The 115343-nt window shown below is 48.0% G+C and carries 96 protein-coding genes (1 of these 96 cut by a window edge); 45 read left to right on the top strand and 51 right to left on the bottom strand.

Going from position 1 to position 115343, the window contains the following annotated elements; all coding sequences use genetic code 11:
- The 3 genes in view from galB to QFZ51_RS15445 are tightly spaced (at most 30 nt apart) and all read right to left on the bottom strand, a layout consistent with a single transcriptional unit that may run on beyond the window.
- On the bottom strand, window positions 1-749 hold the beginning of the coding sequence (galB, locus tag QFZ51_RS15455; protein WP_429046982.1) for a beta-galactosidase GalB. 2014 nt of this gene lie to the left of the window's left edge; only the first 749 of its 2763 coding nucleotides appear in the window; the start codon lies at window positions 747-749; its stop codon lies off the left edge, out of view.
- A gap of 30 nt (window positions 750-779) precedes the next feature.
- Window positions 780-2468 (bottom strand): RagB/SusD family nutrient uptake outer membrane protein, encoded by a 1689-nt coding sequence (locus QFZ51_RS15450; RefSeq protein ID WP_429046981.1) that lies wholly within the window; start codon window positions 2466-2468, stop codon window positions 780-782.
- Window positions 2469-2490: 22 nt separating this feature from the next.
- Complete coding sequence (locus QFZ51_RS15445) at window positions 2491-5562, bottom strand: SusC/RagA family TonB-linked outer membrane protein (RefSeq protein WP_429046980.1); 3072 nt, start codon at window positions 5560-5562, stop codon at window positions 2491-2493.
- 316 nt (window positions 5563-5878) lie between these two features.
- Between QFZ51_RS15445 and QFZ51_RS15440 the strand changes: the two genes are divergently transcribed.
- The 6 genes from QFZ51_RS15440 (at window position 5879) to QFZ51_RS15415 (ending at window position 14501) form a co-directional block, all read left to right on the top strand.
- Entirely contained in the window at window positions 5879-6103 is a 225-nt protein-coding gene (locus tag QFZ51_RS15440) for a LacI family DNA-binding transcriptional regulator (protein WP_429046978.1), read from the top strand.
- A gap of 11 nt (window positions 6104-6114) precedes the next feature.
- Window positions 6115-6921 (top strand): substrate-binding domain-containing protein, encoded by an 807-nt coding sequence (locus QFZ51_RS15435; protein WP_429046977.1) that lies wholly within the window; start codon window positions 6115-6117, stop codon window positions 6919-6921.
- A 155-nt stretch (window positions 6922-7076) separates the two neighbouring features.
- Complete coding sequence (locus tag QFZ51_RS15430) at window positions 7077-9227, top strand: alpha-glucuronidase family glycosyl hydrolase (protein WP_429046976.1); 2151 nt, start codon at window positions 7077-7079, stop codon at window positions 9225-9227.
- Between the two features lie 27 nt (window positions 9228-9254).
- Entirely contained in the window at window positions 9255-10004 is a 750-nt protein-coding gene (locus QFZ51_RS15425; RefSeq protein ID WP_429046974.1) for an SDR family NAD(P)-dependent oxidoreductase, read from the top strand.
- Window positions 10005-10017: 13 nt separating this feature from the next.
- Window positions 10018-12549 (top strand): glycosyl hydrolase 115 family protein, encoded by a 2532-nt coding sequence (locus tag QFZ51_RS15420; RefSeq protein ID WP_429046973.1) that lies wholly within the window; start codon window positions 10018-10020, stop codon window positions 12547-12549.
- 32 nt (window positions 12550-12581) lie between these two features.
- Entirely contained in the window at window positions 12582-14501 is a 1920-nt protein-coding gene (locus QFZ51_RS15415; protein ID WP_429046972.1) for a sialate O-acetylesterase, read from the top strand.
- Here the strand turns inward: QFZ51_RS15415 and QFZ51_RS15410 are convergent.
- From QFZ51_RS15410 to QFZ51_RS15400, 3 genes are read right to left on the bottom strand one after another with little or no spacing between them, the layout of a single operon-like run.
- Window positions 14485-15546, bottom strand: a complete 1062-nt coding sequence (locus tag QFZ51_RS15410; RefSeq protein WP_429046970.1) for an ABC transporter permease — start codon at window positions 15544-15546, stop codon at window positions 14485-14487. The genes QFZ51_RS15415 and QFZ51_RS15410 overlap by 17 nt on opposite strands.
- Window positions 15488-16507 carry an ABC transporter ATP-binding protein gene (locus QFZ51_RS15405; RefSeq protein ID WP_429046969.1) on the bottom strand — a complete coding sequence of 340 codons (1020 nt, stop codon included), beginning with the start codon at window positions 16505-16507 and terminating at the stop codon, window positions 15488-15490. Before QFZ51_RS15405 ends, QFZ51_RS15410 begins: the two co-directional genes overlap by 59 nt.
- Window positions 16508-16513: 6 nt before the next feature.
- Entirely contained in the window at window positions 16514-17371 is an 858-nt protein-coding gene (locus tag QFZ51_RS15400; RefSeq protein WP_370912890.1) for an NEW3 domain-containing protein, read from the bottom strand.
- Window positions 17372-17584: 213 nt separating this feature from the next.
- Between QFZ51_RS15400 and QFZ51_RS15395 the strand changes: the two genes are divergently transcribed.
- On the top strand, window positions 17585-18241 hold the full coding sequence (locus QFZ51_RS15395) for a 4'-phosphopantetheinyl transferase family protein (RefSeq protein ID WP_429046968.1): 657 nt from the start codon (window positions 17585-17587) through the stop codon (window positions 18239-18241).
- Between the two features lie 164 nt (window positions 18242-18405).
- On the top strand, window positions 18406-18777 hold the full coding sequence (locus tag QFZ51_RS15390) for a response regulator (protein ID WP_429046967.1): 372 nt from the start codon (window positions 18406-18408) through the stop codon (window positions 18775-18777).
- Between the two features lie 470 nt (window positions 18778-19247).
- On the opposite strand, the gene QFZ51_RS15385 is transcribed toward QFZ51_RS15390, so the two are convergent.
- The 4 genes from QFZ51_RS15385 to QFZ51_RS15370 form a co-directional block, all read right to left on the bottom strand.
- Window positions 19248-19679, bottom strand: coding sequence for a hypothetical protein (locus tag QFZ51_RS15385; RefSeq protein ID WP_429046966.1), 432 nt, complete (start codon window positions 19677-19679; stop codon window positions 19248-19250).
- Between the two features lie 165 nt (window positions 19680-19844).
- On the bottom strand, window positions 19845-20372 hold the full coding sequence (locus QFZ51_RS15380) for a hypothetical protein (protein WP_429046965.1): 528 nt from the start codon (window positions 20370-20372) through the stop codon (window positions 19845-19847).
- 56 nt (window positions 20373-20428) lie between these two features.
- Complete coding sequence (locus tag QFZ51_RS15375) at window positions 20429-20980, bottom strand: GNAT family N-acetyltransferase (protein ID WP_429046964.1); 552 nt, start codon at window positions 20978-20980, stop codon at window positions 20429-20431.
- 5 nt (window positions 20981-20985) lie between these two features.
- A complete protein-coding gene (locus QFZ51_RS15370) occupies window positions 20986-21507 on the bottom strand; it encodes an N-acetyltransferase family protein (protein WP_429046963.1) in 522 nt (173 codons plus the stop codon).
- A gap of 66 nt (window positions 21508-21573) precedes the next feature.
- On the opposite strand from QFZ51_RS15370, the gene QFZ51_RS15365 reads away from it, so the two are divergent.
- Window positions 21574-23046: a PLP-dependent aminotransferase family protein gene (locus tag QFZ51_RS15365; protein ID WP_429046962.1), complete on the top strand. Its 1473-nt coding sequence runs from the start codon at window positions 21574-21576 to the stop codon at window positions 23044-23046.
- A 5-nt stretch (window positions 23047-23051) separates the two neighbouring features.
- Here the strand turns inward: QFZ51_RS15365 and QFZ51_RS15360 are convergent, their stop codons facing one another.
- Window positions 23052-24479: a hypothetical protein gene (locus QFZ51_RS15360; protein ID WP_429046961.1), complete on the bottom strand. Its 1428-nt coding sequence runs from the start codon at window positions 24477-24479 to the stop codon at window positions 23052-23054.
- Between the two features lie 273 nt (window positions 24480-24752).
- Window positions 24753-27149 (bottom strand): TonB-dependent siderophore receptor, encoded by a 2397-nt coding sequence (locus tag QFZ51_RS15355; protein WP_429046960.1) that lies wholly within the window; start codon window positions 27147-27149, stop codon window positions 24753-24755.
- Between the two features lie 278 nt (window positions 27150-27427).
- On the opposite strand from QFZ51_RS15355, the gene QFZ51_RS15350 reads away from it, so the two are divergent.
- Together QFZ51_RS15350 and QFZ51_RS15345 are read left to right on the top strand one after the other, a co-directional pair.
- Complete coding sequence (locus QFZ51_RS15350; protein ID WP_429046959.1) at window positions 27428-28102, top strand: response regulator transcription factor; 675 nt, start codon at window positions 27428-27430, stop codon at window positions 28100-28102.
- A gap of 35 nt (window positions 28103-28137) precedes the next feature.
- Complete coding sequence (locus tag QFZ51_RS15345; RefSeq protein ID WP_429046958.1) at window positions 28138-29430, top strand: sensor histidine kinase; 1293 nt, start codon at window positions 28138-28140, stop codon at window positions 29428-29430.
- Here the strand turns inward: QFZ51_RS15345 and QFZ51_RS15340 are convergent.
- From QFZ51_RS15340 to QFZ51_RS15325, 4 genes are all read right to left on the bottom strand, one after another.
- Window positions 29422-30348, bottom strand: coding sequence for a transporter (locus QFZ51_RS15340; protein WP_429046957.1), 927 nt, complete (start codon window positions 30346-30348; stop codon window positions 29422-29424). The two genes, QFZ51_RS15345 and QFZ51_RS15340, sit on opposite strands and share 9 nt — an antisense overlap.
- 13 nt (window positions 30349-30361) lie before the next feature.
- Complete coding sequence (locus QFZ51_RS15335; protein ID WP_429046955.1) at window positions 30362-31402, bottom strand: cytochrome-c peroxidase; 1041 nt, start codon at window positions 31400-31402, stop codon at window positions 30362-30364.
- 11 nt (window positions 31403-31413) lie between these two features.
- A complete protein-coding gene (locus QFZ51_RS15330) occupies window positions 31414-32232 on the bottom strand; it encodes an MbnP family protein (RefSeq protein ID WP_429046953.1) in 819 nt (272 codons plus the stop codon).
- Between the two features lie 77 nt (window positions 32233-32309).
- The gene (locus QFZ51_RS15325) at window positions 32310-32705 is read right to left on the bottom strand and encodes a hypothetical protein (protein WP_429046951.1); all 396 of its coding nucleotides are present in this window, start codon (window positions 32703-32705) and stop codon (window positions 32310-32312) included.
- Between the two features lie 157 nt (window positions 32706-32862).
- On the opposite strand from QFZ51_RS15325, the gene QFZ51_RS15320 reads away from it, so the two are divergent.
- Window positions 32863-33336 (top strand): RDD family protein, encoded by a 474-nt coding sequence (locus QFZ51_RS15320; RefSeq protein WP_429046950.1) that lies wholly within the window; start codon window positions 32863-32865, stop codon window positions 33334-33336.
- Between the two features lie 69 nt (window positions 33337-33405).
- Here the strand turns inward: QFZ51_RS15320 and QFZ51_RS15315 are convergent, their stop codons facing one another.
- From QFZ51_RS15315 to QFZ51_RS15305, 3 genes are read right to left on the bottom strand one after another with little or no spacing between them, the layout of a single operon-like run.
- Window positions 33406-33606: a hypothetical protein gene (locus tag QFZ51_RS15315; RefSeq protein ID WP_429046948.1), complete on the bottom strand. Its 201-nt coding sequence runs from the start codon at window positions 33604-33606 to the stop codon at window positions 33406-33408.
- A 29-nt stretch (window positions 33607-33635) separates the two neighbouring features.
- Entirely contained in the window at window positions 33636-34979 is a 1344-nt protein-coding gene (locus QFZ51_RS15310; protein ID WP_429046947.1) for a PQQ-dependent sugar dehydrogenase, read from the bottom strand.
- A 9-nt stretch (window positions 34980-34988) separates the two neighbouring features.
- Window positions 34989-35162 carry a hypothetical protein gene (locus tag QFZ51_RS15305; RefSeq protein ID WP_429046946.1) on the bottom strand — a complete coding sequence of 58 codons (174 nt, stop codon included), beginning with the start codon at window positions 35160-35162 and terminating at the stop codon, window positions 34989-34991.
- Window positions 35163-35317: 155 nt separating this feature from the next.
- On the opposite strand from QFZ51_RS15305, the gene QFZ51_RS15300 reads away from it, so the two are divergent.
- Both QFZ51_RS15300 and ligD read left to right on the top strand, forming a co-directional pair.
- The gene (locus tag QFZ51_RS15300; protein WP_429046945.1) at window positions 35318-36838 is read left to right on the top strand and encodes an FAD-dependent oxidoreductase; all 1521 of its coding nucleotides are present in this window, start codon (window positions 35318-35320) and stop codon (window positions 36836-36838) included.
- Window positions 36839-36871: 33 nt separating this feature from the next.
- Window positions 36872-39478 (top strand): DNA ligase D, encoded by a 2607-nt coding sequence (gene ligD / locus QFZ51_RS15295; RefSeq protein ID WP_429046944.1) that lies wholly within the window; start codon window positions 36872-36874, stop codon window positions 39476-39478.
- A 34-nt stretch (window positions 39479-39512) separates the two neighbouring features.
- Here ligD and QFZ51_RS15290 read toward each other — a convergent pair whose 3' ends face one another.
- On the bottom strand, window positions 39513-40670 hold the full coding sequence (locus tag QFZ51_RS15290) for an alcohol dehydrogenase catalytic domain-containing protein (RefSeq protein WP_429046943.1): 1158 nt from the start codon (window positions 40668-40670) through the stop codon (window positions 39513-39515).
- Between the two features lie 28 nt (window positions 40671-40698).
- Window positions 40699-41613, bottom strand: coding sequence for an SDR family NAD(P)-dependent oxidoreductase (locus QFZ51_RS15285; RefSeq protein WP_429046942.1), 915 nt, complete (start codon window positions 41611-41613; stop codon window positions 40699-40701).
- Between the two features lie 110 nt (window positions 41614-41723).
- Between QFZ51_RS15285 and QFZ51_RS15280 the strand changes: the two genes are divergently transcribed.
- From QFZ51_RS15280 to QFZ51_RS15265, 4 genes are all read left to right on the top strand, one after another.
- Window positions 41724-42242, top strand: coding sequence for a CinA family protein (locus QFZ51_RS15280; protein ID WP_429046940.1), 519 nt, complete (start codon window positions 41724-41726; stop codon window positions 42240-42242).
- A gap of 156 nt (window positions 42243-42398) precedes the next feature.
- Window positions 42399-42665: a hypothetical protein gene (locus QFZ51_RS15275; RefSeq protein ID WP_429046938.1), complete on the top strand. Its 267-nt coding sequence runs from the start codon at window positions 42399-42401 to the stop codon at window positions 42663-42665.
- A gap of 52 nt (window positions 42666-42717) precedes the next feature.
- On the top strand, window positions 42718-44436 hold the full coding sequence (locus QFZ51_RS15270) for a carbamoyltransferase family protein (RefSeq protein WP_429046936.1): 1719 nt from the start codon (window positions 42718-42720) through the stop codon (window positions 44434-44436).
- A 7-nt stretch (window positions 44437-44443) separates the two neighbouring features.
- Complete coding sequence (locus QFZ51_RS15265; protein WP_429046934.1) at window positions 44444-45430, top strand: glycosyltransferase family 2 protein; 987 nt, start codon at window positions 44444-44446, stop codon at window positions 45428-45430.
- Window positions 45431-45434: 4 nt separating this feature from the next.
- Here the strand turns inward: QFZ51_RS15265 and QFZ51_RS15260 are convergent, their stop codons facing one another.
- The 5 genes from QFZ51_RS15260 to QFZ51_RS15240 all read right to left on the bottom strand — a co-directional run bounded on the left by QFZ51_RS15260 (window position 45435) and on the right by QFZ51_RS15240 (window position 50392).
- Window positions 45435-46514, bottom strand: coding sequence for a glycosyltransferase family 9 protein (locus QFZ51_RS15260; RefSeq protein ID WP_429046932.1), 1080 nt, complete (start codon window positions 46512-46514; stop codon window positions 45435-45437).
- Window positions 46515-46519: 5 nt separating this feature from the next.
- Window positions 46520-47998, bottom strand: a complete 1479-nt coding sequence (rfaE2, locus tag QFZ51_RS15255) for a D-glycero-beta-D-manno-heptose 1-phosphate adenylyltransferase (RefSeq protein WP_429046930.1) — start codon at window positions 47996-47998, stop codon at window positions 46520-46522.
- Window positions 47982-48566: a D-glycero-alpha-D-manno-heptose-1,7-bisphosphate 7-phosphatase gene (locus QFZ51_RS15250; RefSeq protein ID WP_429046928.1), complete on the bottom strand. Its 585-nt coding sequence runs from the start codon at window positions 48564-48566 to the stop codon at window positions 47982-47984. The genes rfaE2 and QFZ51_RS15250 overlap by 17 nt, the downstream gene beginning before the upstream one ends.
- A complete protein-coding gene (locus tag QFZ51_RS15245; protein ID WP_429046926.1) occupies window positions 48563-49828 on the bottom strand; it encodes a glycosyltransferase family 4 protein in 1266 nt (421 codons plus the stop codon). Before QFZ51_RS15245 ends, QFZ51_RS15250 begins: the two co-directional genes overlap by 4 nt.
- A 306-nt stretch (window positions 49829-50134) precedes the next feature.
- Window positions 50135-50392, bottom strand: a complete 258-nt coding sequence (locus QFZ51_RS15240; RefSeq protein ID WP_429046924.1) for a hypothetical protein — start codon at window positions 50390-50392, stop codon at window positions 50135-50137.
- Window positions 50393-50475: 83 nt separating this feature from the next.
- On the opposite strand from QFZ51_RS15240, the gene QFZ51_RS15235 reads away from it, so the two are divergent.
- A complete protein-coding gene (locus tag QFZ51_RS15235) occupies window positions 50476-51873 on the top strand; it encodes an MmgE/PrpD family protein (RefSeq protein ID WP_429046922.1) in 1398 nt (465 codons plus the stop codon).
- Window positions 51870-52874, top strand: coding sequence for a glycosyltransferase family 9 protein (locus QFZ51_RS15230; RefSeq protein WP_429046920.1), 1005 nt, complete (start codon window positions 51870-51872; stop codon window positions 52872-52874). Before QFZ51_RS15235 ends, QFZ51_RS15230 begins: the two co-directional genes overlap by 4 nt.
- Here QFZ51_RS15230 and QFZ51_RS15225 read toward each other — a convergent pair.
- Together QFZ51_RS15225 and QFZ51_RS15220 are read right to left on the bottom strand one after the other, a co-directional pair.
- A complete protein-coding gene (locus tag QFZ51_RS15225) occupies window positions 52871-53872 on the bottom strand; it encodes a glycosyltransferase (protein WP_429046918.1) in 1002 nt (333 codons plus the stop codon). The genes QFZ51_RS15230 and QFZ51_RS15225 overlap by 4 nt on opposite strands.
- A 52-nt stretch (window positions 53873-53924) precedes the next feature.
- Window positions 53925-54428, bottom strand: a complete 504-nt coding sequence (locus QFZ51_RS15220; RefSeq protein ID WP_429046916.1) for a low affinity iron permease family protein — start codon at window positions 54426-54428, stop codon at window positions 53925-53927.
- A 243-nt stretch (window positions 54429-54671) separates the two neighbouring features.
- On the opposite strand from QFZ51_RS15220, the gene QFZ51_RS15215 reads away from it, so the two are divergent.
- Window positions 54672-56399: an ATP-binding response regulator gene (locus QFZ51_RS15215; RefSeq protein ID WP_429046914.1), complete on the top strand. Its 1728-nt coding sequence runs from the start codon at window positions 54672-54674 to the stop codon at window positions 56397-56399.
- Here the strand turns inward: QFZ51_RS15215 and QFZ51_RS15210 are convergent.
- Both QFZ51_RS15210 and QFZ51_RS15205 read right to left on the bottom strand, forming a co-directional pair.
- Window positions 56396-57022 (bottom strand): terpene synthase family protein, encoded by a 627-nt coding sequence (locus QFZ51_RS15210; RefSeq protein WP_429046912.1) that lies wholly within the window; start codon window positions 57020-57022, stop codon window positions 56396-56398. The two genes, QFZ51_RS15215 and QFZ51_RS15210, sit on opposite strands and share 4 nt — an antisense overlap.
- On the bottom strand, window positions 56982-57350 hold the full coding sequence (locus QFZ51_RS15205; RefSeq protein WP_429046910.1) for a hypothetical protein: 369 nt from the start codon (window positions 57348-57350) through the stop codon (window positions 56982-56984). Before QFZ51_RS15205 ends, QFZ51_RS15210 begins: the two co-directional genes overlap by 41 nt.
- A 375-nt stretch (window positions 57351-57725) precedes the next feature.
- Between QFZ51_RS15205 and QFZ51_RS15200 the strand changes: the two genes are divergently transcribed.
- Window positions 57726-59486, top strand: a complete 1761-nt coding sequence (locus tag QFZ51_RS15200) for a hybrid sensor histidine kinase/response regulator (RefSeq protein ID WP_429046908.1) — start codon at window positions 57726-57728, stop codon at window positions 59484-59486.
- Here the strand turns inward: QFZ51_RS15200 and QFZ51_RS15195 are convergent.
- A complete protein-coding gene (locus tag QFZ51_RS15195; RefSeq protein ID WP_429046906.1) occupies window positions 59471-60418 on the bottom strand; it encodes a terpene synthase family protein in 948 nt (315 codons plus the stop codon). The two genes, QFZ51_RS15200 and QFZ51_RS15195, sit on opposite strands and share 16 nt — an antisense overlap.
- A gap of 388 nt (window positions 60419-60806) precedes the next feature.
- Here QFZ51_RS15195 and QFZ51_RS15190 point away from each other — a divergent pair, with 388 nt between their 5' ends.
- The gene (locus tag QFZ51_RS15190; protein ID WP_429046904.1) at window positions 60807-61265 is read left to right on the top strand and encodes an SRPBCC domain-containing protein; all 459 of its coding nucleotides are present in this window, start codon (window positions 60807-60809) and stop codon (window positions 61263-61265) included.
- A gap of 6 nt (window positions 61266-61271) precedes the next feature.
- Here the strand turns inward: QFZ51_RS15190 and cfa are convergent, their stop codons facing one another.
- The 3 genes from cfa to QFZ51_RS15175 all read right to left on the bottom strand — a co-directional run bounded on the left by cfa (window position 61272) and on the right by QFZ51_RS15175 (window position 64953).
- A complete protein-coding gene (gene cfa, locus QFZ51_RS15185; RefSeq protein ID WP_429046902.1) occupies window positions 61272-62396 on the bottom strand; it encodes a cyclopropane fatty acyl phospholipid synthase in 1125 nt (374 codons plus the stop codon).
- A 221-nt stretch (window positions 62397-62617) separates the two neighbouring features.
- Window positions 62618-63886, bottom strand: coding sequence for an L-fucose:H+ symporter permease (fucP, locus tag QFZ51_RS15180; protein WP_429046901.1), 1269 nt, complete (start codon window positions 63884-63886; stop codon window positions 62618-62620).
- A gap of 110 nt (window positions 63887-63996) precedes the next feature.
- On the bottom strand, window positions 63997-64953 hold the full coding sequence (locus tag QFZ51_RS15175; protein WP_429046899.1) for a bifunctional helix-turn-helix transcriptional regulator/GNAT family N-acetyltransferase: 957 nt from the start codon (window positions 64951-64953) through the stop codon (window positions 63997-63999).
- 122 nt (window positions 64954-65075) lie between these two features.
- Here QFZ51_RS15175 and QFZ51_RS15170 point away from each other — a divergent pair, with 122 nt between their 5' ends.
- The gene (locus QFZ51_RS15170) at window positions 65076-66113 is read left to right on the top strand and encodes an aldo/keto reductase (protein WP_429046897.1); all 1038 of its coding nucleotides are present in this window, start codon (window positions 65076-65078) and stop codon (window positions 66111-66113) included.
- 108 nt (window positions 66114-66221) lie between these two features.
- Here QFZ51_RS15170 and QFZ51_RS15165 read toward each other — a convergent pair whose 3' ends face one another.
- Complete coding sequence (locus QFZ51_RS15165) at window positions 66222-67148, bottom strand: AraC family transcriptional regulator (protein ID WP_429046896.1); 927 nt, start codon at window positions 67146-67148, stop codon at window positions 66222-66224.
- A gap of 336 nt (window positions 67149-67484) precedes the next feature.
- Between QFZ51_RS15165 and QFZ51_RS15160 the strand changes: the two genes are divergently transcribed.
- Window positions 67485-68714: a DUF255 domain-containing protein gene (locus tag QFZ51_RS15160; RefSeq protein ID WP_429046895.1), complete on the top strand. Its 1230-nt coding sequence runs from the start codon at window positions 67485-67487 to the stop codon at window positions 68712-68714.
- A 211-nt stretch (window positions 68715-68925) separates the two neighbouring features.
- Here QFZ51_RS15160 and QFZ51_RS15155 read toward each other — a convergent pair whose 3' ends face one another.
- From QFZ51_RS15155 to QFZ51_RS15140, 4 genes are all read right to left on the bottom strand, one after another.
- Entirely contained in the window at window positions 68926-69297 is a 372-nt protein-coding gene (locus tag QFZ51_RS15155; protein ID WP_429046894.1) for a VOC family protein, read from the bottom strand.
- A gap of 85 nt (window positions 69298-69382) precedes the next feature.
- Window positions 69383-70177, bottom strand: coding sequence for a DUF6597 domain-containing transcriptional factor (locus tag QFZ51_RS15150; protein WP_429046893.1), 795 nt, complete (start codon window positions 70175-70177; stop codon window positions 69383-69385).
- Between the two features lie 23 nt (window positions 70178-70200).
- A complete protein-coding gene (locus tag QFZ51_RS15145; protein ID WP_429046892.1) occupies window positions 70201-70710 on the bottom strand; it encodes a DUF1772 domain-containing protein in 510 nt (169 codons plus the stop codon).
- Between the two features lie 74 nt (window positions 70711-70784).
- On the bottom strand, window positions 70785-72383 hold the full coding sequence (locus tag QFZ51_RS15140; RefSeq protein ID WP_429046891.1) for a beta-N-acetylhexosaminidase: 1599 nt from the start codon (window positions 72381-72383) through the stop codon (window positions 70785-70787).
- A 219-nt stretch (window positions 72384-72602) separates the two neighbouring features.
- On the opposite strand from QFZ51_RS15140, the gene QFZ51_RS15135 reads away from it, so the two are divergent.
- Genes QFZ51_RS15135 through QFZ51_RS15115 form a run of 5 tightly spaced genes read left to right on the top strand, consistent with a single transcriptional unit; the run spans window position 72603 to window position 76868 of the window.
- The gene (locus tag QFZ51_RS15135) at window positions 72603-73238 is read left to right on the top strand and encodes an START domain-containing protein (protein WP_429046890.1); all 636 of its coding nucleotides are present in this window, start codon (window positions 72603-72605) and stop codon (window positions 73236-73238) included.
- A complete protein-coding gene (locus QFZ51_RS15130; RefSeq protein ID WP_429046889.1) occupies window positions 73225-74028 on the top strand; it encodes an SDR family NAD(P)-dependent oxidoreductase in 804 nt (267 codons plus the stop codon). The genes QFZ51_RS15135 and QFZ51_RS15130 overlap by 14 nt, the downstream gene beginning before the upstream one ends.
- Window positions 74029-74037: 9 nt before the next feature.
- Window positions 74038-75012, top strand: coding sequence for an NAD-dependent epimerase/dehydratase family protein (locus QFZ51_RS15125; protein ID WP_429046888.1), 975 nt, complete (start codon window positions 74038-74040; stop codon window positions 75010-75012).
- 18 nt (window positions 75013-75030) lie between these two features.
- Window positions 75031-76107: a sensor histidine kinase gene (locus QFZ51_RS15120; RefSeq protein ID WP_429046886.1), complete on the top strand. Its 1077-nt coding sequence runs from the start codon at window positions 75031-75033 to the stop codon at window positions 76105-76107.
- Window positions 76104-76868, top strand: coding sequence for a LytR/AlgR family response regulator transcription factor (locus QFZ51_RS15115; protein WP_429046885.1), 765 nt, complete (start codon window positions 76104-76106; stop codon window positions 76866-76868). Before QFZ51_RS15120 ends, QFZ51_RS15115 begins: the two co-directional genes overlap by 4 nt.
- A gap of 223 nt (window positions 76869-77091) precedes the next feature.
- On the opposite strand, the gene QFZ51_RS15110 is transcribed toward QFZ51_RS15115, so the two are convergent.
- From QFZ51_RS15110 to QFZ51_RS15090, 5 genes are all read right to left on the bottom strand, one after another.
- Window positions 77092-80292 (bottom strand): chemotaxis protein CheB, encoded by a 3201-nt coding sequence (locus QFZ51_RS15110; protein ID WP_429046883.1) that lies wholly within the window; start codon window positions 80290-80292, stop codon window positions 77092-77094.
- 122 nt (window positions 80293-80414) lie between these two features.
- A complete protein-coding gene (locus tag QFZ51_RS15105) occupies window positions 80415-82199 on the bottom strand; it encodes an SGNH/GDSL hydrolase family protein (RefSeq protein WP_429046881.1) in 1785 nt (594 codons plus the stop codon).
- Between the two features lie 75 nt (window positions 82200-82274).
- Window positions 82275-83189, bottom strand: coding sequence for a sugar phosphate isomerase/epimerase family protein (locus tag QFZ51_RS15100; RefSeq protein WP_429046879.1), 915 nt, complete (start codon window positions 83187-83189; stop codon window positions 82275-82277).
- Window positions 83190-83223: 34 nt separating this feature from the next.
- Window positions 83224-85365 (bottom strand): PQQ-binding-like beta-propeller repeat protein, encoded by a 2142-nt coding sequence (locus tag QFZ51_RS15095; protein ID WP_429046877.1) that lies wholly within the window; start codon window positions 85363-85365, stop codon window positions 83224-83226.
- 134 nt (window positions 85366-85499) lie between these two features.
- Entirely contained in the window at window positions 85500-86951 is a 1452-nt protein-coding gene (locus QFZ51_RS15090) for an alpha-L-fucosidase (RefSeq protein WP_429046875.1), read from the bottom strand.
- Between the two features lie 208 nt (window positions 86952-87159).
- On the opposite strand from QFZ51_RS15090, the gene QFZ51_RS15085 reads away from it, so the two are divergent.
- From QFZ51_RS15085 to QFZ51_RS15065, 5 genes are all read left to right on the top strand, one after another.
- Window positions 87160-88182, top strand: a complete 1023-nt coding sequence (locus tag QFZ51_RS15085) for a sensor histidine kinase (protein ID WP_429046874.1) — start codon at window positions 87160-87162, stop codon at window positions 88180-88182.
- Window positions 88179-88871: a LytR/AlgR family response regulator transcription factor gene (locus QFZ51_RS15080; protein ID WP_429046873.1), complete on the top strand. Its 693-nt coding sequence runs from the start codon at window positions 88179-88181 to the stop codon at window positions 88869-88871. The genes QFZ51_RS15085 and QFZ51_RS15080 overlap by 4 nt, the downstream gene beginning before the upstream one ends.
- Window positions 88872-88968: 97 nt before the next feature.
- The gene (locus tag QFZ51_RS15075) at window positions 88969-90951 is read left to right on the top strand and encodes a TonB-dependent receptor plug domain-containing protein (RefSeq protein ID WP_429046872.1); all 1983 of its coding nucleotides are present in this window, start codon (window positions 88969-88971) and stop codon (window positions 90949-90951) included.
- Window positions 90952-90969: 18 nt separating this feature from the next.
- Window positions 90970-91605: a hypothetical protein gene (locus QFZ51_RS15070; protein WP_429046871.1), complete on the top strand. Its 636-nt coding sequence runs from the start codon at window positions 90970-90972 to the stop codon at window positions 91603-91605.
- 18 nt (window positions 91606-91623) lie between these two features.
- Window positions 91624-91875 (top strand): hypothetical protein, encoded by a 252-nt coding sequence (locus tag QFZ51_RS15065; protein WP_429046870.1) that lies wholly within the window; start codon window positions 91624-91626, stop codon window positions 91873-91875.
- Between the two features lie 36 nt (window positions 91876-91911).
- On the opposite strand, the gene QFZ51_RS15060 is transcribed toward QFZ51_RS15065, so the two are convergent.
- The 3 genes from QFZ51_RS15060 to QFZ51_RS15050 are packed head-to-tail and all read right to left on the bottom strand — an operon-like array spanning window position 91912 to window position 94284.
- Window positions 91912-92727, bottom strand: coding sequence for a mechanosensitive ion channel family protein (locus tag QFZ51_RS15060; protein WP_429046869.1), 816 nt, complete (start codon window positions 92725-92727; stop codon window positions 91912-91914).
- A 46-nt stretch (window positions 92728-92773) separates the two neighbouring features.
- Window positions 92774-93514, bottom strand: coding sequence for a metallophosphoesterase family protein (locus QFZ51_RS15055; RefSeq protein WP_429046868.1), 741 nt, complete (start codon window positions 93512-93514; stop codon window positions 92774-92776).
- A 2-nt stretch (window positions 93515-93516) separates the two neighbouring features.
- Window positions 93517-94284, bottom strand: coding sequence for a nucleotidyltransferase (locus tag QFZ51_RS15050; RefSeq protein ID WP_429046867.1), 768 nt, complete (start codon window positions 94282-94284; stop codon window positions 93517-93519).
- A gap of 120 nt (window positions 94285-94404) precedes the next feature.
- Here QFZ51_RS15050 and QFZ51_RS15045 point away from each other — a divergent pair, with 120 nt between their 5' ends.
- From QFZ51_RS15045 to QFZ51_RS15020, 6 genes are all read left to right on the top strand, one after another.
- Complete coding sequence (locus tag QFZ51_RS15045; RefSeq protein ID WP_429046865.1) at window positions 94405-95151, top strand: hypothetical protein; 747 nt, start codon at window positions 94405-94407, stop codon at window positions 95149-95151.
- Window positions 95152-95402: 251 nt separating this feature from the next.
- The gene (locus QFZ51_RS15040) at window positions 95403-96398 is read left to right on the top strand and encodes a S1C family serine protease (protein WP_429046863.1); all 996 of its coding nucleotides are present in this window, start codon (window positions 95403-95405) and stop codon (window positions 96396-96398) included.
- Window positions 96399-96526: 128 nt separating this feature from the next.
- The gene (locus QFZ51_RS15035) at window positions 96527-97123 is read left to right on the top strand and encodes a TetR/AcrR family transcriptional regulator (RefSeq protein WP_429046861.1); all 597 of its coding nucleotides are present in this window, start codon (window positions 96527-96529) and stop codon (window positions 97121-97123) included.
- Window positions 97124-97136: 13 nt separating this feature from the next.
- Window positions 97137-98279, top strand: coding sequence for an FAD-dependent oxidoreductase (locus tag QFZ51_RS15030; protein ID WP_429046860.1), 1143 nt, complete (start codon window positions 97137-97139; stop codon window positions 98277-98279).
- A 41-nt stretch (window positions 98280-98320) separates the two neighbouring features.
- Window positions 98321-99655 carry an amidohydrolase family protein gene (locus tag QFZ51_RS15025; RefSeq protein WP_429046859.1) on the top strand — a complete coding sequence of 445 codons (1335 nt, stop codon included), beginning with the start codon at window positions 98321-98323 and terminating at the stop codon, window positions 99653-99655.
- 131 nt (window positions 99656-99786) lie between these two features.
- Window positions 99787-100878: a serine hydrolase domain-containing protein gene (locus QFZ51_RS15020; RefSeq protein WP_429046858.1), complete on the top strand. Its 1092-nt coding sequence runs from the start codon at window positions 99787-99789 to the stop codon at window positions 100876-100878.
- A 123-nt stretch (window positions 100879-101001) separates the two neighbouring features.
- Here QFZ51_RS15020 and QFZ51_RS15015 read toward each other — a convergent pair whose 3' ends face one another.
- On the bottom strand, window positions 101002-102021 hold the full coding sequence (locus QFZ51_RS15015; RefSeq protein ID WP_429046857.1) for a ligand-binding sensor domain-containing protein: 1020 nt from the start codon (window positions 102019-102021) through the stop codon (window positions 101002-101004).
- A 525-nt stretch (window positions 102022-102546) separates the two neighbouring features.
- Here QFZ51_RS15015 and QFZ51_RS15010 point away from each other — a divergent pair.
- The 3 genes from QFZ51_RS15010 to QFZ51_RS15000 all read left to right on the top strand — a co-directional run bounded on the left by QFZ51_RS15010 (window position 102547) and on the right by QFZ51_RS15000 (window position 106768).
- A complete protein-coding gene (locus tag QFZ51_RS15010) occupies window positions 102547-104895 on the top strand; it encodes a TonB-dependent siderophore receptor (protein WP_429046856.1) in 2349 nt (782 codons plus the stop codon).
- Window positions 104896-104960: 65 nt separating this feature from the next.
- The gene (locus QFZ51_RS15005) at window positions 104961-106121 is read left to right on the top strand and encodes a PepSY-associated TM helix domain-containing protein (RefSeq protein ID WP_429046855.1); all 1161 of its coding nucleotides are present in this window, start codon (window positions 104961-104963) and stop codon (window positions 106119-106121) included.
- Between the two features lie 152 nt (window positions 106122-106273).
- Window positions 106274-106768: a hypothetical protein gene (locus QFZ51_RS15000; RefSeq protein WP_429046854.1), complete on the top strand. Its 495-nt coding sequence runs from the start codon at window positions 106274-106276 to the stop codon at window positions 106766-106768.
- A gap of 394 nt (window positions 106769-107162) precedes the next feature.
- On the opposite strand, the gene QFZ51_RS14995 is transcribed toward QFZ51_RS15000, so the two are convergent.
- Window positions 107163-108851, bottom strand: a complete 1689-nt coding sequence (locus QFZ51_RS14995; protein WP_429046853.1) for a SusD/RagB family nutrient-binding outer membrane lipoprotein — start codon at window positions 108849-108851, stop codon at window positions 107163-107165.
- Window positions 108852-108886: 35 nt separating this feature from the next.
- The gene (locus tag QFZ51_RS14990; protein ID WP_429046852.1) at window positions 108887-112321 is read right to left on the bottom strand and encodes a SusC/RagA family TonB-linked outer membrane protein; all 3435 of its coding nucleotides are present in this window, start codon (window positions 112319-112321) and stop codon (window positions 108887-108889) included.
- A gap of 267 nt (window positions 112322-112588) precedes the next feature.
- Between QFZ51_RS14990 and QFZ51_RS14985 the strand changes: the two genes are divergently transcribed.
- On the top strand, window positions 112589-113554 hold the full coding sequence (locus QFZ51_RS14985) for a terpene synthase family protein (RefSeq protein WP_429046851.1): 966 nt from the start codon (window positions 112589-112591) through the stop codon (window positions 113552-113554).
- Here QFZ51_RS14985 and QFZ51_RS14980 read toward each other — a convergent pair whose 3' ends face one another.
- A complete protein-coding gene (locus QFZ51_RS14980; protein WP_429046850.1) occupies window positions 113555-115249 on the bottom strand; it encodes an ATP-binding response regulator in 1695 nt (564 codons plus the stop codon).
- Between the last annotated feature and the right edge of the window lie 94 nt (window positions 115250-115343).

Below are 115343 nucleotides of genomic sequence, written 5' to 3'. Positions count from 1 at the left end.
CGTATTGCCAGTTGATTATCCCCGCCGGGATTGATATAAGGCGTGAGATCCAGGCGGAAGGAGTTGTAGCCATAAGGCCATCCACCTACCAGGTGGCCATTCAGCCAAACCATAGTGTAAGACATGGCGCCATCAACATCCAGGTAAATAACTTTTCCTTTATCGGCAGCAGGGATATCCAGTTTCCTGCGATACCAGGCCACTCCGTGAACGGGCAGCCTGCCCATTCCACCGCCGACGATGGCATCGGGCTCGCTGTAAAACGGTCCTTTGATGGCCCAGTCGTGCGGCAGTTGTACGGACTCCCAGTTATGATCGTCGAAATTGTTTTGCACAAACGGAAAATCAGCGCCGGGTTTGCCTTGCGGGCGCTGATGTTGTTTGGCAGGATCGGCAATAAAATCATTGCCGGAAGGCAGTATCCAATTCTTTAATACCTGCGAGGAGGCATTCACTGCCACCGATTCAGTTGGCCTGGAATCTGCTACCACATTATCGTTCCGGTCGGTCACCTCGGGGCGCACATCATAGATCAGTTTATCCGGCTCCCCGGTATACCGGAAAAATTTCCAGTCGTTGTTGATGCTAATGTGCTCTCTGAGCGACGTTGATTCCTGGCGTACGCTGTTTGCATCCTGCACTAACCGGGCGCTTTTACAGCTGCTCCCGGTCCATGAGCTGAATAACAGCATATAAACAGTGCCACGAAACACATACCGGAACATCCCCGGCCATAAATTAACATGCATGTATCCAGGTTTATCTTCTTAAAAATACGACTAATTGTAACCCGGATTTTGCTCCAGTACGGCGCTTCTGTTTCTTTCAATTTCTCCCTGTGGAATCGCCCAGAGGTTAAAACGTGGTTCCATATTCGCCCCGTAAAAAGGATTATACTTTTTCACCCGGTCATACAGTTTACCTAAGCGCATCAGCGTCAGCATCCGTTTTTCTTCTACTCCCAACTCTCTTAATCTTTCATCCAGAATATAATCAATCGTCACATCTCCTGCCAGCACCGGTGAAGCATTGGCGCGTGAACGCACTACATTTATATCTGCTGCGGCGGCGCCGGCATTGCCCAGGCCAAGGTAGGCTTCTGCTCTCAGCAAATAGGTTTCAGCCAGCCGGAAAATATACTGGTCGGCAAACGTGCCGCCTGCCGTGGCTTTCAACTCATACTTCTTGATAGGATCAGATGAACCCGGATTCACGTAGAGTGATGCGGGGTGATTAAACGGCGTGGTTGCCTTCGACTGATACGGATAAAACACCCTTGAAGGAAAAGTGATGTTAGCACCCGGAGGAGGATTTTGTGTAGAAATTTTTTGTCCGAAAAACGGGCTTGCCGGGTTGGTAGCCACCACTTCTCTTACGAAATTGTGATTGGCATTCCGGATATCGTTATTAAAATCACTTTGCCATACTTCATCCGCAAAATGTTTTGAGGGCTGTAAAAAACCAACACCCCTGCCACCGGTATAATCGCCGATAGGCCATTGAAACAATGCCACTCCGTTCACCCGCATATCGCGGTACAACGGCACGTGTACGCGCTCCAGCTGGTAGTTGCCCGCCATGGCGGTGGACACGGCAGATCCTCCCTGCACATCTGTTTCAAGCTGCACTACCCAGATCGCTTCTGTATTGTTGGCAGTTTTCCTGTTTTGATTTTTTGCCTGGAACAGGTCCCAGTATACATCGCCGGGGGTAACGGTTGACCGTGAACCAAACCGGGTTTTCATCAGGTCGGTGGCGGGATCATCAATCACTGCAGATGCCGCAGTTACCGCGTCCTGGAACTTACCGTTGGCGAGGCATACTTCCGCCAGCAGGTGCTGCGCAGCGAGGTTGGATGCTTCACCATCTTTCACTGCTGTTATCCCGGGCAGGTTAGCAGCCGCAAATTTCAGGTCGGCTGTTATCTGCGTCAAAACTTCCTGCTTTGTGGCCCTCACAAAATCAGTTTTCTCTCCTATTATTTCATTCAGCACCAGTGGCACACCGCCATATAAATATACCAGCGTTCTGTAACCCAATGCACGGAAGAACTTTGCCTTCGCTTCAAACATTACTTTGTTGGCATCCGACAGCTGCGAAGCAGGAATGCGGCTGATAATGGTGTTGGCTTCTGCCACAATTTTATACAGCTGGCTCCAGTGGTTATTGGTGAGCACCCCGTTTGATCCAAATTCTGCAGAAAGATTAGGATTACTACCTACCGCCACTTCCACGGCCAGATCTGTTCTGTATAGATAATGCATAGGCTGCCAGTCGCTGGATGTATAAAACTCGCTTCTAACCAACCCGTACAGGTTATTTACTGATGCATCAAAATCTTCCGTTGTTTTAAACGCATTGGAAGTACTGAGGAACGACAGCGCTTTTTCATCCAGGAAATCATGCTTACAGGAAGTCGCGGGTGAACAAAGCATTAATATGAGTGATATCCGATATAATGTCTTCATAAAAATATTTTTACAACGTGGATTAATAAACAATACTCAGACCTACGGTGAAACCTCTCAGAACGGGCCTTCCGCCGATGATCAATCCCATCGGATTACCGTCGTTGTCGTTGGCTTCAGGGTCCCAGCCTTCCCAGTTGGTCCAGGTGTAAAGGTTTTTACCGCTTACGTACAGGTTGATCGATTGTGCCTTGAATTTCTTCAGCAGCGAGGTGGCCAGGTTATAGGACAGCGATACATCCTGCAGTCTTACAAAGCTCCGGTCCTGGTACATGTTAGGTTCAATCTTCGCACGGGAGCCGGAGATATTCCTTGGATATTTACCCGTTGGATTGGAGGGCGACCAGAAGTCGATGCCCTGCAGGTTATTCACTCTTATGCTATTGTCTTCCCGGAAAAACGACGGGTTGTTATTGCCGAGGTATCCATCTTTACCGCCCTGCACTGAATTCAGGAATAAGGTGAGGGTAAAAGCTTTGTAGGAAAAAGTCTGCAATAAGCTCATGCGATAGGCAGGCTCCTGCCGGCCGAGAAATACCCTGTCGGCCTGCTGGGTAATATCATTGTCTTTGTTTTGATCTACGACCCTGACCGAGCCTACCGGGAAGCCTGGAATCCTCGTATCATTGAGCTGATAGATCCCATCTAATTTGTAGTCGTATATGGCCCTGATGGACTTGCCCACAAATAATGAACTTGACACCAGGTCGTCTTCTTTGCCATCTCCGTTGGCATCCACGCCTGTAAGCGTAACAATCTTGTTATTGTTAGCGGAGAAATTAAAGGTGGCTGACCATTTGAAATCCTTTTTATCTATGACGTTATAGTTTAAAGCGGCTTCAAAGCCAGCATTACGGATCTGGCCGAGATTCGTGTAAATATTGCTAAAGCCGGTAACGCCGGGGATAGCCACGCTGTACAACAAATCGTAGGTATTATTCCGGTAATAGTCTAAACTGCCACTCAGCCTGCTGTCGAAGGCAGCAAAGTCAACGCCCACATTCATTCCCTTTGTGCGTTCCCACTTCAGGTTATCGTTTCCTAAGGAGGCTACCTGCTGACCAAATGCGGTGGTGCCGCCATCGCCATACACATAAGCGGCGCTGGTGGTTACCCGTGCGATAGAAGTATAGCGCGATGTCTGGTTGCCTGTTACGCCGTAACCAGCGCGTAGTTTGAGGTAGTTAAACGGCGTTACGCCCTTCATGAAATTTTCTTCTGATGCTATCCAGCCGAGTGCCAGTACGGGGAAGGTGCCGTATTTATTATTCTTTGCAAATCCCGAAAAGCCATCGCGGCGCAGGATGGCGGTCAGCAAGTATTTATCCCGGAATTTATAGTTGACGCGCGCCATCTGGTAAGCCAGGTTTTCTTCCCATGCATCCGACTGTGCCAGCTGGATGTTGCCCTGGGAAAGGTTGTTGTAGCTAAGTGTCAGCCGCGGAAATCCTCTCGCTTCAGAAAGGGTGCTGTTGAACTTTCTTCCTACGGCGCCATATAATAACGTAGCGGTGATATCATGACTGCCAAAAGTTTTGGAATAAGTAAGAATATTATCAAAGGTATAGTCATAATAATCCTGGAACTCTTTGTAGGCTCTTCCTGTTTGTCCGGCATCATATATACTGGAAAAAAAGTGTTTTGATAAGCGGTAGTTGTTACCAAAGTTCATCCGGTAGTTGAGTCCTTTCAAAAACGGAAAATCTATATCCGTGTAGATATTGGCAAAATAGTAGTTTGTTCTGTCGTAGTCGTCGACGTTATAGGTGGTGAATGGATTTGGCTCCAGCGTATTCATAGGAAACGGTATCAGTTTACCGGAGGTATCATATGGAACGATGAGGGGCGTCATACGTTGCAGGCTGCCGAAAGACGGCTCTGCGCCATCCTGGTTTATAAAGGCTGCGGAGGACAGCAGGCCTACTTTCCACCAGGATAAAGGCCGTGTTTCGATGTTGGCGCGGATAGATTTTCTTTTAAACTTATCGTTGATGATAAAACCTTTCTGCTCTACCAGGCTGCCGGACAGTAAATAGGTAACGCGGTCGCCGCCGCCGGAGATGCTGAGGTTAGTTTCCCCGATGGTGCCGGTGTTGGTGCCTTCTCCAAACCAATCGTAGTTATTGGGCAGCAGTCCGCCTTGCGGGCTGCGGATACTGTTATCTGCTACATCTTCAATTTTGAAGTTGGGGTTAGGTGTTGTATAGTCCGGACCCAGGTAAGCTTTATCGTAAAATGCTTCTTTCAGATAGTTAAGATATCCTTCGCGGTCGTATGGTTTCAGGTTGCCGACGGTTGGGTACTGGTTGGTATAGGAAGTAGAAAATGCGATGCGCGGTTTCTGGTTGATCTTTCCTTTCCGCGAAGTAATCAGTATCACGCCGTTAGATGCCTGTGCGCCGTAAACCGCGGTGGAGCTGGCATCTTTCAATACATCAATGGTAGCGATATCATCTGGGTTGATGTAAGAAAGGGAGCCGGTGTATTGAATACCATCGAGAATGATCAGCACATTCTGGTTACCGTTGAGTGTTACGCGTCCCCTGATGGAAATGGGCGGGGTGCCGCCGGCAACGGTAGCGATACCTACGTTTAACCCTGGCACGGTTCCCTGCAGGTACTGACCGATATTGGTGTTGGGCGCTTCACGCAGTGTTTCCAGGTTTACGCTGGCAACGGCGCCGGTTAAGTCCTTTTTTCTTTGCGTTCCATATCCTACTACTACTACTTCTCCGATATCCTTTGTAGCGGCGGTGAGTTGCACTTTTATGGTGGTGTTGTCTTCCACCCGGATTTCCTGGCTGGCGTACCCGATGCTGGAAATAATAAGGACAGCACCTTTGGCGGCTACCAAAGAAAATTCACCGTTGGCATTGGTGGTTTGTCCTTTGTTAGTGCCTTTTATGGCTACGGAGGCGCCGAGAACGGGGTCGCCGCCATCGCCGGTAACTCGTCCGTGGATCGCTTTGTCCTGTGCCAATGAAAGGGGCGGCCTGGCTAAAAGACAGGCGGTAAAAAGAGCGATTGTCAATATGCGGCTGATTGACAGCCTGACTATGCCCGGTTTGTGCTTTAATTTTTCAGTTTTTTTCATAACGATTAATGTCGTTTAGACAATTAAAAAAATGGAAGAAAAGGAAGAGATGGAATTTGTCTATCGTGGTTATTCCTTTTTATTAAGCTATAAAGTGATCAGGGCCGCCCGCAAAAAGGTGAGCGCTACAGTTCTTGATTTTGGTTGATCATGCAGTTGTTTCATAACGGGCGTTTTGCGTAAAAAAATTGATCGCTGACTGATGGTCAGGGTTTGTTCTGTGAAACGAATATAAGAAAAAATCAGATTTACGTAACCGATTGCATTTTTTTATTCAGAAAAAGTTCATTTCCTTTGAGAAACAAGCTGTACTAAAATGTCAGAGGACCGGGAAGTAACGATATACGACATAGCCAAATACCTGAATGTTTCTGCCGCCACGGTCAGCAGGGGGTTGAAAAACAATCCCATGATCAGCAAAAACACCCGGAAAAAGATCGTAGAGGCTGCAAAATCGCTTGGTTATCAATCCAATACATTTGCGAGTAGTTTAAGAAGCAGGCATACGCATACGCTGGGCACGTACTGGTACCGCGACTGAACAGTCACTTCATGTCGTCGGCATTGGCCGGTATGGAAAATGCCGCCAACCGGCATGGTTACAACCTCATTATTGCGCAATCGCTGGAAGATGTGGAGAAGGAAAAACGCAATGCGGCTACCATGTTTAATAAAAGAGTGGATGGACTCCTCATCTCACTTTCCTCCAATACACAGGACATTAACCACCTGGAGCCCTTCTTCAAACGAAAAATACCGGTCGTGTTCTTCGACCGCGTGTTCCCTCATGAGGAAAGCACCTCCGTTGGCATCAATAACCAGGAAGCGGCCTATAATATTACCAAACACCTGATAGGACAAGGCTGCAAACGGATCATGCACCTGGGAGGAAATTTGCTGCGGAACGTTTACCAGGAAAGGCTGAACGGCTACAAGCAGGCGCTCCACGACCACCACCTCACCTTCAGCAAAAAGCTTTACTTAACCAGCACGCTTTCAGAACAGGCAGGAACAGACGCCGCCAGGTATATCCTGGACCTGCCCGCCGGCGAACGTCCGGATGCGGTATTTTCCGCCAACGACACGGCCGCCGTATATTGCATGCTGGCCCTTAAAGCCGCCGGCCTGCGTATCCCGGAGGATATTGCCTTCGCCGGCTTTAATAATGATCCCATCAGCCGGGTGATTGAGCCCAACCTCACTACCATGGACTATTCCGGCAACAGCATCGGGGATACCGCCGCTACCTATTTAATTAACCACCTTAAAGGGATCAGCAACCTGTATACCACCGATGCCATTACACTCCGCGCGGAAATGGTGATCCGGGCTTCCTCCCTGAAAAAATTACCTGAATAGGTTTTTTTTTATGATATTTACGCAACCGATTGCGAAAATAGTGCGTAAAAAGCGGCTATTTGCTTTATTTTGGAACCGTTATGAAAGAATTATTCCACGATGATGATGAGCTATTCCGGTAGCTTTATCAGCAACATAAAATAGTTATTGCCGGTATGAAAAAACTCACGTTATTGATAGGATGCCTCTGCTGTTTTCTCATCACAAAAGGAGAAAACGGATATGATCTCTGGCTGAGATATACACCTGTTGCAAATAAAACATTGCTGCAATCCTACCGCGAAAATATTACCACCATCATCACCGGCAGATCATCCGCTACAATGGATATTGTAAGCAATGAACTGTCGGCAGGCTTGTCGGGTTTGCTGCACACCACCATCCCTCACGGCGCTGCCATTAACCGCAACGGCGCTATCATTGCTGGCACTCCCCGCTCCTCTTCCCTGATCAGCAACGCCGGGATTTCCATACCGCTGCAACAGGCCGGTGAAGAAGGATTCGTTATTATCTCTAAAATACTGAACGGTAAACGTTGCATCCTCATCAGCGGCAACTCGGAAAAAGGAGTGCTGTATGGCACGTTTCATTTCCTGCGCCTGCTGCAAACGGAGCAACCCATTCAGCAGTTAAATATCATTTCCGCACCGAAGATCCGGCTCCGGATGCTGAATCATTGGGATAACCTGGACCGGACTGTAGAAAGGGGCTACGCGGGTTCTTCTATATGGAACTGGCATACGCTGCCTGGTTATATTGATCAGCGTTATATCGATTATGCAAGAGCCAATGCATCCATAGGCATTAATGGTACCGTAGTAACCAACGTAAATGCGAATGCCCTTGTGCTCACCAAACCTTACCTGGAAAAAGTAAAAGCATTGGCGGATGTGCTCCGGCCTTATGGCATCAAAGTATATCTCACCGCCAGGTTCAGCGCGCCTATGGAAACCGGCGGACTAAAAACCGCCGACCCGCTGGATACGTCCGTTAAGCGCTGGTGGCAGGAAAAAATAAAAGAAATATATACCTATGTGCCGGACTTCGGCGGCTTCCTGGTGAAGGCCAACAGCGAAGGACAACCCGGTCCGCAGGATTACAAACGCACCCATGCCGACGGCGCCAATATGCTCGCAGATGCCATCGCTCCTTTTAAAGGCGTGGTTATCTGGCGCGCATTTGTTTACAGTCACGAGAACCCGTTAGACCGCCATAAGCAGGCCTATGATGATTTTGTTCCACTGGATGGTACCTTCCGGTCAAACGTATTGGTACAGGTGAAAAACGGAGCGATTGATTTCATGCCACGGGAACCTTTTCATCCTTTGTTTGGCGCCATGCCTAAAACACCCTTGATGATGGAGTTCCAGGTAACGCAGGAATACCTGGGTCAGGCTACCAGCCTGGTATTCCTGGCGCCGTTGTTTAAGGAAACGCTGGAGAGCGACACCTACGCTAAGGGCAAAGGCAGTACCGTTGCTAAGGTAATCGACGGCAGCCTGGATAATCATTCCTTAACAGGCATGGCCGGTGTGGCGAATATTGGCAATGACATTAACTGGTGCGGTCATCCGTTTGCGCAGGCCAACTGGTATGCACTTGGCCGCCTCGCGTGGGATCATACTTTGTCCAGCGAACAGATTGCAGACGAATGGCTGCGGATGACCTACTCCAATAATCCTTCATTCCTGAAAGCCGCCTCCCGCCTGATGCTGGAAAGCCGCGACATCATTGTACAATATTCCAATCCCCTGGGCCTGCATCATATTATGGGTACCAGCCACCATTACGGACCTGCGCCCTGGGTAAATAACCAGCAGCGCCCGGAATGGAATCCCGTTTATTATCACAAGGCAGATAGCGCGGGCATAGGCTTTGACCGTACTGCCACCGGCAGCAATGCCCTTGCGCAATACCAGCCGGCAGCGCGGGCGCAATGGGAAACCAGGCAAACCTGCGATGAAAAATACCTGTTGTGGTTCCATCATGTGCCCTGGAATTTCCGGATGAAAAGCGGCAACAGCCTATGGGAAGAACTATGTTATCAATATTATAAAGGGGCTGAACGCGCCGGGAAAATGCAGGATACCTGGAAAAGTTTACAGCCATTTGTAGATCCACAAAGATTTGAACAGGTAACCATGTTGCTGAAAATTCAGCAGGAAGAGGCGATCTGGTGGAGAAATGCATGTATATTGTATTTTCAGACCTTCAACAAAATGCCCATACCGGCGTCGTACGAACAACCAGGCAAAACACTGGAGTACTATAAAAGCCTGCGGTTCCCGTTTGCACCGGGTATTTAACCACAGCATATTAAATCAACGAAGAAGATGACATCAACAAAAAGAAAATTAGCGATTGTAACAGGCGGCGGTTCAGGGATTGGCCTGGCCATCGCCGAAAAGTTCGTGGAACAGGGAATCGAAGTGGTGATTGCAGGAAGAAACCAGGAAAGACTGGATGCCGCCCAACAAAAACTCGGCGCGCACTGTCATGCTATCAACTGTGACGTAACCGACCTTTCGGCCATTCCCGGTTTTATACAAACAGTGATTGACAAGTACGGCCCCATAGATATACTGGTGAACAACGCGGGCACCAACATGAAAAAGGATTTCACGGAAGTAACAGATGAAGAGTTTCAACAGGTAGTCCTTACCAATCTTACAGCCGTTTTCACGATGAGCCGTGAGGTTGTCAAAAACATGTTGCAGCAGCAGGCTGGCTGCATCATCAACATCAGCTCGATGGCTGCCCAGTATGGCATCCCAAAAGTGATTGCCTATTCTGCCAGTAAAACGGCTATCGACGGCATGACCAGGGCAATGGCTGTTGAGCTGTCGCCCAAAGGCATACGGGTGAATGCCATCGCACCCGGGTTTATTTATTCCGACATGACGGCAAAAGCGTTGGACAGCGATCCGGAAAGAAAAGCAAAGGTATTTGGCAGAACACCGATGGGGACGATGGGACAGCCAGCCGACATCGGCGAGGCCGCGTGGTTCCTTGCCAGCGATGCGGCAAAGTTTATTACAGGCGTGATATTGCCGGTAGATGGTGGAAACAGTATTGGTTTTTAACAACGCTTAGCCGATGAAACGGACAATATCTCTCTTAACAATAAGCCTGCTGGCTATTTGCTGTGATGCGCAATCGATCATTGTTGATAATGCATCGAAAGCAGCATTTGCCCTGACCCGCGCGGTGATTTGCGTGGACCCGAACGACGGCCAGCCGGTGTTGCAATCGGCCAGCTGCCTGCAGCAGGATATTGAGATGGTCACCGGCATAAAGCTTCCGATATCAGCGACCATTCCCGATGGCCCCGCGATCATTATCGGCTCCAATGAAAGATCCGCGCTGGTACGTGCGCTTGCAGCAGCGGGAGACATCCATCCCATCTCCCTGAAAAACCAGTGGGAAGGGTACCTTATACAAAGTACTGCCAACCGTTTGATTATTGCGGGAAGCGACAACAGGGGAACCGCTTACGGCGTATTTGAAATATCCCGGCAATTAGGCGTATCGCCCTGGTACTGGTGGGCAGATGTGCCGGTAAAAAAAAGAACGCAGCTGTTCGTTAAGCAGCATATCACGATCAGCGATGCACCCAAAGTGAAGTACCGCGGCATCTTTATAAACGATGAAGCGCCCGCACTGGCTAACTGGAGCAAAGAAAAGTTTGGCGGCTTTAATCACCGCTTCTATGAAAAAGTATTTGAACTGATCCTCCGGCTGAAAGGCAATTATCTCTGGCCGGCCATGTGGGGCAATGCGTTTTATGATGATGACTCGTTAAACATCCGGATGGCGGAAAAGTATGGCATCGTGATGGGCACCTCCCACCATGAACCATTGATGAGGGCGCACGATGAATGGAGAAGATATGGAACAGGGCCATGGAATTACGACAGCAATGCCGCAAAACTGAAAGCCTTCTGGCGCACCGGCTTGCAGCGGGCTACCAATGAAAAAATAGTAACAGTGGGCATGCGCGGCGACGGCGACGAGCCCATGTCGAGAGAAACAGCGACGGCTTTGCTGGAACGGATTGTTGCTGATCAAAGAAAAATCATCAGCGATGTAACCGGCAAACCTGCCAGTGAAACACCGCAGCTCTGGGCCTTATACAAAGAAGTGCAGGACTACTACGACAAAGGAATGAACGTACCGGATGATGTAACGCTGCTGCTTTGCGACGACAACTGGGGCAACATCCGGAAATTGCCCAAACCCGGAGAGAGAAGCCGCAAGGGCGGCTATGGCATCTATTATCATTTTGATTATGTAGGGGCGCCCAGGAATTACAAATGGCTTAACACCAATTCAATTACCAGGGTATGGGAGCAAATGCACCTTGCCTGGGAATTTAATGCCCGTCAGATCTGGATTGTAAATGTGGGAGATATCAAACCAATGGAATTCCCCATCTCCTTCTTCCTGGATTATGCCTGGAACCCGGAAAAGACCGGCCCCGGCGACCTTCAGCAATATACCGGACAATGGGCTGCAGCCCAGTTTGGAGCACCCTATGCAAAAGATATTGCCGCAATAATAGCTGCCTATACAAAATTTAATGCCAGAAGGAAACCCGAGTTGCTGGATGCCAATACTTACCGTCTTAACTATGATGAGTGGAGAACGGTGATAAAAGATTACAACGAACTGCTGAAAAAAGCCAGCGCCATAGATAGCTTGTTACCCGCTGCATATAAAGACGCCTACTTCCAGTTAGTGCTGCATCCGGTGAAGGCATGCGCCAATTTGAATGAGATGTATTACTATGCAGCGCTCAACAAAGAAGCTATTAAGAATAAACAGCTAACGGCCAATACCTATGCCGACCGGGTAAAAGCATGCTACCTGGAAGACTCGCTGATCACCGTTGCTTATCATCAATTAAACAACCGGAAATGGAACCATATGATGGACCAAACGCATATCGGTTATACCAACTGGCAGCAACCACCGGTACAAAAAATGCCCGCCGTGAAATATCTTCCGGCAGATTCAGCGGAGGAAAGAAAAGTACCGGGCATGCACAAGCTGATGCGTGCGAGCATTCCCGGCGGCGTTACCGGTAACGTTTTTTACCAGGAAGAAGAAAAAGGCGTTTCCATAGCAGCGGATCATTTTACCAGGGCCATTCATTCAAATGGTATTACGTGGACGATTTTGCCTGATCATGGAAGAACCGGTTCCGCTATCACGCCTTTTCCGGTTACCGCAAAAGAACAGCAGCCTGTTGGTAATGCGCCGCATGTGGAATATGATTTTTATACTTACAGCAAAGGGGAAGTTACCATCAACACCTATTGCTCTCCCACATTGAATTTTCACAGCAACAAAAATGGTTTGCAATATGCGGTATCCATTGATGACGAAGCGCCGCAAATCATCAGTATCAATAAGGAAGATGCCATTACTTACACCAGCATCTGGAATAAGTGGGTAGCTGACAATATCATCATCCAATCCAGCAAACATACGCTCTCCACCACCGGAAAACATACGCTGAAATACTGGATGGTCAACAGCGGTGTGGTGCTGCAGCAACTGGTGCTCGATTTCGGAGATCTGAAAGAAAGCTATCTTGGTCCGCCGGAAACAATTTTTAATAAATAACGATATCCCTTTCCCGTTTTAAAGTTCCTGATATGAAAAAGATAATCCTCCTCCAGTTATTCCTGCTCGCTGTATTCAGCGGGTTCGCACAGTTGAAATTGCCCCGGCTTATCCGCGACAGTATGATCCTGCAAAGAGATGAAAAAATAAAGTTGTGGGGATGGGCTGCTAATCATGGAAAAGTGCAGGTCCGTTTCAATGGCAGAACATACCAGGCGAAGGCAGATGCCAATGGTAACTGGGAAGTGCATTTGCCGCCTACTAAAGCCGGTGGGCCTTACAACATGGAGATTACTGCGGGTAACAAAATTACCCTGCATGATATCCTGTTTGGAGATGTATGGTTTTGCAGTGGCCAGTCGAACATGGCGCATCAGCTCAATGTTCATGACGTAATATATGCCCGCGAAATTGCGGAAGCGAACTACCCCCAGATCAGGCAGTTCCTGGTACCGGGTGGCACCGGCTTGTCCGGCCCCATCCCCGACCTGCCCACCGGTTACTGGAAACCGGCCATAGGCGAAGATACCAGGCCATTCTCTGCAGTCGCCTATTTCTTCGCAAAAAAGATCTACGAAAAATACAAAGTACCTGTAGGCATCATTAATGCCAGCGTGGGTGGAACGCCGATTGAAGCATGGATGAGTGAAGAAGGCCTGAAAGAATTCCCTGCAGCCACAGCAACAATGAATAAAAATAAAGACACCGCTTATCTCAACAGCTTCAAACGGCCACCGGGAAATACGGTGAAACCGCCGGCAGACGCAGGACTGGCAGGAACCGATAAATGGTACGACGAGGCGTATATCCCGAAAGGATGGCGCAGGATTAATATTCCTGGCTACTGGGAAGACCAGGGCATTAAGGATTTAAATGGCGTGGTATGGTATCGCAGGGAAATGGAACTCCCTGCTGCGATGGCCGGCAAGCCTGCCAAAGTTTTCCTGGGACGGATTGTGGATGCGGATGAACTTTACATCAACGGCAAACAGGTGGGGCGCACCACTTACCTGTATCCCCAACGCCGGTACCAGGTACCGGCCGGTGTGCTGAAAGCAGGCAAAAACCTGTTCGCGGTGCGTGTTACCAATACCGCCGGCAAAGGAGGGTTTGTACCGGATAAGCCTTACTGCATTTTCTCCGGTACCGATACTGTTGATTTAAAAGGCGACTGGCAGTATAAAGTGGGCGCCGTTTTCAGGCCCTTACCACGTGAAAGCACTACCCCGAATATCAACCTGCAAAATCAACCCGCTGCATTGTATAACGCGATGGTGTTCCCGGAAATCAATTATACCATAAAAGGTTTTTGCTGGTACCAGGGCGAGACGAATGCCGGTGAGCCCAGGCAGTATGCAAAGCTGCTACCGGCGCTGATCAGCGACTGGAGAGCTAAATGGAACCAGGGGCCTCTCCCCTTTCTTTATGTGCAGCTCCCGGGATTTATGGACTACACTTACCTTCCAACAGAAAGCAGTTGGGCCATGATGAGGGAGTCACAAGCTAAGGCGTTGTCGGTTCCCAATACCGCGATGGCAGTGGCGATTGACCTGGGCGAGTGGAACGACGTTCATCCTGATAATAAAAAAGCCGTAGGTGAACGCCTGGCTCTTGGCGCTATGAAAGTGGCTTACAAAGAAAATATTACCTTCAGCGGTCCGCTTTACCAATTGGCTGTTACCAGGGAGAACAGCATCGTTATCAGCTTCATTGATACCGGCAGTGGGCTGATCACCAATGACGGCGAGGCGCCATCCACGTTTGAGATTGCCGGCGCTGATAAGAAATTCGTTCCGGCCAATGCGAAAATAGAAGGGAATAAAGTGACAGTATGGAGCGACGAGATCAGTGCACCCAAATACGTCCGTTATGCATGGTCTGATAACCCGGTGAACCCTAATTTATATAACCGGGAGCTGTTGCCCGCATCACCCTTCAGAACGGACGAGTGACGCGGGGAATACAGCAGATGCTCAGGTACGTATTTCCCTTCGCATAAAAAGATAATAGGAAAGCGCGAAGCATACTACGGTGGGCGGCAATCAAACCGCTTACCTGTGGCCATACCACCAGCAGGCTTTCCCGCACGGACAGCGGCGAAGGAATGGCCCCGGCCATCTGCTCCATGGTGAGTGGCCCCAGGCTGCGTACAGAAGGCATCAGCAGCGTGGTAGTAGCATCGGTATACAGCTGGCTTGGTATAAAGCGCAGGAAGGTTAAAATAATCCTGTTATAGGCCAGCAACTGGTCCTGGCTTAATACATCCGGGTCCGGCAGGAATGCTTTCACAATAATATTCAGCAACACCTGGTAGAAGACGGTAAAGAACAACCAGATAGCGATGGCCGTTAATGCGGAGGTAGCCGTTTGACGGAACTTTACCGACAACAGGATGGAAAGGTTAAGCCAGAACGATACATAGATCACACTTAACACCACAAAACACAGGATACGTACAAACTCCGAGGGCTCAATTCCTACGCCGGTAATAATGAGGCCCCCGCCGATCATCAGTAGGTTCAATGACAGGAAAAGTGTGCTGACAACTATCAATGACGCTACAAATTTTGCATTGATCACGGAGTCGCGGTATACCGGTTGCGCCATCAGGCGGATCAGGGTGCCGTTGGATTGCTCAGAGTTAATAGCATCAAAGCCCAGGCTAATACCCAGCAACGGCCCCAGGAAACCCACGAATACATGGAAGGGAGGCAGCGTACCATCCGTGGTGGTGAGCAGCTTCAGGTATAAAAACAACCTGTCGGGGTCGCCGGCATTGGAAACTGCTTTGCTGATATTGGTCATGGACACATACATGGAGCCAAGGAAAGTAAGCAGTATCAGTCCGGCTAAAATGATAAACCGCCAGCTGTGTATCTGATCGGCCACTTCCTTGCGCACCATCACAAAAAACGGATTCGTTGCGCTGTTTTTCTTCTCAACGCTTTTTGAACCTGCCGAAAAAAGACCGTTGAAATAAGCCACCTGACTTTTCATTGGATGTATTTTCCTTTAAATTATTTTCAAAATATTGTTGATAGATTTCATCGAGGCCATAGCTTTTCTGCTGTACGCCGGTAACGTCAATCCCTTTGCCCACAAAGAAACGTACAATGTCGGGGGTAATATTCTCCTGGCCGGAGATCTCCACCAGGGTTCCATCGGCTGTTACTTTACTGACGGCGGGCATTTGCAGGAGTTCCTTCTCCAGTGCGCCTGCATCGTTGACGGGCGTTTTTATAGTTACCTGCACCATATAGGGTGCGGTGTTAAATAAGTTGGCTGCCAGCGTTTCAATATTACCTTCTGCCAGTAAGTGTCCGCCAACGAATATGCCTACACGGTTACACACCTGTTGCACCTGGTGCAGGTGGTGTGACGATAACAAAATGGTGAGGCCCTGGCGTTGGTTTAATTGCCTGATCAATTCCAGGAAATCCCTCACACCTGTGGGATCAATACCCAGCGTGGGTTCGTCGAGGATGATCACTTCCGGTTGTTTGATCAATACTTCCGCCAGGCCAAGCCGCTGTTTCATACCGCGGGAAAAGGCGCCTGTTTTCTTGTGTATGGCTGCACCGAGACCTACCTCCTCCAGCATATTCCGGGCAACGCCTGTTACTTCTGTTTCAGGGATACCATTGAGCCGTCCTATGTAGGTGAGGTTTTCCAATGCGCTGAGTTCATTATAGAACCCAACACTGTCGGGCATATACCCTACTTTCCGTTTTACCGGGATCGGGTTCCGGGAGGCGTTTAGTCCGCAGATGCGCGCTTCACCTGCGGAGGGTTCCGTAAGGCCGAGGAGCATTAATATAGTGGTGGACTTGCCCGCGCCATTAGGTCCGAGCAGTCCGAATATTTCGCCCTTCCCGATGGTGAGATGGAGGTTGTCCACGGCCTTCAGGGAGCCGTAGTATTTGGTCAGCCCATTTATTTCAATAATTGGTTGTTCCATAAGCTGCTATCTCCTGCCATATTTACGGATAAGGTAATAAACGGCGCCAAGTGCTGCCACTATCACCAATACACCCAGCCATCCTGTAAGTGCAGATGTTTTCACCATCATACGGAAAGCTGCACTGGCGTTGGCATTGGTATTTTTAACAGAGAAGTTGGTGACATAATCACCCGCGAGTGTTTTATCCGGTACGCTCAGTGTAGCGGTAACTTCCGCATCTTTTCCCGGTTCCAGGCGGGTAATGGTGGAGGGAACAAATGCCGCTTCCCATTGCGGGGGCGCCTGTGCGGAGAGGTCGAGGTTGTCGAGTGTAATAGTGCCCGTATTCTTCACCACCAGGTGAATTTCTTTCCGGTTTCCTTCGGTGACCTCATCGCTTAACCTGCCTGATGGCGTAGTGAGTGTAACCGCATAGCTTCCCTTTACTACCGCCTCGAGATCCAGCTTTGCGGTATCTGTTCCGGTAATGGCCAGCACGGGGATATTATACTTGCCGGGTTTTGTTTCAATGGCCGGATTAATTTCCAGGGTGATGTCCTGGGTCTTTTCTGAATCGATGTTCAGCGATGTTACCTGTACGCCTTCTACTTTGAAGGAGGAGTTCCACCCGGCGGGCAGGCTTGCAGAAAGTTGATAGACACGGGATGCGGCAGATCCGTTATGAAGCCGGGTGTTGTAGGTAAACGTGGTGTTGGTAGCAGCTTCAATGTTGATGAGTCTTGCCGTAAAAGGTGGTGATGAATGATTGTTTCCCTGGGCAATTCCCTGTTTAGCGAATAAAACGGATACAAGCAAAAAATAAAAAAGAGAATGCGGATTCAGCGTAATCCGCCGGCGATAGTGGTTGTTCCTTGCTGACATTGCTAACATAAGATTAATAAATAATAATTATATTCTGATGAAATAATAGCTATTTACTTCTCCATACAGCGGTGGAGAATAGTGATCCGATGTTTCCTAAACGGCGGCCAATTTAACAAGAAATATTAAATGCAATTGCAAAAAAAATGTGAAAATTGCGGAGTAGATTGCGGGTGCAGCACCTGCGAGCGTTTTTCTTAACCTGATAAAAAAATGCCGAAGACCCTTATCTCTGTTTATTACAGTTGTTATGATACACCCCTGCCCGCGGATACTTTCAACCGGCTGATGGCCGCTCTGCCGGAAGGTATGAGGGCAGGCATACACCGGTTCAAACGTTGGGAAGATGCCCATGCCGGTTTGCTGGGCAAGCATCTGCTGCAATATGCCCTTCCCGGTTATTCACTGGCTGATATCGCATACACGGTACACAGGCGGCCGTTCATTAAAGGGGCACCCGATTTCAACATTTCCCATGCAGGTAATATGGTGGTATGTGCGGTTGCCGGCAAAGGAGATGTGGGTATTGACATTGAAAAGCCCACGTTATTATCTGTTGAAGACTTTCACCAGCAGTTTACCCCGGAAGAATGGGATGCTATCCATAACGATCCGGCATCACCGGAAATCTTTTACCGCTACTGGACCCGGAAGGAAGCGGTATTAAAAGCCGCCGGAACAGGTTTGAATGAAGCACTGCACCTGCTTAACGTTATGAATGATTCGGTTTTTTATCATCAGCACACCTGGCAACTTAGCGCGGTACCCATCATGCCCGGCTACGTGTGCCATGTTGCATCCGGTGAAACGGAGATAGCTATTAATACGCATGCGGTGAGCATGCAGGAACTGGTATCCATGTACCGGTAACGCCCGGTTTCCACCTCGGAGTGTAGAAAATTATCTTCATAAAATACCCAAAAACATAAAATTATCGTCACCCTTAAATAATTGATAAACAATCAGTAACGAGTTTAATCCCCGATTTTGGTGCGATATTGGTTTAAGATACGGGCACATCAAATCGTATTGCTATGACCAGGAAGATCCTAATCACAGAAAGCGATGTTGATATAAAATTGCTTGTATCATCATTGCTCAAGAAGCATTACCAGATTTCTTTCTTGAATGATGCTAAATTATTATTGGAAGGGTCATTTGAGAAACCAGATCTGTTTATTTTGAACAGTCACTTACCGGACCATAGTATACTGGAAGTATGCAAGCACCTGAAATCACATGCTGACACGAGGGAGATACCGATACTGATCATTTCCGCATCAGAAGATATCGACTCCTTAATGGAAGAATGTCCGGGTGACGATTTTATCAGGAAGCCCTTCTCAGGGCGTGAGTTACTGGAAAAGGTACACAGTGCCATTAATACAAAGATTACGAGTAGATAACTGATGACCGGGTCGCCTTCGGCGGCCCGGAAATTGTCTTGGAACACTGATTACGCTGATTATAGTGATTAGCTTGATTTTTACTTTAGGAATGCCGGGGAAATACTGTGGAATAGGGAGAGACATGGAGGAGAGGTACTTTTAACGTGTCGTTGAGGTGGATTTGATCAGGAGGTGTTCTTTTGATGAGATGCTTTCAATAAACCGGGGAGAAAGGAGGCTTAAATGACAGGTTTCTGTGAGTATTTGGAGGTATGTGATGTTTAAGCAGATGGGGACCAGGCAATTTGATGTGCAGGCGCATGAGGGTTGGCGAAGAGCGGCCCTTCGTTGCGTAAAAAATTATTTTTGAGAAGAGAACGGCGTTGCTTCATTCCCGCTGCAGTTGAGACGCCGGGTGTTGGAGCCTGGAACTGATGCTGATGGATTCCGGCTGAAGAGACCATCGCTTTCTTACATCAGGGATGCTGTTAGCCTTCAGGCGCTTGGGTTTGGTGGCGGCAGGTGTCAATACTGGCTATTATATCTGCAGCAAAAAAACGGCGGTTACCCGTTGCAATGGTTCCATTAAAACTTCTTACCTGCAAGATGATCAGCAGGGTTCCTTTTCCTGGTGTATTGGCTTCCAGTTCCAAACCGTTGAAAGGCTGGTATAAGTCGAGCATGACGGTGGTGCTGCTACGGCCGGTAATCCGGCGCTCCGGGAAACAAATACGTACGGCCGTTACCGTAACTTCCAGGTGGGAAGCCTCACCCTGCGGCGGTAAACTTTGCGCTGGTATTTTTAACTGGCCTTGTTTTGAAACAACTGGTGGATGAGGGAAGAATTGTTCCGTTCCGGTGTAGCGGTTTACCCGGAATCCTTCGAGGCCGCGGAGACTATCACTGCTTGTTTGTATCAAGGCTTTGTTTAGCCGGTTAACGAGCGACCCGTCGTGATGAATATGCAGCTGTGGAATGATGGCCCGCCGGATCAGTTTTCCTTTCCTGCTGGCGACGCCAAAGTTCCTGGAGGCCTTCCGGGTAGCGGCAGTTTGCCTTATGGATGCCGGAATAATGCTGAAAAATTAGTCGTGTTTACCGTGCCCTTTCCCGTTGTTACCTTTTCCGTTATTGCCTCTCCCATTGTTGCCCTTTCCGTTGTTACCTTTCCCTTCTTTATATTTTCCATTCTTTGGATGTCCTTTTACCACATAATATTTTTCGTCGTTACTATAACGAATGATCTGCTGTTTGCCATAATTACCTTTATACCTTTTGTATTTACTGCGGTACACATCCGGATGAAGGTATGGCCTTGGTTCATTCACCACCACTTTATAACCCCTGTTTAAATCGTAATGATAACTGGCTGGCAGTGATGGAGCGAAGATCCATCTTCCGCCGTTCAGGTATATAAAGCGCCGTTCAGGCACGTAATAATAGGCATCCACATCGGGCAGATAATAGTATTCTGCATAATCGTATCCAACAGGACCCCAAAGCGGCTGATTACCAATATTCACATTTACATTTATCCCGACCTGTGCGGAACCGGTATTCCCATAAAACAAACCGGCTATAGCTAAACAAGTGACAATCAATATCTTTTTCATGATCTTGTTATTTATAACCTTATAGTTCCAAACGGAGTGCCAATTTGCAGAACCCGTTATCTGGCGGTAGTTTTCATTTGTCCCTGCCAGGCCTCCCTGCTGATTTCATACACAAAATTCAGCCTGGGCGCTTCTCCAAAATAAATCACTTCCTGTTCGGCAATCTTTTTTGCCCCAATACGGCCAATGGAAATTTGTGAACGGAGATTATTTACCCCGATATGGAAGTAAACCGATGAAACAAATTGGAAAATATATTCCAGCATGGTGGCTTTTACCAAATGGTTAACGCCCGTTCCCCAATATGATTTGGCATAAAACGTATAACCTATAAATATGCTGTTTGCCTGCTCATTATGTTCATAAAACCGCGTGCTTCCTATAATATTCCTGGTGGCTTTATCCACTATTTTAAAGGCCCCTTTGCTTTGCATGGCTCCTTCAAAGAATACTTCGAATACTTCTTTCCTCCAGCGGTCTTTATTGGGATGCTGCTCCCATATTTCCGGATCTGATGCCACGGCGTATAAAGCGTCGAAATCTTCCTGCTGCAACGGCAGGATCTTTACTTTTTCGTTTTCTAACGTAGGTTGTATATTAAAATTCATCTGTCTTATTTTAAAATTTTCTTCATCATGATATCTGTTTGTTCATCATCACCCAGTTTGAAAATATGCTTATCAAACGCCACAAAACCATTTTTCGTGTAAAAGCTGATGGCTCTCTGGTTTTCTTCCCAAACACCTAACCAAACGTAGTGGGCATTTACCTGCGCTGCAATTTGCATCGCTTGTTCATAAAGCATTTGCCCCACTTTTTTGCCATGATATTCCTGTAACACATAGATCCGTTCAATTTCCAGTGCTTTGTCGTCCTGCAACTCGGTTTGCGATTGCCCGATATTCAGTTTCAGATACCCGATTACCTTATCATCCAATACTGCAAAATAAAATGACGAGCCTTCATTAGTCAATTCGGCGGTGAGCTTTTCTGTCGTAAAACCCTCTTCCAGATATTTAGTCATATTTTCTTCGGTATTTCCGGCCGAAAATGTTTCGTAAAAGGTTTGCCGGCCGATTTGTTGCAATTGCGCCATATCGGTCTGCGTTACTTTTCTGATAATGATATTCTCCATATGTACTATTTTCCGGATCAAAATTACCCATAAATTGGATTACATTTGTAGTCCAATTAGAATAAAATGGGTAGTCCAATTTTAGCACAGTTTTTTGATGGCCTGCGTTTCGACCCTTCTTCCGGCAGGGCCGTTTATCTTCAGTTTGCGGATGCCCTTTTATTGCTGATAAAAAACGGGAAACTTCGTTCAGGGCAAAAGCTGCCGGGTTCAAGGGATGTTGCCGCCCTGCTGCACATCAACAGGATTACCGTATCCAAGGCTTATGAAGAACTGCAAATGCAGGGTTGGCTGGAAAGCTATGTAGGACGTGGTACGTTTGTGTCGTCGCATATCCCGGAACCGGCGCCCCACATCCTGCGGCATGGCGGTACAGCGGCAGTTCAAAAAAAGGCAGGATTCTCTGTTACGCCAAAACCTTATGCAGAAATTTCACTGGTGAGTGCGGAGCTTCATTTAGACGACGGGTTTCCTGACCCGGCATTAGCGCCGATAAAAGAACTGTACCGGGCCTACCGGAACCAACTGACAAGAAGCGGTCTTTATCACAAATTCGGCAGCTACAGTCACCCGGACGGCTCCTATTTTTACAGGGATGCCTTATCCCGTTACCTGAATGAAACCAGGGGATTAAAGACGACGGCCAAAAATGTTCTATCGGTAAGAGGTACGTTAATGGGCGTAAACCTGGTATGTAACGCGCTGATTGAAGAAGGCGATGTTATTGTTTCCGGCGTACCGGGTTGGAATAGAGCGGAACTTAACTTTGTTCACGCCGGCGCGAAACATATTACCGTACCGGTGGATGAAAACGGCCTGGTGGTAGACGAACTTAAAAAGATCTGCAAGAGAAGAAAGGTCAGAATGGTGTATGTAACCCCGCATCATCATTATCCCACCACGGTATCGCTGCGGCTGGACCGGCGACTGGAGCTGTTGCGGCTGGCCAATGAATATGGTTTCATCATTTTTGAAGATGATTATGATTTTGACTTTCACTATAAACACCGCCCGTTATTGCCGCTTGCGAGCGCCGATGAAAACGGGATGGTTATTTACTGCGGGTCTTTCAGCAAAAGCTTTTCGCCTGCTTTCCGTATGGGGTACCTGGTGGCTGCAGAAAACGTTATTGAACACCTGGCCAAGGTCCGTATCCTGCTGGACCGGCAGGGCGACCACATTTTAGACAATGCCATGGCCAGCCTGTTAAATGACGGCACGTTGCAGCGATACCTTAGAAAGGCCTTGCCGGTATATGAAAAGAGGCGCAACCTTTTCTGCGACCTGTTACACCGTGAATTGGGCGATGCGGTAAGCTTCACCATTCCCGAGGGCGGCATGACCGTGTGGACGGAATTTGACCCATCGATCGACCTGGAAAAATTAGCAAAAAGAGCCCTTGGCAAGGAGTTATTCCTTTCGGATGGTAAAGCCCATCAATACCGTAACTATCATGTCAATGCCGTGCGGCTTGGCTTTGCCTCTTCTTCAAACGAGGAATTGACGAAGAGTGTGGCCATATTGAAAGAGTTGATCTAAGGCAATTACAGGTTATGAATAAAGGCAATCATCAAAGCGGCCGTAACGCGTGTAGCCGGCACCGTGCCAATGGTACCTGTTAACAGGTTGGACTCCTTCGGATCATCGAAGTTAATGGGTTGCTGGTAACTGCCGGTGTGGCCGTAGCCCAACAGGATGCCTGTGCGGAGATTATACTGGCTCCTTTTGATGTTTACCCCCAGCTGGCAGTAATAGTTATTCCACGTAGACGTATTAGGCGAAAAACCATCGGTATTCTCCCTGCTGGCATAGTTGAAATCGGTTCTGAGGGAGCAATAGCCTGTTAATTGTGGTTTCAGCTGGTAACTAACGCCAACGGATACATTAAAAATAGCTTTTCTTCCCTCGCGCATTTCCAGCAATGCAATGGCGGATGAATTACTATTCCCGGTGTCGGGCCTTTGAAAAATTTCAGGCCGCGGGGTGAGGATATTATAGTCTTTTATTTTCAGGAAGTATTCCGCCGCCATATACACTTGTCCTTTGCGATAGTCGTATGCATAACCAAACGCTGCACTGGCGGGCGTTTTATAGTTTATTTTCAGGTTAGTCTGCCGCGTATTCGCCAACAGGTTGATGGGGTCTTCGTCCAGGAAACGGACATTGGCAATAGCCATGTTACTCAGTAAAGTTCCCCGTCCACGTATATGAATAAGGGGCGATGACAACAAAAACCCGAAATGATGTTTCGTTACTTCATAGCTTAAACCGGCCTTTAGTTTTAAGCCGATGTGATGATAATCCACCTGGTACGCGCCCTCGTTACTGGCCAGTGGCAGGGTGCTGGAGGTATTGCTGCCAATCAGTGCCCGGGCGGAAACGGTTTCACTGTAGTGCTGGGAACGGGATTGTCCTTCTGCCATAAAACCGATTGCCCAGCGGTTAGACAATTTAAACCCTGTGCTGATAAGGGCAGATGTTTCCCGGGTAAGGTTCTGAAAATTGTACTGGCCAAGATAATATTCCAGTCCGGGGCTCCCGCCGCCGTCTACAACATTGAGTTTTGTATCCTGTTGCTGGGATACATTATAATTCAGCACCGCAGTATGTGTGAGTGCATAGCCGATATAAACGGGTTTCCTGCGGCCTACCGAAACAATACCGGATAACATCTGGGGCACGCTGGATGTGATACGTGAATGCAGGCTTTTCCCGGTACCGGCGCCATCTTTTATTTTGATGGACTCTACCTGGTACACGGTTCCTGAAATAGAAGCGGTTTTCTTTTTAGTGAGCGCCTGCAATGCGGGATTATAAAAAAGAACGCCGCTATCCTTGTTGTTGGCAATAACAGCACCGGGCGTAAAAAAGCCACCAGGGCCATAGTTTCCAGACCAATAATTGGCGTCCTGGGCAAACAATAACTGGCTTATGCATAGAAAAAGGATGCAAGTGATAATTGCTCTGTTCATCATGCTGTACTTGAGGAGTGAATAAAACGGTTCCCTACTGAACAACTAAGCCGCGAAATTGTTTGCGCGGATTTTGTCTTTCTCGCTGGTTACGCTGATTATACTGATTAGTTTGATTTTACTTTTGGATTTTTTTGGATTTTTAGATTAATAATTAAGGGAGATAAAAGCGAGTATCCGCTTCTATCTCCCTTAATCCTTTATAAATCCAAAAAACAAAATCAAACTAATCAGTATAATCAGCGTAACCAGCGAGAAAGACAATATCCGCGTTTAGAATTTGTAGGACACCGTGCCCGTAAACTGGGTGGGCGGTATTGGATTGATGCTGTAGTTTTCGTGTACGTAGTAACTGTAGGTGTTGGTAACGTTAGAAACTTTACCCATTACTGCAAAGCGTTTGAAAGCGTATCCGGCGCTCAGGTCGAGGGTAGAGAAACCGGGAACAGAAATCAGGCGGTTATATTTTTGTGTTTGATTGACGGTGTTGTTCCAGCCTGCATAGCGCTGACCGAGGTAGTAATATCCAACGCCCACTTTCAGACCTTTCAGTTTTGTTTCCTGTAAGGTATAGAATGCGCTGGCATTGGCGGTATGATTGGGGTTACCTACCAGGCGTTCGCCTTCTATGGAGCTGCCGTTAAGTCCTGTTGTTTTTTCGATGGTCATGTTGTTATAGCTGTAGCCTGCTATCAGATCCAGACCGGCTACAGGATGTCCTGCGATATCCAGTTCCACGCCCTGGCTGAGGGTTTCACCGATCAGTGTTTTAATGTTGGTATTGCTATTCACGGTGGTGCCATCGCTTAAAAACGCCGCCATTTGTGCGTAATTGTTATTACGGATGCGGTATGCAGTAACGTTAACGGACAAACGTCCTTTCAGGATATCATTTTTCACACCCAGTTCATATTGTTCGATGGTGGATGGCTTCAGGTTTGCGCCATAGATATCCTGGCCGCTGTTGGGTGTAAATGAAGTGGAGTAGCTGGCGAATACCGCGGTAGAAGCGATTGGCTTATACACCAGGCCGAAGCGGGGTGAAAATGCGTGATCGTATTTAGATTTACCGGCCGTTTTGCCACCTTTAAAGTTATAGGTAACAGGGGCTTCTGTTTGCAGGTAAGAGAACCGCACGCCTGCCAGTACTTTAATTTTTTCAGAGATGCTGATCAGGTCCTGTACGTAAGCGCCTAACCTGTTTACCGGTGCATTGAGAACGGTTTTCAGCGTGTCCGCCGGCATATCGGTGCGGTATGGGAACTTATTGGGTTCGTATACATTGATGATATCGTAGATACCGGTAGTTTTGTTGATAGATGGTACGGTGTATCCATAGGTGCCTGTGAGGTACCTGTCGGCGTCCACGCCGGCGAGGACGGTATGTTCTATGGCGCCGGTTCTTACGTTACCGGTTAAATCCACCTGTGCGGCGTAGTAATCTTCATTGGTACCATTTCTTCCCAGCGGGCGTGCCCAGGTGCTGTCGCCTTTTGCCTGGATCCTTTCGATGGAGTAATAGTCCCGGTAATATTTAGAGTAAGCGATATTGCCTGTTATTGCCCAGTTATCGTTCAGTTTATGTTTGATGTTGGCAGATGCGGTGGTTTGTTGTGTATGTGCATATTGCCATGGAGCGCCGTAAAAAGTATTGCGGGGCACTTTGATCAACGCGGTATCGCCGATAGAACCCGTACCGAAATCGGGGGTAAAGTCGTGTTTCAGGTAATCTGCCTGCACTACTAATTCCGTGCGGTCGCTCAATTTGAACAACAGGGAAGGATTTACATAATAGCGTTTAGAGTGTACCTGGTCGCGGTAGCTGTCGGCTGTTTCGAAGGTACCGTTTACGCGGTAGGCTATCTTTGACGACAGGGGACCGTATACATCGAAGGCGGGTTTCAGTAATCCGTAGCTGCCGGCACGGAGATTTACTTCACCACCGAAATTGAATTTGGGTTGTTTGGTGACCATGTTCATTACAGCACCGGGAGAAACGTTGCCATACAGGATGGCGGCGCTGCCTTTCAGCACTTCTACCCTTTCGAGGGAGCTCATTTCTGGCATAGCGCCGGAGTTAACGCGGGCGCCGTTCTTGAAGGTATTGGTGCTGGAAAATCCGTATCCGCGGGCGTTGAATGTTTCCTGGGTACCGGCTCTCATGGAGGCCATGTATACGCCGTTGATGTTTTTCACCACGTCGCTGAGGCGTTGTGCCTGCTGGTTTTCCAGTACTTCATGACCGATGATAGCTACGCTTTGTGGCAGGTCCATTACCGGTACCGGCAATTTTCCGATGCTTACCGGTCTTTTATTAATGGTTCTTGTTTTAGTGCCGTCTACCACTACTTCGTTCAACTGGCTGGCGGTTGCTTCCAGTGCGATATTTACTGCGGTCACTTCATCTGCGCCAATGGTTACCGATTGATTCAGTGTTTTAGCGCCGGTGTAAGAGATGATCAGTGTGTAATTACCGGGCTTTACATTCTTCAATGTAAAGAGACCTGCTTCGTCGGTCAGCGTGCCCTTTTTAGTATCTTTTAATCCAATTGTTACAAATGCTGCAGGCTGCCCGTCGGCGGAGCTGATTTTTCCTTTAATGACACCTGTTTGTGCCAGTACAGTAAGGTTGATAAAAATGAGGCCGAGAATAAAGTATAAATGTTTCAACGAGATTAATTTTGTGCAAAGAAAAATCAATCCTGTCGATTAGCTCAGACGGATCGGGAAAAGTTCGATGATCCTTGTACACCGTGATTAACCCCTCTAAACGCGGTGATACCGCCGTTATCCATCTCCCTAAAAGATAAACAAAGTACCAAACAATACACAAGTAACTGTTATACAACATATTAAGAAAGACGCCCAGGATGACTATATGGCGCTAGTCCCATACCGCCAACGGGTAAATTCAGAATTAATTCAGAATTGAAGTTTAATTTAGTGCCATGAAATTACTGATTATAGAAGACGAGATACAGCTGGCACAAAGCATTATCTCTTATTTATCAGGTGAAAATTACGTATGTGAATATGCAGGTACCTATCAGCAGGCATTGGCAAAAATAGAGATGTTTGACTATGAATGTATCCTGCTGGACTTGATGTTACCCGGCGGCGATGGTATCAGGCTGCTGGAAGAAATAAAAAAGCGGGAGAAAGACGAGGGCATTATCATCATTTCTGCGAAGGACTCCTATGAAGATAAAATACAGGGATTAAAAACCGGGGCAGATGATTACCTGGCCAAACCGTTTCATTTGCCGGAGCTATCGGCCAGGATTTTTTCCATCATCAGGAGAAGAAAATTCAATAACAATAATATTATCCGGCAAAATGAACTTACCATTAACCTGCTGGCTAAAACAGTGCTCATTAATAATGTGCCGGTGATCCTCACAAAAAAAGAGTTTGACCTCCTACTCTATTTTATCAGCAATAAAAATAAGGTCATCTCTAAAAATGCGCTGGCAGAGCATCTTTCAGGCGATATTGCCGGTATGCTTGACGACCACAATTTCATTTACGCCCACATCAAAAATCTGAAAAAGAAACTAACGGAGGCCGGGTGCGGTCATTATCTTAAAACTATTTATGGCACCGGTTACAGGTGGGAAGTATAGTTTATCTTAGCAGCCTTAAAGCATCCTGCAAGGCTATGAATAAGTTGCTTAATAAATCGATGAGGGCATTTGTGCTCTATGCCGGGATGGTGCTGGCATGCAGCATTCCCGCCTACTATGCCATTATAGATTTCATCTGGGAACATGAACTAAAAGAACATAACCGCATTGTAAGCGCCACCACGCGGCAAAACCTGCAGGCGCTTTCCCTTACTGATAAAGAACTCGCTGAAAGTGTGGCCCTCTGGAATAAATTGCAGCCAGAAACACAGTTACAACCTGTTGCCGCATTACGGCCGGATTCCACGTATAACATCTACCGTAAAAATAAATATATACCAGCAAAGGGCTGGGACAGGTTCCAGGGATTGGTGACCTACTTCACCATTCATGGTAAAGTATTCCGGCTTACGCAGGAATCCAATATGGAGGAATCCTATGAAACCATTATTGCTATTGGGGGTGTAACGTTTATTTTCTTCCTCATCCTGCTGGGCGGTCTTATTTTTATTAACCGGAAAATATCTGAAAAGCTGTGGCGGCCTTTTTACAACAGCTTACAAAAGATCCAGTCGTTTGACCTTCATCAACAACATGCTATTCAATTTGAAAAAACCGGGATTGAAGAATTTGAAACACTGAACCATCACCTGGAGAAATTAATTGCCGGCAATATTGCGGTGTATAAACAACAAAAGGAGTTTACGCAAAATGCATCGCATGAGTTGCAAACGCCTTTATCCATTGTGAAGTTCAAACTGGACCTGCTGCACCAGAGCAAACCTGTTACAAACGAGCAATCGGCCCTCATCGATGAAGCGCATCAATCGTTGTCGAAGGTAACACGCATCAATAAAAACCTGTTACTGCTGGCGAAAATAGAGAACAGCCAGTTTTCCGGGAAAGCCACCATCCACTTATCTATGCTGCTGGAAAATCATCTTTCATTGCTGGAAGATTTCGTGGACGACAAGCAGTTGCAGTTGGTCACGCATATTGCACCGGACGTTATAATATCCGGTAATAAAGTGCTGGTGGAAATACTGCTCACCAACCTGATCATGAATGCGGTGCGGCACAGTAACTTCAAAGATACTGTGATCATTACCCTGAAAGAGGGCCTGCTCGAGATATCCAATACCGGCGCCATGCCGTTGGAGGAGAAAATGCTTTTCCGCCGGTTTGGCACTTCCTCCCCCAATACCACCGGCACGGGTTTAGGGCTGGCAATTGTGCGCCAGATCTGCCACCTGCATGGCTGGCAGGAAAGCTACCGTTTTGAAAATGGCCTGCACCTGTTCACCATTGCGTGGGCATCATCAAAATAAATAAGTAACATGCACCATTACGCGGTTGCCTGCTTTAATCCGGGTATCAGCCAGTTGCTGTGAAATAACGGGTTGGAAATTTCCACCTATGGAAACAACGCCCATGGTGGCTTCCAGGCCCAATGTGGCCAGCAGTGAATGTCCGCCCGAAATATCCACGGCATACTTTTTTCCTTCCGTATCTTTTTCGGCGGTTTCATACAGTATCCCTGCATTGGGCGCCAGCGTAACTTTCTCCGCTGCCCTTATTTTATAATAGGTCAGTATGTTTGCAGTGAATTTATTCCCATACTGGTAATCGTATTTATTATAGCTATTGATTTTGTAACTCACGTTGGTATTTACCCCGAAGTCCATTAACCGCACATCGTACATGGCATTTAAAGTAAAGTCGGTGCTGGCGGTGCCCAACTGGAAGTTATTGGGCGTATCTTCATTTTCCTTATGTTCGGTTGGCTCATATTTCCCCGTAGGTACTTTAATGCCCCCTCCTATCCATAACGACTGCACCAGCAATTTGCCGCCACCGGTAGTATGCTGTTTATCCAGCAACTGGTAATAGCCCACCACCGCTATATCGCCAATGCCGGATTTATGCATAGTGACGCCCTGGTTTTCGCGGCTGTTGAAATTGACCGGTATAAACCCCAGCACCCGGAAACGTTTGCCGATATTCCATCCGCCCCAGAGTTCCGCTGTCTGGTAAGTTTCGTTGGTAGTAAGATAGGAAGTGCTGCCACCGGGGCCCAGGTGGGAATGCAGTGTTTTGTACTGGTAGCGGAGACCGATAAACTTCTTTTTAAAATCCGGCAGCAGGCCTATGTAGTAGCTTCCTACCCCGCAGCCGCAGATATCACAGGCCCTTGCTTCGTAGCAACCGGTAGTGATCATCAGCAGCAGCAATAGTATTTTTTTCATCTGTCGTATCATTTTATTGCGATTCTTCTGAGAACCGTTTGTCTTTAACAAAATTCCGGTCGTTCAGCGTGTTGAGGAATACCAGCAGTGATTGCTGTTCTGCTGCGCTGAGTGAAATACCGGGTTTCGCGTTTATTTTCAGCAGCGGATCGAGCGTTGGGCCGTCCTCCACTTCTGCTGCATAATGATTTAACACGCCCTGGAGTGTATAAAAGCGGCCATCGTGCATATAAGGAGCGGTGTACGCGAGGTTACGCAGACTGGGCACTTTAAACTTATACCTGTCCGCCGGGTTCAGTGTGATCGGGTACCGGCCTTCATCGTTGTTGGGCCCTGTGCCGATGCCATTGTTCCGGAAGGAATGATCCGTGAACAGCGGTTCCTGGTGGCAGCTGTTACATTTTTGCTGAAACACGGTATAGCCCTGCTGTTCTGCCGGTGTAAACGTGGCCTGTTTACGTGCTACGCTGTCGTATTTCGATTGATCGCTGACCACCATTACCATGAATTGCGACAGTGCTTTCATCATCCGGGCGGTAGTTATTTCTTCTGTGCCGAATACTTTTTTAAACAGTGCCGGGTAGGGCGTTGTTTGACGTAGTTTATCCAGCACGTTGCCCATTGTTTCATCCATTTCCACGAAGTTGGTGATGGGTGCTACCGGTTGCAGGTCGAGGTCGAAAACACCGCCGTCCCACATGAAGGTGGTATTCCATGCCAGGTTCATGATGGGAGGGGAATTTCGGCTGCCGAGCCGGTCGTCGATACCATGACTTACATCATGCCCGTGATGGGTGAAGGCGGCGGTTTGTATGTGGCAGGTTCCGCATGAAATGGTATTGTTGCGGGAAAGCCTCGGCTCATAGAACAGTTTGCGGCCCAGTTCAAATCCTTCTTTGGTAATGGGATTACTGACCAGCTTATACACCGGCGCGGGGAATCCCGCGGGCTGCTGAAAGCCGGTAAATGTATTGGCGGGATCTTTTAATTCATCATTTTTACCGCATGCGGATAAAAGGAGTACCAGCAGGATACCCCATTTAGATATAGCCATGACCGTTAGTTTTAATTTTCCGTATGATCGTGGTGGAACATGTGGCTGTAGTTATCCGCTATTTTTGCGCTGAAGTCACCAAACATCACGGTGGGATTGGATAAGATGCTGACGGTGGTAGCGCCATTAAACATTTTCAGGACATCTGCCATCAGGTGGATGTTTGCCTCCCTCCCCTGCCTTACTTTTGCGGCCCCGCCGGCAGTGAGGCTGATGGTAATAGTCCGGTTATTGTTTAAGGTAGGCGCACTGTATCCGCCGAAGCCACCGATATGATAACGGAATTTGTGTTGCCCGCTGGGGTCTGTTGGAGCGGCGTCTGAGGTGCCTTCCATTTTAAAGAAGATGTAGCCCATATTCCAGCTCCAGTACATACCATCGTCCATCCCACCGGCGGGATCCAGTACGCCGGTGCGTTTGCTTACATCCATTACGCTGCTGAGGCTGTCCACACCGAGGATGAAGCTGAGGGAAGTATATTCTCCTTCCGGTACGCGCACTTTAACAAACTGCGAGGCGGGTTCTGATTCTGATACCAGGAAATAGCTGCTGTCTTTAGGAACGGTGTATTCCTGTCCGCCGGCATTCCTCACTTTGATATTGGTGATAAAATATTTCAGGCGATCTACTTTAAAAGATTCTCCTGCTGCATTCATATACGTGCCGGTATTCAGCTGGAGGTTTTTATCGCCTGCGACGTTATCAAACTGAATGGATAATGTAGCTTTCACGGTTTCATTGGCTGCCGGAGTAGTGTCGTCTTTTTTGCAGGCGGTTATGCCGCTGCTGATCACCAGGATGGTGAGTATAATTTGCCTGATACGGTACATGTTAAATGGTGTTGTAAAGAAATAATAAATGAATGATCCGGGCAATAGAAGGCCCTGTCTGCATGGACTGCAGACCTTTAAAGCATATGCGAAACCGGGGCGATGGGCGGGCGGAAAACGGACGAGGGCCGGTCAACAGGAGCACCTGTATGATCACATACCGGGTAATTGGTATTTACAGCAGTGAATGCCGGTTTTAAAATATTATTATCAGGAAGACAGGCATAAAATATTTCGCTCCTATTATCTGTTTTACTCCAGGGGCTTTCGTGTTCTTTCCGGTCTTCCTCACGGAGTTGTTTCGCCAGGTGGCATTTACCGTTACAATGCAGTTGCGGTTGATCGCGGTTAATACACAAATTTTTCGCGATGTACTCCTGGTTTACATAAAACCCGAGCATCACCACATAACGGCCTGATAGCTGGCAAAGCCAGATCAGCATTAGCAGTACCGTTATCATTTGTTTCCGCATTGCTTACGTAGGTTGTAATTTCCTGCAAAGTTATTTCTTTGATAAGTAGCTGCCTGAAAATGAACGGGACAATGATTTAGATAAAGTGACTTTTTTTCCGGGGAAAAATAAAAACCACCTGATTATTTTATAATTTACTTTAAAATCCTTTTAACCTATGGAATTACAAACACAAGAATCCATCTTTACGGATGAGGCCACGCTTGAAATGGCCGGTCATGGCCGGCGTCTGGCGAATTACATCATAGACCTGGTCAGCTTTTATATTGTCCTGATAGTGGTAATAATACCTATTACGATTGCCTATCCGGATCTGCTGGACTTTGCGGATTCGCCCGGGATGGACTATCTCGACAGGTTGCTGGCCATGGTGGCGTATGGCATCTATATGGGTGTGGTAGAAGCTGTATTTAAGGGAAAGTCGCTCGGCAAACTTATCACGGGCACCCGTGCAGTAAATGAAGATGGGAGTGAAATATCAGCGAAAACCGCTTTCCTGAGGGGGTTGAGCCGTGCAGTTCCGTTTAATGCTTTCAGTGCGTTTGGCGGCTGGTGTCATCCGTGGCACGACCGGTGGACCGATACTTATGTAGTTGATGTAAAGAAATCAATTTTACCGGTGGGGAAATAATTTTGTGGCTATAAAAGCCCGCAACAGGGAGTTCCTGTTGCCGGCTTTTATACAGTTATTTACTTGTAACTACTCTGATACGTTATCCGTGTCTTTTGTATGCTTTTCTTCTTCCTGTTTTTTTTCTTCTTTTTTCTTTTCCTTATCGGGTATCACATTTTTCAGTGTATCATCCGATGTTACTTCGCGGGTAATATCGCGGCTGTAGTCATTTCCCAGATCCGGACTGGTTTCGCCATGTCCGCCGATCGTTTTGTCTTTTAGTGGCATAACATTCCGTTTTAAAGGTTAAAAATTAATTATTCAGCGGCTACGCGCCAGATGGTGTTGGCAGCGTCATCTGCTACCAGCAGGGCGCCATCTGCCGCTACGGCCACTCCTACCGGCCGGCCGTATACGTCGCTTGTTGCTGCATCTGCGATGAAGCCGGTGAGAAAGTCTTCCGCAGGCCCTGACGGTTGCCCTTTTTGAAAGGGCACAAACACCACCTTATACCCTGCCAGTTGTGAGCGGTTCCAGGAGCCATGCTGCCCTATAAAAGCGCCTTGCTGGTATTTGCCAGGGAAAGCGCTGCCGCGGTAAAAAACAAGTCCTAATGAGGCCGTATGTGCGCCCAGCGGAAAATCAGGTACGATCGCCTTTTTTACAGAGTCAGGCTGCGTTCCTTTCAGGCGTGGGTCTTCATGCTGACCGAAATAAGAATAGGGCCAGCCATAAAAGCCGCCTTCCTTTACGCCGGTCAGGTAGTCCGGCACCAGCTCATCGCCCAGTTCATCCCGTTCATTGACCACGGTCCACAGGGTATTGGAGCCGGGCGCCCAGTCCATGCCAACGGGGTTGCGGAGACCACCTGCATATATCTTTTCATCGCTGCCATCAGGATTGACCTGCAGGATATTAGCCCTGCGCTTTTCGTTTTCCATGCCATGCTCCGCCACATTGCTGCCGGAGCCCACGGACACATAGAGCTTTGCGCCATCCGGCGAAGCGATCACATTACGGGTCCAGTGATTGTTGTAGCCGCCGGCCGGCAATGCCAATATCGTTTTACCGGCTGCGGTAATTTTGTTGTCGCCTTTTTTATAAGGGAACTGTACGAGACCGTTGGTATTGGCTACATAAAAGCTGTTGCCGAGGATCAGCATCCCGAAGGGCTGGTCAAGCTTTTGCAGGAACGTAAACCGCTGGTCGGGTTTACCATCTTTATTGGTATCTCTTAGCAGGGTGATACGGTCGGCGCTTTTCTGTTCATTCTCTGATGCGGCCTTTCCGGATACTACATCGCCTACTTTCTGTACAAATGCGCGGGTGGCATTTGACTCTGCCACGAAGATATCGCCATCCGGCGCTACATAGATCCAGCGTGGATTTTTGAGTCCGTCGGCAAATTTAGTGACGGTAAATCCTTTCGGCGCTACCGGAGTTTTGTTTCCCGGCCACCCGATAACACGACTGAAATTTTTCACAGACTTGGTCGTATCCGGCTCTGGAAAGGTGTCTCCCGGCACATTTTGCTGGGCCGCGAGGCTATCCGACGCGGGCGCTTTCTTTTGTTGATTATTGCAGGCAAATAAAACCGTAGCCATGAATAACATCCATGTATTTTTAACGCCACGGGATTTTCTTAAGGCTTGTATCTGCATAAAATAATTTTACTGTTCTCCGCTGATATCCTTTTTCTCTCCATCTATCTCTTCCGTGTTCTCTTCTTCCGCATCCTCCGCAGATTGGATCTCCGCCGGCTCGGACTGTTCCTGTTTTCCCAACAGGTCATTTTTTGAAAAAGGTTTTTGTGCCGGTTGCTTATTCTGATCGTGCTGTTCCATAACCTGTCTTTTTAAAATATTAAAAAATCAAATGTTCCTGCTCAAAATTTCGGCAAAATCATGCCAGTATGAACAGCAGCATGAGCCATATGTAAGGACTCCTTCTCTACCGTGGCATAGTATTTAGAAGTGATTTAAATACTAAACCAACAGCTATGATATCAAGAGATGCATATTCCATCAGCCTCTGGCAGGATCACGCAATGCCCTTTGAAGGGAGTAAAACGGCTGAACCGGATAAACTATACGATGTGATCATTATTGGCGGGGGAATTACCGGCATAAGCACCGCCTTTCTTTTACAGGATGAAGGCAAAAACTGTTTGCTGCTGGAAGCGGAAAATATTGCCTATGGCACTTCCGGCGGTACTACTGCGCATTTAAATACATTGCTGGATACTCCATATTATGTGATCCGGAAAAACTTTGGCAAGGAAGCCGCCCAACAGGTATATGCCAGTGTTACAGAAGCCATTGCACTGATAAAACATAATATCAGCAGATGGGGAATTGAGTGTGGATTCAGTGACGCAAATGCTATCCTGTTTGCACAAAATGAGGAGCAGGACAAGGAGCTGGAGCACATTGCAGAAGCCGCTGCCGAGGCGGGGCTTGAAATGACGCCTGTGGACACCATTCCCGTGTCCATTCCTTTTACCAAAGCCATGAAAGCCGGCGAACAGGCAAAGTTCAATCCCCTGCAATATATTCAGGGCCTGGCGCGTGCCTTTGAAACCGCAGGCGGTACCATCCGGCAACAATGCCGCGTAACCGGTGTGGACAACAACGAAACCGTTACCGTTACCACCAATGCCGGCACTTTTAAGGCCAGGGCGGTGATTTATGCCACGCATATTCCACCCGGCATCAACCTGCTGCACCTGCGTTGTGCACCTTACCGCAGCTATGCAATGGCCTTTACGCTGGAAGACGACAATTATCCGGATGAACTGATCTATGATATGCATGATCCTTATCATTACTACCGGACGCAGGAAGTAGACGGACAAAAATACCTGATCGCCGGCGGGGAAGATCATAAAACCGGTCAGGATGAAAATACCGCCCAATGTTTTCTCCGGCTGGAAAGCTATGTGAGGCAACACTTTAAAGTGAAGGCAATAAAATATCAATGGTCGTCACAGTATTATGAGCCGGTAGATGGATTACCTTATATCGGAAGACTTCCGGGCGTGGAAGATAATATCTTTGTGGCAGCCGGCTATGGCGGAAACGGGATGGTGTACAGCAGTGTGGCTGCTTTGTTACTGAAGCGGATACTGCTGCAGCAGAAGCCCAAAAACGAAGCGCTTTTTGATCCCAACCGTATTAAACCTGTGGCGGGATTCAGCCAGTTTATTTCCCACAATGCGGATGTAGTGAAACAATTTATGGGTAAATTGTTTTCCGGCGAACAGCTGGAAGTGCTGGCAGGAATAGCTCCCGGAGAAGGCAAAGTAGTGGAGTATGAAGATCAGAAAATAGCGCTGTATAAAGATGAAGAAGGCAGGTTGCATGCGCTGAAACCTGCCTGCACGCATATGAAATGTGATGTAAGCTGGAATAACGCAGAACATTCCTGGGACTGCCCCTGCCACGGCGCCCGTTACGGTATCAACGGCCAGGTGCTGAATACCCCGGCAGATCAGGGACTGGAACAACTGGATATCTCCTGAAGCATTATATTATAGTATTCAAAAAGGCTGGTTATGAGTTTGGAAAAATACCGTCAGAAAAGAACTTTTAGTAAAACGCCGGAGCCTACCGGCGGGAAAGGTGAGGATCAGCTGCTACACTTTGTTGTACAAAAGCACGATGCCTCTCACCTGCACTACGATTTCCGCCTGGAAATGCGGGGTGTGCTGAAAAGCTGGGCTGTACCCAAGGGACCGTCTATGGACCCGGAAATAAAACGGCTGGCCATGATGGTAGAAGATCATCCGTATAACTATAAGGACTTTGAAGGTATTATTCCCGAAGGCAACTACGGCGCCGGCACCGTGATCGTTTGGGATGAAGGCGTTTATGAACCGGCGGACGATAATGACGCAGATAAGAAACAACAAACAAAAGACCTCCTGCATCAATTGCACAGCGGCAAACTAAAATTTGTGCTCAAAGGGAAAAAGCTCAAAGGCAGCTTTGCCCTGGTGAAGGCAGCAGGCAGAGGAGAAAACGCGTGGCTGCTGATGAAAGTAAAAGACCGTTACGCTTCCAAAACGGAAATTACCGCTAAAAACAAATCGGTCATTTCCGGTAAAACCATTGAGCAGATTGCAAAGCATCCGCCTAAAGTATGGAAAAGCAACCGGGAACCCACCGTTACTAAAACAGCCGCTAAGAAAAAGGCGGCAGCAATACCAGCAGCAGATGATTTTACCGCGCTGTTGAAAAAAGGGAAAACGGCTCCCATGCCCAAAGAAATTAAGCCCATGCTGGCAACGGTTACCTCCAAACCGTTTGATAAAGAAGACTGGCTTTATGAAATAAAGTGGGATGGCTACCGCGCCATCGGGTATCTCAACAATGGCAGGGTGGACCTGCTTTCCCGCAACCAGCTTTCTTTCAATGAAAAATTCAGCGTGATCACCGAAGCGCTGCAGCAATGGAAAGTAAAGGCCGTAACCGACGGCGAAATTGTGGCCGTAGATGAAAAAGGTAATCCCGACTTCCAGGCCCTGCAAAATTATTTTAAGCACGGCAAAAGTGCGCAGCTTGTTTATTACGTTTTTGATATACCCTGGTATAACGGCAAAGATCTCACACACTTACCGCTGGAAGAACGGAAAGCGATCCTGGCGGAGATCATACCGGCGGATCATGACATCATCCGGTACAGCAACCATATCAGCGGGCAGGGCACCGCATTTTATGAGGCAGCCATTGATAAAGGGCTGGAAGGGGTAATGGCCAAAGCTGCCGGCAGCAGCTATATTATGGGCCGCAGAACGGAGAGCTGGCTGAAAATTAAAAACAGTCACCGGATGGAGGCCATCATCTGCGGGTATACTGCCGGCAGGAACAGCCGAAAGCATTTCGGGGCAATTATACTCGGAAAGTATGAAGGGAAAGAGCTGAAATATATTGGTCATACCGGTGGCGGATTTAATGATAAACTACTGAAAGAACTTTTTGCAAAATTCCAGCCGCTCCTTGCACCAAAACACCCGTTTAAAACCAAGCCACAGACCAATATGCCCGCTACCTGGTTAAAACCGGTGCTGGTATGTGAAGTAAAGTTTGCCGAGGTAACGCGGGAAGGCATACTTCGTCAGCCTGTATTTATGGGATTACGGGAAGATAAAAAAGCAGCAGATGAAAAAGAGGTAAAAGTTGTTGCCCCTCCCGCCGGGAAAAAAACATCCTCCCGGAAAAAGGATGCGGGGATATTTTTACCCGATGATGAGAAGCAGGTAGAAATGAAGGTAGACGGTAAGTTGCTGAAATTTACCAATCTTGATAAATTATACTGGCCGGATGAAGGGATCACCAAGCGGGATATGATCAATTACTATGCAGCCGTTGCCGACTATATACTGCCTTATCTGAAAGACCGGCCACAGTCGCTCAACAGGTTTCCCGAAGGCATCAAAGGATTTAATTTTTACCAGAAGAATGTGGAAGATAAGGTAGCCGACTGGATTCCAACCTTTCCTTATACCAGCGAATCGGATGGGGAAACAAAATCATTTCTTGTTTGTAAAGACAGGGCCACGCTATTGTACATGGCTAACCTGGGATGTATTGAATTAAATCCCTGGCACAGCAGGATCCAGCATCCTGATGAACCGGACTATTGCCTGATAGACCTGGACCCCGACAACAATTCCTTTAACGAGGTAATTGAAACGGCGTTGGTGATCAAAGATATTTTAGATGAGATTGGTGCGCCTTCCTTTATAAAAACTTCCGGGTCTACGGGCATGCATATACTTATTCCGCTGGGCGCGAAATACAGCTTTGACCAATCGCGGATGCTGGCGGAGCTGATTGTAAATATTACCAACAAACAATTGCCGGATAACACCAGTGTGCTAAGAACACCCGCCAAAAGGAAAGGCCAGATCTATCTCGACTTCCTGCAGAACCGGCAAATACAAACGATGGCGGTCGCTTATTCGCTGCGGCCGAAGCCGGGAGCAACGGTATCGGCGCCGCTGCGGTGGGAAGAAGTAAAGAAGGGCCTGAAAGTAGCTGATTTTAATATTTACAATATGCCGGAGCGGATAGCAGCGGAAGGCGATCTGCTGAAAGGCTTGTTGGGAAAGGGTATTAACATGAAAACGGTGCTAAACAAATTACAGGGCTTATTATAAGGTGGCCCGCATTCCATACGGGCCACCTTATTTATCAGGGTTTCAGGATTACTTTCACACAATCGTCTTCTTTATGTTTAAAGATATCATAAGCATGTGCCGCTTCGGATAAAGGCAGCTGATGACTTATAATATCATCCAGGATCACCTGTTCCTGCGTTATGAGGCCGAGCAATTTATCAATATACTTTTGTACCGGCGCCTGTCCGAATTGCAGGATCAAGCCTTTGTCGAAGATCCGGTGAATAGGGAAATTATCATACGGACTTCCGTATACGCCCACTACCGATACCACGCCGCCTCTGCGTACCGCTTCAAAGCATTGTTCCATTACTTTGACAGTGCCTTTCTCTACATTGATCACTGCTTTCACCTTATCAAAAAAAGAACGTTCCGCTTCTGTGCCTACCGCGTCCACGCATACATCGGCGCCGCGGCCACTCGTCAAAGCGCGGATGGCTTCCACCGCATCTGTTTCATGCGGATTGATGGTTTCCACTTTGTTTACCAGCCGGGCTTTATCGAGGCGGTAGTTCAGCGGGTCTATCGCAATCACCCTGCCGGCGCCCTGGAGCCAGGCGGCCTTTTGTGCCATGAGGCCTACAGGGCCGGAGCCGAATATGGCCACTGTTTCCCCGCCCTGGAGGCGGCCCCAGTCGATCGCCGACCAGCCTGTAGGAAAAATGTCCGTGAGGAATAATACCTGTTCGTCGGATAAATGGTCCGGTACCTTGCGTGGATTTACGTTGCCGTACATTACACGGACATACTCTGCCTGGCCGCCGCTGTACCCCCCGTAAAGGTCGGTGTATCCGTAAAGGCCGCCGCCCTTTCCTTTCATCATATCTCCTTCCGGGCCGTAGTGTTCGGGGTTGGAGTGTTCGCAATGCACGGGCATGCTATGCTGACAAAAATAGCAGCTGCCGCAGGAAATGGGAAAAGGAACCACCACCCTGTCTCCTTTTTTTAAATGAGTGATGGCCTTGCCTGTTTCCTCCACAATACCCATAAATTCGTGTCCCAGTACCTGTGGCTTTGGTTGTGGAAAAAAGCCATCGTAGATATGCAGATCAGAACCACATATAGCCGTTGACGTTACTTTCAGGATAAGGTCTGTATCTTTTTCCAGTTTAGGGTCGTCTACCGTATCTACACTGATATTGCCCGGGCGGTGAAATACTGCAGCCTTCATAAGTCGTGTCTTTTTAAAGTGAATGGATTCAGTTTACGTCCTGGTTCAGATCACCATCACTGCGACGGCTATCTTCGTTTATATATTCCCGTTCTCTGCGGGAAGCTGCATGTTCCGGCTGCTTTTCGCCGAGAGCTTCCGTGCTGGGTTCGTTTAGTTTGCGCGCGTTGGCGGCTGCTTTGGAAGTGCCGAGCAAGTCGCTCATCCATACATGCATTTTTGTTTTTGAGCCGGAAATAATTTTGCGTTCTCCTTTCATCAGTGCATCATAGCCGTCTTTCGCCACTTCTTCCGGAGGAGCCAGTGATTTTTCACGATAGGTAACGGTGTCTTCCTGGTGTGCCTTGTGGAAGAAGTCGGTATCTGTGGCGCCAGGCAGTAATACCGTAACGGTTACATCGGTGTCACGCAGTTCTTCTGCCAGGGCGGCGCCAAAGGAAATAACAAAGGCTTTGGTGGCTGCGTATACGGACAACAGCGGCATCGGCGTGGTGCCTGCTTCTGATCCCAGCAGCAGGATGCGGCCCATGTTCCGTTTATGCATGTCTCTCAGGTAAAATTTGGTGAGCGACATTAACGCAATGATGTTTAACTGGATGATATCAATATCCCTGTTCAGGTCAGTTTCCAGGAAAGGGCCCCATTCTCCCTGTCCTGCGTCATTTACCAGCACATCGATGCTGATACCCATGTCTTTTGTTTCCGCATAAATTTCAGCCGCTGCGGATGGCATGAACAGGTCTTTTGTAATGGGCGTTACTTCCACTCCATAGGCCGCTTTCAGTTCATCCGTTACTTCCTGCAGCCGGTCGGGGTTCCGTGCCACGAGGATGAGATTGTAACTGTCTGCCGCCAGTAGTTTAGCCAGTTCATAACCAATACCGCTGGTAGCGCCGGTAATTAATGCGTATTCATTCCTGTTGTTAACATTAACGGTTGTCATAGCAAATGAATTAAGTGTGTATAGAATGCTTTTTAAAAATGGCAGCAAAGACGGGGCCGGGTGTGCTGAATGGCACAGCTTTAGTGATTTATAAAAAAAAGCAATGAACCATGGACCCATTCATATCTGATACTGAATTACTGCGTGATATCCGGCAACTGCTTACCAGCAACCAGCAAACCCTGGCGGTAGCAGAAAGCGTAACTGCCGGGCATTTGCAGGTAGCGCTTTCGCTGGCTGAAAAAGCGATGGATTTTTTCCAGGGTGGTATTACCACTTATAACATTGGTCAGAAAACAAAGCACCTGAACATTGATCCCATTCACGGACAAAAGTGTGATTGTGTATCGGAGAAAGTAGCGCTGGAGATGGCGATAGCAGTGGGGCCTTTATTTTCGGCAGACTGGGGCATTGCTATCACCGGGTATGCTTCACCGGTGCCTGAGCTGGGCATCTCAGAACTGTTTGCCTATTATGCTTTCAGCTTCAAAGGGCAGCCCATGTCGCAGGGCAGGTTAAAAGCAGCCGACAACGGAGATCCGGCTGCAATACGGCAATATTATACCCATGAATTATTATTACTTTTTAAAGATGCATTACATCTTCCTTATTCTCCCGTAAAAAAATAATACAAGCGGTTACAAGCTGAAAAATTACTCCCACTCTGTAACCGGTTTTCCCATTGAATGGGTAAAGTGTTCCGCACTCCACAAGGATAGTAATGCGGGAAGCGCTGCTCCGGCACATGGCGTAGTCTTTGAACGACATTAAATAAAACTCAGACTATGGAAAAACAAGCATCAAAACAAAGCACTCCTGACAAACAGGTTAGCGGAGGATTCAGCAGTCATGCCAATACGCAAAGTACTGCCGCACAAAATGCCCGTGAAGAAGAGGATCTTGATACCGGGTTAACAGCAGATGAAGAAGCGGACGAGGAAGTAGAAGATACCGATCCGCCATTAGACGAAAATGACCTGGAAGAGAATAATCTTTCAGATGAAGAAGCAGATAATATTGAGTGGGACCAGGACAAGGAATCCGGCAGCTGATATTATTGTTTCCCTTACTAACCCATTTTTTATTTCATTTTAATTTCTGGAGATGTATACATTAGGTATAAATGCCGCTTTCCATGATTCAGCTGCCTGCCTGGTCAAAGACGGGCAGCTGATTGCAGCGGTAGAAGACGAGCGGTTTACCCATATCAAACACGGAAAAAGACCCATTCCATTTGCAGCCTATGAGCTGCCTTTTCATGCCATTGATTATTGTTTGCGTACCGCCGGCATTCATATCAACGATGTAGATCACTTTGCCTATTCTTTTGATCCGTACCAGTTGATGGAGCCGGAAGTTGCCAACAAAGAAGAGATAAAACTGCCCTTATTTCCGGCGGGAACACTTACCGCGGAAAAGTGGCAATCGCCCTGGGATCCGTTATTTCTGCAGGCCATTGTTAATGCCAGGGGACAATTGAATGATGGTTATCCGCATCACCTGCAGCCAAGTTTTTATCAGGGTAACAGTAACCCCGGGCAGTGGCATCATATCGACCACCACCTCTGCCATGCTGCCAGCGCTTTTCTTCCCTCTCCCTATCATGAAGCGGCTGTAATGACGATAGACGGCCGCGGGGAAAGGGCTACCACCACTTTCAGTACCGGGTCCGGCAATGCGCTGGAGAGGATCAGCCAGGTAAATATGCCACACTCACTGGGACTCCTGTACGAAAAAATTACTACTCATCTTGGGTTTCTTCATTCTTCTGATGAATACAAGGTGATGGCGCTGGCATCATACGGCAAACCTGTTTATGTAAATGCGTTACGCGATATTATTTCCTTGTCTGATAATGGGCAGTACCAGATTGAGGATGTGGACCTGACAGAGATCCTGGGTCCTAAGCGGCGGAAAAATGATCCGTTCACTACGCATCATTTTGACATTGCACATTCCATGCAGCAGGTGTTGCAGGAAAGCGTGCTTTCGCTGGCTTCCTGGCTGAAGCGGGAAACACAAAGCGATACCCTGTGCTTTGCCGGCGGGGTAGCATTAAACTGTGTATTGAATGCCACTATCCGCGATGCAGGCATCTTTAAAAACATGTGGGTACAACCGGCGGCCGGCGATGCCGGCACTGCGCTGGGTGCTGCCCTGTGGCTGGATGCGCGGATGCGGCATCCGGAAGGAAAGGATTTTGTAATGGATCATGCTTACTGGGGTCCGGCTTATACAGATGCGGAAATTGAACAGTTTTTAAAATGGACTAAAACACCCTACCGCAAGCTGGATAACATAGCAGAAGAAACCGCGCAATTGCTGGCAGATGATAAGATCATCGGCTGGTTCCAGGGCCGGATGGAGTTCGGTCCGAGGGCGCTGGGCAGCCGCTCCATTCTGGCTTCTCCCCTGCATGAGGATATGCAGGCCCGCCTGAACGAAGTGAAAGACCGGGAGGATTTCCGGCCGGTAGCGCCGGTGGTGACGGAAGAAGATGCCGCTGAATGGTTTGAGGGAGCGAAGCAATCGCCCTATATGTTGTTTGTATACCCGGTGAGAAAAGACAAGCAGTCCCTTATTCCGGCCGTTACGCATGTGGACGGCACCGCACGTATCCAAACCGTAAATGAAGCCCAGCATCCGGCTTATTACCAGCTTTTACAGGCGTTCAAAAAGAAAACAGGTGTGCCGGTATTAATCAATACTTCTTTTAACACATTGGGTAAGCCTATTGTATGTACCCCCCGGGATGCACTGGAATGTTTCTGGTCGTCGCCTTTTGATGCACTGGTAATAGGTTCCTTCCTGGTTGAAAAATAAATAACAGATGAAGAAAGAAATAAAGATCTCCGTAGTGATTCCAACCTATCGCAGACCGGAGCTGCTGATGGAATGTATTCATGCGCTGGCGCGGCAGCATTTCGACAGGGCGGATTTTGAAGTACTCGTGGTAAGCGATGGTCCGGATGCTGCCACCAGAAAGGTGGTATCCTCGTGGAAAGCCACCGGCCTGTTGCAGCTGAAGTACCTGAGCCTGCAGCATAAAGGAGGCCCGGCGGCTGCCAGGAACAAAGGATGGAAAAATGCGGCCGGAAAAATCATTGCCTTTACTGACGACGACTGCCGGCCCGACCCCGAATGGCTGAACCGTATCTGGCAGCACCACCGGCAGGACGAAGACCTGGTGGCCTACACCGGCAAAGTGGTGGTGCCAATGCCCGAACCCGGCGCGATCACAGATCACGCGTACAATACCGCTCATTTATCCGAAGCTGAATTTATTACAGCCAACTGTGCATGTACTAAAAGAGCGCTGGAGCTGACAGGAGGTTTTGATGAACGGTTTACGATGGCGTGGCGGGAAGACAGCGACCTGGAGTTTAACTTTCTCCGGCATGGCATTCCTATCCGTTACCTGCCGGTGGCGCGGGTAGTTCATCCCGTGCGTAAAAGTTCGTGGGGAAGCAGCCTATGGGACCAGCGCAAGGGTATTTTCAATGCGTTACTTTTCAGGAAATACCCATCCTTTTATAAGGCCAGGATCAAGCAATCGCCCCCGCTGAAGTATTACATTATGGCCGGCAGCCTGCTGGCATTTATGATTTGCTTATTGTTGGGAAATTTACCTGTCGCGGCGCTATTGCTGGGTTGCTGGATAGTCACGTGGCTGTATTTCACAGGTCAGCGGTTATTACATACCAGCCGTCAGCCATCGCATATGCTGGAGATGCTGTATACTTCTGCCTTTATTCCCATACTGTCTATTTACTGGCATTTTTATGGCAGCATTAAATACCGGGCATTCTTCCTGTGAGTAATTAAACCGGCTGCAGCAGTTTGTTTACCGCTTTCAACACATTTTCCACGGTTGCTTTTTTCAGTTGATGCTTAGGGATCTGTTGATAAGCATATTGCAACAATACATTTTTACTTTGCAGCGATGGGGGAACATCAAAATATAACACTTCACTTCTTACCCGCCAGGGCGTGTGCTGCAAATTTGTTAATGCATACAGTACAATCACCGGCGTAGCCGTAGCTGCAGCGATATGGATCGTTCCCGTATTTACAGAAATTACCAACGGGCTTTTACGGATCAGCAGTGCAAATTCAGCGACAGACAATGTGCCTGCCAGGTTGATAGCGCCCTCACCAATGGCTTCTTTCAGCGCTTCTGCATCTGCTTCTTCACCGGTGTTGCCGGTAATCAGTAGCTGACACTGATGATGTGCAATGATCTGCTTACCTATTTCCACCCACTTATAAAAATTATACTGGCGCTTTGCGTCCTGCACCATTGGATGTATCACGATCCAGGGTTTGAGGTGGTCGGCGCCATACAGTCTCATTTTTTTGATGATGGCCGGCCAGTGCGTTTCGTGCGTTTGCAGGGAGAGCTTTGTGCTCATCACTTTCGCGCCGGTAAAAGCTACCAGGTTAATATCGCGTTCCACCTGGTGATGGACGGTATGCAGCGGTTCCTCATCCGGGATCCAGTGTGTAAGCAGCTGGTAAGGATTTTCGCGGCAATAGGCAAGCCTTAAAGGAATGCCTGCCTCAAAAGCCAACATAGCCGTAGGCAATGGATTCTGGCTGTATACCGTAAAAATAATCGCCGCATCAAAATGTTCTTTGCGCAGGGTTTCCACCAGTTGCTGGTAGGTTTCCGGCGTAGCCACATGATCATGTTTTACCCAGGGCGCATTGAATACAATTACCTGGTCTATTTCCGGTATGTCGGCTGTTACCGGGGCGGCGGCGGCGGAAGTGAGCAAGGTCAGGTGGCATTGAAAAGACTCTTTCAGTGCCCGGAAAGCCGGTGTGCTCATCAGGAGGTCGCCCATATTGTCGAGGCGGATGCACAGGATTTTCTTGCAGTCGTTCCAGTGTATATTCATAACTATTAAGCGGGATGTGATAGTTGCCGGTCGGATATTTTCCTGATAATAGCGGTGGTAGAGCGGTCTTTTACCAGTGGCAGCAGTACTATCTCCCCGTGTTGCTCTTCCACCAGCCTGGCTTCCGGCAAATCTTCCAGTGAATAATCTCCTCCTTTTACAAACACCTGCGGCCGCAAAGCTGCAATCAGTGCAGCGGGTGTGTCATCTGTTATATCCCCGAAAGGTACAATGTGCGTTACTGCCCCAAGACCAGACAACACCTGCATCCGTTCTGCGAGGGTGTTCACGGGTCTGTCGCTCCCTTTCAGGCGGCGGATGCTTTCATCGGTATTTATCCCGACAATGAGCACATCGCCCAGTTCCCTTGCGCGGCAGAGGTAATTAACATGACCGCTGTGGAGGATATCGAAACAGCCATTTGTAAATACTATTTTGCTGCCGTTGTTGCGATAGAAACTCCCCAGCGCTTCAAGTGTATCCGTATCCGTGAGCACCTTACCATTGAGCGCTGCGGCGGCCAGCAATTCTTTGGATGTACAAAAAGCAGTGGTAGCTTTGCTAACGGCAATGGCAGCGGCCATGCCGGCTACTGCAGCCGCTTTTGGGGCATCAGCCCCATGCAGGCACGCTACCGTAAATGCGCTGATATAACTATCGCCGGCGCCGGATACCTGTGGATGCAATATTTTTTGTGCGGGTGTATGCAGCAATAGCCGGTCCCGCTCAAAGATCAGTGCCCCGGCTTCATCCAGCGTTACGGCAGTAATATGTGCGCCGGTGGCGTTGAATATTTCCTCCCCGGCCTGTTGCAGGATGTCCAGCCTGTTTGTTCCGTTGAGGCGGAGTTGCAGCAGCCGGGCAATTTCATCGCTGTTAGGTTTTACCAATGACGGATGCAGGTCCCGGTAAGCAGTGAGGTTTTTTGCATCTATGGCAAGAAACGGCTGGTATCGTTGCTGCAGGCGTTCCAGGGCAGTGATGATGCGGGGCGTTAACAACCCTTTCTGGTAATCTGCCAGCAGTACGGCGTCGAAGCCGGCGTATATCCGTTCCAGTTGGTCAATCACCTGGTCTTCCGTTTCCCGGCTGATAGTTGTTTCCGTACCCGTATCATACCGCGCGATCAACTGTGTGCCTGCCAACAGGCGGGTTTTGCAGATCGTGCGCCGTTCAGGCGGTGAGAACAGTAAGGGGCTGATGTGATGCCTGCTGAGAAGTTGCTGTATCTGCCGGCCTGCTGCGTCATTTCCGGTGATGCCGAGGCAAGTAACCTCCGCGCCAAAGCCAGCCAGGTTGATAGCCGTATTGCCGGCCCCGCCGGGGGCGTATTGCCGGCTGTTGACCTCCACCACCGGTGCGGTGGCTTCCGGGCAAAGACGATGACTTTCTCCTTTCATATATACATCAAGCAGCAGGTCTCCTATCACCAGTACGGATAGCTTTTTTTCTGCTGCACAAATCTGCTTAATAAGTAAGTCCATAAACAGGGTTCTTTGAGTGTTCGATAATAATATCTGTCGCCGCCGGCCAGGAGTCTGCCCGGTATAACGGGGTCCTGCTGGCATCCATCCGCCATTCGGTTTCATGGCCGTTATCCAGCAGCAGGGTTTTGCATCCTGCCCGGTTGCCTGCTTCTATATCGTTGAGGATATCGCCTATCATCCAGGACGAGGGCAGGTGAATGTGGTGATCTTTGGCTGCGCCCAGGATCATACCGGCGTTAGGCTTCCTGCATTGGCAGTTAACCCGGTATCGTTTAAGTGCGGCTTCCGGGTGATGCGGGCAATAGTAACATCCGTCGAGCCAGGCGCCTTCATCACGCAGCAGGCTGTTGATGTAATTAAAAACACCTACCAACATAATTTCGCGAAAATAGCCGTGTGCCACACCCGCCTGGTTGGACACCAGGATCAGTGCAAAGCCCGCTTCCCTTAATCTCCGCAGAGATACTCCTGCAAAAGGTTCCAGCGTTATCTTTTCAGGGTTTACGTTGTACGGTTCGTCATGGATCAATGTGCCGTCTTTATCAATGAATATGGCTTTTTTCATACTGCTCTTTTTATGGTATCTGCTTCACTTCTCCTGCTGCTTCGCGCCAACACCTCACCATAAAGTTTGTGCATCCTGGAGGCTACCTGCTGCCAGGTAAACAATTTGCGTACTCTTCTTACTGCCTGCTCTCCCATTTCATTTAATTTCTCAGGCGCCTGTAACAGCTGGCTGACGGCGGCAGCCAATGCCTCCGGATCTTTCGGTGGTACCAGTTTACCGGTAACGCCATCGGCTACACTATATTTGATACCACCTACGTTAGCGCCAATCACCGGCGTTCCGCAGGCCATGGATTCCAGCGGGGTGATACCAAAGGGTTCGTACCAGGGTGTGGTGATAAAGAGGTCTGCTGCAGAGTAATAGTACTTCAGTTCATCCCTGTTTTTATGTCCTGCAAACTGAATACCGGCCGTTACGCCTAGTTCCTTTGCCAGCATTTTCAGCCGCTGGGCTTCATGATTATGTTGGGTGGGATTGGCGTCGCCGCCCACTACAATGAGCCGGATGTTATGCTGGCGGCAGCTCAGTTTTGATAACGCCTGGATGACGTTGTCGATTCCCTTACGGGGAACGATACGGCCTAGCTGCAGCAGTATTTTTTCTTCTTTGGGTAGCCGCAGCATAATGCGGGCCAGTTGCTTATCTATAGGAAACAGTTCTTCGAGGTTTACGCCACATGGGATAACAGCAATCTTATCTGCCGGTGCATCATAGTATTTCAGCAAATCTTCCCGGTCTTGCGGACATTCGGCCACAATACCGTCTGCCATCAGCATGGCTTGTTCCTCTATAGCCAGCCGTTCCGGCGGGAACCGGTCATTTTCTCCCTGGAACAATTGCCGGATATGACCTAAGGCATGGAAAGTAACTACATAAGGAATACGTAATAAACCTTTTATTTCCATTGCCACCAGGGCAGACATAAAGAAATTGGCGTGTATAAGCTGATAGTCGATTTCTTCTTCCTTCATAAATCTCAGCATGTCTTCTCTGAAGGCAGCCATATAGGGCAGCAGCTTTTCCTTTTCGATCACTTCCGGCGGACCTGCATCTACATGAATGATCCTGATTCCCTGCCGCCATTGTAAGCAGCGGGGATAATCACGGTTCTCCCTGCGGGTAAAAATATCTACCGCATAACCTTTCTGGGTAAGCTGTCTTGCCAGTTCCGCCACGTACACGTTTTGTCCGCCTGCGTCTACTCCGCCCAATATGGCCAGTGGAGAAGCATGCTCGCTGATAAATGCTATCCTTTTCATACTATTAGATTTTATCGAATTAGTTGAATGCTACTTTCAAAAAAATCAATAATAGCACCAACCGGATAATGTGAACAGGTTAGCGTTTTCAACGGCACGGCAACCGGATTTCCTGAGCCCGATTCAAACGCCTGTGTTGTAAAGCGCTTCAAAGAAAAACAGCCTGCTGGCGTAGAATATAGCAAGATCGGGCGTTGGGGCGTTTCCGGGATAGAATAAAATTCACACAACAAGCATTAATCTCTACAAAGTATCCATATGGTTCTAAAAAAAATGGATGCATATTTAAGCATCCATTTTTTTTTGCTACGATCTGTTATTCTGTTGTATGGCCTCCCATATCTGTTGAACAATGTACCCGCCTTCCATTTCCGTAAGCCTGGGAGAACAGGTAAAGCCATCCCCGTTTTCCATCAGCATGAGGTTATCAGGCACAGCATGATGAAACAGTTCACCCAGGTTGTCGTTCAGTAAGTAGTACACGGAATGGCCGTTGTAAGTGTCCGGCTGAATGTCCAGCGAATATGAACGGCCATTTACAGTGGCATTTAGATGCTGTATCATAACAAAGATTTATGAAATAACCACAAGTATTGCACCAGTACAACTGGCATGTTTCTGGCCGTTAGCATCTGTTAAAAAACAGTATGAGCAACCAGATTAAAATGATGGCGGAATACGCAGACAGCATCCGATTCAGTTCGTTGCCTGCGGCGATTACAAAACAGCTGAAGATACATTTACTCGACAGCATGGCTTCTTTCATATTCTCCACCCGGGAAGATCTTCCACAAAAAGTAGCGCAGGGGCTCAGCAGGTTGTCTGGTATACAAGCGGCTGACTTCCCGTTACAACTGCCTCCTAACCTCGCTGCGCAGTATTATACCACGCTGATCAGGTACCCGGATTTTATGGATAACTTCCTGGCCAAGGAATCTACCTGTCACCCCAGTGATAACATTGGTGCATTGTTAGCCGCCTGCCACGTAAAAGAGATCAGTGGCGCCGACTTCCTCGCTGCGATGGCCGTAGCCTATGAAATGGAATGCCGGCTTACCGAGCAGCTGCCGGTAATGATCAGCGGGCATGACCATACCACGCTGCTGGCGTTTTCCGCCACTGCCGGAATTGCGAAGCTGCTGCAAATGCCGGTGCCGCAAATGATGAATGCCTTAGGTATTGCCGGCTGCAGCTATCATCCTTTGGTGACCTCGCGTGCTTCTTATACCACCCAGTGGAAAGGGCTGGCTTCCTCTCTTGTGAATGAAGGTTGTATGACGATCTGTGTGCTGGCACAGGAAGACATTACCGGGCCTGTACAATTGTTTGAGATCCCCGAAAAGGGATTTAATGCTATTTACGGGATGAAGCTGGAGTATGACTGGTCTAAAGACCAGTTTGAACTGATCCCACGTTGTTGTTTGAAAACTTATAATGCGGAAGTACATACCCAATCTGCTATTACCGCTGCTGTGGAATTAAGGGAACAGCACCGGATTAACCCGGCTGACATCCGGCAGGTGGAAGTAACCACCTTTCTCACGGCTTATCATATTGTTGGTGGCGGCGAGTATGGCAACCGCACGCTGGTGCATACCAAAGAGCAGGCAGATCATAGTATGGCTTATGTAATTGCCGTGGCCCTGCTGGATGGTGAAGTAACGCCGGAACAATTTTCGCCTGAACGGATTACCCGGACAGATGTACAACAACTATTGCAGAACGTAACCACCCATACCGCATTTCCGCTGCATAAACCGGTTAAGGTAGCGGGTTTGCTGGATCCTTACACAGCCGCTTATCCTGATAAGCTTAAAAGTAGTGTAGCCATCCGTATGAAAGATGGTACAATATTTAAAGCGGAAAAAGAAGCATACAAAGGATTTTATACAACACCTTTCACCTGGGAAGATGCAGAGGAAAAATTCAAAAGGCTCACGCAGGGGCGGATATCCGAAAGCACCGGTGAGCAGATTGTGGCATTGATACAAGACCTTGAACACAGCAGCATCCAACAATTGTTACAGCTAATTTTTAAGTCATGATAACCAGCCATATTCAACGCATCGCTATTTTAAGGGCCTTACAGCTGGGCGATCTTTTATGTGCAGTACCGGCCTTCCGTGCGCTCAGGGCGGCGTTTCCGAACGCGCATATCACTTTGATAGGGTTACCGTGGGCCAACACTTTCCGGCAGCGGTTCTCTCACTACATAGATGAGATGGTGGTATTTCCCGGCTATCCCGGGCTGCCGGAGCAACCGCATGACCCGGTCGCTTTCAGCGAATTTATGAGTCTCATGAGAAAGCGATCGTATGACCTGGTATTACAGATGCAGGGCAACGGCACACTGGTGAACCCCCTGGTGCTGGCGATGGGAGCGAAATACACCGGTGGGTTCTCTCCCAAAGGTACCGTTCCTGAAAGCGGGATGTTTGTTCCATATCCGGAAGACCTCCATGAAATTGAGCGGCACCTGTACCTGCTGAAGCAGCTGGGCATACCAGAAGCGGGCACACATCTTGAATTTCCGCTGACTACCGCCGACCGGGATTCGTTCCGGAGCCTGCAATTACCGTGTGAGGACTACCGGTATATTTGTGTGCATCCCGGCTCACGGGCAGCGTGGCGGCAATGGCCTCCACCTTACTTCGCCGCAATTGCCGACCACCTGGCAGAACAGGGTTGGAAAATAGTACTCACCGGCAGTAATGAGGAGCGCGAATTGACGCTGGCCGTAAAAAGCTATATGCGGTTCCCCGCAGTGGATACTGCCGGAGAACTAAGTTTAGGAGGCATGGCCGTGCTGATAAAAAAATCGAGGGCGCTGGTATCCAACTGCACGGGCGTATCGCATATTGCAGCGGCCACGGCAACTCCCAGCGTGATCATCAGCATGGATGGCGAACCGCATCGCTGGGCGCCGTTGAATACGCATCTTCATTGTACCACCGACTGGACCCGCCACAATGATTTTGACCGGATGCTGATAAAAGCAGATCAGCTGCTGGAGCGTACAGATGCCCGGGTGTACCACCGGGCTTAGTGTCCGTTGAGTGCAGGCACGGCGGAAAAAAGGCTTTCAGGTTGCCACGCCACGCCGGTAACCTGACGGAACACCTGCTCCCATTCTGTTGTAAAGCGTGTGATATTAAACAGGGCATTGGCGGTTTCCTTTGCGCGCGCTCCCAGCCGCATCGCATGTTCGGGATCATTTAACAGCAGTTGCATTTTTTCGGTGAGGTAGTTCACATCTGTATGGATATAGCCATTTTCGCCATCTTTAATAACTGTTACCAGTTCCGTGGTAGCCAGCGCCACCACCGGCATTCCCTGCATCATGGCTTCACAAACTGCCAGCGCTAAACTGGTGTGTCTTACCGGGTGAAAATAAAACCGGTACCTGCTCCGGAAAGCAGGCAGATCGGGATGCAGCACTTCTCCCACCCCTTCCTGGTTACCCATGCCGGCGAGGTCCAGCGGCACCAGCCTGCTTACCTGGTCGTAAATATCCCATCCGAGGGTGCGGCCGCGTTGCCGAAGGTGGTTAATGGTTACCAGTCCGCAAGGAAGATCGCCGCAATAAGGATAAGGAGAATCCGTAACCCCGTGTGTGATAACGGTAACGGGCGTACGATTATTATCCCACATCAGTTTATTGAAATGCGTGACGTGTACCAGCAGCACCATCGGGTCATCCACTACATGCGACTGGTTCACCGGGTGGAGCGATGGCGTGTTGTGTTCCAGGTAAATACGCGGCAGCCGTTGCTGCGTAGCGGATAATACATCAAACTGATCAGTGAGGTAATTTTTTTCCGATTGAAACAGGATACAATCGAATGTATAATGTTTTACCTCATCGAAAGGAATTTCGTGTACATTATTGCCGAAAGGAAATGTTGCTCCCCGGCCATAATACCCTTCTTCTTTGTTTTCCTTCACCGGAATATACAGTTCATAGTTGCCCTGGGACAGGTAGTACAGGTAGCTGCCGTGTACATGCCAGGTAAATATTCTCAGTTTTTCAGCGACATGGTGCATAAGTTGTTTTTTTATGGAAGTCATCAAGAATAACACCAAAACAATGGTCATTTTATTTCCGGGGCGCTTTCTTTTTGGACGTTTTGCGGGACAGCAGGTCTTCCTCATGTTTACTCAATGCGTCTCCGATCGCTTCTTCCACGGAGTGGGATTCTGTCATGGTCATTCTTTTCCTTGTTTCTTCCACCATCACACAATAGTATTTGTGCAGCACATCCAGTTCTTCTTCTGATAAATTTTCCACATCAATCAGCCGGTTGCTGGCTGTTTTGTTGGCTGCAATGAGTTCATTGAGTTTCAGTTGAACTGATTTGGCGTCTTTATTCTGCGACTTCTGGATAATGAATACCATCAGGAAAGTGATAATGGTGGTACTGGTATTGATCACGAGCTGCCAGGTATCGGAGTAGCCGAATACGGGTCCGCTGACCGCCCATAAAATGATCACCCCCAGGGCTACAAAAAAGGCCCAGGGGCTACCGGTGGCGGCGATGACCTTTGTGGCCATTGTTTCAAAGAAAATAGTTTTGGGTTTCTTGTCAGTAAGCGCTTTCATAACATTGCGAGGTTTGGTTTCTCTTCTTTTCCCATACAACTTTTGCACCAGCGCTTTTGAGGGGATAAAACGGGTTTTCCGCCACAATGTGACCCAGGGGCGCCACAGGATATCCCCTGCTATACCGCGTCTTTCACGTATGTTACCAGTAATTCGTATATTGGTTTGAATTTACCACGGAAGACACACCAGAATGAACACCTTTTCTACGCCTACTACCCTCAAAAATGACGCATGCATATTTTGAATATTATTAAAAACGCTGGCACCCAATATTCCACGGAGCCAGAAAAGCGTACCATCCTCATTATTAATTCCCTGGCATTTCTAACCAGTATGCTTGTTTTTATACTTGGAGGAGTCTTTTACCTGCTGGTCCACAGTTTACTGATCCTGCTGCCGTTATTGCTGGAGGGTATCGGAATGCTTGCGGTTATTGTATTAAACGGTATGGGTAAAAGGGACAGCGCCAACTTCAGCATGTTTGCCATCCATTACATAGCGGCGGGTTACTGGACAATTCTGTTAGGTAATGCCATCCCGATTGAAGTGGTGATTGTCTTTTTACTGATCTTCCTTATTTGCGGTTCTTTCCTGGTATATAAGCGTCACAAGGCAAGAATAGGTTTATTGCTGGCCATTACCATGCTGCTGGTGGTAACCCAGGTGAATACTTTTTTCGGATTCATTAAACCGATAGACCTCCATCCCACATCTGCTTATATTATGCGGCTTTGTACCACCGGAGGTATGATTACTTTCATCTTGTTCGTGATCTTCGAGTTTATGAAGGAGATCATCCGGCTCATGGATGATCTCAGCAAATCAAACAAAGTGCTGGCAACAAATGCTGCTTTCCTGCGGGAAACATTTCATGAGCTGAAAACGCCGTTGAACAGCATTTACGGCATTGCACAGTTGCTGGAAATGGTGCGGAAGGAAAACAAGCAGGAGCCCATCATGGAGGAAATAGGACCGGACCTGAAGAATTTATTGGGTGCGGGACAGCTATCGCGGGACATTGTAAACAATGTACTGGATCTGAAACGGATCGAGGCCGGCAAATTTTTTGAAATCAAGCTGGGGGCTGTTCACCTGCGGGATTGTATTGAGCAGTGTATGGCAATGAACCAGTATACCGGCGCCCTGCAGCATGTCCGTATTGTATTAAACTACCAGTTACCGCAGCAATTTATAGAGAGTGATGAAATCGTGCTGATTAAAATCATCAATAACCTGACTTCCAACGCCGTGAAATTTTCTTCCCCCGGCGGGCAGGTGGTGATCAGCGTTTTCCGGGATGATCACCAGATTTGTTTCCGTGTTAAAAATGAAGGGGAGATATCTCCCGAGCGGCAGGAAAAATTGTTTCTTCCTTATGAGTCGGAGCGGAACCACATTACATCGGGAACCGGCATTGGCCTGCACCTCACGCAGCAGCTGATCACTTTACTGGAGGGCAGTATCGGGGTGGTCAGCGAAGACCATCATACCATCTTCGAGTTTTTTATTCCTTTCCGCGCTGCGCATCCGGAGGCGGCCATCGAAAAGAAATTTGACATCAGCAAAGACGAATTTGAGGGGATGAAGGTGTTGATTGTGGATGACAACGAGATGAACCGGTATGTAATCGAAAAATTTGTGACCAGAGGAGGTGCAAGGGCGTTGTTGTGCAGCAATGGGAAAGAGGCGCTGGAAGCTGTACTGGTGGAAAAGCCGGACATCATTATCACTGACTCGCAGATGCCGGTGATGAATGGCCGGGAATTCCTGTTGCAGTTGCGGGCCATTCCTTCGTTTGCTGATACACCGTTTATCGTTATATCGGGAGATGCTTTCAACAAGTACAGTAATGAGTGCGAGGAGCTTTTAAAGGCAGGCGCGAACGCTTTCTTTAATAAGCCCTTTTCTTTTGAGGACCTGTATGCTGAAATGATGAAGCATCTCCCGGCTAAATCTGTAAAAGCCTAAACTTTACTTTTGTATCGTTCGGTATCGATGAGTGCCCAGTCGAAATAAGCCTTGATAGCGATGTACAATCCGTCGATGTACACATCCAGCTGCGCATTGATCTCCCCGCTCCAGAAAGGCAAGCTGGCGCGGTGCTCCTCCAGTGTAAGCAAATTACGGTGGTATTCATCCGAGATCTGCCGAATGGCTTCCTCCAGGGAAATACCCAGTTCCTGTTCATAGATCAGTACGAGGTTCAGTCCTTTCGTTTTTAGTTCCCTTTCCCGTTCCAGGGAGTGAAGGTCGTTGGCCAGGTTGGCGGTGAGATTCAGCAGGAGCTCTATTTTTTTTACCAGCCAGTGTTCATATACTTCTTCCGGCAAATCAATTTTCCCAAAGATGCTTACCAGCGGGAACATAATATAGAAGCCGGTTTTGGGTCTCCACTGGAGATATTCCCGGATGCTGGGGCTATATTCTCCTTCCTGCATTTCTGTTTCCCACAGGCATTCTTCAAAATAGGACACCATCTCTTTGCAGAACAGGGAATAGAGAAATGGCGGGCTGAGATGTTGGAAGCGGGTGCGGATGTTGATGAGTGCATCATTCAGGGGTGTTTCTACCGTGCTTTCCCGGTGTTCCATAATAGCGATAAAGCCGTTCAACATACTGCGCAGCCAGGCGCCTTCCAGGGTGCCAGAAGAAAAAGCGGTCGCATTTGTCGTCGATGGTAAACAGCCAGGTGATCAGATCTCCCACCAGGCATAGTTCTTCATAGTTTGCGGCGGGATATTCCCGGGCGGCATACCAGCCGAATTTACCTTTGTTAAACCGTTTGAGTTTTTCGGGCGATTCCAGGCGGAATTCATGGGCCCATTTAAAAGTGTGTACCTGTACTTCTTCTGCAAGCGGGCTTATGGCAGAAGGGGTTGGAAATTCCAGGGCAGGAATGTAGAGGGCTTGTGTTTCCATGTTTTTAATGTTTATTATGTGAAAAGAATCTGCATACGGAACCCGCCGGGTTTTACCGGGATAAGGGCATCAAAATGGATAAATGGTTGACATTCAGATATTGAGTATAGTACGCGGGTCAGCCGGCAAGGATGAGCGAATACACTACGACAAAAGTCTGTAAAAATGTTTTAGCGAAAGGCTTTCCAGGTTTTAGGGTTTATATATCTTACCAGGTCCGGACCAAACATATTTTCACTTTATATAACGTGATATTCTTTTTTTCAAAAAAAAATATGCTTATATTAACATTCAATTAACTCATTCCGATGCATATCTGGCTAGATTTACCTTAACCCAAAGAAATCTACTGCCTAATCCTCTAAATAACTATACATGAGAACTGGTATCTATCCTACAGCTGCTACCATTACAGCCACACTCATCAAACCTGTTTTTGCCGGAACCCAGCATTTTGATAAAGCGGAAGAAAAACGTCCTGTTATTATCATCAACGCGATGGCCATTGTGTTAAGCGCGCTGGTTGTCGGGGTTGGCAGTTATTTTTATTTTCTTAAGAATTCGGTGTTCTTTTTAATCGGGATTCCGCTGGAGACGCTTAGTTTTCTGGCAGTTATCCGGTTAAACCAGGTCCGGCAATATTTTAATGCCAACTTACTCATGCTGAGTACCAATGCTATCTTTATTGCTTACTGGTCTACCGTACTGGGGTCAAGTATTTCCCTGGAGCTACTGCTGGCATTCAATACCATCATTATATTCCATTTAAGTTCTGCCTTTTTCCTGTACAAAAGAAGCGGGGCGCTGCTGGGCTGTATAGCCGCAACGGTGGTATTTGCCGCGTGGATGGTGGCCAATTCCCATTATAACTTCATCCAGCCGATACAGCTTTCGCCTGACGTATCATTAACCATGAAGTGGTCGACCACCGTGGCGCTGCTGGTATTTATATTATGCGTTATGATGTCTTATGTGGCGCAGATCAGGAGTTTGATTGCTTCTGCGCAGCAGCTCCGGGAGGCATCTGAAAGGAAAAGCATTTTTTTACGGGAGGTATTTCACGAGATCCGTACGCCGATGAATGCCATTTTTTCTATCGGCCAGTTGTTTGAATTGCGGAAGTCCAAATACTCCATGGCCGAAAGAAAGGAAATTAACCAATTGTTTGCCTCCTGTTACTTAGCGCGCAATGTCATTAATCATGTGCTGGAAATGTCGAGGATTGAATCGGGAAATTTTTATTCCGTTATGAAGGAGGCCATCAGTTTAAAGGACTGCGTATCTCATTGTATAGCGGTTAACAGTTACCTGGCAGCATCCAGGGGGATAAAAATTGAGATGGCGTTCGACAGGCAGCTGGGTGACCCCATCAACAGCGACCCTCTTTTATTAACCAAGATCCTGAATAATATCCTCTCGAACGCGGTGAAGTTTGCCAGCGGTAACTCCATGATCCATCTCAGCTGCACGAAAAGTGCGGACCAGATCATTTTTAAGGTAAAGAACCAGGGAGTAGTAGATCCGGACATTGCCGGCAAAATGTTCGACAGGTTTGTATCAAAGCGCGAACAGCTTGAAGGCACCGGGTTGGGCCTGTCTATTACCAGGCACCTGATCAGTCTTTTCGGCGGACAAATTGCGCTGGCCCCTATTGATCCCTCCTCTCCTTTTACCACTACCATTACCTTCAATATCCCTTATGAAGCAGGCGTGGGAAAAACCAGGCAACAGCTACCTCCTAAATTTATGAATGGCTGCTTTATAGGCGGGAAAGTGGTGATCATTGAAGATGACCTGCTGAGCGCTGAATTGCTGATCAAATTCCTGAAGGAAATGGGGATAGACCCGGTATTATGCAAAGATCCTGCGTTGGTGACCGGTGTTATCCGCACCGAAAAGCCCAACCTGGTTATTTCTGATCTGAATATGCCGGGCTTTGATGGCAGGAACTTGTTGCAGTACATAAAAAATGATCCTGAATTAAAAGGCATCCCCGTACTGATCATTTCAGGAGATGCCTTTTTGAAAGATGAGATGCTGGCAACAGGCGCCTGCGGTTTCATAACGAAACCGGTTTTCATCAGCGACCTACACCTTGAATTAGCAAAGTATTTGCCTCATCATATATTTTCATAGCGGCCGGTATCAATCACGGCCCAGTCGTCGTAACCTCTTACGATGGTATATAAGCCCTGTATGTAGCGGTCTACCTGCTCATTAACGGCCCTGCCCCAATAGGGAAGTTGCGCACGGAGTTGTTCAAACCGGAGCAGGTGCGCTTTGTGTTCATTGATTACATATTGCACCGCTTCGTCCCTGCCCAGGTCTAGTTCTTTTTGGGCGATAAAGATCAGGTTAAACCCCGGCTTCTCCAGTTTTGCTTCACGGACAATAGAATGTAAATCATTGGAAAGGCAACCGAGCAGATTTAAGATGAGTTCTATTTCGCGGATAATACTGTGATCATATACTTCATCCGGCAGGTTCAGTTTTTCAAAAATGGCTACCAATGGAAACATGATATAGAACCCTGTGTAGGGCCGTTCTTTATAATACCGGTCGATGGACGGCATGAGTCCATCTATCTGCATATCGATCTCAAAGAAACATTCATTGAGATAGTCGGTCATGTGCATGCAGTATCTGCGGTATAAGAAGGGGCTGCTGATGGCACTGAAGCGATGCAGGATATCTTTCAGGGCCATACTAAGACTATTATCGTCCTCAATATATTCATCATTAAGGATAGCGATGAATATTTCCAGCTGACGTCTCATTTCCAATGCAGTTGCTGCGTCGGCAGAGCCGCGGTCGCAGCTGTCGTCTACTGTGAAGAGCCAGGACAGCAAATCTCCGGCGAGACTTACCTGGGCATAGGTGGCATCAGGGTATTCCCTGGCTGCCTGGAACCCGAAACGGGCTTTGGAGTACCAACTAAGGGGTTTAAATTTTGGGGCAATATCAAATTGCTGTACCCACTTCAAGGTATCATTCTGAACATCCTGAAAACAGGAATTAATCTTAGACTTTCCCGGGATAGTGACGCAGGAAGTTAAAGCATTTGACATAAATGTTAATTTTTAAAGTGAATAAAAGATTGATGATCTAATATTAAGCGTAGTAATGGTTATTCAGTGCGGATACAACAACCAGTTTGCAAATATTACCATGTTCTACAGACAAAGCCCGGATTTATATTATGATGTTACCTGTCGTTGAAGATTGGTCCAAAAAGCTAAATTGGACAAACTAATATTACGAAAAAAGCACCCATTTGCGTGGATTGGATTTTGGGATGAGGCCGCGGCAAAGGGGCAATGCAGTACAAGGGAGGGAGGCGCATTACAGGCTATCTCAGCAACCGGCTACCGTAGCGGGCTGCAACGCCGCAACCCGGCCCGGATGGCCTCTTTTTTGTAACTTTATTATCCATTTCTTCACTCAAAACCGCAGCTTATGGCACCATTACAAACCAACGCAACAATACAGATCTCAAAACCCATCTCCGAAGTTTTTGACGCGGTTATTGATCCGTTGAAAATGTCCAACTATTTTATCGCCACCGGCTCAGGCCCTATGGAAGAAGGAAAGCAGGTGATCTGGAAATTTCCCGAGTTTGATACGGTTGTTCCCGTAAATGTATTGCAGGTAAAAAAAGACGCGCTCATCTCCTTCCAGTGGGAAGGGGCCAAAGACCATCAGCTGCAGGTAGACATCCTGTTTTCCGAAAGATTCGGGCATACTACCCTGGTGAAGGTTACTGAAGGCAATATGGAAAATAATGAAGAAGGGATTAAATGGCTGAAAGGAAATACGGAAGGCTGGGCTAATTTCCTTGCCTGTTTGAAGGCTTACCTGGAATATAATATTAACCTGAGAAAAGGAGCGTTTGATTATATGAAAGCAGAACAATAATCGCACTTACACAGGCTGGATGATACGGTAACCGCCCGGCACGCCGTTTTTCGACAATACAATTTGCCATAGCTGGCTTTTCCTGGCACGGAAGGAGCCGGCGCAGGACAGCAAATAATATTTCCACATGCGGAAAAAAGTATGATCATATTTTGCTTTCAGCTGGTCGTAATTCCTGGAAACATTAGCGTACCAGGCCATTAAAGTTTTATCATAATCTACACTGAAATTCTGCCAGTGTTCCATCACAAACAATCCCTCAATATACTTCCCTATTAACCGGATAGTGGGAATCATGGCCCCGGGAAAAATATACCTGTTCAGCCACCGGTCGGTAAATGCATGGGCGCTGTTGCCGCCGATGGTGTGCAGCAGGAACAGTCCCTTATCTTTCAGGCAGCGATGGACTACCTGCATATAGCGCCGGTAGTTTTTATACCCCACGTGTTCAAACATGCCCAACGATACAATGGCATCATAAGGCTCATTCAGTGTGCGGTAGTCTGCCAGCCGGATGTTGACCGGCCAGCCTTTACAGCGTTTCCGTGCCAGTTCGGCCTGTTCGGTAGAGATAGTAACACCGGTTACCTGCACTCCGTATTTTTCTGCGGCAAATTTTGCGAAGCTTCCCCAGCCACAGCCAATGTCCAGTACCTGCATGCCGGGCCGCAGGTTTAATTTGCGACAGGTAAGGTCCAGCTTATTTTCCTGCGCCTGGTCGAGCGTAGCAGCATTTTCCCAGAAAGCACAGGTGTACGTCATTCTTTTGTCGAGCATGGCTTCAAACAGGTCGTTGCCGGTATCATAATGACGATGGCTGTTATGATATGCTTTCTTCAGCGACTGCAAATTCAGGAGACGTGCGAGCAGGATATCTGTTTTAAAGCCAATACTTTCAGGAAGCTTGTTGTCGACGCCGGCACGTAACACCCGGTGAAAAAATTCATCCAGCTGCGGGCTGTCCCAACATCCCTGCATGTATGACTCTCCCAGTCCGAGTGAGCCGCGGCCCAATACATCCGCATAAAAAGAAGGGTCATAAACGGTGATATCCCAGGAATGAGGGCCATTTACAGCAATACCTGCTGCTGCCAGCAAACGGGTGACTATATGTTCAGGCTTGTGGAGCATTGCCGGGTGGTTTTGGTTCTGGGTAATAACACCTGCCGGCATATCATTGTTTAGCGGGCTTTACCCGTTTAAAACTCATCAGAGCTGACGGTAACCACCGCATTGTTGCCGGTGCTGCCATCGCTGCCGGGTTCAGCGATAAGCATAACCGGCACTGCGCAAAAAGAAGGGCTGCTGAACAAACAGCAGCCCGGGTAAGGTATAACGCTAACGGATACCCGTTATCTGAGTTTATATAATTTATATCCAAACAGGAAAATAACCACGTAGCATATGATAGGCAGGTAGTAGGCAGTAGCGATATTTGTGTCTGCAATACGCCCCATGATAAAAGGAAATATGGCGCCGCCAAACATTCCCATTACGATGAAAGAGGAAGCCTGTTGAGTTTGCGGGCCCAAATCTTTTAAACCAAGACTGAAAATAGTAGGATACATGATGCTGAAGAAGAAGTTGATCATCAGCAAGGCGATGAAGGAGGTCCAGCCCCAGCCCTGCGCCACCAGGATACACATGAGAATATTGCCGAGTGCAAAAGCAGCGAGCAGTTTATTGGGCGCGATGTAACGCATCAGTGCCGTGCCAACAAACCTGCCGGCCAGCATCATACCCATAAACACCGTCATAAAGTAACCCGCTTTCTGATCAGAGAAACGCATCACTTCATGTCCGTAGTTGATGAAAAAGGCCCAGGTACCTGCCTGTGCGGCTACGTTAAAGAACTGGGCCACTACGGCGAACACAAAGTGTTTCTGCTGGAATAATTTTTTGCGGACACCAGCGGCGCCTCCCGTATTTGAAGGGCCATCATGCGGATCTGTGAGCGCCGGTACTTTCACCATTGCAAATGCAATAGCGATCGTTGCGATCACTGCCCCGATATAAATGTATAATTGTTTTACAGACAGCAATTCGCTGCCTGCATCGTGGCCTGCGCTGAGGAGGAAGTAGGAACCAAGCGTTGGGCCTACTATGGCGCCTACTGCATTAAACGACTGTGCAAAATTGATACGCTGATCACTGGTGCGCTGATCTCCCAAAGCCGCCATGAAAGGATGCGCCACAGTTTCCAGGGTAGCCATCCCGCAGGCCAGTACAAAAAGGGCGATGCGGAAAATACCAAACGAGCCTGCATTGGCTGCAGGCACAAACAGGAAGGCGCCCAGGGCATACAGGGTGAGCCCCAGTAACACGCCGTTTTTATATCCCATCTTTTTAATAAACAACCCCGCCGGGATGCCCATCAGTGCGTAGGCGCCGAAGATAGAAAACTGTACCAGGCCGGATTGGGATTTGGATAATCCGAGTACATTCTGGAAATGCTTATTCAGTACATCTCCCATGGTTAATGCGATTCCCCAGCACATGAACAGGGACGTCACGAATATGAGGGTGATGACATATTTATTCTCCGTGAATTTTGCGGGTATGGACGCGGTATTTTTAGCGGTTTCTAAGGCTTCCTGTTCCAGGGAGTCAGGTGATATCATGATCAGAGTTTTTAAATTTTATTTATAACGTGGAATGATGGTTTGCGCATGCATCCGAAGCGCTAATATACATTTCCATTTTTATAAACTCCAATCATCTGCCGGTTAAATCAGGCGGGTAATATCAGCTCCATCTGGATATTGCAACGTTCGTATGGCGTTGCCCTGCCGGCAATCTTTTTAAATCCCAGCTTATTATACAGGCTGATAGCCGGTTTCAGGATGGTGTTACTTTCGAGGTAAATGTTCCGGGCGCCGAGTGATATTGCTTTCGCAATGATAGCCTGCCCCAACAGCCACCCAATGCTTTTTCCCTGGGCTTTGGGAGATACCGCCATTTTAGCCAATTCATAATCGTAGTCCGGGTCGTCCATTTTTATTAATGCACAAACCCCTACCGGTTCATCGTTGTAAAGCGCAACGAAAATATGACCGTTCTTTTTAAGTATATTTTCTTCCGGGTGATCGAGTGATTTATGGTCTGCTGCTTCCAGTTTAAACCACCTGGAGATCCATTCTTCATTCAATGCTTTAAAGGCCGCTTTATACTTGGGCTGGTAATCCACGATGGTTACTTTACCTGCTTCTCTTTTTTTATGTGCCTCCACTACACGGCTGAGCAGCGACTGCTGTTCCAGCAGGTACTCCCATTCTTCCATTGCTTTCCACAGGTCGTGTGTGGTTTGGGCAGAAATGGCTTCTATAGCGGTGTTCACGTCTGTGAGCTGGTCCTGTATTTTGAGGGTGATGTCCAGTCCTTTTTTAGTGAGACTGACGATATTACGACGGCCATCTGTTTTGTCTTTTTTCTCTACTACCAGTCCTTTCTTCCCCATTTCACCAATAATTTTACTTACCGAGGGATGGGAATGACCAATTTCTTTTGCGATGGCTGTAATTGTTTTCTCCTCTCCTACAGATAATACATAAAATACCGGGAACCACTTCGGTTGCATGTCGATGTTATACAACTGGTAAATCTTTGCGGCATCTTCTGTGATCTTTTCTGTGAGCATGCGCAGCCTGCTTCCGAGCGCTACCTTGCCTGTTTTATTGAAGAATTCCATATTGTAATAAATTACGTAATCAGTTACGCAAATATAGAAAATACTGATGAAAATACAAATAAAGCCTGCGGCTTTTCCCCGATCTTTATATTTTTATAACAAACGGTCATAAAATTTAGCTGATGGAATACAGACAATTAGGCGCATCCGGTTTACAGGTACCGGTGCTGAGTTTCGGTACTGCCACTTTTGGCGGCGGTAATGATTTCTTTAAAGCCTGGGGCAGCACACTGGCGGATGAAGCCACGCGCATGGTGAATCTTTGTTTGGATGCAGGCGTAAACCTCTTCGACACTGCCGACATTTATTCTGACGGTCTTTCGGAAGAAATTCTCGGAAAAGCCATTGCCGGCAAGCGGGATCAGTTGCTGATTTCCACCAAAGCCACTTTCCCTTTCGGAAAGGGTCCCAATAACCAGGGTTCTTCGCGGTTTCATCTGCTGCGGCAGATAGAAGGAAGTTTGAAGCGGCTGCAAACAGACTATATCGATATTTATCACATGCATGGGTTCGATGGCAACACACCCGTGGAAGAAACCATGCGTACGCTGGATGATCTCGTGCAAAGCGGCAAGGTACGCTACATTGCCGCCTCCAACTTCTCCGGCTGGCATCTGATGAAATCGCAGGCCATCGCGGAAAAATACGGGTGGAACCGCTATGTGGCGCACCAGGTATATTATTCACTGGCCAACCGTGAATATGAATGGGAGCTGATGCCGCTGGGCCTGGACCAGAAAGTGGGCGCAATTGTTTGGTCGCCGCTGGCGGCAGGCAGACTGGGAGGTAAATACCGCCGTAATAGTCCGCCGCCACAGCATGGCCGCATAGCGCAGGGAGGCAGCCCTGTACCCGAGGCCGTGGTGAAGGAAGATGTCTTTTACAACATCATCGATGCGTTGGATGAAATAGCTGCCGAAACGGGCAAAACGGTGGCGCAGATCTCCCTGAACTGGCTGCTGCAACGCCCCACGGTGTCCAGTATTATTATCGGCGCCCGTAATGAAGAACAGCTGATTCAAAACCTTGGCGCCACCGGCTGGAACCTCACTACCGGCCAGCTTAAAAAGCTGGATGCCGCGAGTGACATACCTACCATTTATCCTTACTGGCATCAGCAGCAAAACCTCACATTGAATCCGCCACCTGTTTTCTATTAATACTTTTTAGCGGGGGGATCGTTTCCCCCCGCATTTTTTTATCCGCTGGCAGTACGCATAAAGCTTTCTCCTGACCAGGAGGGGAACAATATCTTTATAAAGAAAATATCAGCGGGAGCAGATCAGCTGGTAGGTGCCGGGGGTAACTCCTTCCGCATTCCTGAAAAGCCGGATAAAGTAATTGGTATCATTAAAACCACAAAGCATACTCACCTGGCTCACGCTGTTGTTGCGGTCTGCCAGCAACTGCTTCGCCAGCTTCAGCCTTTCCCTGTTTATATATTGCAGGGGCGTAATTCCAAACTGGTCTTTAAACCATTTGAAGAAGACATTGCGGCTCAGGTAAGCCTTCCGGCAAAGCGTATCTACTGAAATATTTTCAGTAAGGTGCTCATTGATATAATGCAGCACAAAATGAAGCCTGCTGCTGTTACTGTTGGTATCCTTTTCATCTGCCACCAGCTGCAGGTGCTGGCTTTGCAGGATGCGGACCAGCAGTTCTTTTATACTGAGATCGGCGTAAATATCCCTGGAAAGATCGGTGCTGCGGCAGATGCGGACTAACTTATTGATCAGGTCTGTGAGATCTGCATCATTATTAAAGTGATACTGGTTGAATTGCAGCCGCCAGTCGTTTTTATCGGCATACTGGCTGTTATAGTATTCGTTGAGATATTGCAGGGTGCTGCGGATATAGGTTTCATCCACCGACAGCGCAATACACTGTGTCGGGTTTTCTGCAGAGGCTTCAGGGAAGTCGATCACCATGGTTTCGTTGGCCGGTACAATCACGGTTTCCCCGGGCTGGTATTCAAAGGAGGGCTGATCGAAAAGATGCATGATCTTTTTTCCCTGCACCATGCTGGTAATAACGAAATCTCCGAAAGTAAGGGGCACCCGGTAATCCTGCTGATAACTTTCAAATATATTCAGTTCACAGCTATTCAGGTTATAGACCCGCCTGTTCTCCACCAGGCGTTGTAGTTGCTTCGGATGCGTGAGGTCTATCGGCTGTACAAAATGTTTTACCGGCATGGCTAATGTTTTTAGCTACAACAAGTTAGTATAATTTAACCGAACTCAGAAAAACAGGTACGAATGTGCTAAAGATAAATACGAAATTTTGCAACTGGATGCCGAATGTTCACCATATTGGGTTTTCGTGGACGGAAACCATCTTTTTTCCCTCAAATAACATCCACCAGGTTAAGTACTAATTGCACAAAAAAGGCCGTCCCACCGGACAGCTTTTTTTGTGCAATTAGTACCGTTACACCAACTTATCCTGTTAAATTAATTGGCATCTCTCCCGGTTTTGTTCCTGAACTGCATTAAATTAGAGCCTACTAATCAAAACCAACAAACAGCATTATGAAAAAATTACTCCTCCTCGCCTTCCTGTTGCCATTGCTGGCGGCAGCGCAGGACAAAGGCATTCATTTCGAGCATGGCAGCAGCTGGGCCGATGTGCAGGCCAAAGCCAAAGCTGAAAACAAATACATCTTTATGGACTGCTTCACTACCTGGTGTGGTCCCTGCAAGTTTATGTCGGCCAATATTTTCCCGCAGGAAAAAGTAGGCAGCTTTATGAATGATAAATACATCAGCGTAAAGGTACAGATGGATCAAACGGACAAAGACAATGAAGAAGTAAAAAGCTGGTATGCTGCCGCCAAACAAATTGAAAAGGATTATGCCATCCGTGCATATCCCACCTTCCTGGTATTTGCTCCCGACGGGCATATTGTTGACCGCCAGATAGGTGGCGCCGAAGCAGACCAGTTCATTGAAAGATGCGCTGCTTCCCTGAACCCGGCCACACAGTATTACACACAGCTGGACCTTTATAAAAAAGGGAAAAAGGATACCGCTTTCCTCCGCGAGATGGCACTGCTGGCACTGAATAAATATGACCAGGAAAATGCATCTCTTATTTCCAAAGAATATCTTGCCAAGCAAAAAGATCTTTACACACCTGTAAACCTCCAATTCATCGCCAAATTTACCAATAGCAGTAAAGATGTAGGATTTGATATGTTCCTGCACCATGCCGATAAAGTAAATAAAGTACTGGGCGCCGGTAAGGCCGAAGAAAAAGTAATGGGCATTGTAGCACAGGAAGAAGTGTACCCGCAGCTGATGAAGAAAGACGGCAGCAAACCCGACTGGGCTACCCTTGAAAGCAGCCTGACAAAAAAATATCCTTCCTTCGCGGAGGAGCTGCTCCTGAAAACCAAAGTACAATACTTCAGCTACGTAAAAGATGCTGATAATGCCGTGGCTAACATTGTTGCCTATATGAAAAAATATGGCCACAAAGCTGATCCCCAGGCATTGAATGAATATGCCTGGACCATCTTCGAAAAATGCAACGACATGCAATGCATAGAACAGGCCCTGGAATGGAGTAAACGCTCATTCAAAGACAACGAAGTACCTGCATTCATGGACACTTACGCTAACCTGCTGTATAAATCCGGTAAAAAAGAAGACGCCCTCGCATGGGAAGAAAAAGCCCTGAACAAAGCCAGTGGCGACGAAAAGAAAAACTACGAGACCACGCTGGAGAAAATGAAGAAAGGCGAGAAGTATTGGGAATAGAGCGAGTTTTGTCTTTCTCACTGATTACGCTGATTATACTGATTACTTTGATTTTTACTTTTTGATTTTTTTTAGATTTTTAGATTAATAATTAAGGGAGATAAGAGCGAATATATCCGCCTCTATCTCCCTTAATCCTTTATAAAATCAAAAAGTAAAAATCAAAGTAATCAGTATAATCAGCGTAATCCTGAGTAAGACAACCTCCGCGTTAAGGGGTTGTAATCCACCATGTATTTCCAAACGGATCTCTTACGCCGCCGGACTTGCCGTAGGATTGTTGTGTTACGGGCATTACTTCTGTAGCGCCTTCGGCCAGGGCCTTTTTAAAAGTGGCGTCGGCATCTTCCACGTAAATGAACAGTCCTGCGTTGTCGGCGCCCCAATTGTCATTTGACTGGCCAAACATAATGACGCTGCCGCCGATGCTGATTTCGCCATGCATCAGCTCTTTGCTGCCTTCCCGGTAGGTCCGGTGGTTTTCTTTTGCCCCAAATACTTTGCCGGTAAAATCGAAAAAGCCTTCTGCATTTTTCAGGATCAGATAGGGCATTACCTGCTGATGTTTTTCTGGTAATTTCATAACATTTTTATTTTAAGGTTAAACGTCTCTTGCACAAAATTGCAACAGTATGCCCTGATAAAATTGGAAGAAACCGACATTCTTGTTAGTCGCGCCAGTCGGTGGCCCCGGAGCGGCCAGAGAAATACTGTTTGGGATGCATGCCTGAAAATGCGCGGAAGTCGCTGATAAAATGCGACTGATCATAATACCCGCATTCCAGTGCCAGGCGTCCAAGGCTCATTACCTGCCGGTTATAAAAGGCGGTGGCCGACTGGAAACGGACAATCCGTGAAAACAATTTGGGTGATAGTCCTGCATACTGTTTGAACTGTCGCTCAAACTGCCGTTCCGACAAATAGTATGCCTGTGAAAGGGACCGTATATTCATGGAGGGCTTGTGATGAATGATATCCCTGATCGCGGCAAACACCGGTAAATCCGCCACACGGCTGGCTGCCAGCCGCTGCTCCGTAAACCGGCAAAGGATCTCACAACGCTCCCTGTTATTTTTCGCCAGCATGATTTTTTCTTCGAGGATGGTACCTTCGCCTTTCAGCAGGTACCTTAATTCGGCGGCCGTATTAGTCAGATCGGCCGCGGAAATATTAAATAGTAATGGAACAGCCTGTGGGTAAAAATATACGCCAAAAATACCGAAGCCTGTATCAACAGTATACTTCCGCAGGATGTGTGTAACGCCCTGCACACCGGCGGTAAACGATGTATCTGTATGGCCGTTATCTGCTATTTCGCCGAACAGCCCATGATAATGAAACACCAGCTCTACGCACGCATCCGCCATATTGTAATGCGTGTAACCCACCTCTCCTTCCAGCACCCAGAAGAACCGGATGACGTGCGCAAGATGAGGCGGTGGTGGAATTGTCTGGTAATGCATGATCCTAAATTTACAAAAAGCATTTAAGCTTTGAGTGATTCCCTTTTGGTGTCGCGTTGCAAACACGCCATTACCAGCAATACCAGGGCTATAATGCCTGCCAGGGTGCGCACAATGTGCCAGTTATTCCACGGCATGGCAAATGCCGTCCGCATGCTGTGCAGTTGCTCCGCCGAAGCCCCGTTTACCTGGAAGGCCGCCAGCTTGTCATTGAGCGGAATATTGGCGAGTACTGTTACCCCAAATGAGCCAACCACAAATACCACGGTCCCAGCCAGCAGGTACCAGCTGCGGCGGGTAAAAACCGGTCGGGCGCTGAGCCAGGTGGCCAGCGGCAATAACACCGGTGCGCCTAAAAAACATACCAGGAAGGCAGGGTTCACAATGGCAACGTTGATGGCCCGGGTAGCCGTTATATAAGCGGCATCCGGTAATTGCGCAAAAGCTACATTAACGGAAACAGCAAACGCATAGAACAAACCCGCTACCAGGGCCGTGGTGATAGTGGCAAGCGCCAGTACAAAATTCTTCATGATGTTCCGGGTATTTTTAATCCCATGCAATATTACCTCCCTTCCCTTTCCGGAAATAGAACAAAACCGACACATCAGTCGATATAGTTGGCGGCCGCTTTACCCGACTCCTGGTGCCTGCCCGGCTGGAAGATATCAAAGTAATAGAGATGCTCCTTTGCATATAGCGGCAACTGCGCTTTTAAACGGGTTTTAAAGCCATTAAAGTCCTTTGCCGGGGCTGACGTCCAGGCAGTTTCCGCCAGCGCCGCAATGCGGGGAAAAAGCAGAAAATCGAGCCGGTTGTTGCTATGGATGGTTTCTGACCACAGGCAGGCCTGCACACCGAGTATGAGGGATTCATGCCCCTGTGTGGCCGGAATGGCGGCGGCCGAGAAATTATACACTGCTTCCAAGGGATTGAATTCACCATCTTTCCATCGGCGCCCGATTTTGTGGGTGCTGTCCTGTACAAAGTCGAAATAAAACGGCAGCCGCGGGCATAACACTACGGAGTATCCTTTCTGAAATGCCATGGCCAGGTTTTCCGGTTTATCATGGCGCCACCAGCATACGATGGTGCTGTCGGCAGGCAGGGACGCCGTGGCTATTTCATCCCAGGCCATTACTTTATTATGCAACTGCAAAACGGTGTCGGCCATGCGTTGAATAAAATAGTCCTCTACCTGTTTGCGGTCTTTCAGGCCGTGGGCCTGCTTTAACCGGATGATGCCGGTATCCTGGTCCCAGCCCGCATTGCCAAAGGTAACTTCGTCGCCGCCGAGGTGAATGAGCTGCGCGGGAAACAGTTGAGCCGTTTCCGTTAGTATATCCGCCAGGTACGAGTAAGTGCCTTCCCTGCCGGGGTTGAAGGTGAACTGCGGGTACTTTGCAGTACCGCCGCCGTCGAATGCAGGGTAAGCCCTGTTAGCGGCGCCGGCATGCCCCGGCATATCTATTTCCGGAATAATATCGATGCAACGCGCTTTGGCATAGGCGACTATTTCCCGGATATCGTCCTGCGTGTAATAGGCTGCCGGTGCTTTGGGGTCGGCGATGTTGCCGATACCGCCAACGGTGGTGAGCAAAGGATACTTTTTAATTTCCAGCCGCCATCCGGGCATGTCAGTCAAATGCCAGTGAAAGCGGTTCAGCTTATAAAAAGCCATCCAGTCGAGCATGGACTTCACCTTCTCTTTACCAAAAAAATACCGCGACTCATCCAGCATTACGCCGCGCCAGGCGTATTGCGGAGCATCCGTGATGTTCCAGCAAGGCACCTGTAACACTTTCCCCGGTGCCGGCGCCTGTGCAGTAAGCTGCAACAGGCTGATGATGCCATTAAACACCCCTTCCCGTGCACCTGCGGAAATAGTAGCCGCTTGCTTATTCATAGTAAGCGTATATGCATCGATGTTAGTACCGGTTATTTTTTTCAGCAGGATAACGGTACTGCCTGATTTCCTTTGCAGCGGTACTTTGATATGATAACGGCGGAGCAGTTCCTGCTGCAGCCAGGTGCCCAGTTGAACCAGGGAAGTGTCTTCCCAGCTGATAACGGATTGTGCGCTGATTTCAAATGCGCCATGACCTTTCCCTGCTTTTACCGGCAAAGGAATCACCGGGCAGATTTGCTGCGCGGCAACGGGAATAGCAGTTAATACAATGGCGATAGCCAGCAGGTATTTTTTCATGTTCAAAGCTGATTTTTAGGCGTGCCCTGTCTTAACCAGGGCGCCGGCGGACAAAATAATAAAATATCGCCAGTACTTCTCCATAAAATAATATATAAATATTTCTCCATTATTCAGATTCCCGGTTTAGTTACAGGTCAACGACTTAATCCTACAGTTCAACAGGTAATCAATGGCCAGTCCATTTACCAGTGGCATATTTGCTGTAAATGATGATGTATGCAACACCTCTCCGTTTTAGTGATCAGCAGTATGATGTTCGTCCGGTCATTATTTGGTGATACCAGTGAATTTAAGCTGGTAAAACAGGATAATGCCATTTCGTTGTATGAAAGGTGGATACCCGGCGCAGATGGTGAAAATGTAAGGGAGATCAAAGCCGTCTTCCTGGTGAAATGCGCCGTACCGGCGGTGATCGGACTTTTCAAAGACCAGGCGCATGGCCGCGACTGGAATACCAATGCCAGCGAATACCGGATTGCGGCGGCGCCAGATCCCCGCCACTGGATCACTTATATTAAATATGATATCCCCTGGCCGGTCGACGACCAGGACTGCTGCCTGCTTTACCGCTACCAGGAAATTTCCAGCGACGCTGCAGAAGTGGTATTTGAAAGTATCACGGATCATCGCTTCCCTCTATACAATAAAACAACACGGATTACCGGCACGCGGGGAAAATGGATCATGGCGTCTTCGGGGGACGGGCAGCTGCGGATCACTTATATGGTCACCACCGACCGTAGCAGGAAAATTCCCCGCTGGGTATCCGATCCCATCATTCATGATAACCTGTTCAAAACAATGACAAAATTTAAAAGCCTGCTTGAAAATAAAACATATGCCAGACAATAAATACACGCTCATCACCGGCGCCAGCTCCGGTTTGGGCAAAGAATTCGCCATTCAATGCGCCAGGAAAGGCATGAACATTATTCTAATTGCCCTGCCGGGCAGCCGCCTTCAATCCATGGCGGAGAACCTGGAACTGGAATACCGCATCTACGTAAAAGTGTTTGAATTTGACCTGTCCGACAGCGATGTACTGAAGCAGCAACTGCAGCTTATTACCCGCGACTATCCCATTAATTTCCTCATTAATAATGCGGGCATCGGCGGTACCTCTTCCATCACCCATACCTCACTGGAACGGATAGACGAAATCATGATGCTCAATGTAAGAAGCACCGTTTTACTTACCCACCTGCTGATCCCGCACCTGCTGAAACATCCGCAGAGCTATATCATGAACATTGCCAGTATGGCTGCTTTCACGCCCATTGCCTATAAAACGGTGTACCCGGCATCCAAGGCATTTATCTCGTCTTTCTTTCTTGGACTAAAAGAAGAACTGGCAGATACCAGTGTATCCGTGAGCGTAGTATACCCCGGCCCTATTATGACCAACTCGCACACGTCGCGGCGGATCATCAGCCAGGGATTGAAAGGAAAGATGGGCCTGTTGTCTACCCCCGACATTGCAGACATTGCGCTGAGAGGAACGCTTGCCGGACACCCGGTGATCATACCCGGGTGGATGAATAAGCTCAATCACATACTGATGCAGTTGCTGCCACTCTCCTTCAGGATGAGGATCGTATCCAGGGAAGTGAAAAAAGAGATCCCCTATAGTTTATCTGTCTAAAAAAAATTCATGAAAAAAGTACTGATCACCGGCGCCAACGGCTTCCTGGGTTCCAATTTAACACGGGAACTATATCGCATGGGGTTTGACATAAAAATTTTAATCCGGCCTTCGGCCGATATGAAAGGCATCGAGGACATTCCCTGTGAAATCTTTTACGGGAGTATCAGCAACAACGACGATGTACATGAAGCCGTGAAGGGCTGTGACATTGTGATCCATGCCGCCTGTATTACCGCACAATGGGGCGTTTCGTTTGCCGAATATGAACATACCAACTTTACCGCCACCAGGTATATTACCGCGGCCTGCCTCGAGCACCGGGTACAGAAATTCATTTATGTCAGCACCGCCAACACCATCGGGCCGGGCGATAAAAACAGTCCGGGTAACGAACTGAATGGCTTTACCCTGTTCAACGCCAACTCCGGCTACATCAACACCAAGTACCTCGCGCAGCAATACGTGCTTGAACAGGTGGCCAGCAGGCAACTCCCGGGCATCGTGGTAAACCCCACCTTTATGATAGGGCCGCATGATGTGAAGCCCAGCTCCGGTAAACTGATCCTGTACGGACTAAAACACCGGCTGCTGTTCTATCCGCCGGGAGGCAAAAACTTTGTGCATATCAAAGATGTATGCCGCGGTATTATCAACGCTATTGAAAAAGGCAAAACGGGCGACTGCTACCTGCTGGCCGGTCAGAACCTCAGCTATGCAGAATTCTTCCGGCTGTTGAAAAAGATTTCCGGTAAGCGGCAGCTGCTCATTCCGATACCTGCCTTTATCCTGAAAGCAGCGGGTATCATAGGTTCCCTGCCAGGCATCTCCGGCAAATTAAATTATACCACGGCTTATATGCTATGCCTGGACAATTACTATTCCGGTAAAAAATCGGAGCGGGAACTGCAACTCAGTTACACCCCCGTAGAAGCAGCTGTTACCGGCGCATTTACGTGGTTTAAGGAAAATAACTACATTTAGTACTATACAACCCATCAGATGAACTTCCAGGAAAATGAAAAATTGTTCTCCAGTAAACTATTCCTGTATCTTTCCAGGATACTGATACTGTATACCTTCAGCATCATCTTCAAATCCTTTGACCATACCTTCGTGAAAGGTTTACGGATACTGGATTACAGGGGGCAGATGTTCAGCCTGTTCTATGTAATTTTTGGTCTTATTGCCTGGGAAGGCGCCACCTGGCTGGCCCGCACCACAGAAAGAAAAACGGTGAACAAACATACTTCCGGCAAACTGGTGTTCCTGTCGGCGGTCCTCGTGGTGTACGGTATGCTGGTAGCCTTCCTGTTTGGCTTCTTCTATTCAGTGACCGACATCCTGCTATTTAACCGCTATGAAGCATGGGATAGCTTCCGGCATTTCAGCTACGACCTCAATTTCGGCACGTTTATGTTTTACCTGCTGATACTGGCATTTAACGGTATCATCTTTTACTATTCCGGCTGGAAGGAATACCAGCTGCAAACAGAAAGACTGATGCGGGAAAACATCCAGGCGAGATATGATGCGTTACGTAACCAGATAGACCCGCACTTCTTTTTTAATTCGCTCAGCGTGCTGACCAACCTGGTATATAAAAGCGCGGACCTCTCTGCTGATTATATTACACAGCTGGCAAAAACATACCGGTATATTCTTGATAAAAAATTTGAAAACCTGGTGCCGGTGCAAACAGAACTGGATTTTCTTGACGCCTATCTTTTCCTGATCCAGATCCGCCACCAGCAAAGCATACAGTTTAGCGCTGACATTCCTGACAAGATAAAGACCAAAGGCATGATTCCCCCGGTAACCCTGCAAATGCTGATTGAAAACGCCATCAAGCATAACCGGTTTTCCGCGCAGGATCCACTGCTGATCACCATTAAAAGTGACGGCCATTTCCTGGTCGTGTCCAATCACAAGCGGCCAAAAGTTCACCCGGAAATATCCTCCGGCATAGGACTCGAAAATATTCAGAAAAGATATGCGCTGATCAGCAACAGCAATATTGAAATCAGTGAAACAGCAGAGATGTTTATTGTAAAACTACCCATTATCAGTGGCTCATGAGAATCGTTATTTTTGAAGATGAAATGCATAATGCCGAGCGGCTTACCCAGTTGCTGCACAAGTGTAATGCCGCGATAGAGATCGCTGCCGTTATTACTTCCGTGGAAGAAGGCATCCGCTGGTTGGAACAACAGCAGCCGGTAGACCTGATGCTGATGGATATCCAGCTGTCCGACGGCAACTGCTTTGAAATATTCAGCAAAACAAAAGTACGCACGCCTATCATTTTCACCACCGCATATGATGGCTTTGCCTTACAGGCTTTCAAGGTAAACAGTATCGATTACCTGTTAAAACCTATTGACCTTGACGATTTAAAGAATGCACTGAAAAAATACGATCAGTTCAGGCCAGCCAATAACTATACCGTAGACATCAGCAGGATTGCAGAAGAATTCCTGCGCCGCGACAGCGCCCGTTTTATCGGCAGGATCAACAACCAGCTGATCTATGTAAAAGCAAAAGACATTGCCTGGCTGCAGTTTGCACGGGGCGCCACCTGGGCCACCACCGTCACCAATCAGCGGGTGCCGCTGGATTACTCCCTTGACCAGATTGAACAGTTGCTGGACAAGCACCAGTTTTTTCGCATCAACCGGCAGTTTATTATCCAGATAGATGCCATTAAAAAGATCACCACTTATTACAATAGCAGGTTAATTCTTCAATTAGCGCCCGATGTTGATACTGATGTTATTATTAGCCGTGAAAGGGTTTCTGAATTCAAAAACTGGCTCGAAGGGAAGAGTGAGAGCGCGTGATTAGAGCGAATTTTGTCTTTCTCGCTGATTTTGCTGATTAGTTTGATTTTTACTTTTGGATTTTTTTAGATTTCTTTGATTTTTTAATAATAATTAAGGGAGATAAGAGCGAATATATCCGCTTATATCTCCCTTAATCCTTTATAAAATCCAAAAGTAAAAATCAAACTAATCAGCAAAATCAGCGTAATCAGCGAGAAAGACAAAATTCGCTCCGATCACCTTATTTAGAATTGAAGAAGATTTTAAAGGTGCTTCCTTCGTGTAACTTGCTGTCCACCTCCGTCATCCCGCCGGAAGCATCCACAATTTTCCGGACAAGGAACAAGCCGATGCCTAACCCTTCCATTTCCGGATGCAGGCGCTTATACATATTGAAGACAGTATTGAGTTTATCCTGTTCTATCCCGATACCATTGTCTTTTACTTCCAGCAACAGGAATCCGTTTTCCTTACGGGTATTGATTTGAATTTGCAGCAGCCGGTCCGGCGACCGGAATTTAAGGGCATTGGTGAGAAGATTGTAAATAATGCTACGAAGGTTTTTCCTGGAAAACACCAGATGGCTTTCTTCCAGGTTCCTAGTAATTAAGACCCTGGCAGCCCGTACTTTGTCCTGTATACTAACAAGCACGTCATCCAGTATGGCGTTAATATCAACTTCCTGTACTTCCTTGAGTGATTCGCTTTCAATCTTTCCTACTTCCGCCAGCTCCCGCAGGTTTTCTTTAAACTTGACAATAGAAGACTGGATCATATCTGTATACCTGACAGTTTCTTTGTCCTGCATATCCAGTTTCTCTCCCAACAATTTCATCAATCCTTCTATATTTGTAAGTGGTCCTAACAAATCATGGGAAGCTGAGTATACAAAATTGTCCAGGTCATCATTGATCCGTTGCAGGCTCAGGTTGGAACGATGTAATTCCAGCTGGGCTTTATTTAGCAGGGTAATATCGTTAAACGAAACAATGGCGCCATCCTGTGCCTGGTCCAGTTGCCGGATATAGGGCATTATCATCATCTGATACCAGTTACCGTTCAGTGATTCCACTACCTTCGACAGTACTGTACCATTTTTAATGACCAGCCGGAGGTCATCTTCCAGGGAATTATTTTTAAAGTTGACGGTAATATTCTGGATAGGTCTGCCGATATCGCCTTCCTGAAGATTGACATGTTTTATGGCGGCAGGGGAAAACTTTTTCAGCTTCAGGTTATTGTCTACAAACAATTGCCCGTTGAGGTTACTCCTGAAATAATTATCCATATCATCGTTCAGCACAATGAGTTCTTTTATTTTCAACTGGTAGTCGGTGTTAATCGTTTGCAACTCTTCATTTACCGACTGCATTTCTTCATTGGCACTTTGCATTTCTTCGTTGGCAGAAACCAGTTCCTCGTTGAACGACTGCATATTTTCATTGGAGGCTTCCAGCTTCTCCGTGACATCCTGCAACCGTTCGCGGGTATCTTTTAATTCTTCTTCCAGGCTTTGCAGGCCTGCATTGAGATATGTTTGTACGTCAAAAGGCTGTACGCCCTTCTTTTGTTCGTCATTGTTTTCGCTGAAAAGCACCAGCAAGAGGGAACGCTCGCCTTCCCTTGCGTGAAGCGGACGGATCGTAAGGTTAACAATCTTTGCCGGGTTGTAATCTGCCACCGGGATACCACTTACAACTACCCGCTCATTTTCCTTCCTGGCTTGCCGGGCAGCTGTTACATATACTACCCCCAGCGATTTTGGCAGCAGCTCCACCAGGTCGAAACTGAAGATCTGCTGCAACAGGAAGTGCTCTACCTTGCCCAAATATTTAACGACCTGGTTATCCTGGTCCACGCATATCCCTGCAACATTTACTTCTTCCAGCAACATTTCATTTACCTCTTCCAACATAATGCTTCTCTTACCGGCACTACCGGTTTTTTTTGATGGAATCAAAGGCGCCATACTACTATCCGCTATCATCACAGGTGTAAAAATATCGAACCTTACAGACCTGGCCGATTCCTGGTTACGGTATATTTTCCATTTCTTACTAATTTCTGTGAGATAGGACAGTAACATTCCAGGATTTTCACTGGAACCGAGGAACAGGTATCCTTTCTGATTAAGCCCGAAATGCAGCATTGAAAGCGCCTTCTTCTGCAGGGATATATTCATGTAAATGAGCAGATTGCGGCAACTGATCAGATCCATGTTACAGTAGGGCGGATTCTTTACAACATTATGCTGTGCGAAGATCAGCATTTTGCGGATCTGTTGTTTGATGCGGTAGCCATTACCTTCCTGGCTAAAATACCGCTCCAGTCTTTCTGCTGACAACTCATTCCGGATATGTTCTCCATACAAACCTTTACCGGCGAACTCCAGTGCAGGCTTATCTATATCAGTGGCAAATACTTTTACGGGAATATTCTTACCGGATTTTTCCAAGTGTTCATGTAACAGGATCGCCATGGTATAGGCTTCTTCCCCGGTGGCACATCCTGCTATCCAGATTTTTATTTCTTCCTCTTCCTTTTTCCGCTGTACAATTTCCGGCAGCACAGTTTCAGCCATTACTTCAAATGCCTCCGGATTCCTGAAGAAAGCGGATACACTGATCATAAAGCTCTGGGCCAGTGTTTCCACTTCGCCGGGGTGTGCCAGCAGGTATTGATAATAAGCTGCCACATCATCTAAAGCGAGATATACCATACGTCGCCTGATACGCCGCAGAATGGTAGTGGGCTTATATTCTGAAAAATCAAAAGGCAAACGCTCCCTGATAAGGTCAATAATAGCGATCACACTTTTATCTTCCATTGCCTGCGCAGCAGGGGGCAAAATACTTCTCTTCGCCTTGTTTACATACCGGGTGATCACGATTGGCATATCTGCCGGGGCCAGTATATGATCTGCCGCACCGGTGGCAATTGCCTCCAAAGGCATACTGCTATACTGTGCAGTATCCGGATCCTGCACTATAATTAATCCGCCTGCCCTGCTGATATTCACGATTCCTTCACTGCCATCATCACCGGAGCCTGAAAGTATGACGGCTATGATCTGATATTCGCTGTCTAATGCGAGTGAGTTGAAAAAGGTATTGATCGTTTTGTGGGGAGCTGAACTGCTATTCTTGTCTTTCAGCAACAGGCGGCCATCCTGTATGGTCATGCATTGCTGACTGGGGATCAGGTACACCTGGTTAGGCTCTACCAGCATATTATTGGCTGCCTCTGTGACCTTTAGCTGACTGTGCCGGGACAGTATTTCTGCCATCCTGCTTTTATAATCGGCAGAAAGATGTTGTATAATCACGTAAGAAGCTTGCGCCAGTGGAGTATGGTCAAAAAAAGACTGTAGCTCTTCTAAACCACCTGCGGAAGCGCCTATGGCAATAATAAAATGGGGCTCCTGATTATAATGAGTACTCATGCAAAATATTTAAGTCGACTTCTCTTCCTATTCTGATGAGACCACTGTTAAATGCCGGTTATATTTCATCTAATGTAGGAAATAATAACCGGCTGCCAATTTTTATTACTTGCCGTTAAATGTTAATTGTCCCCTACCTTTAAATATCTGTTAATCAGGGCGCCTAATTTTTCGTAGCCTGTTTCGTTGGGATGCAGGCCATCGGTAAATAGTTGCTCGTCAATTTTCCCGGATGGTTGAAGGAAGAGTTTTCCGGCATCTACGTATTGTATGTTTTTACCGGCAGTGTGTTTTGCGATCAGCTGGTTAATGCGCACTACCCTGCTTTCCATATTGCGACGAGGCAGAATGCCCATCAGTATGATTTTAGTGCTGCCTTGTTTGGCCTGTATTTGTTGCAGCAGGAACTTAATGCCGCCAACAATTTCTTCATCAGTATTTACCTGCAGGTTGTTGGTGCCAATCATCAGTACAATATAACGGGGAGTAATGCCATCCAGTTCGCCGTGTTGTACGCGCCATAATACATTTTCTACCCGGTCCCAGCCGAAGCCCATATTCACGGCCTGTTTAGGCTCAAAGTACTTATCCCATGAGCTGGTACCCCTGCGTACTTTGGCGACGGGGTTGCCGCCCCAGAAATGCGTAATGGAGTTGCCCATAAACACTACTTTCGGCTGGTGTGCTTTGTTCCACGCCATCACTTCCTCATGCCTGGTTTCCCAGTCGTAGTTGGCGGCATCGCGGCGTTGCGTAATGGGCGTGGTGGTAACTGTGCTGTCGGTTTCGTCGTGAAAAATTTCACGGATCTTTTTCGCATAGGCGTTGGCGTAGTGCATCATCCCAATATCGTTGGGATGGGTGCCATCTACCATGCTTTCAATGTCCTGGCCTATTTCTTCTTTTGTGAGCAGGCTGATATTTTTAACGCCGGCTTTCAGCAGGGAGTCTCTTACTTCCCGCAGGGTGATGTTTACCTGCGTATACGTAGCTTTGCGGGTGGAATCCATTTCACCGTCGGTGTACCCGTCGTGTTCCGTGAGCAGGATAGGCGTACCGGGCCGTTGCTTCTGCAAAAATGTAACGGCGTAGGTTATACGTTTTTTCAGTTCCGCACCGGCGTATTGGGCGCCGGTGAGATTAGGCAGGCAATCCAGCACAAAGAGACGGGCATCCAGTTCGGCTACCCGGTCGAGTACTTCCTTCTCCAGGCGGCCGTTGCCGGAGAACGCGAGATTGATTACGGGCGTTTCCAGCTGCCGGGAAAGGAGGTTAGTCCAGGCCATACCCGGCCGTGATGCGCAGGCGCCCTGGGCAATGGAGGTGCCGTATACCACAATGGGCGCCGCTTTCCGGACCGGCAGCGGCTTGAATATACTTTCTTCCGGTACATCTACAGATAACCATTTTACAGAATTATACAACGGCAGATAAAGTGTGTAATCGATATTTTTTACATGGTGATCATATTTCTTCAGGCGGGTGAACCGGTATACGATGGTATCGCGGAAGTTGTATTTCCCGGCGCACCACATCCACTCTCCATCTATGCTTTTGGCGTAGAGGTCTACCCCGCTTACGCCGGTGGCGGCCATGTGCGGCATGGCTGCGGGGCCGGAAACGGTATACTTTATCACTATTTCATCGGCATCTGTTCTGAAGCGGAGACTGAGCCCTGCACTGTTGTTCGACAAGTTCCATACCGGCGGCCGCACTTCTTTTTCGGATATTGCGGGCAGGCGGTCGTAATAGTTTTTTAGCCCGGTTTTCCATCCTTGTCCTTCCAGTGCGTATACACTGTCGGTGGTGGCTGGCGTCCATGTTTTAAAAACACGGGGTGTTTGTCCAAAGCACATACCGGCGAACAGTAGCAGTGCAGCGGTGATGGGCATCATTTTCATCTTCATAACATACGCGAATTTTGTCTTTCTCACTGATTACGCTGATTATAGTGATTATATTTTAGTGGAGATGGGTAGCAGCTAGTAGCCCCACTTTTTCATTACGGCCAGGTCGTCGCGCACGGCATCCAGTGGCGCCTGTCCCTGGTAGGACTCCTGCTCAATAATAAAGTGTTTGGTACCACCGGATTTTTTACCGAGATCAATCACTTCTTTCACCGGTATAATACCCTTGCCCAATACGGTGCTTTCATATTTACCGCCCATTTCTCCCTTGTCTGTTTTAATTTCATCTTTGACGTGCATTAGCTCAAAGCGGCCAGGGTATTGCTTAATAATATCCAGTGCTATACCCCCGGCATGGTACATATTGCCGATATCCAGCTGTTGCGCCACCAGGGAAGGATCCGTGTTTTGCAGGATGAGGTCGAAGATCTTTTGCCCGTTCAGCTGCTGGCTGAATTCAAAATCATGGTTATGGTAGCCGAACTTCATACCTGATTTTTTACACAAAGCGCCGCTTTTATTGAATACGTCCATATAGGCTTTAAAGTCGTCGTAATTTTTACGGAGGCTTTCATCCAGCCAAGGGCTGATCACATAGTGCTGTCCTACGATGGCGGCATCTTCCACGGTATATTTCCATTCGTCGGTGAAATCATTTTTTGCTGCATCCCAATGCTGTTTGCCCATTACGGTATGTCCGCTTGGCATCAGCAGGCCGAGATCATCCAGGAGTTTTTTAAACTCTTTGGCGGAATAGCCATAAAATTTCCGCTGGCTGTACCCTGCATGTTCCACATTTTTGTATCCCATGGCGGCCAGTTGTTTGAGCGTACCCAACGGGTCTTTCTTCATATCATCACGGATAGAATATAGCTGTATGCCCAGCACGGGCTTACGTACCGTGGCTGCCAGCAGATCATTTGACAGCAATGCAGTGCCGGCGATCGCCAGGCTCCCTTTCAACAGGAAATTTCTTCTTGAAATACTCATAGTAAAAGATATTTTGAATGTTGAATGATGACTGTTAAAGTGCAAATGCCAGGTAAGTATCTCCTGATTTCTTTCCCAGCTTACCGCCACCGCAGGCGATCACCACAAATTGTTTTCCTTCCACTTCGTACACCGCAGGTGTGGCAAAGCCGCAGGCGGGCAGGTCGGTTTCCCACAGCAGCTGTCCTGTTCTTTTATTAAAAGCCCTGAACTTGCTGTCGGCCGTAGCGGCAATGAACAGCAGGCCGCCGGCGGTTACCACTGGTCCTCCGTAATTTTCCGTACCACTGTGAATGCCTTTTGCTTTCAGTTCGGGGTAATCGCCCAGGGTGTCTTTCCACAGCACTTTTCCCGTGTTAAGGTCAATGGCGCTCAGTGTGCCCCAGGGCGGCATTACGGCCGGGTATCCTTCTTTCGTTAAAAATTTATTATAGCCGGTAGTGCGGTAAGGTAAATTCGTATATGCATTTACGCTTTTCCGCGGTGCAATAAAAGGTTGTTGTTGTTTCGACTTTACATCCAGTAAAAAAACGGCTAATGCTTTTTTCTCGCTGCTGTCCAGCTGTTTGAAAGCCGGCATCATTCTGCGGCCGGTATTCACCAGTTGCTCCAATGCTGTTTCCGTATACTTTGCCTGGATATTTAAGAGAGATGGAAAATTACCGCCGTCTTTGCGCTCCGGTCCGTGGCACGACATACAATTGGCGGTATACAACCGTTTCCCTGCCTGGAGTTGTGTTTCGGTAGCGGAAGGATGCTCGTCTTTTGCTTCCACCATCGTGAGCACCCAGGGCATTTCGCTGGCGTTTACATACAGGATACCCGTTTCAGGATCTGCTGCCGGGCCGCCCCATTCGGCGCCGCCATCAAAGCCAGGAAAGATCACGGTGCCTTGCCTGGAGGGCGACAGGAAAATGTGGCCGGTTTTATAGGATGCCAGCCGCGCTTTGATATCGGCATAGGACGAATCCGGCACCAGGGTGTTCAGGTCCTTCTCCGACAGCGACTGCCGCACAAATGGTTTAAAAAAGGTGGGCATGGGCTGCGTGGGCGATGCCCATTCCCCGGGTAAGGTGGTATCGGCCGGTATAGGCGTTTCCGTTACGGGGTATAGCGGCTGGCCGGTGCGACGGTCCAGCAGGAAAATGAATCCCGTTTTCGTCACCTGTACCACTGCTTCCACCTGCTGCCCGTCTTTTTTCACGGTTATCAGCATGGGCGCCGTAGGCAGGTCCCTGTCCCACAGGTCGTGATGCACTGTTTGAAAATGCCAGATCCTTTTGCCAGTGGCTGCATCCAGTGCCAGCACGCAATTGGCGAAAAGGTTGTTGCCGGGTCTTTTGCCGCCGTAAAAATCATCTGTGGCAGATCCCACCGGTGCATACACGATGCCTTTCTCTTCATCCAGACTGAATCCTGCCCAGGAGTTGGCCCCGCCGGTATGTTGCCAGGCGTCTTTGTCGTTCCACGAATCATAGCCTTCTTCTCCCGGTTGCGGGATGGTATGGAAAATCCATTTCAACCGGCCGTTGTGCACATCGTAAGCGCGGATGTAGCCCGGAGCTGCGCCAGCGGCTTCTCCCACGCGGGTGCCTACGATCAGCAGGTTTTTATAGATGATGCCCGGTGTGGTGGATGTGATATCCAGTTGATCCATGTTACGGCCCATATCGCGGTGAAGATCCACATACCCGCTGTCGCCAAAGGCCTTAACAGGCACGCCGCTTTGGGCATCTATACAATACAGCCGGCCGCCGGCCGTATAAAAAATGCGTTGTTCTTTGCCCCCGTTTTCATAATAGGTAATGCCCCTGCAGGGATTAAACTGGAAAGCGTTCTTTTCGCTGGCCTTTACAGGGTCAAATGTCCAGTACAACTTTCCTGTAGCTGCTTGCACGGCAAATAGTTTCAGCTGTGGGGAAACACCGTACAGCCGTTCTCCCACCACGATGGGGTTCACCTGGATCTGCGTACGTTCTGCGGTGTCGCCGGTACGGTATGCCCAGGCGATCTTTAATTGTGATACATTGCTGGTATCCAATTCCGTTAAGGCGCTGTAGTGAATGTTTTCCTTACTGCCGCCGTATACCTGCCAGGTGCGGTGAGCAGTGTTTTTCGAGGTGCAGGATAGTAATAACGTGGAAACTATCAACCCATAACTGAATTTCAGGAGCATCGGAAAGAAAGTGATTTTCTGTTCCTTTAAAAATATACTTTTTAAAATTATTTTTTAATAAAACTACGGCAATGGTAAAAATAACAAAGAGAAGGCAGGGCGCCTTCTCTTTGTTATTCCGTATGCCATTAATATTATCCTTTCATTTTCACTACCAGCAGGCCATCCGGCACATCGCCGGGGCGGAGCCCCGAGAGGTCTACCAGGCAGTCCTTTCCCTTCTGCTGCCACCTGATGGCTTTGGTGCTGCCAAGCACAGTGGCCACAGCGCCTTTTGCCGGCGTATAATCGCGGATCACCACCTGCTGACGGTAAGAGGGAACGAAGCAATACAAAGCGCCCGGCTTCTGGGTGAAGAACAATTCCACGTTGGCATGCTGATCTGATTTTTTCACCAGCTGCGAAATGTTGTAACCAGACATATAGCTGGCTTCCTTCGTTTCAGGGCGTTTACCCGTACTCCATTGCTGGCTTACCTTCCAGGGTTTGGAATCGTAGATGGCTTCCCCGTTTACTTCCAGCCATTTGCCGATGTCCAGCAGTTTTTGCTGCATGATTACCGGAATACGGCCATCTGCAGTGGGTCCGATGTCCAGGAGGAGGTTACCACCCCGGGATACGATATCTACCAGCATCAGTACCAGGTCCGCGCTTTTCTTGTAGTCGTCCGCGGTTTCCATACGGTTATAGCCATACGATTGCCCGATACCCTGGCTCTCTTCCCAGATAACGCCGGGCTGCATGCCGCTGCCATACTCAGAAGTAAGATAGGTAGCGCCGTTGTTTTTACCACGGGTATTACTGCCCCAGCGGTCATCCACCACTACTTCATTTTTTACCGGCGATTCATTAAACAGCCAGGCCAGCAGCGAGGGGCTTTGCCAGGCCGTATCGGTCAGTTCCCATTCTCCATCCGAAAATATAACAGAAGGTTTGTAACGGGTAACCAGGTCTTTGAACTGCGGCGTCATTACTTCTTTTACATACCGTTGTTTATCTTTTAACCAGAGCGGGTTAAACCATTCGTACAGGGAATAATAGTAGCCCATCTTCAGCCCTTCCTTGCGCACAGCGTCCGTGAGATCGCCCAGCAAATCGCGTTTAGGCGTTCCCGTAACAGCGTTCCAGGAATGCCCCCAGGATTCGTTTGCCTGTTTGTTGTCCCACAGGCAATAGCCTTCATGATGCTTGGAAGTAAGCACTACGTATTTAGCGCCGGAGCGGCGGAATATTGAGGCCCACTGCTGCGGGTTATACAGCGAAGCGGTGAACTGGCTTTCAAAATTTTCATAAGGTGCATCCTTTCCGTAATTCTTATCATGAAAAGCCTGTACCTGCTGATGGGAACCTTCTTTACTGCCTCTCAGGTTGTACCAGTACCATTCGGAATAACCACCGGGGCCTACCACGGCATAAGACGGCACTGCATACACTCCCCAGTGAATAAAGATGCCGAACTTGGCATTGCTGAACCAGGCAGGAATGCCCCGCTTATTGAGGGAATTCCAGTTGGCTTCATATTGCTGGGCAAAAACCAGGGAAGCGCTCATCAGCAAAATGAGTATCCCGATACCGCGTTTTATCATAACAGGAAATTTAGATCTTAATGGTCCTCAAAATTAATCAATGCATTCACCTATAATAATGGTATTTTCTCTGAATATGATAAATACTTCCCTGTCGCGCTGCCTGCCGGTGTTGTCTGCACATTTACCCCGGACGTCTATTCTTCCTTAATGAACGCCGTTAATGCGGCTAGCTTTATAAAAATCAGTAGCTTTATCCGGACAGCAGATGAAAAAAAATATCTCCCTGAAAAAAATTACGATCGCGCTGCATATAGTGATATGGAGCGTAATACTGTTGTTGCCCTATATCGTTTCCAGTGCAGCGAATGGCTACCGGATAGGCAGCTTGCCTGGCTTGTTCTTTACCCTTTCCGGTATTATCCATATGGCCATCTTTTATATCCATGCCCTGGTGCTGTATCCCAGGCTGTGGAACAGGCGGTATTGGTGGCTTTATTTTCCTGCGGTTATACTGCTGATAGGACTGTCGTTCCCATTAAAATATACGATCATGGCACATTGGTTCCCGGATGTTGCGCGGGACCTGGCAGCGTATAAATTTGTGTTCGGCCCGTCGGTGGCGGTATATTTTATCAGCCTGGTATACTGCCGTGTAACGGATATGCTGCGCGCAGAAAGACGGCAGAAGGAGCAACAGGCGGAGCAACTCAGTTCGGAACTGAAATTCCTGCGTTCACAGGTGAGTCCGCATTTCCTGTTTAATGTGCTAACCAACCTGGTATCGCTGGCCAGGAAAAAATCCGACCAGCTGGAACCGGCGCTTCTCATGCTATCCGACCTGATGCGTTATATGCTGTATGATACGGGGAAAAAGGTGCTGCTTTCCCAGGAGATCCTGTACCTCAACAGTTACATTGCCCTGCAAAAGCTGCGCTTCGGTAACGAAGTGGCCATTAACGTGAAAATGGCCGCCAGTCAGGCTGCCGGCAACCACAACATAGAACCTATGCTGCTGATTCCATTTGTGGAAAACGCTTTCAAGCACGGTACCGGCTATACGCCGCATCCTGCTATTGATATACAGCTGGCCATGAAAGAAGATGTACTTATCTTTGAAGTACTGAATGAATACGATAACGATCCCAATGCCAGCAAAGACGAAAACTCTGGTATTGGCTTGGCAAATGTAAGAACAAGACTGCAACTGCTGTACCCCGGACGGCATCAGTTGCAGATCAGGGACGAACCACCGCTGTTTCATATTACCCTAACACTGAAGCTCACATGATACGTTGTATAGCCGTAGATGATGAACAACTGGTAAGGGAATTGCTGGAAGATAATATCCGGCAGGTGCCCTTCCTGCAACTGGTAAAAACCTGCCGCAATGCCATGGAAGCACTGGAGGTATTACAGCAGGAGCCCATTGACCTTATTTTCCTGGACATACAAATGCCCCGGCTGAATGGCCTGCAGCTATTGCAATCGCTGCAGCAACCTCCCATGGTGATTCTTGTTACCGCCTATGAAGAATACGCACTGCAAGGATTTAACCTCCAGGTAGTAGACTACCTGCTTAAACCATTCTCCTTTGAACGTTTTCTGAAAGCGTGTAACCGTGCCAGTGAGTTGTTCCGCCTGAAAAGGCCGGCGATTGCAGAAGACCATTCCTTTTTTGTAAACGTGGAATATACCCAGGTAAAGATCCTCACTGCCGACATTACCTATATAGAAGGATTAAAAGATTATATCAAGATCCACCTGTCCGGTACGGCCAAACCCGTGCTCACCCGCATGACCATGAAAGCGATGGAGGAAAAACTTCCTGCCGGCGCTTTTATCCGCACGCATAAATCCTACCTTGTGGCCGTGAAGAAAATCACTACAGTGAAACGCGACCTCGTATGCATCGGCAATATTGAAATACCGGTGAGTGAATTCTATAAAGAGAACGTCACCCGGATGCTGCAATCCTGAACCGTTCCTGTTTTGTCGCTACACTTTCCCTTCCCGTCTACTCTCCAAAATAACAGTCACTCATCCCGGTAGCTTTGCGGTTATAATACTAACCGTCATGAAAACAGGGTTATTTTTCATCGCACTCCTTCCCTTTGCCGCCTACGCGCAGAGCAAACAGGACACCACTATAAAAAGTAAACGTCCCCTGCAGGAAGTAGTAGTAAGCGCCGGCAGCTTTGAAGCCAGCGACCGCGCCAAAGGCGCCTCGCTCACCCCTATCGACGCCGTAACGGTGGCCGGCAGTAATGCTGATATTGCACAGGCGCTGCGCTCCCTGCCCGGCGCCCAGCAGATCGGTGAACAATCAGGACTTTTTGTGCGCGGTGGCACCGGTGATGAAACGCGGCAGTTCATCGACGGTACCCTGCTCAAAACACCCAACTACCCCGCTGTTCCCGGCGTGCCGCAGTATGCCCGCATCAACCCCTTCCTGTTCAAAGGCATCCTGTTCAGCTCAGGAGGATACTCCGCTTTATACGGCTCCGCCATGAGCAGCGCGCTCATTATGGAAAGCACCGACCTGCCGGAAAAAACGTCCGCCAGCTTCAGCGTATTCCCCGCCAACCTGGGCGCGGGTTTCCAGCACCTGGCCCAGGATAATAAAAGCAGTTATGGCGTGAACCTGAATTACAGCAATCAATCGCTGTACAACAGCGTAGTGCCGCAGGTACCTGATTATTTCGCAGGACCGGCATATGCAGATGGCAACTTCAACTTCAGGATACGTACCGGCAAAACAGGTATGCTCAAACTGTACAGCAACTGGAGCTGCAGTAATGTGGGTATGCGCAAACCAGACATCGACAGTGCCGTGCTCAATGCAGGGTACCAGGTGCGCGGCTGGAACAGCTACAATAATCTCAGCTTCCGCAGCTACCTGGACAACAACTGGAAGATGGACCTCGGCGCCGTGTACAACCACAACCGCGAAGCTACGGCCAACAGCCTCACGGATGCAAAAGGTAATACCGCTGTTTCATCTCTCCCTTATAAAACAGGCAGCCACACCATCCGCACTGATTTTGCGCAGGCCAGGGTTGTATTCACCCGCTTCTTTTCCAAAGGACAAGCGCTGCGCTTTGGCGCTGAACATTTTTATACCCGCGATAAAGGCTTCTCCAACGACAGCGCTATTGCCTTAACGGATCACCTGTCGGCCGCTTTTGCCGAAGGCGATATTTACCTCGCCCCCAACCTCGCCGCCAAAGCCGGTGTACGCATGGAATATGCTACCGTGCTCCGCAAGCTGGTGGCAGCGCCCAGGATAAGCCTTGCTTACCGCCTCCCTGATGCCAGCCAGTTTAACCTGGCCTATGGCATCTTTTACCAGGAGCCGGCCAACGAATTTCTTTACCAGTTCCGTGATCTCAATTTTTCCAGCGCTACCCACTATGTGCTGAACTACACCAAAAAAGCCAACAACCGTTTCTTCCGGGCAGAGTTGTATTATAAAAAATACCGCAACCTGGTTAAAATAATACCCGCATTGAGCAATAACGGGAACGGCTATGCGCAGGGAGTTGAACTTTTCTGGCGGGATAAAAAAAGTATCAAAGACCTGGACTATTGGATAACGTATACCTACCTGGATACCAAACGTAACTATCTTGATTATCCTTATGCCCTCCGGCCTTCCTTCACGGCGCCGCATACCACCACGGTGGCTGTTAAAAAGTTTTTCCGGGAGATCAGCACCAACGTGAATGTTTCCTGGGCGCTGGCAGCAGGACGGCCCTACTATAATATCAGTACCCACGGTATTACGGACCAGGGCACCACTAAGGCATATAACATCGCCAACCTGCACGTGGCTTACCTCTGCTCCTTCTTTAAAAACCGGAAGTGGAAAGACTTCTCCGGCTTTGCGATGGGGGTTAACAACCTCTTTGGAACCAAACAGGTGTTCGGTTATCAATACAGTGCAAACGGGCAATTCAGGGAGCCGGTAACGCTGCCGGCTACACGTGGTTATTTCATCGGCGTATTTATGAGTTTCGGTATAGACCGTACCGACGACTTTCTTAATAATAATTTATAAAACACTAAACACATCAACATGAAAAAGTTATTTATCTGCACCCTTATGTTAGTATCAGGCTACAGCAGCATGGCGCAATCCAATGCATTACAGCAAGCCGTTAACCAGCTGGACCAGGCCCAAACGGTGAAAGATTATGCGGCGCTGGAGAAAACATTTTCCGGTATCAGCGAACAACCGGCCTGGCTGCCGCCCTACTATGCGGCGCTGTGTAATGCAAAGACAGGCTTCCTCTTGCAGGACGACGGCGAAAAGATAGAACCCTTCGCCGACCGCGGGGAAGCAATGGCGCAAAAAGCGCTCTCCTTGCTGGACAGCACTAAGCAGAAAAAAGAACTGGCGGAAGTATACACCGTACTAAGTATGGTATACCGTACCAGGGTGTTCATCAATCCGATGACCTACGGCCGTAAATACGGCGTACTGTCCGGACAGATGCTTCAGAAAGCGCTGGCATTGGACCCTGGTAATCCACGCGCATTGTATGTGGCGGCGTGGGTAAAATACTATACGCCGAAAATGTGGGGCGGCGATAAGGAACAGGCAAAAAAACTGGCTACAGAAAGCCTGCAAAAGCTGGGCAACCCCGGCACAGATGTGTACCCGCACTGGGGCCGGACAGACGATCAGCAATTGCTGGGTAAAATTAAATAACCTTTAAAAAGAATGATTATGGGATTTGGAATTGTTATTGTGCTGCGTGTGCTGTTTGCGGCCAGCATGGTATTTATTATCGGTTATGTTTTTGGCGGATTTTCAAAAAAACCGGCCCTTCGCACTATCACTAAAGTAGCTTCCATACTGGTGATTGTATTATTTATTGCGGCTAATGTATTACTCACCCGGATGGCTATACGCCATTGGAATAATGATCCCGGGTGCCACCGCGGGCATGAGGAAAGAACAACCATTGTACGTCCGTAAAAACCAGCAGGACCGGCTGCTATGGCCGGTCCTTTTTTACATCAAACCTGCCGCTTTTAACGACGTGGTTACCTTTGTGATCAGTTCATGGGTAGTGCGTTCATACGCATCATCCGATTCGTTGCTCACCCAGCAACTCAGGATCACTTTCACCGCGCCTCCATCGATGCCGCTATACCAAACTGTTTTGGGTTTATCCGGCACTACGGCTTTCATCTGCACTACAATATCTGTCATGATCTTTTCCGCCTCCTTCAGTTTATCCGACAATGGAATAGAGAAGGTGAGTGCAATGCGCCGCAGTGGTGTGAGTGAATGATTGATAATAGGTTTCTGGAAAATTTCCTTATTCGGAATAATGACATGCAGGCCATCTGCGGTGATCATGGTAGTGGATCTTAGCTGGATGGCATCTACCCTGCCGGTAAAACCGTTGGTTTCAATAATATGACCTACCTCAAACGGCTTTTTAAAAGTGATAAAAATACCGGAAATAAAATTGGCGGTCAGGTCCTGGAAAGCAAAGCCAAGTGCCAGTCCGATAATACCAGCGCCTGCCAGCAATGAGGTAACGGCTTTATCCAACCGCAATACATTCAGCGAAATAAATAAGCCCAGCAATAAAAACAGGATATAGAATAAGCTGGATACCAGGTTGGAGATGGCGGGTGTTTCAGACAACCGTTGCGAAAACCGGTAGGTGATTTTACGGGTAAAACGCGCCAGCAATAAAAACAGCGTAAAGATGATCACCGCCAGTATAAAATTGGGCGTCATTTTAACCGCGGTAATAAACCAGTTATGCAGTTTATCAAAGATCAGCTGACTGTAGCTGGTAAATTGTTCGTTCATACACTATAGAATAAAATGCACAATACCTGTAAATATCTCTACAAACCTATGCTTCATATAAAAAAAAGGCGGGTGAATAACCGGCCTCAGACAGAATGGGTTTCGCTACATTAAACACTTTCAGGCCGTTGATCTGGCCTTCGAGCTTCCCCACATGGGCATGCCCATGGAAGGCCGCCACTACCTTACGTCTTGTTAAGGGTTCTGCCAGGCGGGAGCAGCCCAGGAATGGGTAGATCTCCTGTGATTCTCCCACTACCGTTTCCAATACAGGAGAATAATGCATCAGTGCAATTTTCCGGATATCGGGATGTTCCTGGTCCAGCCGCGCCAGCGCCCTGTCGAGCCGCAAAGCCTCATCCACCCCCGTTTGCACGAAAGCTTTCATTTCATCTTCTCCGAACATAGAGAGCATATGACCATCGAATCCACCGCCGAAACCCTTTACGCCGGCAAATCCTATCCCGTTGATGATCGTGCATTCGCCATCCAGGATATGTACATCGTGGGTTTCCTGGATGATTTGCCGGATCAGTTTGTGCCGCCCTTTCTCGTAATCATGATTGCCTAATACGGCTACAACGGGGATGGTGCAGGCAGCCAGTTCTCCGGCCAATACCTGTGCTTCTGATTCATCACCGGTATCGGTCAGATCGCCCGCAATGAGCAATACATCTGCCTTAGCGGAGATGGCTTTGAAATAATCCGTCCACTTCCCTTTGTCGTTGGCGCCTATATGCAGGTCGCCTACCGCTGCTATCCTCGTTGGTTGTGTAGCTGCTGCCATAATCAAACCGTTTTTATGGTAGATGATTTATAATTCCATTCTTTTATATCAGTGGCATATTGTGTCTGATCAATCACAGGTCCCCGGCAAACCCTTTCTGTTGGCGGTGGCAGCTCATACTGTTCCAGCGCCCGTTGCATTAACTCGGCAAAAAGCCAGCGGGGAATGATGCGGTGAAAATCTGCCGGGTATACAAACTGAAAATTGATCAGCTGCTGCAGTAACAAATGCCAGTGCTGATCCAGCCGGAATAAGATCCGCTTCCAGTTGAGTGGATTATGCCGCAGGATCACGTGGTTAACATCCGCGCCGTCGTACCGCTCCCTGTTCTGCACGTATATCTTGCACCAGATCAGTTCTTCAGGAGATATCAGTTTTACCGGCACCCCTTCAAAAATGGCCGGCACAGCGTGTTCATACCAGGTATCATCTACCCGGCAAATGTTATTGACCGTATCAAAAATGATATCTATAAAATATTCTCCCTTGAATACTTTAGCCAGCCAACGCACATCAGTTAATTCTACTGTGTATCCTTCCAGTTTGCCGAAGTATTTCAATATTTTGGGGTATTCAGTCCACTTACAAAAGATATCAAGATCTTTGGTATCGCGATAAATGCCGGTATAATGAAACATGGCAAAAGCGCCACCCAGCATAAATTCCGCCCCACTCTCCTCTAAGTGCAGCAAGGCCTCTTTATAAAAGGCGTGTGCTTCACTGCTGTGCACCGCGGCCTCAAAAACCATGTGTCCGTTAAGATTTGCCATAGCTGCTGGTATTTGGTAGATGAAGTAAAAACCAAACGCTATGCCATGCGCACAACATGGTTTGTTTTTTGGACGCCCTCTTATGTATACTCAACTTTTGTTACTTATAAATTCAGTACAATGGCTACTATGCAAACCACGAAAACAAGTACCCGAAAAAGTACACGTACTGCTGCCACAAAGAAAGCAGCGCCCAAAAAAGCGGCAGCCAAAAAAACAGGCAGCATCGCTAAAAAGAGTAAGGTCACTTCTTTCGATAAATTCAAAACCTTTGGCGATAAACAATATACAGGCGTTCAGATAGGCCGGGGGCATCACTGGCACTATGACCAGGGCGATTGGAAAGAAACGAAGATCACACCCGATCTCTGGGAAATATCTTATGCTGTTACCAAGCGCAGAACAGGAAAGGCACCGGAAGGATCCGGTGTGCCGGTGGGTACGGCGTATCACTGGTATATCCTTGCCCATCAAAGTGCGGTGAAGCTTGATGCCAACGACTATGCCACTACCATGACGGGCCTCAAATTCAAGATTGCGCACAAGCGTGCGGATAAAGGCAAATGGAGCACTTCGGGACCTACACAACGAAAGCACCTGATTGCCTTCCTGAAAAAATTTGTGGCACAGCTGGAGAGCACGGTGATCCCGATTGAATTTGAATTGAATGGTAAAAGCTATAAAGGAGAAGCGGTGCCTATATCGGAAACCTGTGCCAAAGGGGTGTGCTATGAAGCAGAAGTGATGCTCAATGATGAAGCCATTGGCATTATACGTTGCGCGAAAAGCGGGTGGAAAATGGATCTTGTAAAAGACAAGAAGCTGATTGATGCTATCGGCAACTGTATTACATTATGGTTTGAGTAGCGGAGGGAAATCGCTTTCCCTCCGCGGTATGATTTATAATTTGTAACCCGGGTTCTGCACCGGGTTGGGATTGGCATCCAGTTGTGCCTGTGGCATAGTTCCTTATTAGATGAAAAACATTCCCCGTCAAAATAGCCAAATAATTATAATTTTCAAGTGCAGAAAAAGTAAAGATGGCATAAAGCCGGTTCATCAAATGTCAAAACGGCATCCGGAATAAACTGGAGATATATTTGAGCCGACTGTACATTATGGATAACTCAATTTCATTTCTCACACAACAGGTGTCGGACGATAAGAGTTTATTGGATGCCTATTCTCAAACCGTTACCGGCGTAGTGGGTACTGTAGCCGAATCGGTGGTACATATAGAAGTACAGAAAAAAGTAAGTGACCAGCGAACGCGGGAAAGGCGAACGCAGGGAGGCACTGGTTCCGGCTTCATTATTTCTTCCGATGGTTTTATTATTACCAATAACCACGTCGTGGAAAACGCCGACAGTATTAAGGTGTCGTTTGTTGACGGCAGGCGCGTAAACGCAGAAATTAAGGGGGCCGACCCTTCCACGGATATTGCCGTATTGAAGATCGACGAAACGGGGTTGAAAGCGATGCCGCTGGCAGACTCCTCCATGCTGCAGGTAGGGCAGATTGCGATTGCCATTGGTAACCCGATGGGATTGCAATATACCGTTACCGCTGGTGTGGTGAGCGCATTGGGGCGTACGCTGCGGGCCAGCAATGGCCGGCTGATCGACAATGTGATCCAGACCGATGCCGCCCTTAACCCCGGCAACAGCGGCGGACCGCTGGTCAACTCCCTGGGGCAGGTAATTGGCGTGAATACAGCAGTTATCGCTTCCGCACAGGGACTTTGCTTTGCCATTTCTTCCAACCTGGCAGCGCAGATTGCCGGTCAGCTGATCCTGCACGGGAAGATCCGCAGGGCGCAGCTGGGTATTGCCGCACAACCGGTAAACCTGAGCAGCAGGATGATTGCCGCCAACAAACTCAGTATCCACACGGGTGTATACGTGTTTGAAACCGTTCCCGATGGTAATTTCTACAACAGCGAACTGCATATCGGCGATATCATTATTGCATTCGACAATAAACCGGTTACTTCAGTTGATGACCTGCATCTTCTATTATCCGACAAACAGATCGGCAGGAAGATCCCGGTAGACATACTGCGGGGTGGCAGGAAGCAGGTAGTGGAAGTAATTCCCGGCGAAATAAAAAATTAATAGTGGCACCTGAAAGACAAGGCTGTTCCGGAACAAGCATGTTCCGGGGCAGCTTTTTTTATTATCTCCCGGAAGAAAGATTTCGTAAGTAAACAAACATTTACTTACTTTGCAGTAACATTTATTGCATGAGACCTAAAAACCTGGAGAAGGAGGAAGCCATCCGCACCATTGCATTGCAGATCATTGCTGAAGAGGGACTGGAAAACCTCACCATGCAGAAGCTGGCAAAAGCGGCCAACATATCGCCCAGAACGATTTATATAAAGTATAGGGATAAAGAAGATCTCCTGGTAAAACTTTATATAGAAGAAGTACTGGAGACGTATGAAAAAGCCGTGCTGGAAAACTTTCACGCGGGTATGGACTTTGCGACCGGCGTAAAAAAGCTCTGGCAAAACAGCTTCCGGTACCTGACCCTTAACAGGACGCATTTTGCATTGCTTCAAAACGGGAAAACCTCCCCCCTGCTGAATAAAGCATACCGGCAGGCTAACATACAACAGGGACAGTATTTTAAACCCATCCACCAGTTTTTTAAGCAACAGGTAAAACAAGGCGTGATCCCGAATTTTCATCCCGATATTCTCCGCGCCCTATTATTTGCCCCGCTGCTGGACCTGGTAAATGAATATTTTGATTATACAGAAAGACCCAAACAGCTGATCACAGAAAAAGTGATACTGGAATGCTGCAACGCAGTGATCAAAGGAATGCTGAAATAAATTAAACAACAACATGAGCATCATTCAACACAAAAAAATAGCCATTGTAGGCGGAGGTCCGGGTGGATTAACACTGGCCAGGATACTGCAGATGAACCATGCAGACGTAAAAGTATACGAGCGGGATATTAACAGGGAAGCACGGGTACAGGGCGCTACACTGGATCTCCACGAGGAATCAGGATTAAAGGCACTGGAAGAAGCGGGGCTGACGGAAGCATTCAGGGCCAACTACCGCCCCGGCGCCGACCGGCTACGCATTGTGGACAAACACGCCGCCATTATCCTGGATGACCATGAAAATGGCGGAGAGGACAGGTCGCGCCCCGAAATTGACCGTGGTCCGCTCAAAGAAATACTGCTGGATTCGCTGGAACCCGACACCGTTGTATGGGACAGCCAGTTTGTGTCTATGTCGCCACACCTCCACGGCTGGCTGCTGATGTTTAAAAATGGCAGCACTGCCACGGCCGACATCGTGATTGCAGCAGACGGCGCCAACTCAAAGATCCGTCCATATATCACGCCCATTCAGCCTTTTTATGCAGGCGTTACCATCGTGGAAGGCGCCGTATATGATGCAGCAACCACCTGCCCTAACATCCATGCACTGGTAAAAGGAGGAAAAGTATTTGCACTGGGTGACGCGCAATCTTTAATCGTAAGTTCCAAAGGCGACGGCAGCCTTGTATTTTATACCGGGATAAACACCGCTGAAAACTGGTATAAAACCAGTGGCCTCAATTTTTCAGATAAAACACAGGTACTGGCCTGGTTTGAAGCCACCTTTACCGGCTGGGATCCCGTCTGGCTGGAACTGTTTGAAAATGCCAATGCTAATTTTATAGTACGCCCGCAATACTGCATGCCGTTTGATCAAACCTGGGAAGCATTACCAAACCTTACTATGCTTGGCGATGCTGCACACCTGATGCCTCCCTATGCCGGCGAAGGCGTAAACATGGCGATGCTGGATGCCCTTGAATTAGGACAATTTCTTACCGGGGAAAACTTCCCGGATGTCCATGCTGCCATCGCCGCGTATGAAAAACAAATGCGCGCCAGAGCGGGTGAAACGGCGAGGATGACGATGGAGTCGACGGCGGCATTGCATTCGGAAGAGGCGATTGGTTTTATAATGGGGATAGTGGGGTAGCGAGATTTTCCTATCTTTATTTCTCCATAAAGCATAACGATATGAAAAATTATCTGTTACTCCTCCTCGCTTTGTTACCGCTGGCTGCCTTTCAGCCAACACCACCTGTTAAAGCCATCCTGTTTAAAAACGTGACATTGATCGATGGTAACGGTGGCGCACCAACGGAACATACAGATATATTCATCAAAGATGGAAAAATTGCTGCAACCGGAAAGGATTTACCAGCCGGTGGTGCCACAATAATTGATGGCACCGGCAAAACCGTTATGCCCGCTATCACCAGCGGCCATGTGCATATTGGCATGATGAAAGGCAACGATAACAGCACCGATCCGTATACCCGCGAAAACATATTATCACAACTGAAAAAGTACGCGGACTATGGCATCACCAACATCCTCGTGATGGGATCTGATCAGCCGATGCTGTTTGCATCCGGGTTACGCGACTCCTCTGTAAACGGCTTGCTGCCAGGCGCCCGCCTGTTTTCAGCCGGTTATGGATTTGCCGGTACACAGGGAGGTCCGCCGATGAAGTATGTATATCACCCCGCTACGGTGGCACAGGCTACTACACAACTGGATAGCGTGGCGCTGGTAAAGCCAACGGTAATAAAAATGTGGGTAGATGATTTTGGCGGTTCTGCTCCTAAAATGGACCCTGCTATTTACAAGGCGCTCATCACCCGTGCCCATGCACATCATATCCCTGTGGCCTCACATCTTTACTATCTGGAAGATGCGAAAGGTCTTGTTGCCAGCGGGCTGGACATCATTGCCCACAGCATCCGTGACCAGGAAATTGACGCAGCATTACTACAACAGATGAAAGCCAAGGGAGTCATTTACATCCCCACCCTTTCACTGGATGAATATGCGTATATCTATGCCCGTAAGCCGGAGTGGATCAATGATCCTTTCTTTAAAGCGTCGCTGGAACCAGGCGTATATGAAATGATTACTTCGCCCGCCTACCAGGATAAGTTAAAGAACTCCCCCTCCTACCAACGGAATGTCCATGCATTTGAAACAGCGATGAAAAATGTAAAGAGAATAGCGGATGCCGGCATCATCGTAGCACTGGGTACCGACTCCGGCGCACAACCGGTGCGCACACAGGGATTCTCCGAACACCTGGAAATGGAACTGCTGGTACAGGCCGGCCTGAGTCCCTTACAGGCCATTACCATTGCCACTAAGAATGCAGCTGCTGCGCTGAAAATAGATCAGCACTATGGCACTATAGAAAAAGGTAAAACGGCCGACCTGATCATCCTGGACGCCAACCCTGCACAGGATATTAAGAATACCCGGAAAATAGCAGCAGTATACAAAGCAGGCGAAGAAGTAAGTAAAGGGCCACTGCACCCGTAGTGTAGTGCGCCTGCGTACACCCGGTGTTCATTTTCGATACAGGTATTTTTATTTTAAAATATATAAGAAGATAACAGTGAAGGCTGTGCCAAATGGCATTCTCTTAGGATAAGTGTTTTCAAAAAACCAACATGAAACATTTTATCCCCGCATTTCTTTTATGCTTATCAACCCTTCTTTCGCAGGCGCAGGTAACAACTGATAATCTTCATAAAACAAAAGTGGACAGTCTTGTTCAATCTGCGCTCACCATTTTTATGCAGGACAACGCCCGCGTTAGTGCAGAAGTAGGGGTATATACCGGCGGACAGACCTATATCTACCGTTACAGTAAAACAAACCTCCCCGCTCCCAACACACCCTACGAAATAGGTTCCGTTTCCAAAACATTTACCGGCTATTTACTGGCCAAAGCAGTAACAGATAAAAAAGTGAAACTGGATGATGACATCCGCTTTTACCTGAACGGCGACTATCCTAACCTGCAATACAAAGCACATGCTATCCAGCTGAAACACCTGATTGCACACGTTTCCGGCTTACCCTTCATGCTGCCCGACCGTCGCGATCTTTTCCAGCGCCCTGATGATTCCATCCCGGGCGTGATCGATAGTTTGCAGCACGACTATTCCATGGCTGCTTTCCTCAATGATCTTCACCAGGTACAACTGGATACCATTCCCGGTTATCATTTCAAATATTCCAATGCAGGGGCACAACTACTTGGGTTCATACTGGAACGCATATACGGCATGCCGTACGCCCAACTGGTGAGAAAATATATTACCCGTCCGCAGCAGATGAAATACACCACTGCAGCACTTCCTGATAATGCGGCGAAAGGCTATAATCAACAGGGACGGATCATGCCATACAATCCCCCGCTGTTGCTGGCTGCCGGCGGCATCTATTCTTCCGTAGCCGATATGCTGCAATATGTCCGCCTGCAAACCGATGAAAACAACCCGGTAGTAAAATTAACACACCAACCTGCCTGGGGCGATATCAATAGCTATGCGATGGGGTTAAGCTGGCAGATGAATAAAACCAGCAACGGTATAAGAAGGATCTGGCAAAGCGGCGGCACGTTTGGATTTTCCAGTTACTGCGTCGTTTACCCTGAACGGAATACCGGTATTGTGATATTAACGAATGAAGCCGACCGCACTGCACAAGATGCGTTGAGTGTGGCCGCAGGAAAAATATTTGAAGGATTGGAGTAGCAATAAAGGTATTCTAAGTCAGAGATAAATACTAGTCAGCCACTTGCCGATGCTGAAAAATGTGCCGCCTGAAGCACAATTCCATCTTAAAATGGCTGGCTATTACTTTATTTCTGACTTTCTTTACTTTTTAAAGTCTGTAAAGGTCTTTCCATCATAACGATGCACCCCGCCTCCGGATCCAAACCAAATACTTCCATCGTTAGCTTCTGAAAGTCCCAAAAAAGCTGGTGGTCCTGACAAGATTTCGGTTACAGCAGGTTTTTTGTTGTACAAGGACTTTGCATCATAACGTGAAAGCGCCCAGACTGACCCACCAGGAGGATTTATGCTACCTGTAGTCCAGATGTTTCCTTTTTCATCTTCGATTATTGCATAAGCCCCCCTCTGCGACACCTTAGTAAACGTTCTGCCGTCATAGCGCCAAAGACCACCAGCGTCACCGAACCAAATGCTTCCTTTTTTATCTTCGATTATTGACCAAACGTTTTTAAACGCTTTGCCATCTTTGTCTTTTAAAACGGTAAATGTTTTTCCATCATAAAAACAAGGCCCGTCCCATGTGGCAATCCATAATTTCCCTGTTTTGTCTTCCATGATAGCCTTAATACCATTATTGGGAAGTCCGTCTTTCGTTGTAAAATTTTGAAAGGATTTCCCGTCGTAACGGCTTAGCCCATTTCCGCCGAACCAGATATTACCTCCTTTATCTTCATAAATAGACATTACCATGTTATTGGCAAGCCCCTCCCTGGTTGTAAAATGTTGAAAGGTTTTGCCGTTGTCATTATAAACTCCGGAATCAGTGGAAGCGAACCAAAGGTTTCCGTGTCGATCTTCCAGAACATCCCAGAATCTGTGCGAACCTATTTTATTACTTGTGAGATTAGTAAACGATTTTCCATCGTAGCGAAAAGCACCACTCCATGATGCAGCAATCAAAATGTCTCCATTTCTGGCCTGCTTTACATGCCGAACCTGACTCTTAGGTACCTTGGAGGTAGCCAACTCTTTAAGTTGGGACTCGGAGTAGCCATTATGTTCTTTACTGAAATTATCTTGTGGTACGTTTGTTTGGTTTTGTCCGCAGGAAGTATGAAAAACAAGCATCCAGAAGAGGACATATACGTGTGCATATTTCATAATTTTTTCTATTTAATTATCGGGAACAGAAACACTGGCAGACCTATCGCTGCATTGCTTTCTTAGACATGTAGCCAGTTAACGACATCCTTAGCGCCATGTTTCTGTTGAGCCTGTACAGAAGAGTGAATTAGTTCAGCGGGCATAGTGAGCAGGCTATCCAAAAAGGTTCCTTTATTTTTCATATCCTATTAAAGCTTGATACAGCGAACCTACTTTAATCCTTTTAACTTCAAGGATCCTGATTGTAAATTAAAATGTAAACTTTGTAAATTGTTGTGGGAAGAACCCAGTCGCAACGGTAGTGCAGCATCCTTTATACCGCTAAACTAAAGGTCCTTATAAAGAAGTAAACCCTCTTTTTTATAAGGACCTAATTCCTGCTATCTTTTTTTTCCCGATTGAGTAAACCAAATTCCCGATCCGATTCCTTTGTGCCCCTCCTGCCTCCTACCTTTGCGAACATAAATACTATGTTCGTCTGTTGTAGCATTCCCACTATTCCCTAAATCTTAAAAACTGATCATGAAAGTTATTGCATTGGCAATGGCATGTGCGTTACTGGCCTTGTTAAACACGGCTGTTAAAGCGCAGCATCCGGCACACGGCGTCATCAAAGGCCGCATTACAGTGGAAGACGGCACACCGGTTCCTGGTGTGGGACTCCGTTTGAAAGATTCCCGCAAACAAACTACCTCCAACGAAAATGGAACGTATACACTCCGCAATATTACTCCCGGCACATATACCGTGGAGGTTTTTATAACCGGCCGTGATGTGATCAGCCGTTCAGTGACCGTAACAGCAGGAGAAACTGCGGAAGCCGATTTCCAACTCAGTGCTTCCAAACAAACTTTGCAGGAAGTGATTATAGCAAGCGGTCGTAATAAATTTGCAAAAAAAGAAACAGATTACGTAGCCCGCATGCCGTTGAAGAACCTGGAAAATCCGCAGGTATACAGCATTGTAGGATCCGAGTTGATGCAGGAGCAGGTTATAGTGGATTATAAAGATGCGATCAAGAATGTAGCCGGCGTGAATTCCACTGAAACGGTGAGCAATGGTCGTACCTCTACTATTATCCGTGGCTTCCGCACGCAGAACTATATACGAAATGGTATGATGGCCAACCAGCTGGTAACGGTAGACGTATCCAACCTGGAAAGGATTGAAGTGATCAAAGGTCCTTCCGGCACATTATTTGGCACCGGCGCCGTATCTTATGGCGGGCTGGTAAACCGTGTGACCAAGAAACCTTTCGATACCTTCAAAACAGATGTTAGCCTGACCGCAGGAAGTTACAACCTGAATCGCATTACCATCGATCTGAATGCACCGCTGAATAAGGAAAAAACAGCACTGCTGCGCGTAAACTTCGGCAGGCATGCCCAGGAAAGCTTCCAGGAAGCAGGCTTCAAAAGAAACTATTTCCTGTCTGCCGCCTTCTCTTACCAGGCTAATGAGCGACTGAGCTTCCTCGTAGACCTCGAAACGTTCCGTAACCGCGGAACACCGTCCATCGCCTATCTGAACCCGGCAGCCGGTGTTACTGATTACAAAGAGGCAATGGGTAAATACTATAAGCGAACCTTTTATACCAATGATCTTATATCTACTTTCCCCGGATATAACGTATTCGCACAAATGAATTATAAGATCAACAGTAACTGGAACACCACCACCGTATTCTCCACCGGCGGTGTGAACGCCCGCGAACAGTACCAGTTCTCCGGCAACTGGCTGCCGGGAAAAGATAGCATCACCCGTCAGCTTCAGAAGTATAGTCACAACTACAATACTATTCAGCTCCAGCAGAACCTGAATGGTACTTTCCATACCGGTTCCATCAAACACCGTATACTGGTGGGTCTGGATTACCTGGCTGATATCACGCAGCCAACTTATACTTCCCGCTTCATCCTCGATACGGTGAGCGCTTCAGCACCTACCAGGTTCCTGATGATGGAAAAAATTTATCCTATGTTCCCCACTCCTACTGCACAGGCGAATAACTTCTATAAAAGCCATCTTGACCGCTACGGCATCTATGCTTCAGATGTGATCAATTTTACGGATCGCCTGCTGTTGATGCTAAGTCTCCGTTGGGATAAAGTAGATAACCAGGGCACCACCAACCTGCTGAACGGCAATGTAACCGGCAGCTACAGCAAATCATCTTTCTCTCCAAAATTCGGCGTGGTATACCAGCTGATCAAAGACCAGCTGTCTGTTTTCGCCAACTACCAGAACGGCTTTACTTACAGCGCCCAAACAGATAAACAGGGTAACCTCTTCAAGCCGGAACAGGCCAACCAATGGGAAGGCGGCGTGAAAGCAGAACTGTTTGAGCGCAAATTAAACGTTACCCTCAGCGCATACGACATTAACGTGACCGACAAGCTGCGCTCAAATCCCGAAGACCCCGCCTTTTCAATACAGGATGGATCGCAGAAAAGCAAAGGCTTTGAAGCCGAAGTGATCGCCAATCCTTTCCCTGGACTTAACATTACAGCCGGTTACGGGTTCAACGAAAGCGAGATCACCAAAGCCAATGCTAACGTAGGGAAACGACCTGCGCGCTCCGGCGGTAAGCATATGGCCAACACCTGGATCAGCTACCGGCTGGTGAAAGGGAAACTACAGGGCCTCGGCATTGGCGGCGGATTGTTTTACAACAGCGAAACGCCTTTTGATGATGCTAATACCTTGTTCTTCCCTGCCTATGCACTCGTAAACAGCACCGTGTTCTACGACCGGCCTGGTTACCGCATCGGTATAAAACTGGATAATGTTTCAAATACGATGTATTGGGGTCCATGGGGCGAGCCGCAGCCGCCACGTAACTATGCGGTGAACCTCGTGATCAAACTATAGGGTTTTCGCCATTCATACATCCATGAAAGCACGGTTCGCTGTGCTTTCATTTTACATTTTAACACATGCGCATCAAAAAAATATTCGGTTGGCTGCATCTCTGGCTGGGACTCGTTTCCGGGATCATTGTATTCATCATTTCCATCACCGGCGCCATTTACGCCTGGGAACCGGAATTGTCTGAATACACGGCTTCCTATCAGCACGTAACTCCGCAGGACCTGCCCTTTCAGCCTGTAACTGCCATCCGTACAGCGGGAGAAGCCAGCATGGGTGGCGAAAAGGCATTCCGCATCCTGTACCAGGGGAAAGACAAAGCGGCCGTGGTTCAGTTCTTCCAAAAGAAACCCTATCACTACTACAACGTATACGTAAATCCCTATACGGCCAAAGTGCAGAAGGTGCTTAACCGCGACGATGAGTTCTTTCATTTTATCCTGCAAGGCCATATGCACCTGTGGCTCCCGCAGGAAACCGGCGGCGTTATAGTCGGATGCAGTACATTGGTGTTCTTCCTGATGCTCGTAACCGGCATCGTGCTGTGGTGGCCGCGCAACAAGGCCCGCCGGAAAGTCAGCTTCCGCGTTAAGCTGGATGCTTCGCCAAAAAGACTGAACTATGATCTCCATAATGTGCTGGGATTTTATGCCAGCTGGATCGTTATTTTCGCCGCCTTAACCGGCCTGGTATGGAGCTTCACCTGGATGGCGCAGGCTGAATTCTGGGTATTCAGCGGCGGCCAGAAAAGGCCGGGTGCCGTGCCGGTGAAATCCGGTAATCATGCGCCGGTGAAAGACAGCACCCTCATTAACCAGGTATTTGGATCCTTTATGGACCATTATCCGCAGGCCGCAGGCTACAGCATTTCCCTGCCTGCCAACGATTCCGCAGCCATCATTGCCAGGGCCTACCCTGGTCGCCACCAGTTTTATGATGCCGACTACCTCTATTTCGATCAGCATACCGGCCGGGAAATTACGCCTTCCTATCTCGGTAAGTATAAAGACGCCACCGTGGCAGAGAAAGCGGTACGCATGAATTACGACATCCATGTGGGCAGCATCGCCGGACTCCCGGGCCGGCTCCTGATGTTCTTCGCCGCCCTGATTGCCGCTTCTTTACCTGTTACAGGTTTTCTCATCTGGTGGGGCAGAAAGAAAAAATCAACACCGAAGCGTCCAGCAAAAAAAGAAAGCATTAAGAATTTTCACGCCGTGCCGGATTGATGTATCCGGCTTCTGACTTACCGGGAAACTTATTAGTCTTATCAAACAGGAAGTTGTAACTTCATTAACAATACAAAAAGACGCTTTAGCAATAAGACATTGTGATACAAGAAAAGTAGCAACCGTGTAAATTCCTCTTAACTGATACTGTTATGAAAACACTGCTCTTTCTATTCCTGCTGCTTCCCCTGATTTCATCAGGCTTTGCCACAGATACCGTTCCCTACTTCTACCTCACTCCCGCAGACGCCGCAAAAATACTGGGCCAGCCTGCATTACTCACCCTGAAATCAGAAAAACAGGAACGCGATGCACTGAAGTACCGCTGCGCTTTTACAGCCGTGGAATCGGACCCCGTTTCCGGGAAAACCGGTAATGTGTACTACAACTATGAAAAGTACCGTTCAGTAGCTGCTGCACAAAAAACCTACACCGGTATATTGGACGACAACCGCCACAATGGCAACATCCAGCTACTCGATAACACCGGCGATGAAGGCTTCTTTCAAACCGACAGCGATAACTTCCAGCTGATCATGGTAAGAAAGAAGGATAAAATTATCCGGATGAAAGTCAATAAGGTGACGAGTACCTCTTCTTTAACAGCGCTGAAAGAAACCGTTAACAGGATAGCCGCCACGTTATAGTACCCTGCCGAAAGTTTGAGATTCGAAGTTACTCTTCTGCATAAATGCATAAAAATAAACCTGCCGGTTTTGCCGCTTTTTGCCGGATTATGCCGGAATCTGTTGCGGCCAGAAATAGTCACAGTGTATGGGAAGTGTATCATGAGAGTATTGTGAGAGTATGGGAACTGTATCGGGACTGTATGGGGACTGTATGGGGAATACGACACATAGACGAGTCCTAAGTATCTGAGAAGTATTGGAGATGTATCCGAGAAGTATTGGAGAAGTAATAAAGAGACTTATTAATCGGCCACTGAAATTCAAATTTACCATATTAATTCTCATTCAACCGGAAAATAAAAAAACTGCCTCATTATAAATGAGGCAGTCTTCTTTGAGTAACACCACTTCTCTACAATCCCTTTCCAAAATCCGGCGCCTGTTTATCATACCAGATCCTTTGCGAACTCAGTGTAGGCAAATCCTGTGCATTGGGCGTAAAGCCCTGCTGCTGCATCGCCGTATTCCAGTTGGCCCTGTTTACTTCGCCTGGATCTGTTAACCAGAACCGGCGCGGTATCAGCTCATTAAAAGTTTCCCTGCCATAGTAAGCAGAACCCGTTTTCGGATACCCTGTGCGCCTGCAAAATACATACGCTTCATTAGCCTGCCGGTACATGCTCAGGTAAGCCTGTATGTAGATCCGTTCGAGGTTATTAACACCATTGAATTTCACCTGCGCATTATTCAGATAGGCATTGATTTCAGTTAACCCCGTGCCCGTGTAAGCGGTAGTAGAACCGGCTGCTACCGCAATCGCATTCATGGTTTGAATGGAAGATGTAATACCTTTCTTATACCAGTCTTCCGCCGTTCCTTTGGTATCCGCTCCACCGGCATATCCTTTCTGTATAAACTCTGCTATATAAAAACAGGTTTCGGCGTAGGTAACCGGTACATCGAGGAAATTGCCCGTAGCCGAGTTCAGTTTGGGAGAAAAGAACCTGCGGTTAATGGGCGATATCAGGTTGTATTTGGTATACTGGCTCACAATAAACCCATTCCCGATATACGCTGCCACCGTAGGATTGGTGGTCCAGTCGGCCGGACCGCCCTGGTACATGATCAGCGGATCGTTGGGATTAATGAAAGCAGGCAATGTAACGTTGTATTTTGCCAGCGAATCTTTATAACCGCCTACCAGGTCGTTCTTTTCAAAATATACCGGTAAACGCGGGTCCTGGCTCTTTTTCAGGAACGCCATGATGGACGTGGTGGCATAACGGCGGCTGCGGTAATCGATATCTCCCCCGTTGCCAAAGGGCGTATAGGTGCTGTTGAGATACTTCACCTGTGAATCGTCGCCATCAATAGGCCCGGTAGCATCTTTTAATACCTGCTGAAAAATGGCCTGGCATTTTGCTTTATCAGCGTTCTCTAACCTGGCGGCTATACGAAGTTTAAGCGTGTTGGCCAGCTTCACCCATTTAGTCCAGTCGCTCTGGTAAAAAATATCCGATTGACCGTAGCCTACCTGCGCAGGCAGTGAATTATTGGACAGCACCGCAATGGCCGCATCGAGTTGTGAAAGCCAGTTATTGAACAGGGCGGGCTGCTCATCGTATACCGGTCCGTATTGCGCCTGGTAACGGCCTTCAATGGCTTGTGAATAAGGAATGGAGCCATTCATATCCGTTACTTTAATCCCGTGGAGCACCTGTAATACGTAGGTGGCCATCGCAATCTTCTGGTACGCATCTTTATTCGGCATCGCCTCTACCTGCTTTCTTATCTCAAAAAGATTAGGTAAGATTTGCAGGTAGTAGTTATTATAGCGGGTATTTACATTGTTGGTGATTTCGTACGGACTGGAAGTAACATGCTGCGTAAAACGCATCAGCTGTTCCATGCTTTCCCACACCCATTCTGTACCCTGGTAGGTAATGATCTTATCCTGCGAATAACTTAAAAGGAACTTCACATCCGGTTTGGAAACGAGACTGGGGTTGGTATTGATATCTCCGAAATTTTTAGAGCACGAACTAACGCCCAGCAGTGCCAGCAACAAACCGGTTCTTATATATTGAAATGTATTTTTCATGATCTTGATTTTTTGTTTGTACAATTTAATTTCCTTTAGAACCCAACCCTGATAGTGCCTGCAATGGAGCGTACCATCGGCAGAAATCCTTCTTCACCGGAGAAGGCCGTGTTATTGGAGTTGTTGGAAGCAGGATTGTAATTAAAAGGCAATGAATTGTACAGGTATAGTAAGTCGCGGCCAATAATCGCCACGCTGAGATTATTCAGCATCAGCTTCTTGCAGAGTGCCGGTGAAAACTGGTACGCCAAAGACACCTGTCTCAAAGAAATCCAGGAATTCTTTTTGATCCAGTAATCGGAAACACCGGTAGAAGAAGAACCATAGCGATAATAAAACTGCGGGGCATGCGTAGGTTCCACAAAACCTTTTTCATAAGCCTGCTGATAGGTCATGCCGCCTACATTTACCTGTGAGCCATCGGGCATGGTCACCATCTGGCCTTTGGCAAATACGCCGTCGGGAATAAGTCCGTCGTCGTAGGTTTGCTGATCATACTTGCTGGTCCAGGTGATGCCGCCATGTTCTGCATCCCTTCCCTGGAGCGTGTTGGGCAATACGCCGGTATGTGTGCCATAGCGATAGGTAAGCAGTACAAAGTCACCGCCAAATTTGCCATCCAGTAATACGTTCAGCGAAAGATTTTTAAACCGGAAAGTATTGCTCCATCCTGCTCGGAACTTTGCATTGATATCACCTACATCCTGCAGGGTGTTGCTGCGGGCAGGAAATCCGGCGCGTGCATCGGAGCGCCAGGCCAGTTCAGGTTTGCCGTTATTGGGATCGGCTACCGGGTTGCCGTTGGCGTCGGTGGCCTGGTATGCTTTTGAATGGATGGTAGTACGGAGGGTACCGTAGGATTTACCTACAATAGCCCAGGTACTGATTTCTCCTACATTAGCTTTCAGGTCGTACTCTGTTCTGCCGGGGTACAGCGATTTAATGAGGTTCCTGTTGAGAGAGTAGTTCACGCTGGTGTTCCATTCAAAGCTGTTTGTTTTCACTGGTGTTCCATCGATCATCACTTCCAGGCCCCTGTTCTGGATATTTCCGGCGTTGATGATAATGCCTTCCAGTCCGGATTCCGGCGGAGTGCCAATATCGAGGATCTGGTTTTTGGTATTATCCTGGTAAACAGATACATCAAAGCCTACCCGGCTTTTGAAGAAACGCATTTCCATACCCAGTTCCTTAGCTACTTTTCTTTCGGGTTTCAGATCGGGTACCAGTGCAATAAATTTACCGGTAAGCGGATCAGGGTACCGGCTGTAAGTAGAGATGGGCAGGTCCAGACCGCCGGAAGAAGTGTAACCGTTAAACGCAAATCCGGGGTTAATATTAAAAGGATCGGTATCATTACCCAGTCCGGCGATATTACCTCTTAACTTACCATAGGAAATCCATGCAGGCAGTTTAAAGGTTTCGGAGAACAGCCAGGAAACGCTGACAGCCGGGTACTGGTAAAAGAAATTACCGCTGCCATCTGTATAGGTGAGCGCGGATGACCAGTCGCCGCGGAAGGTACCCTGTACAAACAGCTGGTTTTTCCAGGCCAGGTCCACGCTTGCATAAATAGAGTTAAAGGCTTTCTTACTTTTCAGCCCGCCTTCTGCTCTTGGCTTCTCTACAGAGTTTGCCAGGAAGTAATTGCCGGGGTAACTGAGTCCGCCTACTGTTTCGCTGTAATTGTAGGTAGTTTGGAAACGTTGGGTTTCACCGCCTATGTAACCGCTGAGGTCAAGATCTTTCGTGAGGGTTTTATTAATGGTTCCCATCCATTTAAAGAAATAACTTTCTTTGCTCGTATGTCCAAGACCGTATAAGCCACCGGTGAAATTCTGTCCCTGTCCCAGTTCTTTGTTTTCATTTTTGGTGTACAGGTTATTTACGTTGCCTTCCAGTACCAGGTTAGCCCAGGGGGTGAGCTTAGCGGTAATGGCTACACGCCCGCGGATGGTTTGCTCATTCTGGAAATAATCGTTTTCATATAAATTAAACCAGAAGCGGGATTCCGGCGACTTGTTCGTTTCATTAGGATCTGCCGGGTTGGGAGCGCCGCCGAGTGCGCTGGTGTAATGTGCTTTTTGCATCCAGTAACGCGTATCATAGTTACGTGGCAGGATCCAGGTAAACAGTTTACCGAAGTTATAGGAAGCAAAGGCATCCAGGCCACCCAGCCGTGGCGGGTTCCTTCCGGTGAAGTAGGTGTAGTTGGTGCTTACATCAGCGCTCAGGAATTTATTGATCACATGGGTAACGCGTGCTTCCACGCTGTTTTTGAGCAGGCTGTTTTTAGCTACAATACCTTCGCTCTGGTCGCGGGTGTAGGACACGCGGAAGGTGGAGCGGTCGTTACCGCCATCTAGCGACACGTTGGTAGCGGAACCATGACCGGTTTGAAATGCGTCGAGGAAATTATTGGGTTGCGCTACATATTTTGTGGGGGTGCCGTCGTAGTTGATAACGTCCTGGCCGGCAAAGCGGGGTCCCCAGTTCTCCAGTTCCCGTCCTATCTGCCGGTCGATATACGGCTTACCGGTGGCCGGGTCTGTGGGGAACACCTTTGTTCTCCATTGTTCGTTCGGTTTGTAATTGGGATCGCGGTTATCAGTAAAAAAATTGCCTACGGTGCCACCGCCGAATTCATTCTGGAAGTCGGGGCCGGAGTAAGGTTTGAATACATTAAACGTCTGACTAACGTTAATGCCTAAACCTTTTCTTTCATGTCCTTTTTTGGTAGTGATGAGGATGACCCCGTTGATAGCGCGGGAACCGTATAACGCGGCAGCGGATGATCCTTTGAGCACGGTAACAGACTCAAAGTCTTCCATGTTCAGGTTCTTCAGGTCATTACCAAAGTCGCGGCCCGTACCGCTGAACGTGCCATTATCGACGATTACGCCATCTATCACAAAAATGGGCTGGTTGTTACTACGGAGGGTGGAGTTACCGCGGATCACTATCTTGGTGCTTCCAAAAAGTCCGCCTGCGCCCTGGTCGATCTGCACGCCGGCTACTTTTCCCTGCAGGGCATTCACCGGGTTTACTTCATTGGTCATGGCCAGGTCGCCGCCTTTAATTTCAGTTGCCGAAAAGCCCAGGCTCTTTTTAGCTTTGGTGATACCCAAAGCGGTGACTACTACTTCTCCCAGCTGTTTGTTGTCTTCCACTACGGTGACGTTGATAGTGGTTTGGTTGTTAATGGGAATTTCCTGGCGCAGGTAGCCGATGGCATTAAAGACCAGTACGCCATTGGCCGGTGCGCTGATGGAATAGTTACCGGCTGCATCGGAAACGCTGCCTGTTTTAGTACCTTTCAGTAATACAGAAACGCCAGGTATGACTTCCTTTTTGGTGGAAGTAATTGTTCCGGTGACTTTAATGTTTTGGGCAAAGGCTGCAGCAGTACAGCAGAGCATCAGGTATAAAGAAAATGTTCCGCGTTTGCAGGAACGTAAACAAGTCCACATACATGTGAGTTTTAAGGTTGATAATACTTATGCTATTGACTGATTTGAATTGCGCGATTTGTTCACTTGCTTATGATGGTTGATTACAGTAACGGTTGATAATTTGCTTATAACTATAACGGCTGAATTGGTCAATTGTTCATTGTTGCAGAAGTGTTCCTGCTATTTTTTCACACGTCGCCAGGTACATTGAGATTTTTGTAAAAGTAATCTAAAGCCAACTATCAACGTCAACTTTTATCTATTCACTTTTAAATACAATGTGTCATGTTTACAACCATTTCCCGTCCGGACCTTTATTGTCCATATCCTCAGCGCCTGCATCCGCAGGTACATGAAGCGGATGCACATACCACCGGTTGGGTGCATACTTTTCATCTTGCTACAGACGAAAGCTCCTGGAATGCTTATCATGATCAGAAGTTCACCTGGATGGTAGCCAGGATGTTCCCGGATGCACCGTTTTTTTCGCTATGTATTGCGAGCGATTTTAACACGCTTCTTTTTTTGTGGGATGATCATCTCGATGCGCTGGCGCCTAATGAATTCAACACCGGCTTTGAGCGTATGGCGCATCACATGATGCAGATCCTGCAGACCGGCCGGACGTTTACGCTGGACAGCGGCGGTCCCCTGCTGGCTGCCATGAGCGATATCTGGCAGCGGATGTGCCGGATCAGCAACCGGGCCTGGCAGGCGCGTTTCGCCCGCAGCCTGAAAGATGCCTTTACTGCCAATTTGTGGCGTATGCAACACGTGGATCATGCCCGCAATATTTCCCTGAAAGATTATATGCGCTTTCGCCCCCAGATCGGCGGCGCTAACTTTTTCCTGGAACTGGCTACCCTGATGAGCGCCATCCATCTGCCCGCCGATCTGCGCGCCAACCCGCAGGTAAAAAACATGGGATTATATTGCAGCCGTACCATTTGCTGGGCCAACGATCTCTACTCCTTCTCGAAAGAATCAGAACTCGGCGATGAACTGAACCTGGTTATGCTGCTGAAACATCACCAGCAGCTTACGCTGGACCAGGCGGTAGAACAGGCCGTGAAGATCCACAACTCCGAAGTTGCATTGTTCAACAACACCGCCGATGTGCTCACCGCTGTATGCGCAGCTGGCGTGCGGCCGGTACTGGAAAAGTATATTTTAACGTTGGGACAAATGATGAAAGGCAACATCGACTGGAGTGGTAAAGATACTACCCGCTATCAGTACGTATATGCGTAACTATTGGAACAACACTTTATTTACGGTGCTGTTCAACAGTTTAAGATCAATAGGTTTAGAGATATATTCCCTGGCGCCCGCGCCGAGCATATCATCGATCGACTCCTGGAATGCATCGCCCGATACGGCGATCACCGGAATATTTTTTAAAGCAGGTATATCACCGAGCAGTTGAAGGGTATCTTTCCCGCTAAGTCCCGGCATATAACTATCTATGAAAATAAGATCCGGTTTTTCATCCATTGCTTTGTTAATACCTTCTGCCCCGCTGCCGGCCACTATGGTAGTGAAGCCGAGCCTGCGCAGAAAGCTGGACAATACCAGCTGGCTCATCTCATTATCATCAATTACCAGGCTTTTCAGCCCTTTATGGAGCGTTAACTCCATCCAGCCTCCCTGGGCAGGCGACGGCGCCGAACTCACCGTTAATGGCAACCGCACAATAAAGGTGGCTCCTTCTTCCGGTATACTGGTAACAGTAATCTTTCCACTCATCATTTCCACATATTTTTTTGTGATCGGTAATCCAAGACCCGTTCCTTCAAAATCGCTTTTACCTGATTTAAACGGTGTGAACAGGGTCACCAGGTCCGCTGCAGGAATACCCTGGCCCTGGTCCTTTACCATGAACTGCCAATGTGCTTCTTCGCACAAAACGCCAACTGAAATCAGGCTGTTGGTGCGGGTAAATTTGATGGCGTTAAACAGCAGGTTATTCAGTACCTGTGCCAGTTTGTTTTTATCTGCCAGTATATAGCAGGGCATATCTTCTGCAATATCTGCCCTGATCTTTATTCCCCGCAGATCAGCAATGTATTGGTATACGATGATCTTGTCGGAAATCAGTTCGCGGATATTAAATGATTCGGGATGAATGGCATGGGCTGCGCCGTCTTCTATTTTAGAAATGGCCAGCACATTATTGATGATCTGTAAAACATTATGCGTAGCGGAATACAGGTGCTCTATTTCCGGGCGGATATCACTATAACGTTCCTCTTTCTGCGCTTTCATCATCAGATCCTGGCTGATACCGTAAATGGCATTCAGCGGGTTCCTGATTTCATGGCTGGTTTCCCTGACAAAGATCGTTTTCTCATCCGTTGCTTTTGCCAGTTTTATATTGAGCGTTTTTAGTTTTCTTACATACAGGAAGATAGTAGCTACATCCAGCAAAAGTATAGCCGGTAGCGTTATCCAGCGGATGATAAATTGCTGGCTATGCCCCATTTCCATGGGAGTGATCAGTGTGTAGTAATAATTGATTTCGCAGGCCGTTACCGACACCACCGCCACCACGATACTGGCTACCACCAGCGCGCGTGTTCTGAAAATCATGAGCGACGCCCCGAGCAGGAACAGGAATAACAGGTGTACTTCCGTTAACATGCCCATTACGGCGCTGAAATAAACGATGGCGATATTGTTAATGGCAATGAAGGCGATGCTGGCTAAAACGGGTTTATTTACAGCGTTAAGGAAAAATACGCCGAGGAAAAGTCCGGCTTCTATATAAGCAGGGATCAGCAGGTCAAATTTCCCGGTGCCCATGTAAGCAAGGATGCCGAATAAAAGGCAAAGCGTGGTGGTAACAACAGAAAAAGTATTAACCATCCTGGTCACCTTTGCCAGCGATTCCTCCTGGCGGAAGGTTCCGGTATTTACAACACGGTGAAAAAGTTGACCGATGTTCATATGGCTATATTTTGAGAGGCATTCGCGGGATAGCTGACAAAGCAATACAGTTGTAAAATCAGTTATATCACATTCATAATCCTATTGCAATTTA

Source organism: Chitinophaga sp. W3I9 (genome assembly GCF_050434025.1).
Lineage (GTDB): Bacteria > Bacteroidota > Bacteroidia > Chitinophagales > Chitinophagaceae > Chitinophaga.
Note: the sequence above shows the minus strand (reverse complement) of the source record. Positions and strands in the feature narration are given on the sequence as shown.

What these genes read in the sequence shown, in the direction of transcription:
- QFZ51_RS15195 (WP_429046906.1), bottom strand. Translation starts at nt 60,418, where the DNA reads ATGTCAAATGCTTTAACTTCCTGCGTCACTATCCCGGGAAAGTCTAAG.
- QFZ51_RS15135 (WP_429046890.1), top strand. Translation starts at nt 72,603, where the DNA reads ATGCAACACCTCTCCGTTTTAGTGATCAGCAGTATGATGTTCGTCCGG.
- QFZ51_RS15010 (WP_429046856.1), top strand. Translation starts at nt 102,547, where the DNA reads ATGAAAGTTATTGCATTGGCAATGGCATGTGCGTTACTGGCCTTGTTA.
- QFZ51_RS15265 (WP_429046934.1), top strand. Translation starts at nt 44,444, where the DNA reads ATGAAGAAAGAAATAAAGATCTCCGTAGTGATTCCAACCTATCGCAGA.
- QFZ51_RS15205 (WP_429046910.1), bottom strand. Translation starts at nt 57,350, where the DNA reads ATGGAAACACAAGCCCTCTACATTCCTGCCCTGGAATTTCCAACCCCT.
- QFZ51_RS15285 (WP_429046942.1), bottom strand. Translation starts at nt 41,613, where the DNA reads ATGACAACCGTTAATGTTAACAACAGGAATGAATACGCATTAATTACC.
- QFZ51_RS15075 (WP_429046872.1), top strand. Translation starts at nt 88,969, where the DNA reads ATGAAAACAGGGTTATTTTTCATCGCACTCCTTCCCTTTGCCGCCTAC.
- QFZ51_RS15030 (WP_429046860.1), top strand. Translation starts at nt 97,137, where the DNA reads ATGAGCATCATTCAACACAAAAAAATAGCCATTGTAGGCGGAGGTCCG.
- QFZ51_RS15435 (WP_429046977.1), top strand. Translation starts at nt 6,115, where the DNA reads ATGTCGTCGGCATTGGCCGGTATGGAAAATGCCGCCAACCGGCATGGT.
- QFZ51_RS15390 (WP_429046967.1), top strand. Translation starts at nt 18,406, where the DNA reads ATGACCAGGAAGATCCTAATCACAGAAAGCGATGTTGATATAAAATTG.
- QFZ51_RS15070 (WP_429046871.1), top strand. Translation starts at nt 90,970, where the DNA reads ATGAAAAAGTTATTTATCTGCACCCTTATGTTAGTATCAGGCTACAGC.
- QFZ51_RS15200 (WP_429046908.1), top strand. Translation starts at nt 57,726, where the DNA reads ATGAGAACTGGTATCTATCCTACAGCTGCTACCATTACAGCCACACTC.
- QFZ51_RS15430 (WP_429046976.1), top strand. Translation starts at nt 7,077, where the DNA reads ATGAAAAAACTCACGTTATTGATAGGATGCCTCTGCTGTTTTCTCATC.
- QFZ51_RS15170 (WP_429046897.1), top strand. Translation starts at nt 65,076, where the DNA reads ATGGAATACAGACAATTAGGCGCATCCGGTTTACAGGTACCGGTGCTG.
- QFZ51_RS15380 (WP_429046965.1), bottom strand. Translation starts at nt 20,372, where the DNA reads ATGAAAAAGATATTGATTGTCACTTGTTTAGCTATAGCCGGTTTGTTT.
- QFZ51_RS15375 (WP_429046964.1), bottom strand. Translation starts at nt 20,980, where the DNA reads ATGAATTTTAATATACAACCTACGTTAGAAAACGAAAAAGTAAAGATC.
- QFZ51_RS15005 (WP_429046855.1), top strand. Translation starts at nt 104,961, where the DNA reads ATGCGCATCAAAAAAATATTCGGTTGGCTGCATCTCTGGCTGGGACTC.
- QFZ51_RS15080 (WP_429046873.1), top strand. Translation starts at nt 88,179, where the DNA reads ATGATACGTTGTATAGCCGTAGATGATGAACAACTGGTAAGGGAATTG.
- cfa (WP_429046902.1), bottom strand. Translation starts at nt 62,396, where the DNA reads ATGCTCCACAAGCCTGAACATATAGTCACCCGTTTGCTGGCAGCAGCA.
- QFZ51_RS15220 (WP_429046916.1), bottom strand. Translation starts at nt 54,428, where the DNA reads ATGAAAGCGCTTACTGACAAGAAACCCAAAACTATTTTCTTTGAAACA.
- QFZ51_RS15100 (WP_429046879.1), bottom strand. Translation starts at nt 83,189, where the DNA reads ATGAGTATTTCAAGAAGAAATTTCCTGTTGAAAGGGAGCCTGGCGATC.
- QFZ51_RS15060 (WP_429046869.1), bottom strand. Translation starts at nt 92,727, where the DNA reads ATGAACGAACAATTTACCAGCTACAGTCAGCTGATCTTTGATAAACTG.
- QFZ51_RS15395 (WP_429046968.1), top strand. Translation starts at nt 17,585, where the DNA reads ATGCCGAAGACCCTTATCTCTGTTTATTACAGTTGTTATGATACACCC.
- QFZ51_RS15275 (WP_429046938.1), top strand. Translation starts at nt 42,399, where the DNA reads ATGGAAAAACAAGCATCAAAACAAAGCACTCCTGACAAACAGGTTAGC.
- QFZ51_RS15225 (WP_429046918.1), bottom strand. Translation starts at nt 53,872, where the DNA reads ATGCACCATGTCGCTGAAAAACTGAGAATATTTACCTGGCATGTACAC.
- QFZ51_RS15290 (WP_429046943.1), bottom strand. Translation starts at nt 40,670, where the DNA reads ATGAAGGCTGCAGTATTTCACCGCCCGGGCAATATCAGTGTAGATACG.
- QFZ51_RS15315 (WP_429046948.1), bottom strand. Translation starts at nt 33,606, where the DNA reads ATGCCACTAAAAGACAAAACGATCGGCGGACATGGCGAAACCAGTCCG.
- QFZ51_RS15230 (WP_429046920.1), top strand. Translation starts at nt 51,870, where the DNA reads ATGATAACCAGCCATATTCAACGCATCGCTATTTTAAGGGCCTTACAG.
- QFZ51_RS15095 (WP_429046877.1), bottom strand. Translation starts at nt 85,365, where the DNA reads ATGCTCCTGAAATTCAGTTATGGGTTGATAGTTTCCACGTTATTACTA.
- QFZ51_RS15175 (WP_429046899.1), bottom strand. Translation starts at nt 64,953, where the DNA reads ATGGAATTCTTCAATAAAACAGGCAAGGTAGCGCTCGGAAGCAGGCTG.
- QFZ51_RS15420 (WP_429046973.1), top strand. Translation starts at nt 10,018, where the DNA reads ATGAAACGGACAATATCTCTCTTAACAATAAGCCTGCTGGCTATTTGC.
- QFZ51_RS15305 (WP_429046946.1), bottom strand. Translation starts at nt 35,162, where the DNA reads ATGGAACAGCACGATCAGAATAAGCAACCGGCACAAAAACCTTTTTCA.
- QFZ51_RS15450 (WP_429046981.1), bottom strand. Translation starts at nt 2,468, where the DNA reads ATGAAGACATTATATCGGATATCACTCATATTAATGCTTTGTTCACCC.
- QFZ51_RS15445 (WP_429046980.1), bottom strand. Translation starts at nt 5,562, where the DNA reads ATGAAAAAAACTGAAAAATTAAAGCACAAACCGGGCATAGTCAGGCTG.
- QFZ51_RS15365 (WP_429046962.1), top strand. Translation starts at nt 21,574, where the DNA reads ATGGGTAGTCCAATTTTAGCACAGTTTTTTGATGGCCTGCGTTTCGAC.
- QFZ51_RS15055 (WP_429046868.1), bottom strand. Translation starts at nt 93,514, where the DNA reads ATGGCAGCAGCTACACAACCAACGAGGATAGCAGCGGTAGGCGACCTG.
- QFZ51_RS15165 (WP_429046896.1), bottom strand. Translation starts at nt 67,148, where the DNA reads ATGCCGGTAAAACATTTTGTACAGCCGATAGACCTCACGCATCCGAAG.
- QFZ51_RS15125 (WP_429046888.1), top strand. Translation starts at nt 74,038, where the DNA reads ATGAAAAAAGTACTGATCACCGGCGCCAACGGCTTCCTGGGTTCCAAT.
- QFZ51_RS15330 (WP_429046953.1), bottom strand. Translation starts at nt 32,232, where the DNA reads ATGTACCGTATCAGGCAAATTATACTCACCATCCTGGTGATCAGCAGC.
- QFZ51_RS15320 (WP_429046950.1), top strand. Translation starts at nt 32,863, where the DNA reads ATGGAATTACAAACACAAGAATCCATCTTTACGGATGAGGCCACGCTT.
- QFZ51_RS15035 (WP_429046861.1), top strand. Translation starts at nt 96,527, where the DNA reads ATGAGACCTAAAAACCTGGAGAAGGAGGAAGCCATCCGCACCATTGCA.
- QFZ51_RS15110 (WP_429046883.1), bottom strand. Translation starts at nt 80,292, where the DNA reads ATGAGTACTCATTATAATCAGGAGCCCCATTTTATTATTGCCATAGGC.
- QFZ51_RS15350 (WP_429046959.1), top strand. Translation starts at nt 27,428, where the DNA reads ATGAAATTACTGATTATAGAAGACGAGATACAGCTGGCACAAAGCATT.
- QFZ51_RS14990 (WP_429046852.1), bottom strand. Translation starts at nt 112,321, where the DNA reads ATGTGGACTTGTTTACGTTCCTGCAAACGCGGAACATTTTCTTTATAC.
- QFZ51_RS15415 (WP_429046972.1), top strand. Translation starts at nt 12,582, where the DNA reads ATGAAAAAGATAATCCTCCTCCAGTTATTCCTGCTCGCTGTATTCAGC.
- QFZ51_RS15260 (WP_429046932.1), bottom strand. Translation starts at nt 46,514, where the DNA reads ATGAATATACACTGGAACGACTGCAAGAAAATCCTGTGCATCCGCCTC.
- QFZ51_RS15120 (WP_429046886.1), top strand. Translation starts at nt 75,031, where the DNA reads ATGAACTTCCAGGAAAATGAAAAATTGTTCTCCAGTAAACTATTCCTG.
- QFZ51_RS15310 (WP_429046947.1), bottom strand. Translation starts at nt 34,979, where the DNA reads ATGCAGATACAAGCCTTAAGAAAATCCCGTGGCGTTAAAAATACATGG.
- QFZ51_RS15090 (WP_429046875.1), bottom strand. Translation starts at nt 86,951, where the DNA reads ATGATAAAACGCGGTATCGGGATACTCATTTTGCTGATGAGCGCTTCC.
- QFZ51_RS15345 (WP_429046958.1), top strand. Translation starts at nt 28,138, where the DNA reads ATGAATAAGTTGCTTAATAAATCGATGAGGGCATTTGTGCTCTATGCC.
- QFZ51_RS15160 (WP_429046895.1), top strand. Translation starts at nt 67,485, where the DNA reads ATGAAAAAATTACTCCTCCTCGCCTTCCTGTTGCCATTGCTGGCGGCA.
- QFZ51_RS15440 (WP_429046978.1), top strand. Translation starts at nt 5,879, where the DNA reads ATGTCAGAGGACCGGGAAGTAACGATATACGACATAGCCAAATACCTG.
- QFZ51_RS15025 (WP_429046859.1), top strand. Translation starts at nt 98,321, where the DNA reads ATGAAAAATTATCTGTTACTCCTCCTCGCTTTGTTACCGCTGGCTGCC.
- QFZ51_RS15045 (WP_429046865.1), top strand. Translation starts at nt 94,405, where the DNA reads ATGGCTACTATGCAAACCACGAAAACAAGTACCCGAAAAAGTACACGT.
- QFZ51_RS15405 (WP_429046969.1), bottom strand. Translation starts at nt 16,507, where the DNA reads ATGGAACAACCAATTATTGAAATAAATGGGCTGACCAAATACTACGGC.
- QFZ51_RS15155 (WP_429046894.1), bottom strand. Translation starts at nt 69,297, where the DNA reads ATGAAATTACCAGAAAAACATCAGCAGGTAATGCCCTATCTGATCCTG.
- QFZ51_RS14980 (WP_429046850.1), bottom strand. Translation starts at nt 115,249, where the DNA reads ATGAACATCGGTCAACTTTTTCACCGTGTTGTAAATACCGGAACCTTC.
- QFZ51_RS15370 (WP_429046963.1), bottom strand. Translation starts at nt 21,507, where the DNA reads ATGGAGAATATCATTATCAGAAAAGTAACGCAGACCGATATGGCGCAA.
- QFZ51_RS15000 (WP_429046854.1), top strand. Translation starts at nt 106,274, where the DNA reads ATGAAAACACTGCTCTTTCTATTCCTGCTGCTTCCCCTGATTTCATCA.
- QFZ51_RS14985 (WP_429046851.1), top strand. Translation starts at nt 112,589, where the DNA reads ATGTTTACAACCATTTCCCGTCCGGACCTTTATTGTCCATATCCTCAG.
- QFZ51_RS15190 (WP_429046904.1), top strand. Translation starts at nt 60,807, where the DNA reads ATGGCACCATTACAAACCAACGCAACAATACAGATCTCAAAACCCATC.
- QFZ51_RS15300 (WP_429046945.1), top strand. Translation starts at nt 35,318, where the DNA reads ATGATATCAAGAGATGCATATTCCATCAGCCTCTGGCAGGATCACGCA.
- QFZ51_RS15250 (WP_429046928.1), bottom strand. Translation starts at nt 48,566, where the DNA reads ATGAAAAAAGCCATATTCATTGATAAAGACGGCACATTGATCCATGAC.
- QFZ51_RS15335 (WP_429046955.1), bottom strand. Translation starts at nt 31,402, where the DNA reads ATGGCTATATCTAAATGGGGTATCCTGCTGGTACTCCTTTTATCCGCA.
- QFZ51_RS15020 (WP_429046858.1), top strand. Translation starts at nt 99,787, where the DNA reads ATGAAACATTTTATCCCCGCATTTCTTTTATGCTTATCAACCCTTCTT.
- fucP (WP_429046901.1), bottom strand. Translation starts at nt 63,886, where the DNA reads ATGATATCACCTGACTCCCTGGAACAGGAAGCCTTAGAAACCGCTAAA.
- QFZ51_RS15145 (WP_429046892.1), bottom strand. Translation starts at nt 70,710, where the DNA reads ATGAAGAATTTTGTACTGGCGCTTGCCACTATCACCACGGCCCTGGTA.
- ligD (WP_429046944.1), top strand. Translation starts at nt 36,872, where the DNA reads ATGAGTTTGGAAAAATACCGTCAGAAAAGAACTTTTAGTAAAACGCCG.
- QFZ51_RS15140 (WP_429046891.1), bottom strand. Translation starts at nt 72,383, where the DNA reads ATGAAAAAATACCTGCTGGCTATCGCCATTGTATTAACTGCTATTCCC.
- rfaE2 (WP_429046930.1), bottom strand. Translation starts at nt 47,998, where the DNA reads ATGGACTTACTTATTAAGCAGATTTGTGCAGCAGAAAAAAAGCTATCC.
- QFZ51_RS15360 (WP_429046961.1), bottom strand. Translation starts at nt 24,479, where the DNA reads ATGAACAGAGCAATTATCACTTGCATCCTTTTTCTATGCATAAGCCAG.
- QFZ51_RS15050 (WP_429046867.1), bottom strand. Translation starts at nt 94,284, where the DNA reads ATGGCAAATCTTAACGGACACATGGTTTTTGAGGCCGCGGTGCACAGC.
- QFZ51_RS15325 (WP_429046951.1), bottom strand. Translation starts at nt 32,705, where the DNA reads ATGCGGAAACAAATGATAACGGTACTGCTAATGCTGATCTGGCTTTGC.
- QFZ51_RS15270 (WP_429046936.1), top strand. Translation starts at nt 42,718, where the DNA reads ATGTATACATTAGGTATAAATGCCGCTTTCCATGATTCAGCTGCCTGC.
- QFZ51_RS15015 (WP_429046857.1), bottom strand. Translation starts at nt 102,021, where the DNA reads ATGAAATATGCACACGTATATGTCCTCTTCTGGATGCTTGTTTTTCAT.
- QFZ51_RS15245 (WP_429046926.1), bottom strand. Translation starts at nt 49,828, where the DNA reads ATGAAAAGGATAGCATTTATCAGCGAGCATGCTTCTCCACTGGCCATA.
- QFZ51_RS15280 (WP_429046940.1), top strand. Translation starts at nt 41,724, where the DNA reads ATGGACCCATTCATATCTGATACTGAATTACTGCGTGATATCCGGCAA.
- QFZ51_RS15400 (WP_370912890.1), bottom strand. Translation starts at nt 17,371, where the DNA reads ATGTCAGCAAGGAACAACCACTATCGCCGGCGGATTACGCTGAATCCG.
- QFZ51_RS15340 (WP_429046957.1), bottom strand. Translation starts at nt 30,348, where the DNA reads ATGAAAAAAATACTATTGCTGCTGCTGATGATCACTACCGGTTGCTAC.
- QFZ51_RS15085 (WP_429046874.1), top strand. Translation starts at nt 87,160, where the DNA reads ATGAAAAAAAATATCTCCCTGAAAAAAATTACGATCGCGCTGCATATA.
- QFZ51_RS15410 (WP_429046970.1), bottom strand. Translation starts at nt 15,546, where the DNA reads ATGAAAAGTCAGGTGGCTTATTTCAACGGTCTTTTTTCGGCAGGTTCA.
- QFZ51_RS15130 (WP_429046889.1), top strand. Translation starts at nt 73,225, where the DNA reads ATGCCAGACAATAAATACACGCTCATCACCGGCGCCAGCTCCGGTTTG.
- QFZ51_RS15105 (WP_429046881.1), bottom strand. Translation starts at nt 82,199, where the DNA reads ATGAAGATGAAAATGATGCCCATCACCGCTGCACTGCTACTGTTCGCC.
- QFZ51_RS15425 (WP_429046974.1), top strand. Translation starts at nt 9,255, where the DNA reads ATGACATCAACAAAAAGAAAATTAGCGATTGTAACAGGCGGCGGTTCA.
- QFZ51_RS15115 (WP_429046885.1), top strand. Translation starts at nt 76,104, where the DNA reads ATGAGAATCGTTATTTTTGAAGATGAAATGCATAATGCCGAGCGGCTT.
- QFZ51_RS15210 (WP_429046912.1), bottom strand. Translation starts at nt 57,022, where the DNA reads ATGGAACACCGGGAAAGCACGGTAGAAACACCCCTGAATGATGCACTC.
- QFZ51_RS15235 (WP_429046922.1), top strand. Translation starts at nt 50,476, where the DNA reads ATGAGCAACCAGATTAAAATGATGGCGGAATACGCAGACAGCATCCGA.
- QFZ51_RS15065 (WP_429046870.1), top strand. Translation starts at nt 91,624, where the DNA reads ATGGGATTTGGAATTGTTATTGTGCTGCGTGTGCTGTTTGCGGCCAGC.
- QFZ51_RS15150 (WP_429046893.1), bottom strand. Translation starts at nt 70,177, where the DNA reads ATGCATTACCAGACAATTCCACCACCGCCTCATCTTGCGCACGTCATC.
- QFZ51_RS15240 (WP_429046924.1), bottom strand. Translation starts at nt 50,392, where the DNA reads ATGATACAGCATCTAAATGCCACTGTAAATGGCCGTTCATATTCGCTG.
- QFZ51_RS14995 (WP_429046853.1), bottom strand. Translation starts at nt 108,851, where the DNA reads ATGAAAAATACATTTCAATATATAAGAACCGGTTTGTTGCTGGCACTG.
- QFZ51_RS15040 (WP_429046863.1), top strand. Translation starts at nt 95,403, where the DNA reads ATGGATAACTCAATTTCATTTCTCACACAACAGGTGTCGGACGATAAG.